Origin of the sequence: Nocardia sp., from assembly GCF_025465275.1 — a bacterium.
Taxonomy (GTDB): Bacteria; Actinomycetota; Actinomycetes; order Mycobacteriales; family Mycobacteriaceae; genus Nocardia.
The window spans coordinates 57,672-164,092 of the sequence record NZ_JAODNK010000181.1; the positions used below are offsets into that span (position 1 = coordinate 57,672).

The window sequence follows — 106,421 nt, forward strand, 5'->3', positions numbered from 1 at the left end:
GGTTGATCGTGGCGGGGATATTCGTCACCGACCCGGGCGCCGGGTTTCCGCCGGGCGCACCGGACGGCGCGCCCGCGCATATGAGCTGGCACGGAATCCTGCACGAGGTGGGCTTCAGCGTGGCCCAATTCGGGTGGCTGGTGCTGGCGATCGCGCTGATTCGCCGTGCGAGGACCCGGCGCTGGCGGTGGATCCTCGCGCCGGTGCTCGTACTGGTCCTGGTCGCGTGGCCGAGCACGTCCGGATTGAGCGTGCGGCTGCTGCTCGCGACGGCGGTCGAGTTCGCGGCTGTCGCAGTGTTTGTGGTTCCGGCGAATCGATCCATCACGCGCCCAGCCCGCATGACGGCCAGTCCGAGCGCCGGGCAACCAGATCTGCCCAGCGCCAGGGCATAACAACGAGGCGGGCGCGCACCTGCTATCAGGACCAGCCGGGTCGGGGGTCGGCCCGCTGCCGGGCGCCCGAACTCGATCGCCGGGCAGACGGCCTGCGCTTGGACCGCTAGTTCGCGCGGGCGGCGAGCAGAGGAGCCAGGGTGCGCAGGGCGGGGAGGTTGTCTCCGCCGAGGACTTGGATGGCTACGTGGTCGGCGCCGGCGCGGAGGTGGGCGGTAATGGCGTCGGCGATCTGGTCGGGGGTGCCGTGGGGGGCGATGGCGTCGATGACGCGGTCGCTGCCGGGGGGTGTGACGTCCTGGTCGTCGAAACCGTAGCGGCGCAGGTTGTTCACGTAGTTGGCGAGGTTGAGGTAGTAGCCGGCGCGTTCGCGGGCGATGGTGCGGGCGCGTTGCGGGTCTTCCTCGAGGACGACCTTCTGCTCGGGGGCGAGCAGGGTGTCGGGGCCGAAGAGGACGCGCAGGTCCGCGGTGTGCGCGGGGGTGGTGAGGTACGGCAGGGCGCCGGCGGTGCGGTCGCGGGCCAGTGTCGCGACCTTGGGGCCCAGGGCGGCCAGAGCACGGCCGTTCTTCGGGACGCCTGCCTCGTCGAGTTCGTCGAGGTAGTTCACCAGGGCGTCATAGGGTTTGGTGTAGCCATCGTTGAATTCGCGGTGGCCGGCGCCGATGCCCAGCAGGAAGCGGCCCGGGAACTTGCTCTCCAGGCGATGGAAGAGGTCGGCGGACGCCTTGGCGGGTGTGGACCACATATTCACGATGCTGGTGCCGATGCTGATCGACTCCGAGGCGGCGAACAGCGCATCGAAGCCGTCCCAGTCCGCGGGTGGGGAGGTGCCCAGCCACACCGTGCCGTAACCGAGCTGTTCCAGCTCACGTACCGCTTCGGGCGTCACCGTCGAATGCGGCTGCCACACACCGAACTTCCCGAACTGTTCATTGGCCATACCTGCGGCCAACAGCGGCGGCGCGAACCACATTCCCCGGAGGCGGTTCTCAACCCAGTGCGGCGGCGATTCGCAGCAGTGCGGCACGGTCCGCCTCGGTGAGGCGATCGAGCAGATGCTTGCGGACGGCGTCGGCGTGCACCGGGCGCAGCTGCTGCAGGGCCTGCTCCCCCTGTGCAGTCAGCATCACGTCGACGCCGCCGCGGGTGCGTTCGCGGCGGATGAGGTCGCGGCTTTCCATGCGGGTGAGCTGATGGGACATGGCGCCCTTGTGCAGCCCGATCGAATCGGCGAGGCTCTGCTGGCGCAGGCTGCCGTTGCCGAGGTCTGCCACGCGCGACAGCACACCGTAGTCGGTGCCGGAGTAGCCGGTTTCGGCGGCGATATCGGCGCCGACGCGGCGAGTCACCTGGTCGCCCAGCGCTTTACAGGCGTGCCAGGCTGCCAGTTCGTCGCTACTGAGAGAGGCCATGCACCCATTCTAGTTGCTACGACAACCCGGCGGTGTTCTACTGGTTGCTATGACAACTCCTGTAATTGTGACCGGCGGATCCTCCGGCATCGGGCGCGCCGTGGTCCGCCGATTGAGTAGCCGCGGGCACCCGGTGGTCATCGCCTACCGCAACGGCGAACCCTCGGCCCGTGAATTGGTCGCCGAGCTCGAAGTACGTGGTGGCCGCGCGGTGGCGGTGCGGGCGAATGTGGCCGAGCGGGCCGATGTCCGGGCCCTGTTCGACGCCGCGGAACGCGAATTCGGTACTGCCGCAGGACTTGTCAACAATGCGGGCGTCTCGGCCGTCAAGCCCATCGCCGAGACCGGCGACGCGCTCATCGAGGAACTGCTCGGGGTCAATCTGCGCGGTTCCCTCTACGGCATGCAGGAGGCCGCGGCTCGTCTCGCCGACGGCGGCAGCATCGTGAATATCTCTTCGACCGCCGTGGCCACCGCGACACCGGGGCTCGGGGTGTACCTCGCCGCCAAAGCCGGGGTCGAGACCTTGACCCGGGTAGCGGCAAAAGAGTTCGGCGCCAGAGGAATTCGGGTCAATGCGGTCGCACCGGGCTTGGTCGACTCCCCCATGTTCCGCGACGGCAAGACCGCCGCCGATATCGACCGCTGCACCGCACAGGCGCCGCTGCACCGCCTCGGCGACTTCGACGAAATCGCCGCCGCGGTCGGCTATCTGCTCGGTCCCGACGCCTCCTGGGTGAACGGGCAGGTGCTGCGGGTCAACGGCGGCGTCGGCTAACCGTAGGCCGGGACCTCACCGTCGAAAGCCGCGCGAGCAGCCAGCACATCCTCGATATTCAGTTCGGCCCAGTCCTTGAGCATGCCGAGGATCGGGATCAGGGTCGTGCCCAGCGGGGTGAGCGAATAGTCCACCCGCACCGGCACCTGCGCGGTCATCTGCCGCTCGATCAGACCGTCACGTTCGAGAATCCGCAGGGTTTGGGTGAGCATCTTGTTGCTGATGCCCGCGACGATGGCGGCGATCTCCCCGTAGCGGCGCGGGCCGTCGGTGAGGGTGGACATCACCAGGCCGGTCCATTTGTCACTGAGGGTGTCGAGCAGCTTGTTGGTGGGGCAGGCCGCGACGTAGGCGTTGTATTCGATTTTGCGCTGTTCGCGCTGCTGGGCGACGGTTGTGGTGGCCATGCGCACTCCTGTTGGTGAGCTAGGTACTTTGCGGTGCGTTCTTCTCGCGGGACACCTGCTCGCCGTACGTTGATGACACGCCCCGCCGCCGGTCGAACTCCGGCGGAAGGCGTTCCACCGGTGGATCTTCCAACTGTTCACATACTCAGGAGCATTCCCATGCGTGCTGTCGCATTTCAAGAATTCGGTGGGCCGGACGTGCTGCGCATCATCGACACCCCCGTCCCCGCACCAGGTCCCGGCCAGGTCCGGGTGCGGGTCGCCGCCAGTCCGGTGAATCCGGTCGACGTGCGCGCCCGGGCCGGGGTGTTCGGGTCGATGCTGCCGACCCGTGATCTATATGTCCCCGGTGTCGAATTCGCCGGGCACATCGAGGCGCTCGGCCCCGAGGTCAGCGGATTCGCCGTCGGTCAGCCGGTCATCGGCCTGCTGCCCTGGCTCTCGAACCCGGTCGGCAGCAATGCCGAATACCTCGTGGCGGCCGCCGACACACTGGCGGCGGCACCCAGTGGGGTCGATCTGGTTGCGGCCGCGACTCTTCCGCTGAACGGCATCACCGCGGACCTGGTGGTGGCGGAACTGGGCCCGATCGCGGGGCAGACGGTATTGGTGACAGGCGCGGCCGGAGGTGTCGGCGGGTACGCGGTGCAGTTGGCCGCGGCGGCCGGTGCGCAGGTGATCGGCATGGCCGGTGCGGGCGACGAGCAGCTCGTACGGTCGTTGGGCGCAACCCGTTTCGTCGCTCGCAGCGCCACGATCGACAGCATTCGGGCACTGGGCATCGACGCCGTGATCGACGCCGCGGAGCTGGGCGCCGAGATCCTGCCGGTGGTACGCGAGGGCGGCCGGTTCGTGGCCGTGCTGCCTCCCACCCTCCCCGAATCCGAGCGCGGCATCACGGTGACCACCGTCTTCCAGGCCCCCGACGGTCCCCGCCTGGCCGCACTGGTCGCCCTGGTGGAGGCCGGAACCCTCACCTTGCGGGTCGCGGAAACCCTCCCGTTCACCGAAGCCGCCACCGCACACGCCCGCTTCGAAAAGGGCGGTCTGCGTGGACGACTGGTCCTGATCCCCTAGACGCCGGAAACCCCGCGGCAGCGACCGAGTCGCTCCCGCGGGGTTCGGTGTGAATTCACCTGGTGCCGTTGACCTTCGGGAACGACACTGCGATCAGGGTGGTGAGGGTGTCGGACAGCAGCTCGTGCACCTGGGCGCGGTCGAGGGCGCCGCGCACGATCCATTCCCGGCCGGCGGCCTTGACCAGTCCGCCGTAACACCGCACCAGGGCACGCAATTCGTCGCTGTGCAGGGAATCGCTGAGTCCCATCATCTGCACGACGCGGTCGGCGGCGGCATTGTCGGCCTCGTCGAGGATGCGTTGCACCTCCGGGTCGTCGCCGATGCCTTCCAGACCGGTGACCTTGACCCAGGTGGTGCCGTGCTCGCCGATGGTGTCCAGCAGCCAGGAGACGCTGGCCTCCACCCGCTCGCGGACATTGCCGGAGGGCACGAGCATATTGTCCAGGCGTGGCAGGGTCACCATGCGGCGCACGACCGCCAGGTACAGGTCGCGTTTGTTGCCGAAGTAGTGATTGATCAGCCCGCGCGCCACCCCGGCGCGCTGGGCCAGCTCCGCGGTGGAGACAGCGGCGTACGGACGCTCGCCGAACATATCGATGGCACAGGCCAGGATCTGCGCGCGGCGTTCGTCTGGTTCGAGGCGGCGCCGCCGGGACGGAGTGTCGTCGGCGGGCACCGGCTCGAGCGTGGTGTCAGTGTTACCGCCGGGCTTCGACGGGGCTGGGTTACTAGAGTGAGCGGGCAATGAGGTCCTTCATTACCTCGTTGGCGCCCGCGAGGATCCGCAGGACCCGGGCGCCGGTGTACAGCTGGGATATCGGGTATTCGGTCATATAGCCATAGCCGCCGAAGAACTGCAGGCAACGATCCACCACATTACCGAGTTGGTCGGTCAACCAGTACTTCGCCATGGCCGCGGTGGGAATGTCCAGCTCAGCGCGCAGGTGCTTGCTGATGCAGTCATCGAGGAAAACACGGGCGACCTTGGCGATGGTCGCGCACTCCGCGAGCTCGAATCGGGTGTTCTGCATGGCGAACAGCGGCTTGCCGAACGCTTCGCGGCCCTTGGTGTAGTCGATGGTCAGCTCGACGGCCTTCTCGGTCATGGCCACGGCCAGGATCGCGGTGACCAGTCGTTCCTGGGCCAGCATCTGCATCATCTGATAGAAGCCCTGGCCCTCGGCCGAGCCCAGCAGATTCGAGGCCGGCACCCGCAGGCCGTCGAAGAACAGCTCCGCGGTGTCCTGGCCCTTGCCGCCGATCTTGGACAGGATGCGGCCGCGGGTGAAGCCCGGCACATCGTCGCCGACCTCGGCGAAGATGAGCGAGACACCGGAGGCGCCCTGGGTGGGGTCGGTCTTGACGGCCAGGATGATGCCGTCGCACAGCCAGCCGTTGGAGATGAAGATCTTCGAGCCGGTGATGACGTATTCGTCGCCCTCACGCACCGCGCGGGTCTTGATGTTCTGCAGATCCGAGCCGGTGCCCGGTTCGGTCATGCCGATGGACAGCAGCACCTCACCGCTGGCCGCCTTGGGCAGTACCCGCCGCTTGAGCTCCTCGGAGCCGAACTGATGGATGTACGGCGCGATGATCGAGGAGTGCACCGACATGCCGAGAGCGCCGTCGCCCAGGTGCGCCTGCGCCTCGATAATGGCGGCCTCGTGCGCGAATGTGCCGCCGCCGCCACCGTATTCGGCAGGGATGGCCGCGCACAGCAAACCCAGTTCACCGGCCCGGTTGTACAACTCCCGATCGGGATGACCCTGCACGATGAACTTCTCCTCGTGCGGAATCACCTCCTTCTCGAAGAAGGTGCTCGCCAGTCCTCGTACCGCTTCGACCTCGTCGTCGCTCCATGCGGGGCGTGCCATGAAAGTTCCTTCGTTTCCCGAGGCGCGCGCTTTCGCGCCTGGGCCCAAGAGTGCACCGCTATTGGCGGAGTGTCAACAAGAGGTCAGTTCTCCCCCGACCGCGCGTGGTTGACCTCCGCGAACGTGGTGAACATCGGCGTGTCCGGATCGGCCACGATCCCCTGGCGGCGCAGGAAACCATCGATGAGACCCCACACCAGCTCGGTGGCCTGGCCGATGAACTCCTCCGTCTGCGCCGCGCTCGGGGTATCGGAATCCGACAGCCACAGATCGGTGATCGCCACCACCGCGCCGACCAGCGCGCGCGAGAGGTAGTCCAGGCCGTCGGTGTTCAGCGGAACGGCCTCGGCGACCGAGCGTGAAATCTTCGTCAGCCGCCGTGCCGCCTCGCGGCCCAGATCCAGTTGCAGCACACCGTTTCCGGACTGCTGCAATACCGGGGCCTGGCCCAGGAAGCGGAAGACGTTGGGGTGCTCCAGGATTCCCTGCGCGTACTCGGTGAACACGCGGCGCAACGCCGCGCGCGGCGGTTGCAGCATGAGCGTCATATCCGCGCCGGCGGCCGAAAACGCCTGGGTCGCCATGCGATCGGCGATCTCGGTGAACAGATCTCCCTTGTCGGCGAACTGCCGATACAACCGGGGTTTGGTGATGCGGGCCTCGCGGGCGATGTCCTCCATGCTCGGGCGCGGGCCGTCCCGATCGATCACCCGGATCGCCGCATCCACGATGTCGTCGCGGGTCACTGTCCGCGGGGCCACCCCGGCGCTCATCCGAACCACGGCAGGAGCCTACACGTACCGCCGGTACGCGTCACCAGCTTCGATCCGAGACCGGAAAAGCGCTTGTTACCGGCGGGTCAAGTGACGGAAGCCACAACCAAGGTCAACCGTTCGGCATTGCTTTCACCTGAAACGTACTGCCAGTATCGGAACGCGTACTGGCAGTACGCACCCGTGGCGACGAGGGATGCCCCGGGCGCGGAACCCAGTCGAACGTGACACCGAACCGGAAAGAACCCGATGTCAGAAGCAGCAAGCCAACTCAGCGACACCCTGCGCGCCCCGCTCCCCGACGCCTTCGATCGGCTCACCGACGCCGACCACACCGAACTCGACCGGCTCCTGCAGCAGGCCATGGCGCGCCGCCGCGCCAACCTCGACGCCGCCATCGGATCCTCCCTCGACTTCGTGCCGCGCCTCATGCGCCCGGCCGTCAAGAAAGCACTGGGCCTTTGAGCGAACATCTCGTAGCCGTCGCCGAAACCACCAAACTCGCACGCATCCTGGGCATTTCGGATCCCACCGAGCTCGACTTCCTCGTCGACCTGCCGCCCGCGGCCATCCGGGAATTCCGGGAGCGCGTCACCGATCGGCTCTTCGACCGAGACACCAAGCGGCTCAAGGGTGTTGCCGCCGGGGCCAAACTCGTGCCCGTCGCCATCAGCGCCAAAGTCGCCGAACGCGCCTTCGGACCCGTGCTCTGCGCCGCCGTCGCCAGCGCCGTCGACCCGGGCAAGGCCATCGATATCGCCAAATCGCTGCCCGCGCCGTTCCTCGCCGAAATCGCCGTGCAACTCGACCCGCGCCGCACCGGCGCCATCATCGCGGCAGTCCCGCCGCGCATGGTCACCGACGCCGCCCGCGAACTGCTCGCCGTCGGTGACCACATCACCATGGGCCGCTTCGTCCACGTTGTCCCCGAACCCTCACTGCGCGCCGCCGCACCCGTCATGAGCGATGTCGACCTGCTGCGCATCGGCTTCCTGCTCGAAGACAAATCAGCCCTCGACCAGGTCCTGCACATCGTCTCCGACCGGGTGCCCGGCGTCATCCGCGCCGCCGCCGAACAGAGCATGTGGGCCGAAGGCATCGACCTGCTCGACTCCATCGCACCCCACAATCGCGCCTGGATCGGCAATATCACCGCAAGCCTCGGCGGGGACGTCCTCGACGCCCTCGTCCAGGCCGTCTTCGAACTCGACGCCTGGGCCACCCTGCTGCCCATCACCAGCGCCATGAGCGACGACAGCCTGCGCCTGTTCGCCGAACGGCCCACCGTGCACACCGAACCGGTGCTCGCGGCCGTCATGGACACCGCACTCGACGGCGGCCACTGGCTCAACCTGCTGCCCCTCGCGGCGCACCTGCCCGACGAGCAACGCACCTTCATCGCCGCCCGCGTCGCCGCGGAAACCGATGAGCGACTGGATGAATTGGTTCGCGAAGCCGATACCGCAGAGCTGTGGGACGCACTCATCCCGCTCGCCCTGGCCATGACCGACGACAACCGGCGGCGCATGGTCGCCCTACCCGTCATGCAGGACCCGGACGTACTGCGGGCGATCATCACCAGCACCGCCGAACACGAGCTGTGGGCACAGGCCCTGCCACTGGTCGACGCGCTGCCCGAGACCGTGAAGCCGGTGCTGGCGAGCGCTATCGGTGACCTCACTCGCGACCAGCTCCTCGCCGCGGTCCTCACCGCCGCGCGCAGCGACACCATCCACACCCTCGTCGATATCGCCCTCGCCCAGGATCAGGACGGCCGCACCCGCGTGCTCGAACTCATCGACGGCATGGACGACGTCGAAGAATTCCTCGCCGCCCTCACCCCGGAAACCCCGGATGTGGTGTGGCACGCACTCATCGAGATCCGCGCCGAAATCCCCGCCGGCCTGCTCGCACTGCTGGCCGAACGCGCCCGTGAACTGGACCGCAACGACGACGCCGAAAAGCTCGAACCCGTCGGCGCCACAGCCGAATAGCGCACACGCACCCACCCGGCGCAGGGCCCGGCCGAACATCATCGGGTGGGCGCTGCGTCACGTTCGCACCGACCTCCAGCTCAGGTCACAGCCCCCGACCGGCCGGACCTGCCTGCGGCGATGAGAGAATGACTCGGTCAACCGCCGCACGCACGAAGGATCCCCGCACCCCCCGATGGTCGAGCACAGCACGCAGCAAGCCCCAGAATCCCCGGCCATCGCCCCCGACGAGCTGGCGATCTGCCTTCGGGTACTCGAACAGGCGGCGCAGCTCGACAAAGAGCATCCCGATTCGATGACCGTGCAGCGGGCCGTCGGGCACATGTTCAAAAAGCTCAAGCAGCGGCGGCGGATCGAAGCCCGGGACACCATCTCCGACGCCGATCGTGCGGTCATCGCGGCCACGGCCACCGGATCACCCAGCCGGATCGACGACGAGACGGCCGGAATTCCCATCAGCTCCAGCACCAGCGGTATCGCCACCGCCGGAACGCTGCTGCGGGCCCGGCCCTGCTACATCTGCAAGCAGAAGTACACGCAGGTGGATGCCTTCTACCACCAACTGTGCCCGGAATGCGCGGCACGCAGTCATGCCAAACGGGATGCGCGCGCGGATCTGACCGGCAAGCGCGCACTGCTGACCGGTGGACGCGCCAAGATCGGCATGTACATCGCGCTGCGGCTGCTGCGCGACGGTGCCCACACCACGATCACCACCCGATTCCCGAACGACGCCATCCGCCGGTTCGCCGCGCAGCCCGACAGCGCCGACTGGCTGCACCGGGTCCGCGTCGTCGGCATCGATCTGCGCGACCCCGCCCAGGTCCTCGCCCTCGCGGATGATGTTGCCGCGCAAGGGCCGCTCGACATTCTCATCAACAATGCCGCGCAGACCGTGCGGCGCTCCGCCGGGTCCTACAGCGCGCTCATCGAAGCCGAATCAGGACCGCTGCCCGCCGGTGAGCTGCCGGACGTGGTCACCTTCGGTAAGACAATGCAGGCGCATCCGACCGCGCTCACCGCATCGCTCACCCCCAGCCTGACCGCCGCCGATATCACCGATCTGGCGCTGCTCGCGGGTTCCGCTACGCCCGAACGCATTTCGCAAGGTGTGGCCATCGATGCCGGCGGGCTGGTGCCGGATCTGGCGCATACCAACAGCTGGGTGCAGACCGTCGGTGAAGTCGACGCCACCGAGCTGCTCGAAGTGCAGCTGTGCAACTCGACCGCGCCATTCATTCTCATCTCGCGACTGCGGCCCGCGATGGCCGCTGCCGCCGGGCGACGCAAGTACGTGGTCAATGTGTCCGCCATGGAGGGTGTCTTCGGCCGGGCGTACAAGGGTGCCGGCCATCCGCACACCAATATGGCCAAGGCCGCACTGAACATGCTGACCCGCACCAGTGCACGCGAAATGTACGAAGCCGACGGCATTCTCATGACCGCGGTGGATACCGGATGGATCACCGACGAGCGTCCGCACTACACCAAGATCCGGCTCGCCGAGGAGGGCTTCCACGCTCCCCTCGACCTCGTCGACGGCGCAGCGCGGGTGTACGACCCGATCGTGCGCGGAGAAAGCGGCGATGATGTGCACGGCGTCTTCCTCAAGGACTACAAGCCTTCCGACTGGTGACGCGGAGGGGCCGCGGTCTGGCCCCTCCTCCCCTGGCAGTCTTTTGATCTTTCATTCGTGAGGGCCTGATTTGTTGCGTGGATCTTGAGTAGTTAACACATAGTCAGATGCGCATATTTACGTACAGATATATATAAGGGCGCAACCACTGTCAGCCGGGAAATCTCCACACCTCTCGCGAGCAACCGCTGGTCAGGCACGATCTCCACGCCGCCTCCGACGCCGCTCCCCCGTGATCGAATTGGCCTCTTCAGCACACCTCCTCCCCCGTCGTACCAGCGGCGATGTAGCGCTCAACGGCTGGCGTCCCCGGTCCCCGCTTGTGTCGAAGCGCACGCTCGAACCTTCGATGCAACATGCATAGATGCGCATATCTACGTCTATATATGTCTGAGACTCCCCCTGCGCTCTCCACACCGCCCCTATCCTGGAACCATGCAGTACCGGCTCCTCGCCGACGCCACCGCGATCGCGCACTTCCTCTTCGTGGCGTACCTGGTCGTCGGCGGCTTCATCGCCTGGCGATGGCCGCGCACCATCTGGTTGCATATCCTCGCTGTCGCATGGGGATTCAGCACCATTCTGTTCGGATTCGAATGCCCGCTGACGGATCTGGAGAATTGGTCGCGGCATCGGGCCGGCGAGGCGGGGCTCCCGTCGACCGGATTCATCGATCACTACATCACCGGCGTGCTGTATCCGCGCAGTGCGCTCGACCTGGTGCGCGTACTGGTCGCCCTGTGTGTGGTGGTGTCGTGGGTGGGCCTGGCCTGGCGGTCCCGGCAGCGGGCGGCGAAATCGGCTGTCACCGGCTGACTTCGGCGAGTTCCGGAACACCGGGCCGACACCGCCGGGGCATAATCGCGCTGACGGTTCCCCGTGAGTACAGGAGAATTCATGGCCGGGAAGACGATTGTGTCGACGCTCAACGATCGAGGCCGCCAGCTGTATTCGATGGTTCGGTTGGCCCTGGGCATGAGGAGTTTCACTCGCACCGGCCAGGTCGGAGACGGCAGGGAAGCGGCCGCCCGCGACTACGTGCTCGCGAATGCGACAGCCGGCGATCCGGAGAGTGTGCTCGCCACCATCGACAGGTTCGCCCGCACCCGCAGCATGCTGGTCAATGTCGGGGACGAGAAGGGCTTGATCCTCGACGCCGCGGTACGCCGAGCGCAGCCGAAGCTACTGCTCGAGCTCGGAACCTACTGCGGTTACAGCGCTGTGCGCAGCGGCCGTCTGCTGCCCGACGGGGCGCGCCTGGTGTCGGTGGAATTCAGCGCCGCCAATGCCGAAGTGGCACGGGCGATAATCGCGCACGCCGGGCTCGCGGATCGCGTCACCGTGGTCGTCGGAACCATCGGCGACGGCGGCAAGACCGTGCAACAGCTCACGACCGGGTACGGATTCTCCTCCGGATCAGTCGATTTCGTCTTCCTCGACCATGCCAAGGAGGCGTACCTCGCCGACTTGAAGACCATCCTGTCCAACGGGTGGCTGCATCCCGGCACGATTGTGGTCGCCGACAATGTCAAGGTGCCCGGCGCCCCCGACTACCTCGCCTACATTCGGCAGGGGGAAGGCCGCACCTGGCGGACCGTCGAGCACAACACCCATGTCGAGTACCAGTCGATCCTGAAGGACCTCGTACTCGAATCCGAGTACCTCGGCGACTGAGTCGTCGTAACCCGTTCCCGGACAACTGATCCCGTCAGCGAACGCCCGCAGCTGTACGGTATGCCTCGAGCCGGTCGACGAGCTCTTGGGAGTGCGCGAGGGCAGGGAGGTGGCCACTGTCCATCTCATCGGGGGTGAAGCCCAGCCGTTCCCGGACCACGCGGCGCTGGAAGTCGGCCGGGAACAGTCGGTCCTGACGGCACAGCAGGAATTTGGTCGGCACCTCCGGCCAGCTATGCAGCGGCCAGGGCTTCAGGAAGGGCGCCTCGGCTTGGTCGAGCGGACGCTGCTGCAGCGCTTCCGCGAGCACGTCGGGCGGCAGGTCGTGCAGAAAGGTGACCATCGGGTCGAACGGGGCATCGGGATCGCGGCCCTCCCGCACATCCTGTGCGCGCCTGGCCTCTCGCTGACCTGTATTGGCCCACCAGTCCCCCGGTGTCTCGCCGGGTGCCGGAACCATTGCCGCCACCAGCACCATCAGCTCGACCGCGACGCGTTCGCAGACAAGCGGTGCGGTGAACCCGCCCATCGATTGGGCCACCAGCACCAGGTCGGTGCGATCACCGATCGCGTCCAGAACTACCTCGGTGTACTCGGCGAGGCCGGCATTCTCGTCCTCACACGGCAGATCAGGAGTCACCACGTCGTGGCCCAGCGCCTGCAGCAGCGGGGTAACGAGATACCAGTACGAAGAGTCGGAACCGGCACCGGGGATCAGCACATATGTCGCCATCGTCAGTCCTTGTCGCAGTCCGGCGGAACGCGAATCGAGCCGCCACTGAGTATGGACGCCGCGACCGACAGAAATTAATCGCCAGGCCGCCGAGGCCGACCGGGTTCAAGTGACACGCGAGCTGATCCAAGGCCGCCTTCTGCTCATGTGAAGCATCGTCGACCAGGAACTGATGGCGGGGCCTTCTCGACGTTTGCCGCCAACAGTTCCTGGTCGATGCCCGAGAACACGCCCCGGCTCGCCAACTCGAAACGCCGATTCGACGATGCTCGGCGCGCTTGACGGGAGCCGAGTGCCGGGACGTGCAAGTCAGCTCTGCGACAGGCGGCGGGTGATCAAAGCTGCCAGGGCGGGCTGGTTTTCGGGGAGGTCGAGGTAGAAGTGGGCGCCGGGGAAGGTGGCGGTTTCGAAGTCTGCGGAGGTGTAGTTGCGCCACTCGTCGGCCTGGGCGACGGAGGTGGTGGGGTCGGCGGTGCTGACTAGTGCGGTGATCGGGGTGTGCAGGGGGGCGCCGGGGTGGTAGCGGTAGGTCTCTACGGCTTGGTAGTCGCTGCGGACGGCGGGGAGGATCAATTCGGCGATGGTGGGTTCGGTGCGGAGGATGCGGACCGGCTCGGGGTCGTTGGCGAGGCGTTCCAGGTCGGCGATGAGGGCGTCGTCGGAGGAGAGGTGCAGGCGGCCGGGTTCCTCGAAGGCCGGTGCGGGGCGGCCGGATACGAACAGGTGGGCGAGGGGCCGGCCCGCCGCTTCGAGGCGGCGGGCGGTTTCGAAGGCGAGGGTCGCGCCCATGCTGTGGCCGAAGAGGGCGGGGCGGGCGGCAGCGGGCCAGCGGTGCATGTCCCGCGCGATGTGGTCCGCCAGCTCGGCGAGATCGGGAATCGACTTGTCGCCCAGGCGATCCTGGCGACCGGGGTACTGCACGGCGAATACGGCTGTGCCGGCGCCGAACCGCTGCGCGAGCGGGCGGTATCCGGTCACGGAGCCGCCTCCGGGTGGGAAGCACACCAGTACGGTTTTCGGGTCGGCGTCGGCCTTCAGGACGCGCAGCCAGTCGGTACCGGTGAGATTTGCCACCACGGCGGGTTTCTCCTTCGCGGACTAGGGTCGGGACTCGTGACTGCCTACACAACGCTGGTTCACGACTACGAGTCCGGGGTTGGTGTCACCGGATCGAGTATGCCCGCCCTCGATCCGGGGGCGAATCTGGCTGCGACACTGCCGGTGTGGTCCCTCGCGGGCGGCGCGGTGGCGAGTTTCGCCGCCGCGGCCGATCGACGCCGAGTGGCCTGCGGATTGACGACCCTGGAGAGCGTGCTCGACCCGGCCCGGATCGCGGCGGCCTTCTCCAGCGAGCGACTCTTCCGCGTCGACGGCGTAGCCCCCGATGCCTTCGCAGAACTGTCGGGCTTCTTCCCGAGTGCGGACGGCTGGCTGCGAACGCACGCCAACTATTCGCATCATCGCGCCCGGCTGCTGACTGTTCTCGGATTGCCCGAAAATACCGACCGGACTGCCGCTGCCGCCCGCATCGCAGCGCTGTCCGGCGCGGAAATAGAAGAGCGCGCTGCCGAATTCGGCGCCATCGCGGTTCGGGTGCGCACCGAGCAGGAGTGGGCGGACAGCCCGCAGGGCAAGGCGGCCGCCGACGGCCCGCTGGTGGCCATCGAGGCGCGCGCGGATCGCGGCGAGATCGAATCCCCCACTGCCGCAACACAGATGCTGCCGCTACGCGGAATCCGCGTACTGGATCTCACGCGTGTCATCGCCGGACCGGTCGCGACCCGGGCGCTGGCCCTGCTCGGCGCGGACGTGCTGCGCGTCGATCCGCCGCAGCTCCCGGAGATCGAATGGCAATTTCTCGATACCGGCCAGGGTAAGCGCTCCACCCTACTGGATTTGCATACCGAACTACCCGTATTGCGGGAGCTTCTCGCCGAAACTGATGTATTGATCACCGGTTACCGACCGGGAGCTTTGGAACGGCTCGGTGTGGTATCGGGCGATATTCGGCCAGGAATTGTGCACGGCCGGGTTTCGGCCTGGGGCGAGCGTGGACCGTGGGGCGATCGACGCGGTTTCGACAGTATTGTGCAAGCAGCATCCGGAATATCTCTCATCGAAGGCGCACAGGACAATTCACGTGTCGCGGCCGCGGTCGGCGCACTGCCCGCCCAGGCGCTCGATCACGCCAGCGGATATCTGCTCGCCGCAGGGGTGCTCGACGCGCTCGCCGCACGAGAACAGGACGGTTTCGGACGTGACGTGCGAGTTGCGCTGGCCCGCACCGGGTCCTGGCTGCTCGCGGCGCCGGGCCGCACCCCGGGCCATCCACCGGCGCAGACGCCCGCAGCGGAGTACTCGGTGAGCCATGACGGCGTTACGACGGCGGGACCAGTGCTGATGGAATATCCCGATCATCCCTGGCCGGCTTCGCAGTACGGTACACATGCCCCGATTTGGGCAGCCCGACCGGACGGTTCGCAGTAGCTGGGAAGGGTGCACGATCGCCTGCACGCACACCCGCAAACACATCAGCGAACAATGCGAATTCCCTTCGTGCATAGCGTTTTAATATCGTTAATAGATGAGATGCTGGGACCGACATCAATAATGCCGACGCTTGTGCCGGCATGCGGATGGAGGACGTCATCGTGGACATACCAGGCCCCCTGCTGACTGCGGCAGGAGATGGCACCACTACCAAAGTTGGTCGCCGGGAATGGACCGGATTGGCGGTGTTGGCGCTGGCGTGTTTGGTGTACTCCATGGACCTCACCGTTCTGCACCTCGCCGTGCCCGAGATAAGCGAGGTACTACGACCCACCAGCTCCCAATTGCTGTGGATCATCGACGTTTACGGGTTCATGGTTGCGGGTCTGTTACTGACCATGGGCACCATCGGCGACCGCATCGGGCGGCGGCGACTACTCATGACCGGCGCGGCAGCCTTCGCCGCGGTGTCCATCATCGCCGCGTTCGCGCCGTCGGCCCCGGTGCTCATCGGTTGTCGTGCACTGCTCGGAGTCGCCGGTGCCACGCTCGCACCGTCCACACTCTCGTTGATTTTCACCATGTTTCCCGATACCCGGCAGCGGTCGCTGGCCGTCGGGGTGTGGGTGGGCTCGTACTCCGTCGGCGGTTCGATCGGGCCGCTGGCCGGCGGCCTGATGCTCGAACACTTCTGGTGGGGTTCGGTTTTCCTGCTGGCGGTACCGGTCATGGTGCTGCTGCTGATCCTCGCGCCGCGGGTGCTGCCCGAGTTCCGGGACCCGGACGCGGGCCGACTCGATCTGCTCAGCGCGCTGATGTGCACCAGCGCAGTCCTACTCGTGGTGTACGGCATGAAGGAGATCGCCCAGGACGGCCCGGTGCCCATGGCGATCGGCGCACTGGCCGCCGGTCTCACCATCGGATCGACGTTCATTCGCCGGCAACTGACCCATCCGGAGCCCATGCTGGATCTGAAACTGTTCCGGCTGAGCAGTTTCCGCATGGCACTGACCGTGAACATGGTCGCCATCTTCGCGGCGTTCGGGTACTTCCTGTTCGTGGGCCAGTACTTCCAGCTCGTGCTGGGCATGTCGCCGCTGCGCGCCGGAATCGCCACCATCCCAGCCGGTTTGGGCTTCATGATCGGCTCACAGCTCGGCCCGCGCATCGGCAAGGTGGTGCGCCCCGCGTACATGATCGGGGTCGGCATGGTCATGGCGGCAGGCGGATTGCTGCTGCTGACCAGGATCACCGAGACCGGCGGCGTGGGATTGACCATCATCGCCTCGCTGCTGGTGTCGTTCGGTTTGGCGCCGGTCTTCGGGATCACCACCGAACTCATTGTCGGCACCGCGCCGCCGGAGCAGGCCGGGGCCGCCTCCGGACTCTCCGAGACCGGAGCCGAATTCGGTGGGGCGCTGGGAATTTCCATGCTCGGCAGCCTCAGCATCGCCATCTACCGTAGTCAGTTGGGCAACACACTCCCCGCCGGATTACGTGATGCCGATGTGCACAGCGCACGCGATACCCTCGGCGCCGCCATGGAGGTCGCGAACGGACTGCCCGGCAAATTGGGTACTGCGGTGGCGGAGTCGGCCAAGCACGCGTTTCTCACCGGCATGCACTTGACCTCGGCCATTGCCGCCGTGGCCGCGCTCCTGCTGGCAGTGATCGCGGTACTGCGGCTGCGGCACATACCGCCGGGCTGATTCAGTTTCCGCAGATGGCCGCGACGGCGGTCGCCAGGTCGTCGCCGGTGAACTGCTCGACGGTGGCCGGCGCGATGAGTGACTGCATGGCCATTCCCTGAAAGAGTATGAAGAGCATCTTGGCCAGGGCGCCGGCCTGAGCTGCGGAGAGCTGCGGATGAGTCGCGCGCAACACCTCGCTGATATCGGCGTGCGCCCCGGCACTCGCCTGCTCCATGAACCCCCGCGATTCCTCATCGCGCGCGATCTGCACACCGTTCTCGAGACTCAGCAGCAGATTCTCGCGATTGCGCAGGACGACCTCGACCAGACCGTCCCAGGTGGGCGCGAGCGCGTCCATGAGCGATCGCCCCTCCCCCGCATCCTTGATGGCCGCGTCCATCTCGTCACCGATCTCGGTGCCGACACCCAAAGTGAGCGCCTCCATGACCAGGCGATCCTTGGAACCGAAGTGATAGCCGATGGCGGCCAGGCTCACTCCGGCGGCACTGGCGATATCGCGGGCGGTCACCTTCGCCAGGCCACGGTCGAGGATTGCCTGGCGAGCACCCGTCAGTAGGTCTTCTCGATTTCCCATAACCCCACCTTACCAGCGTCTTAGACATTTGTTCTAGACACCCGTGCCATAGTTCTGTTAGACATATGTCTTAGACGGACGTACTTCACCACCACGGGAGATTCCAATGAGCACTGACACCAACCTCCGCATCCTGATCGCCGGCGGCGGCATCGCGGGCAATGCCGTTGCCCTGCAGCTGGTTCGGGCCGGCATCGCCACCACGGTGGTCGAGCGGGCCACCGCTCCCCGGCCGGGCGGTCAGGCGGTCGATCTGCGCGGACCCAGTCGCGAGGTGGCCGAGCGCATGGGCCTGATGGACGGCATTCGCAAGCACCAGCTGCACGAGAAGGGCATGGTCCAGGTCGATGCCGACGGCGCCACGATCTACGAGATGCCGATGGAGATGTTCGAGGGCCACGGCGCGATCGCCGAGGTCGAGATCAGCCGCGGTGACCTCAATGGCGTGCTGCTCACCGAACTCGCCGGTGCCGCAGGCGAACTCGATTATCGCTACGGCGAGTGGATCGAGACCCTGGACCAGGACGGGACCGGTGTGACCGTCGGCTTCGCCTCCGGGCTCAGCGAGCGCTATGACCTGGTCATCGGCGCCGACGGCGTGCACTCCGGTACGCGCAAACTGGCCTTCGGCCCCGAGGAGCAGTTCACCACCTACCTGGGCGGATACATGTCCTTCTACACCATCCCGACCCCCGATGCGGCCGTACCGGATTGGATGGCCATGCACGTGGTGCCCCGCGCCTCGGTCGGCGTTCGCTCCGATGCCGATCCGGCGACTTCGAAGGCCATTCTGACTTTCCGCATCGACGCGGATCCGGCCCTGCGCCGCGATACCGAGGCGCAGCAGCAACTCGTTCGCAGCATGGTCGCCGGGACCGGGTGGTGCGAACCGGAGGTACTGGCGGGATTGGACGCCGCTACCGACTTCTACTTCGACGAATTGGTGCGCGTGGATATGCCGTCGCTGTCTGCCGGACGCATCACTCTGCTGGGCGATGCCGGGTATTGCGGGTCGCCGCTGACAGGTATGGGCACCGCCATGGCAATCGTCGGCGCCTATCTGCTCGCGGGTGAAATCGCCGCTACCCCAGGCGATATCACCGGTGCGCTGGCGCGCTACGAGGCCGCGGTCACGCCGTTCCTGGAGAAGGCCAAGACGCTGCCCGGCGGCGGCCTCAAGATGATGATCCCGACCAGCAAGGTCGGCCTGAAGGTCCTGGTGCGGGTCGGCAAGCTCATGATGTCCCGCCCGTTCCGCCCGATCATGACCAAGATGCTCGACACCACCGAGGACTATGTGCTTCCCAGCTACTGATTCGCGACGACTACGCTCGAACCGTGCGGCAGAAGATCATCATGGACAATGACACCGGCATCGATGACTCCCTCGGTCTGCTCTACCTATTGGCCTCCCCCGAGGCCGAGATCGTCGGAATCGCCTCCACCGCGGGCAATGTGCCCGCGGCCCGGGTGGCAGCCAATAATCTCGCCCTGCTCGACCTGTGCCGGGCCCCCGAGCTCGAAGTGGCGCTCGGCGCGGCGCAGCCGCTGGCGATTCCACTGCGCACCACCGAGGACACGCATGGGCCGCAGGGCGTCGGGTATGCGGAGTTGCCGGTCTCCGCGCGACGGCTATCGGACCGCTCGGCGGCGCAGCTGTGGGTCGATCTGGCCCGGCAATATCCGGGCGAGATCGTCGGGCTGTGCACCGGGCCGCTCACCAATCTCGCGCTGGCGCTGCGGATCGAGCCCGAGCTCCCCCTGCTCCTGCAGCGGTTGGTGATCATGGGCGGGGCATTCAATCATCCGGGCAACACCACCCCCACCAACGAGTGGAATGTGCACGTGGATCCGGAGGCCGCCAAGGAGGTGTTCGACGCGTTCGCGGCGGCGCCGGCGGACCGGCGGCCGATCGTGTGCGCGCTGGACATTACCGAGACCATCGAGATGCGGCCGAAGCACTTGGCGCTCTTGGCCGAACGGGCGGGTAGCGAGCCCGTGGAGACGGTCACCGAAACCGATCCGCCCGAGGCGCGGTCGGCGGCGAGCAATCCGATCGTCCGGTATCTCACCGATGCGATCCGCTTCTACTTCGACTTCCACCTGCTGTACGAAAAGGTGTACCTGGCGCATATGCACGATCCGTTCGCCGCGGCAGTGGCCTTGGATCCGCGACTGGCCGTCACCAAGCCCGCGACGGTCGATGTGGAGCTGGCCGGGACCATCACCCGGGCCACCACCGTCGCCGATTGGGACGGGATGTGGGAGCGGGAAGCCAATGCGGACATAGTCGTCGGGACCGATCCGGAGTTGTTCTTCGAACGGCTCGTCAGCCGCGTCGGAGATCTGGCACGGGCCACCTATCCCCCGCAGGAAGGACCGCAGAGCCGGTGAGCGACGTGGCCGAAGACGACTACGTCGCCGATTTCCGGACCCGGCTCGGGCTGTCCGGAATCATCGATATCCATACGCATTTCATGCCCGAGCAGGTGATGCGCAAGGTGTGGGATTACTTCGAATCCGCCGGACCGCTGATCGGGCGCACCTGGCCCATCGCCTACCGCGATGAGGAGCAGGTGCGGCTGAAGACCCTGCGCGGCTTCGGGGTTCGCGCCTTCACCTCGATGGTGTACCCGCACAAGGCCGACATGGCGGCCTGGCTCAACCAGTGGTCCGCCGAGTTCGCCGCCCGCACACCCGACTGCCTGCACACCGCAACCTTCTACCCGGACGCCGGTGCGGCCGGTTATGTGGCGGAGGCGCTCGCGGCGGGAGCGCGAATCTTCAAGGTACACATCCAGGTCGGGCAGTTCTCGCCGGTCGATCCGCTGCTCACCGAGGTGTGGGGATTGATTCAGGAAGCCGGGACTCCGGTCGTTGTGCACTGCGGATCCGGGCCCACCGCCGGCAAATTCACCGGTCCGGGACCCATTGCCGCGCTGCTGGAGCGGTTTCCGCGACTGCGGCTGATCATCGCCCATATGGGTGCGCCCGAGTACAGCGAATTCCTCGATATCGCAGCGGCGTACGACGGCGTACTGCTCGATACCACCATGAATTTCACCGACTTCTTCGAGTCCGCCGATCCGTTCCCGGTCAGCGAGCGCGGGCGGCTGCGCGAGTTCGGCGACCGGATTCTGTTCGGCAGCGACTTCCCCAATATCCCGTACTCGTACGGGCATGCGCTCGAGTCGCTGGAGCGCCTCGAACTCGGCGACGACTGGCTGCGACAGGTCTGCTACGGCAATGCCGCACGGGAGTTCGGGATCGCCTGACCCGAATGCCGCTGCGGGCGATGGCTATTCCAGTATCGCGACCTCACTCGGCAGCCGTCCTCGTGGCAGTGACGACCACCGTGGTGTACGGCATCGTGAAGCCGCCGCCCAGCGCGTCGATCGCGGTGCCGACGCCCTCGAGTATCTGCGCCAACTGCTCCGGCGGGAGCTGCGTGAGGGGCCCGTGGCTGGGCATCTGGTCGAGCCACGCGTCCCGCGTGTAGTGCTGCTCCCAATCGAAGCGCCACTGCTCCGGGTCAGTGAACCCACCTGCCACACGGATCCCGTCGGCCGCCTTCGTCAATATCGGCTCATACACCCCCAGCACCGGACCACGCTCGGGCTGGATATTGAACGGCGAGCCGGGGATGACGCGCTCGTAGACCTCCGAGAAGGCCTGCGCCACTTCGAACGGCAGCTGGAATACATGCCAGAACGGCGCCAACCTGCCGCCGGTCCGCAGCACCTGTGCCGATTTGGCCGCTCCCGCAATCGGATCGACCCAGTGCCACGCCTGTCCGGCGACGATGGCATCGAAGGTCCGCCCGGCGGGGTCCCACGCCTCGAAGGTCGCGACCTCGACGTCGATTCCGCTTCGACGTGCGAAATCGGCCATCCGCGCATCGGGTTCGACTCCCAGCGTCGTGCAGCCGGCCGCGCGGAACTGCCGGGCCGCAATGCCGGTGCCGCAACCGACATCGAGCAGGTTCGGTCCCGGGGACTCGGTGACTATCCGGTTGATCAGGGCAGCGGGGTATGCGGGCCGGGCGCGGTCGTAGCGTTCCGGGTTCGCGCCGAAGGACTCCGCGACTTGCCGGTACTGGTGCGGCGCCGTCGGGGCGGGCGGTGTGGGTTCCGGGCTTATAGTGGGCATGCGCCCACTATAAGTCGGCACATGCCCACTCGACGATGGTTCAGTCGAACAAACGCAAGGAGAGATGTCCGGTGCCGACAGGGATGGCCATACGTGACGTGCGCGCGCAATTGTTCGACGCCGCCGAGCGGGTCGTGCTCCGGGACGGGCCGAGCGCGCTGACCAGCCGTGCCGTCACCACGGAGGCGGGCTGCGCGAAAGGCGTCCTGCACCGGCACTTCGCCGACTTCGACGACTTCCTCGCCGAGCTGGTGCTGGACCGCATCACCCGAATCGATCAGCAGGCCGGGGCTTTACGCGAATCCGCCGGAACCGGAACCGTCGTCGGCAACCTCACCGAGGCGCTGACCACCGTGTTCGGATCCCTCGCCGTGGCGATCGTCAGCCTCGTCATTTTCCGGGACGAACTACGCGCGCGATTGCGGCAGCACCGGCCGACCGGCGTCCCACTGCTGGCCGAGGCGACCGCCATGATCGCCGGCTATCTCGCCGCCGAGCGGGATCTGGGTCGTGTGCGCGAGGACGCCGATATCGAATCACTCGCACCCACGCTCATCGGAGCCGGGCATCTGCTCTTCGCCGATCGCACCGCCGCCCCGCCGGAATCCGCGGCCGTCGGCGCCGTGGTGACCACCGTCATCGCCGGAGCCCTGGCGCGGTAGTCCGGCCCGAACCATCCGGATTACCCATCGAATAGAGGACTTTGGGCCATCGTCACGTGTGATTTCCGGGTCTATGTTGAGCGACAGGACCCAAAAGATTGGACGGGCCATGATCAATGTCTTTCTCGTCGACGATCACGAAATCGTGCGGCGCGGATTGATCGATCTCCTGGAAGGCGATCCCGAACTGACTGTTGTCGGAGAAGCCGGCAATGTCGCCGAAGCCCTCGCCCGCATCCCCGCACTCCGCCCCGATGTGGCGGTGCTCGATGTGCGCCTGCCCGACGGCAATGGCATTGAGCTGTGCCGCGAACTCCTGGACAAACTCGACGACCTGCGCTGCCTCATCCTGACCTCCTTCACCGATGAGCAAGCCATGATGGACGCCATCCTCGCCGGGGCCAGCGGTTATGTGGTCAAGGACATCAAGGGCATGGAATTGGCCAAGGCCATCAAGGAAGTCGGCTCGGGGCGCTCACTCCTGGACAATCGCGCGGCCGCCGCCCTCATGCAGCGCCTGCGCCGCAGCACGCAGCCCGATGGTCCCCTCGCCGGGCTCACTGATCAGGAACGAAAACTGCTCGGGCTGCTGGGAGACGGCCTGACCAACCGTCAGATCGCCGAACGAATGTTCCTCGCCGAGAAGACAGTCAAGAATTACGTCTCGCGCCTGCTCGCCAAACTGGGCATGGAACGCCGCACCCAGGCTGCCGTTCTGGCGTCGAAACTCCGCTCGGGGCAATAATCTTCGCGCCGCTGGTCAGCCGGCCTGCGCGGACTCCTGGGCGGATTGGCCCTCCGCGACGTCTTCGGGTGTGAATCGCATCAGTAGGACCACCACTCCGGCGGCGGTAGCGAGGACGGCGCAGCAGGTGAACGCCAACCCATAGCCGCTGGCCAGGGCATGCAGCTGGTCAGCGGACGGGTTCGCGAGGGTAGCGTTCGAACCGCCTTCCGACAGGATCCGGGACGAGACGATCGCACCGACGGAAACCAATCCCACTGCGCCGCCCAGATTTTGGGCCACCTGGGCGAGGGCGGTCAGCGGACCGATATCAGTGGCTTCGACCCCGGCGATGGCCGACAGCGTCAGCGGTATGACCGCGAAGCCGAAACCGAAACCGATAATGAGCACCGGGCCTGCGATTCCCGGGAAGTAGGCCGGCTGGCCGGACACGATCATGCTCGCGTACAGGCAACCCGTCAGGATGATCGCGCCCCCGGCGATAACCAGCCAGCGCGGCGCGAATTTCAGCGCGAGGCGAGCCGAGAGCGCGGCAGCAGCGCCGAGACCGAACGCGAACGGGATGACAGCCAATCCCGCCTGCAAGGGCGAATAGCGTAGTACGCCTTGCAGATACAGGGAGATGAAGACCGCGAGGCACATCATGATCGCGCCCGCCAGCACGATCGCTGCCAGTGCGGCGACCCGGCTGGGATTACGGAACAGCCCGAACGGCAGGAGCGGGTTGGCAGCTCGTCCTTCGACCCACAGAAGAACCGCGAGCGTCACGACTGCGACGACTGCCGGGATGAGGACGACCGGTCGAGACCAACCGCTCGATCCCTCGTTCATGGCGAAAACCGCCAAAGTGACGCCGACTGTGGCCAAAATCGCGCCCGATACATCCAACTCGGAGCGGGAGCCGCGCGACTCCCGCAGGCACAGAACCGCGCCGACGGTGACGAGTACACCGATCGGCACATTGATCAAGAACACCAGCCGCCACGACAATTCGGTCAGCACGCCACCGGCGATCAGCCCGGCCACCGAACCGACCCCGGTCAATGCCGCATACACCGCGAACGCTTGGCTGCGCGGCTTACCCGGTGCGTAGGTGGTGGCCACCAAAGCCATGGAGGTCGGCGCCGCGATCGCGGCGGCCACCCCCTGCAGCGCCCTGCCGATCACCAGAACAGCCGGATTCCACGCGATTCCGCACAGCAGCGAGGTGAGAGCGAAGAGCGCGACACCGACCGTGAAGACCCGCTTGCGGCCGAAAGTGTCCCCCAAACGGCCACCCAGCAGCATGAGACCGCCGAAAGTCACCACATACGCGGTAATGATCCAATTGCCGCCCGACTCCGACAGATCGAGTGCCCGCCGAATATTCGGCAGCGCAAGTGCTACCACCGTCCCATCGAGTACCACCAGCAGCTGCAACCCACCCAGCACGAAAATCGGCGCACCCCACACCCGTTCGTGCCCCACAGCGGCCGATGACTCCACAGAAACGATCACACTCGCCGACCCTACTCACTCCTCCCGGCACGGCCGACGCGCATGCACTGGCGCAGACATGCGACGAGAACAGTCCTGCACCAACGCATTCACTTCACGAGTCGCGGTTCCGATGCGGCCGCGCTTGTCCGACGCCGCGTCTCATGACCCGGATGCCGACTTGACCTCGACGAGAATCACGTTCACCTCGCCCGCCAGCAGCTCCCACGCGTGATCGAAAGCCTCTGCTTGCCAGACGACGGCACCCGGGTTCAGATCCACGATCTGTGTCGTCCCATCCGCCCAGGTCACCTTCTGCCGCCCGGAGCCGAGGTTGACCACCACCATCGGCGAGTGCGAGTGCATCGCACTTTCCCACCCGTGCGAGGCACGCGCTTGGATCACCCGAACGTGTTCGTTCTCGAACAGGACTTGGTGCGCATCGGGATCAACGATCGTGGCGTGCGGTGGCTTCTGAATTGAGGTTGTCGTCGAAGTACTCATTGCAGGCTCCTATCTGCGGGTTTGTTACGCGACCTCAGCGTGGTTCCGCTAGGACGCTCTTAAACAGTAACCATGTAGAGTTGTTAAAAACAACCCTGATTAGCAATAGGTTTGAACCCAAATCGGAGTTGCAAAAAGCAACTACCATGAGTGGTAGTTTCGGATCAGGGTGGACAAGGAGGAAGTAACCATGCCGACCAGCCGTAGCTATCGGGACTCGTGTGGGGTAGCTCGCGCCCTCGACATCGTCGGGGAGCGATGGGCGCTGCTGGTGGTCCGGGAGCTGCTTTTGACGCCGCAACGCTTCTCCGAGTTGCGGCACGCGCTGCCCAATGCCAGCTCGAACCTACTTGCCGATCGGCTTCGAGAACTCGAACATCACGGAGTGATCCGTCGCCGCAAACTGGGGTCGACAGCAGGACCGCAGGTCTACGAACTGACAGACCGAGGCCGGAAGCTGGAACCGATCGTCCTGGCGCTGGGCGATTGGGGAATCGATGCCCCCAACCCGCCGGAGCCGACCTCACTCAGCGCCACCTCGGTGCTGATCTTCCTACGAGGTGCCGCTCGTCCCGGCCCGGCGGCGCCGCCGATCGTGTGCCGCCTCGATCTCGGCGGCTCGATCTGGACGGTCGCCGTCGTCTCCGGAGAGGTTCAGGTGTACGACGGTGAACCTGCCACAGCCGACATCTCGCTTCGCACGGACCCCAAAACGCTCGGTGGCCTGCTGGCCGATCCGGCCTCGCTGGACGCTGCACTCGCCGACGGAAGCGTCGCCCTTGTGGGCGACCGTGCGGCCCTCAACCGGGTGCTATTCGGGAGTTGAGGGCCTCCGCGGGGACTCGATCAGGAGCGTTCGTCGAAGACGCGGAGGATTTCCTCGGCGGCCAGGGCCGGGGTGAGGGAGCCGTCGCGGACCTGCTTTTCCACCTGGGGACGCAGGGATTTCACGTTCGGATTGTCGGTCAGGCGGCGGAGCAGGTGGTCGTGAACCATGTTCCAGGTCCAGTCGATTTGCTGGCGGCGGCGCTTCTCGTCGAATTCGCCTGCGTCGGTGAGGACTTGGCGGTGCTCCAGGACGATGTCCCAGAACTTCTCCAGGCCGATGCCTTCGAGACCGCTCATGGTGATCACCGGTGGGTGCCACAGGGATTGGCGGGGGTGGATGAGGCGCATGGCGCCGGCCAGTTCGCGGGCGGCGGTTTTGGCTTCCATCTCGTGCTTGCCGTCGGCCTTGTTGACCGCGACCAGGTCGGCCAGTTCCAGGACGCCCTTTTTGATGCCCTGGAGTTGGTCGCCGGTGCGGGCGAGGGTGAGGAAGCAGAAGACGTCGACCATATTGGCGACGGTGACCTCGGACTGGCCGACACCGACCGTCTCCACCAGAATGGTGTCGTAGCCTGCGGCTTCGAGCAGCACGATGGTCTCGCGGGTCGCCTTCGCCACGCCGCCGAGCGTGCCGGCGGTCGGGGACGGGCGGATGAAAGCGTCGCGCTCCAAAGACAATCGCGCCATACGGGTCTTGTCGCCGAGGATGGAACCGCCGGTGCGGGTGGAGGACGGATCCACCGCCAGCACGGCCACCCGGTGACCCTCGGCGAGCAGCTTCATACCGAGCGCGTCGATGAACGTCGACTTGCCGACGCCCGGAACACCGGTGATGCCAACACGATTCGATACTGCGGCATCGGCGTCGGGCGTGACCTTCAGCAGCAATTGCTGCGCCAGCTCACGGTGGTCACCGCGCGAGGATTCGACCAGGGTGATGGCGCGGGCAAGACCCGGCCGCTCCCCCGCCCGGACCGCTGCGGCCAGCTGATCCACGTCGATGACCCGCTTGGCCGCCCGGCCGGCGGAGTTCGGTCCACTGCCGATCGAGCCTGTGCCCGAGGTGGTGCCGAGCCGAGGGTGGCCGGAACCACCCTCGACTCCGCGCGGCGCGTCGCTCATTCGCTTGCGCCGGTACCGATCTCGTGGCCCAGCGAATCGGCCAGCTTCTTGATCAGGTCGATGGCGGCGTCGGCGATGACCGTGCCCGGCGCGAAAATCGAGGCCGCGCCGGCCTGGTACAGCTCGTCGAAGTCGCCGGGCGGGATGACGCCGCCGACAACCACCATGATGTCCGGGCGGCCGACATCGGCCAGCGCCTGCTTGAGGGCGGGCACCAGTGTGAGGTGACCGGCCGCGAGCGAGGAGACGCCGACGATATGCACGTCATTGTCGGCCGCCTGCTGCGCCACCTCTTCGGGCGTCTGGAACAGCGGGCCCACATCGACATCCATGCCGAGGTCGGCGAAGGCGGTGGCAATCACCTTCTGGCCGCGGTCGTGGCCGTCCTGGCCCATCTTGCAGACCAGGATGCGGGGGCGGCGGCCCTCCGCCTCGGCGAATTCCTCGACCAGCTCGATGGCTTCGCTGATGTTCGTCACCTTGCCGGCCTCCTCGCGGTACACACCGGAGAGCGTGCGGATTTCGGCCTGATGGCGGCCGTACACCTTCTCCAAGGCGTCGGAGATCTCACCGACGGTGGCCTTGGCGCGGGCGGCGGCAATGGCCAGCGCCATCAGGTTGTTCTCCATGCCACCCTCCGAAGAGGCTGCGGCACGGGTCAAATCGGCCAGTGCACGCTCACACTCGGCGCTGTCGCGCTCGGCGCGCAGGCGCACCAGCTTCTCGTTCTGCTCGACCCGCACGCGCGAGTTCTCGACCTTGAGAACCTCGATCGCCTGGTCCTCTTCGGCCTGATACTTATTGACGCCGATCACCGCTTGCTGCCCGGTGTCGATGCGCGCCTGGGTACGGGCGGCGGCCTCTTCGATGCGCAGCTTCGGGATACCCTCCGAAATCGCCTGCGCCATACCGCCGTGCGCCTCCACCTCGGCAATGTGGGCGCGAGCCCGCTGCGCGAGCTGGTGGGTCAGCCATTCGACGTAGTACGAGCCACCCCACGGGTCGATCGGACGAGTCGTATTGGACTCCTGCTGAATCAGCAGCTGGGTATTACGGGCGATACGAGCGGAGAAGTCCGTCGGCAGCGCCAGGGCCTCATCGAGCGCGTTGGTGTGCAGCGACTGAGTGTGCCCCTGGGTGGCGGCCATGGCCTCCACACAGGTGCGCGGGACATTGTTGAACACGTCCTGCGCGGTCAGCGACCAGCCGGAGGTCTGCGAGTGTGTGCGCAGCGACAGCGATTTCGCGTTCTTCGGCTCGAACTTGGCGACCAGTTCGCTCCAGAGCAGCCGTCCCGCACGGAGTTTCGCGACCTCCATGAAGAAGTTCATGCCGATGGCCCAGAAGAACGACAGGCGCGGCGCGAACTTGTCGACCTCCATACCCGCGTCGATACCGGCCCGCAGATACTCCACACCGTCGGCGAGGGTGTACGCCAGCTCCAGGTCGGCCGTGGCTCCGGCTTCCTGAATGTGGTAGCCGGAGATGGAGATCGAGTTGAACTTCGGCATCTTCGCGGAGGTGAAGGCGAAGATGTCGGAGATGATCCGCATCGAGGGCTTGGGCGGATAGATGTAGGTATTGCGGACCATGAACTCTTTCAGAATGTCGTTCTGAATGGTTCCGGCCAGCTGCTCGGGCTTGACGCCCTGCTCTTCGGCGGCGACGACGTACAGCGCGAGAATCGGCAGCACCGCGCCGTTCATGGTCATGGACACCGAAACCTGGTCCAGCGGAATCTGATCGAAGAGTTCCCGCATATCCAGGATGGAGTCGATGGCGACACCGGCCATACCCACGTCGCCGGTGACGCGCGGGTGGTCGGAGTCGTAACCGCGGTGGGTGGCCAGGTCGAAGGCGACCGACAGGCCCTTCTGACCCGACGCCAGGTTGCGGCGGTAGAAGGCATTCGAGTCCGCGGCGGTGGAGAAGCCCGCGTACTGGCGAATGGTCCACGGCTGGTTCACGTACATGGTCGGGTACGGGCCACGCAGGAACGGGGCCAGACCCGGCACGCTGTCGAGCGGATAGCCCTCGGCGACAATGGCATCGCGGTCGGCCTTGGTGAATACCGATGCTACGTCGATGCCTTCGGGCGTCGCCCAGGTCAACTGTTCGGGCGCATAGTGATTGGCGGCCGCGGCCTCGGCCACGAAGGCGTCGACCTGTTCGGCCGCTACCACGGTGTCCGATGCACGGCTCGCCCTGATGGTCTCGGCCGCATTCGGCTCACCGAGCGGAACCTCGGCGAAATTGCCGATCAGGTGCTTGATATCGCTCATCTCTATGCTCCCAGCTTCTCCAGCAGGCCGGACAGCGCCGTCACCGCATCCATCCGCGCCGTCAGGAATCCGTCCGGACGCTGCGCGCCGGACAGGTCCGCGACCGCCTTCTCAGGTCCAGCCAGCAGAACCGTGGTCACGCCCGCTGCGCGCAGGGCGCCGGTGGCCACACCGGCCTCCGCACCGTAGCGCGAGTCGGAACCACACAGCACCGCCACGGTGACACCGGATTCGGTTGCCGCCGCGCCGATTCCGGCCAGCGGCAGCGCACCCGGGTTCACCGGTTCGATACCGCCGGAGGCCAGCACATTCGCCGTGAAGGTAATACGCACATTGTTCTCCGATACCGGGCCCAGCGGTACCAGCAGGGCCCTGGGCCGTGCGCCGTGTGCGGCCAGGTAGGCGTCGGAACGATTGCGCAGGGTCTCGAAGGCCGCGCCGTAGCGGGCGATCGGGCTGGGTTCGCGCGCCGCCTCGGACAGCGGATCCTCACCCAGGTTGGGGAATTCATTGACGCCGGTGACGGCCGTCTTGCGGTGCGCCACATCGGAATCGCGCTTGCTGCGGGTCTCGTCGATGCGCTCGGCGAGCAGGCCCGCCTGCAGTGCGGCCAGGTAACCGCCCGCGGCCTCGATCTCCTGCATGAATTCCCATGCCTTGGCGGCGATCTCAGCGGTGAGCGATTCCACGAACCAGGAACCGGCGCCCGGGTCCTGCACGTGACCCAGGTGCGACTCTTCCAGCAGCAGCAACTGGGTATTGCGGGCCATGCGCTCGGTGAACGCCGGCGACACACCGATTTCCCCGGCGGGCAGGGCATTGTCGAAGGGCAGCACGGTGACGATATCCGCGCCGCCGACACCCGCGCCGAAGGCCGCGAGGGTGGTGCGCAGCATGTTCACCCACGGGTCGCGCTGGGTCATCATGGCCGGGGAGGTAATGGCCTGCTGCGGGGCATTGCCGTAGTCCGGGGCGCCGCAGACCTGGGCCACGCGGGCCCAGAGTCGCCGGGCGGCACGGAATTTGGCGATGGTCTCGAACTGGTCGTCGGTGGCGGCGAAGCGGAAGGCCAGCTGGCCCAGCGCATCCGCGATATCGGCGCCCGCATCGGTGAGCGCGCGCAGATATTCCAGGCCCGCGGCTACGGCGGCGCCGAGCTCCTGGGCGTCGGAGGCGCCGGCATTGTGGAATGCCACGCCGCACACGGTGATTGCGCGCACGGTCTCCGGGCGCGCCACGGCCTGCTGGGCCAGCGCAATCGCGCCGTCCAGGTCGATGGCCGTGGAACCGGCGAACAGGCTGGTCAGCGGCGTCGCGCCGAGGAAGACCTGAATGGCCTTGCGGTCTGCCACGTCATAGCGATCGAGCACCGAGAACAGTTGTGCGGCAGCCTCGTTCGCAGCGGGACCGGCATCCAGGGTCAGCGGGGCCAGCTCGAACAGCAGGCCGCTGAGGGCGGCGGGCAGCTCGGCCACCGGAACGCCGCGCTCGGCGACGCCCAGCCAGACCGCGCTCACACCGTTCTCCAGCGCGTCCAGGATCTGCCGGTTCACGGTGGCGCCCTCGGAGCCCCCGAAACGCTGGCTGACATACCAGCCGCGATGCACATCGCGGGTGGCGTCACTGCCGCGCACAAACGGGAAGGCGCCCGGCAGCGGCTGCTCGGGCAGCTCGTCGCGCCGGGTATAGAGGGGGTTGACCGTCAGGCCGTCGTACGTCTTGACCGCGAGCAGCTGCTCGGGCTCGTCCGGGAGTTCAGTGGCGTCGACCCTGCGGGCCTTGGCCAATACTCCGGCAACACCCTTGCGCCAGTCGGCGTACCCGGGCACCGGCTCGGTGTCCGGGTCTGAAGCAATCGGCATAGCCCCTGTTCCTTCTTCCACTCACCGACCGAACGACCGGTTTGCACTGCATTCACACTGCTCAGAGGTTGTTTCGGTTAACGAGCATTCCTCGTCTTTCTCCTGATGCTAGCCGGACGAGGGGGATAACTGTCCACAGAGTCCCGCTACCAGCGGGTAACCTGGCGCGGTGCCAACAACCGTCCGCGGACCGCTCGAGCCAGCGTCCGGGCAGCTCAGCGAGGTTTCCGTGATGCTCGATGGAGTCCCCGAATCCTCGAGCGGTGTACCCGAAACTTCGAGCGATGTCTCCGAAATGCGTGATAACGGGAACCTCAGTGCCGTGGCGGGAATCCTGGCCCGGCTACGGCAGCCGCGAGTGCTCGCGGTGCTGATCGTGTGCGCAGTCCTGTTCGCACTGGCGGCTTTCGCGCCCCATCCCGCACCCCAGCAGATCCGCGAATGGGCCGATTCGGTCGGCCCGCTGCTGCCTGTTGTCTTCTTCCTGGCGCATGCCTTGATCTGCGTCGTGCCGTTCCCGCGCACCATATTCACCCTCAGCGCGGGCATGCTTTTCGGCCCGATACTCGGCTTGGCACTGGCCATCTCCGCGACCACGCTGAGTGCGGTGCTGGCATTGCTACTGGTTCGCGCGCTCGGGCGTGAGCGTGTCGCCGCGCGACTCACCCACCCCACCGTGCAGGCGGTAGACACGCGCCTGGCCCGGCGCGGCTGGCTCGCGGTCGGATCACTGCGATTGATCGCCTTCGCACCCTTCGCGATCGTGAATTATTGCGCCGCATTGTCATCGGTGCGCATGACGCCCTACCTGATCGCGACCGTCGTGGGCATCATCCCGGGCACCATCGGCACGGTGTGGCTGGGCGACGCCCTCACCAACCGCACCTCCCCCGCCCAGCTCATCGTGACCGTCGCCTGCCTGGCCGTGGGCATCGTCGGGCTGATCATCGATACCCGCCTCGCGGTGCCCGAGCCGGCCAACGAAGTGCAGTAGCGCTCACCGATCGAGCAGCCACCGACTGCGTCCGTTTACGTACTCGGAGCGGCGTCGGCAGCCGCGGGAACCAGTGGCCAGCGGTCGATAGTGGCAAGCGGAAGCGGTCCGCTTACCGCACCGAGCGCGAGTGCGGCTTTCCGCCAGTACGTTTCGGCGCACCGTGCGGCCGGATTCAGTTGCTTCGCGTGCGCCAGCCACCCGCTGGCCTGCCGCAGCACCGCCGTCGCCGAGCTGTTCCCGTGCGCCTCGACCAGGAAGGCGCTGAGCGCGGGCGCGGTCACCGCGACCGACCCCAGATGCTGCAGGCAGCGGGCGATGCCCACATCATCGGCGAGACCTCGCCATTCGCTCAGTGCGGTTTGCCAGTGGCGCAGTGCCCGGTGCGGCTCGCCGGCCGCCCAGCCGAGCACGCCCATCAACTCGTGCACATGCGCGAGTCCGGCCGGATCGCGTCCGCCGCCCGCCAGCGATTCGGCCAGCTCGAGCCGGTCACGGGCCGCGTCGAGCCGGCCCTGCCGGATATGCACGGTTCCCAGATTCACCAGTGCGCAGACCTCCCCGGCCACATCCTCGCGAGGCAGCAGCCACCATGCTGCCTCCAGAAGATTTGCCGCGAAGCCCAGCCGTGGTGCGGCGACCTCGAGTTCGGCCAGCGCCTGCCGATGCGCGGCCCGGGCGCGCAGACTCGTGAACAGGCTGCGGGGGCGGTATCCGCGCAGCTTTGCCCGAGGTGGGCGCCGCCGGATCCGGGCGAGTTCCTCGAGCACCGGAAAGTGGCCCACTGCTGCCATTCGCTCCATGGCGGTCGCTATATCGACATCCTCCCCGCCCCCGGTGCGCGCGTACCAGGAGTCCAGGGCATCGCTGATGGCAGCGAGGTGCGGCACCACCGCCCGCACCTGCGGGAGTTCCCGCAGCCCCGCACAGGACAGCAGCAGGCGGCGCAGTCTCGGCTCCTCGGCCCGGAACCACTGCCGGGCGGCGGACACAGTATCGGGAGCATCCAGCGCCGCGGCCCATGCGGTGGCCTGCTCGGCGTGCTGGCGCAGCGACTCGGCGAAGGCGGCCCGCCACTCCGGTTTCGTTCTCACGAGCGCGGATTCGGGTTGCCGGGGCGCGGCGACCAGCCGGTACCGGCCCGGCCCGATCGACGACAGTGCGCCCCTGCCGACCAGCGCTGCGAGTACCTCTGTCGCGGTTCGGGTTTCACCGCCGGGCGCGGTCACCGGTAGCCGGGCCTGAGCCCCGGCCGCGGCGGTCAGTACCCCGAGCAGCGCCGCGATCTCGAAGTCTCGCAGCGGCATATCGCGCAGCACCGCGGCCGTCATATCGCCGTCCAGCGCCGAATTCATCATCGGCCAGCCCGGCGCGGGCCACGGACCACCCGTTTCGGTGAGCTCCGCGGTGCCCGCCCGGCGGGCGGTGCCCACATCGGCGGTGGCCCGGAAAACCCAGACCAGACCGCCGATTACGAAGATCAGCAAGGGCATCCAGCCCAGCACTCCGGTCAGCAGCGACACCAGCCGGTTCTCTTTGAACGAGTCGAGAATGACAATCCGGCTCAGTTCGCCGAGCAGGCCGTAGGCCGCAACTACCGGAGCGCCCACGAGTCGTTGCCACACACCCGATTTCGGCCTCGCCATCAGCGCGACCTCGACTCCGCCGGACGGTGCGGGCGCCGGCGGGGAGGTCATCGCAGTGCTCCGCCGGTAAGGCCCGGCACCAGCCATCGACGCCAGAAGCCGAGCAGCAGGATCACCGGGACCACCGCCGATACCAGGGCTCGGGCCGCAAGTTGTGCGGAGTTCTCGTCGAATTGCCGGGCGTCGTCCCACAGCAGCAGCGACCACGGGCTGGCGCCGGCTCCGCTGATCGACAGTCCGATGAAGAAGTCGTTCCACACCTGGATGAACTCCAGCACCGCCACCGCGCCGAGCGCCGGGCCCGCCACCCGCAATACGCGCGTGAGGATGACACCAGGCGGCGCCAGCCCGTACAGCGCGTCGGCGGCGGGGGTGTAGGCGGGGGCGAGCAGGGCGCCCCGCAGGATGAGGAGGGAGATGGGCAACCCGGCCGCGGCGTGGGTGAGGATCAATGGCACACGGGTACCGGACAGTCCCAGACTGCTGATCCACTCATGAAGTGGTCCGAGATACATCTGCGCGGGCATGACCGTCAGAATCACCAAGGCGGGCACCACGATCAGCGCCGCCCGCGCACTGTGGACCACTGCCAGCCGGCGCGCCACCGGCACCGCCACCAGCAGCACGATAACGGTGGCGAGGGTGGCCACCCACGCGGTGGTGGCGAGCGCGCGCCACAGCGCCGCGTCATGCGTTATTCGGGTGAGCGCCGATCCCCGCAGTGCCACCACGATGAGCCCCAGGATCGGGACCGACGATGCCAGCGCCAAGAGCGCCGCCAGCATTCCCGGTAGGAAACCTATTCGCCTCCTGCCGGTTTCGCGCTCCGGGAACACCGGGGACGACCAGCTCGTCCGGTGCGCCCGGATACCGGACTGCGCCGAGACCGCGGCCAATCCGATGATCACCGCCAGCGGCAGGGCGTAGGACGCGGCCGCACCGCACGGCGCCGTACATGTCGTGGAGGTCCGCCACCAGTACACCGTCGCACTGTCGATGTGGTACTGCATCGACCGTGGCACCGCGACGAGTATGGCGTCGAACACCCGGGCTGCCGCCACCCCGACCACCAGGAAGGCGATCAACCACACCGGTTTCACCAACTGCCACAAACGCTTCCAGCGATCCAGACCGGTATCGCCGTAGAGGTTCGCAGCGCGCACCGGATCGGCCTCGACCGCATGGATGGCGGCTCGGAACAGACCGGTGAGCAGACCCAGCCAGGTCCACAGGAAGGCCGTCCCCAGCATTATCTCGAAGGCGAGCCGATAGGTGGCGACCCCACCGAGATCACGGTTCTTCGTCAGCCATTCGAAGAGCAACCGGAAAGCGAGGCCTGCGGTAAACGCCGAGATGCCGAACGGCACGATCACCGGCTGCCACCACCAGCGCAGTTTCCTTGTGTACCAGGCGATTCCGAGGGCGACCATCGCCAGTAGCACCGCGAACGCCACCCATCCGCCGGTGCGCAGATAGGCCCAGACGCCATCGGAGGGGAGCTCGACACCGATCAGCCACAGACCCGCCGCTGCAATGAGGACCACGCCGATGCCGGTCTCGACCGCGATACGGGTTGGCGGCCAATGAAATCCATGAGGTCCGCGATATCGCGCCAGCACCGGTGGCACCAGAGCGGCACACACCAGCAGCCCGCAGCCCACCGCCGAGCGAGGGCTGGTCCAGGCCGCGAGCCACACCGTGTACAGCGCGGGCGCCACCACCAGACCGACCACCAGCGCGACCGCGGGCGCCTCGGTGGCGATAGCGATCCAGAGCCGCGGATGCCGCCCCGGAATCAGCGGTCCGGAGAGCCTGCGGGTGCTCAGCTCCAGTTCGAGGCCGTTGGAGTGCAACGAATCCATGCGCGCCTCACTTACTCCGCTGGTGTTGCAGGTCGTCGACGGCATCAACCGCGTGTCGTACGGCTTCCTCGGTCTTACCGCTGTCGAGGTCGGTCAGGAATTCGGTGATCGTCCGCAGGAGTCGATCGCTGGCGGCCGCCGTATCGATCCGGTCACCCAGATCGAAGGCGGTCCAATTGCCGAAACGGGCGGCGGCCGGGGCGATTTGCGGCGAGTAGACCGCCGGAGTCTGCCGGTTCGGGGAGAGGAATCCGTGATAGCCGGTGATCCACGGCAGCGCCGCGGCACGCTGGGCGAGCAGTGACACCAGCTGTACGGCACTGTCTTTCGCCGCACGCGTGAGCACCATGACATCACCACCGGCGATCGCCGGAGTACCGCCCGCCCCACCGGGAAACGGCGCCACTCCGACAGCGGCGTCGACGCGGTCGTCATCATTGCCGAAGCAACTGCGCACGATCGGTTCAGCGAAGTCGGGCGCGACCACCATGGCCGCCGAACGCTGCTCGAAGACTTGCCGAACGGCGTCGGGAAACTGCCGGGTGAGGCATTCGCCGATACCGCCGGGAAAGGCGTAGCTGTGCCGCCATACCGCGGCCAGGTCCCCCAGCGCCCTGCTCATCTCCGCACGGTTGCGGTCACGGTCCTGCTGCCACCGAGCCGGATCCGCAACGCTCGCATAGGTATCCGGGTATCCGGCCCACAGGACGTTCTCGAAGAAGTCGTTGAGCACCCAGCCGTCCGCCGCGCCCAGGGCCAGCAGGCGGCGCGAGCCCCCGCCTGCCATCCCATCCATTCGTGCGGGCCATTCCGAAAGGGGCCAGATCTGCCCGCCGGGCGCGGGGCTATCGCCCAGCGTCCGCTTGTCGTACCAGATGAGAGACTTGTACGTTCCTTTGAACGGCACTCCGTACAACTGACTTCCGGGACCTGCGTGCAATAGCGACCACCAACCGGCGGCGTATCGCGGATCATTCTCATCGGTCCACATCGAACCGGCGGCCGCTCCCTCGATGGGCCGCAGCAGCTTGTCCTCGGCGAGCCCGCGCACCTGCCCCGCATGCTGGAACATGACGATATCCGGCGCCGAACGGCCCGCACCGAAGGCGGTGCTCACATCATCGCCGAGCGGTATCACTTCGGTGCGGGGGCCGAAAGACAGTCCGGCGAGCACTGTTTGGAACGCTTCGAGCTCGGACCCGCCCCAGGGGACTGCGATTCGCACCGCATCGGAGTGCGCGCCGAAAACATCCGGCGCGCAGGCCGCCGTCAATGGTAGTAGCGCGCCCGCCCGCAATACTGCTCTCCGGGTCGCCATATAACCCCCTACCGATCCGGCCGTAACTCGATCTCGGGAATCAGCGAGCCCACTCTACCGCCGACGTCCGTATCCGATCTCGTGATTCGAATCAGGCACGGGCACAGTCGAGCTCGGGACGGAACGACTCACATTCTCAAAATTGAAGAGTGACCTGCCGATTCATCCTTTGGCCCCAGCACTCGATCGAGCAGGTGGTCGACGAGCTCGACTGCTGACTTCGCGGTGCCGTATCCCTGGAGCATTCCTTGGGCGAGGCCGCCGATTGCCATGGCGATGAGCTCGGCGTCGAGGTCGGCGTTGATCAGATGGGGAGAGGTGGCGGGGAGCTGAGCTCGCCGAAGTTGGTCCGCGACGATCGTGACCAATGCGCGTGGGGCAGCGAAGGTTTCCTCGGCGGTGATGCCCTGGCCGGTGATTGCCGCGGTACCGAAGGCGCCGAGCACGATGGCTTCCTCCCGCCGCTGGTAGTCCAGGGGCAGGAGTTCGGTCAGCACCGCACGGATCGCTTCGCGGGGATCGGCGTCCTCTCCCAGCGCGTTCCACCGCTGCATGAATCGGACGCCGGCATCCGCCATCACCGATCGATGGGTCGCCAGCAGGAACTCACTCTTGGTTCCGAAGTAGTACTGCACCAGGCGGACCGAAATCCCGGCCTCGGCCGCGACCGTTTGAAACGTCACGGCTTCCAGACCGCCCCCGACGATGACTCGCCGCACAGCGCCGGTGATCTCCCGGCGCCGCACTTCATGGTCGACCAATCGTGGCACGCGACCCACCATCTCCTGTTTGCCGAACTCCGTCGGCCTAGATGGTACGCACATACCGCTTACGTGATACGTTCATACCGCGTAGATGATACGTCTATACCGCAAAAACTGATGATGGGGAGGCTCATGCCGAAGATCGGGCGATTCACCAGTGACGAAGCGAAGGCGACCTTCTTGCGCGCCTACGACGCGATGGCCGCGAAATGGCCGGTGCCATCGACCTATATCGACGTCGAAACGTCTTTCGGCACAACACGAGTGCGCAAATCCGGAAACGGTGAGGGTGTGCCGGTCGTGCTGCTACCGGGCATCGGGGGCAATGGTCTCGTGTGGTTCCGGTTCATCGAGGATCTGGCGCGCGAGCGCGTTGTGTACACGCCGGACGTCATCGGGTGGGCGGGGCGCTGCGTGCAGACTGCTCCCCTGCACGACACCGAAGATATCGCGAAGTGGATGAACGAGACCCTCGACGGACTCGGCGAGGATCGCGTCCATCTGGCCGGAAACTCCTTGGGCGCGTGGCTGGCCGGTGCCATCGCGGTGCACCACTCCGAACGTCTGGCAAGTCTGACCATGTTCGAGCCGAGCGCTTCAACCTTCGCCAAGGTGCGCCTGAGTTTGCTGTTCAAGTTCATCGTGCAGGGCATACGGCCGACTCCCGAGCGGATGCGAAAGTTCAACCGGTGGCTGATGCCCGGTTTCGAGCTCACCGATGAGGAGTTCGGAATCGTCATGGCAACGTTGAAGTTCCGCATGGCGATGCCGTGGGACCGCCCATTCACCGACGAACAACTGGCCGCCATCACCGCACCGAGCCTGATCTTCTTCGGCGCCGACACAGTCGTCAGCGATCCCGAACTCGGTGCGGCACGCGCCCGCAACCACATCCCGTGTGCCGACGTCGAAATCTATCCAGGCATCGGGCATGATCTGCTCTGGGCAAATCCGGAACAGGTGATCCCCCGCTTCCTGGACTTCGTCGGCAGTCACGATCGAGTCCGGGCCTGAGGTTTCAGCGCACCTCGAGGAGTGAGCAGAGCACCTCGGACATGAGGTCGCGCGGTACTACGCCCGGGTCGACGATCTCCTCGAGGGCGAGTCCGTTGGACAGGCCCATGACGAGGAAGACCAGGTTCTCGGCCGAGACCGGCAGTTCCAGGCCCAGTGCCGCCGCGCGCTGTTCCACTTCGGCGACCATGGCCGACCGGACCACCCGGCGATGCTCGACGTATTGGACCCGCACGGTCTCGTCGCGCACGGCGCGCTGCCAGAACTCCAGAAACAGCAGTTGCCAGTCGCGGTTGGCGACGGTCGCCTCGGTGAGTTGGGCACCGAGGTCGGCCAGTTCGGCGGGCGTGGGAGCGGTACTGCCGATAATCCGCAGGGCCAGTTCGGAGCGCTGCGCGATCTGGGCGTCCATGAGTGCGAAGAACAGCGCGTCCTTATTGGCGAAATTCGAGTACACCGCGCCCTTGGTGAAGCCCGCCGCCTCCGCGATCTGGTCCAGCCGCGCACCGGCGAATCCATTGTCCGCGAACACCTTTGCCGCTGCGCGCAGAATACGTTCCTGCACCTCGTCACGGCTCGGACGGCGGGAGCGCGCAGGTAGCGAGTCGGCTTCGGACATAGCCACACCATACGAGGCCGGTGCAGCTGTTGACCTGACGACCCACCGGTTGGATACTCGAGAGTATTCAATACCCGCGAGTATGGAGCGTGTGATGGTCGGCTACGACGTGGTGATCCGGGGCGGATCGGTCTACGACGGCACGGGGAAGGCCCCGATCGTCGCGGATGTGGCGGTGCGCGACGGCCGGGTCGTGGCTGTCGAACCCGGCCTGCCGGAGGGACGCCGCACCATCGACGCCACCGGCAAATGGGTCATCCCGGGCATGATCGATGTGCACACCCACTACGACGCCGAGGTGCTCACCGGTCCGGGGCTGGGTGAATCGGCCAGGCACGGTGTGACATCGGTGATCTTCGGCAATTGCTCGCTCTCGACCGTCTACGCCGAGGCGCAGGACTGCGCCGATATGTTCGCCCGCGTCGAGGCGCTGCCCTGGGATGTGGTCAACGAGGCGGTCAAGGAACACAAGACGTGGGTCGATCCCAAGTCCTATGTGGAGGCCATCGGCAATCGCCCGCTCGGCGTGAATGTGGCGGCATTCCTGGGACATTCGGATATCCGCGTGGCCGTCATGGGCCTGGGACGAGCCGTGGACGCGAACGAACGGCCCACCGCGGCCGAACTGGATCGGATGGCGGACATGCTCTCCGAGGCGCTCGATGCCGGATTTGTCGGACTGTCCACCATTCGCAGCTCCTTCTCCAAACTCGAGGGCACCCGCTTTCCTGCCCGCCAACTGCCCTCGACCTATGCCACCTGGGCGGAGTACGCGCGGCTGAATTCGGTACTGCGCCAACGTGGCCGGGTCCATCAGAGCACGCCCAATCTCACCTCACGACTGGAGATGGCACGCTACTTCGCACAGAGTGTAGGACGCCTGTTCGGTCGCCGACCGCTCAAGACCTCCCTGCTGTCGGCCGCCGATATCAAGGCCGATCGCACGGTGGCCCGCGCCGCGGTGGGCGCGGCCTGGGCGACCAATCGACTCGGCGGGGCCGATTTTCGCTGGCAGCATCTGCCGGTGCCGTTCGAGGTGTACGCCGACGGCATCGATCTTGTCATCTTCGAGGAATTCGGTTCCGGCGCAGCGGCATTGAATATCCGCCAGGTGCTCGAGCGCGGCGAATTGCTGAAGGACGAGGGCTACCGCCGCCAATTCCGCAAGGACCTGTCCAAACGATTCGGCCCCCGTGTGTGGCATCGTGATCTCGGTGACGCAGAGATCGTGGCCTGCCCCGATGCCACGGTCATCGGCAAATCGTTCGCCGCGGTGGCCGCCGAGCGCGGTATCACCGCACCGGATGCGCTGCTGGATCTCACCGTCGAACACGGTTCGGCGCTGCGCTGGCGCACCACCATCGCCAATGATCGCGATGATGTCCTGGATCGGCTGCAGACCTCACCCATGGTCCAGATCGGTTTCGCGGATTCCGGTGCGCACCTTCGCAATATGGCCTTCTACAACGCGGGCCTGCGCATGCTCGAGAGGGTGAAGCAGCGCGGCTTCATGCCTCTGGAACAGGCGGTGCACCGGCTCACCGGCGAACTGGCCGACTGGTACGGACTCGATGCCGGGAAGTTGGCCGTGGGCGGCCGCGCCGATATCGCGGTCATCGATCCGGCGGGCTTCGACGGGACCAGCGCCGCCTACGCCGAGGCGGAGCTGTCCGGCAGCGGCGTCTCCCGCATGGTCAATCGCAATGACGCGGCGGTCGCGGCCACCGTGGTCGGCGGGCACGTGGTCTACGAATACGGCACGTTCGCACCGGGATTCGGCACCACCCTGCACGCGGGCACCTTCCTCACCGCCTGACCGGCACGGCGTCACCGATCGGTCCGTCGCGACCGATCGGTGACGACTCCCCTCCGTCAGGGCATGCCGATGGTGTAATCGCCGCCGGAAGTCGCTCCGAACCAGCGGGTGTCGGCTTCGCTGCCAGTGCTGCTACTGCCGCCACCGCTGCCACTGCCGGGACCGCCACGGCGGTATTCGCGGAGGTACTCGGCATGCCAGCGCGGCCAATCGAGGTAGGTCTCGCCGGCTGTTCGGCGATATCGCCGGTACTGGCCGCGTGCCGTGCGGAACGATCCTCGGGACTGGCGGGCAGCGCGGCGAGCCGCCGTGCGCGCGATTTTCAGCCGAACAACGGAAAGTTCGATCGACGGGTCGGCGAAGATGCCTGTGAGTTTTCGCATCTGCCGTTTCCTCTCGTAGTTATTCGCACCCGAGGTAAACCACCGGTCCTCAAACCTCCTCGCGCATAACCACAATTCTCGCCGCCCGGCCGACTCGCGGCCAGACACCGATTCCTCGGGCTCCCCTAAATGAAACGACGCCGACCAGGAGCTGAGGGCGGCGAAGGCCGAGACGGGCCCGCCGTCAGTTCCTGGTCGGTGATGCTTGAAAACGGGGGCTCAGCAGTGAGCGCTCTTCCACTGCGTGAGTTTGTCCAGGAAGACACCCGTGACGGGCTCGTTGATCTGGTCGGCTCCGCGGTGTTGCAGGTGGCCGACGATCACGGCTTCGGTTTGCGCGACGGTGGCGATGATTTCGGGGGGTGCGCTGACTCGGAATTTGCTGAGGCGCTGGATTGCGGCTGCCGAGTCGGCGGGTTCCTTGCCCTGCTGCAGGTCGTGGGCGAGGTCGATCTCGTACTGGATCTCGGTGCAGGCATCGCCGCTCGAGTTCTGCTGTGCGGCAGCCGATGTTTGCGCTGCGGTGCTGGTGGAGGCCGCGCCGGTGTTCGTCGCGGTGGTCGCGGCGGGTGTCTTGTCGGAGCTGCAGGCGCTGAGCGTGACTGCGGCGAGCACGGCGATGCACGCGATACCGGTGCGGAACAAGGTGTCTCCCAGGGTGTTTCGGAAAGGCTCGGAACTGGAACCGACTGGCGGTGCACCGGCACCTCGGGTGAGGGCCAACTGTGCGCACGGGTCACTCTGCATTTCGGGGCTTACAAATTGCTTAAAGCGTTCCTTGTGGAGGCGATTTCCGCACCTCGAGGCTGTTTCTCGAGAGGAAACGGAGGGTTCTCGACCAGCCTGGCCGGGGTGCGCCAGATGGCCTGGACATGAAATCCAGTCGCTGGTCGGCCCTGCTCGCGATCCGGAAATTAGGGTTGTGCGCACGAGGATTCGGCAGTGGCGGCGGGCATATCTGGCCGCTGAGTACGCGGCATTGTTCTTCGGGGGAACGACCGCTTACAACGCGGTGCTGCGCGGTCGACCGCCGATTCCCGCGCTGTTGGTGCTGGGGACCGCTGCCACCGTCTATCTGCGGCGCTCGCGCGGTTTCGACCGAGACTCGCTGTGGCGGTCCGAGGCATTTCGCGGCCAGGCGCGGCCGATGGCGGTGACGGCCGGGTCGAGCGCGCTGGCGCTCACGGCGGCTACCGCGCTGCTGCGGCGCGGGGATCTGTTCGATCTACCTCGGCGGAACCCATTGCTGTGGCTGGCGGTAATGGTGCTGTACCCGGCGCTGAGCGTGTATCCGCAGGAGCTTATTTTCCGGTCGTTCCTGTTCCATCGGTATGCGCCGGTATTCGGTGACGGCGCCGGTATGGTCGCCGCCAGCGCCGCGGCTTTCGGCTACGTGCACATCATCTTCGGCAGCTGGTTCTCGGTGGCCGCGAGCGGTGTCGGGGGCTGGATCTTCGCGACTCGGTACCTGCGTACGCAGTCGCTGTTCACCGCCTCGGTCGAGCATTCGGTGTACGGAATACTCGTGTTCTCCATAGGTTTGGGTCGGCATTTCTATCACGGCGCGGCGCCGGCGCCGCGTATCCAGTTGGGCGCCAACCGAACCGCCTGACTGACATATTGCCAGTTCACAGTCCCGACACCTAGGTGTCGGTGCGGTCTGGTAGTCATGGGTTCATGACGACTCTGGGTGCCGTATTCCGTCCGTCGAATCCGCCGGAGCGGTTGCGGGAGGTGGTGCGGGTAGCGGAGGGGGCGGGACTCGACGAATTGTGGTTGTGGGAGGACTGTTTTCAGGAGGGTGGCATCTCCAGCGCCACGGCCGCACTGGCGTGGAGCGAGCGGCTGCGGGTCGGGGTCGGGGTGCTGCCGGCGCCGCTGCGGAATGTCGCGATTACCGCCATGGAGATCGCGACGCTGGAGCGCATGTTCGATGGGCGGGCGATCTGGGGCGTCGGTCACGGAGTGCAGGACTGGATGGGACAGGTCGGGGCGCGGGTCGCCTCGCCGGTGACCCTGCTGCGTGAATATCTCGATGCGCTGGGGGGATTGCTCGCAGGTGAGCGAATCACCGTGAAGGGCAGGTATATCCAGCTCGACGACGTCGCCCTGGACTGGCCGCCCGCCACCGCACCGGCGGTGCTGGCCGCGGCGGGCGGGCCGCGCACGCTGCACCTGGTCGGTGCGGCTGCCGACGGCGTCATCCTGGACAGTTCCAAATCCGCGGACGGCATTCGTGCGGCCGTCGACATCATTCGCGCGGCGCGGCCGGAAGATACTGCGCTCCAGCCGTATCCGGTGGTCGCCTACCTCCTGACCGCCACCGGCCCGGGCGCTTCCGACCGGGTCGCCGCGGAGTTACGCGGCAAGGACCGCGACACGATCCCGGACGTCGGCGTCACCGGCGATGCCCGGGCGATCGCCGACACCGTCATCCGCTGGGCCGAAGCCGGGGCCACCAGTGTGGTGCTACAGCCCACCGCCGATGAGCCCGATCCTGCCGCCTTCGTCCGATTTGTTGCAGAACAGGTCCGGCCCTTGGTTCCGTGACCGATCAGCTTTCCGACTGTATTGCCGCCAGGGTTGCGGTGATGCGGTCGGAATCCGCGGATGTCCAGCCCGGCGGGGCGGCGACCGCCGCCCATGCGTAGGGCATCAGGTCTTCGTAGTTGTGCCCGTGCCCGGACGGCGGTGACTGGGCGCGCACCAGATCGGCGCTGACCTGCCAGAAGGTGACGATCGGGTACCAGCTCATTGCCGATGTTCGATCCCGTCCCGGGGCTTCGGTCAGCCAGTCCGGACGCGTGAACAGCAGGTCGGTATTCCACCAGACGACGGGATCGGAGGCGTGCTGCAGATACAGCACGCGCGGTTCGGGCCACGCGTCGCGCGGTGCCGAATGCTGTTCCGGCAACGGCAGATCCTGCTTTCCGGCGGCGAACCTGACAATCAGTCCGCCGGCGTAGGTGGGAAGTACCTCGGGAGTGCCGGGATCTCGCCGATCCTCGATCGCGCCCCACAGGTGATTGGAATTCGGCGGTCCGACGAACAGGGCGCCGTCCACGGATCGACGGAGATCGGCCAGGCTCCCGAAGGCGCTCTCGGCCGACTGCGAGCCGAGGCTCTCGCCGTACACGATGAGACGGGGGCGATGCCCCTCCGGCAACTGCGCCCAGCGCTGGTGAATGCCGTCGATGAGCGCGGCCCCCGCACTCGCCGCCGCGGAACGGTCCACCAGAAAGGAGATCCAGCTGGGCAGGAAGGAGTACTGCATCGCCGCGATGGCGGAGTCGCCGTTGTACATCAACTCCAGCGATTGGGCCGCGACCGGGTTCACCCAGCCGGTGCCGGTGGTGCCCGCCACGACCAGGATCTTGCGGTCCCACGCGCCGGTGCGGTCGAGTTCGCCGACGATCATCCGCACCCGTGCCGCGGTGTCGGCGGCCGATCCGAGCCCGGCGTACACCCGGATCGGTTCTCGCGCGGGGACACCGCTGATCGCCGCGAGGCGCTCGGATCCGAGTCCGCCGGCAACAAACGTCCGGCCCTGCAGTCCCAGGGTGTCCCAGTGCGCCGCCGAGACCGGGCTGCCCGATCGTTCAGCCGAGATCGGTTGCACGACACCGTGTTCCGTACCATTGTTCTGCCCGGCGAACACCGAGTGCGCGGCGTCGGAACTTCCCGCCAGCAGCACCTTGTCCACGAACAGCACCACCGCCACGGCGACCGTGATCGGCGCGATCACATGCGCTACCGGCAGGGAGACGTGCAGCCGGGCCGACAGCAGGCCCGCGAACGCGCGAGCCGCGCGCCTGAGCCCCCGGGCGATCGCCAGCACCATCAGAAAAATGCCAACGATGATCAGACCTGTGCGCAAGTAGGCAACTCCGGCCGACTGCGACATCCCCATCAGCGCATCAACATCGCGTTGCCCGCTCGCCGCCACCAGCAGTGTGCTCATGACGGTGAAGATCGCGAGCAGTGCGATGAGGATCTCCAGCACCAGTTCGACCCGGCGTTCGAAACGCCACCACGAGAATCGCGGCGCCACCCACCGGCGCATCGGGAATGCGAGCAGCAGTCCCACCCCGTAGCCGGTCACGCTGGTGAATCCGCTGACAATGCCTTGAAAGACCCAGTCCCGGGGCAGCAGCGACGGGCTCAGACTCCACGCGAAGAAGAACAGCGCGAACACCAGGCCCACAAGATCCAGCCCGAGAATCGTGATGGGCCGGGGCGGTGGCGCCCCCTCCTCCGGTGCGCGGAAACCCTGCCGCACGCTGTTCACCCTGGCGCGCACAGCTTCTCGACCTGATCGGACAACCCGGGCTCGCACGGGATCGATGTGCGAGCGCCAGGTGTCCATGCGCCTACTTTCTCATTCCCGGCGAAAGGTCACCGCCGCGGCCTGAGGGGGTAGCCCCGCATTCACTTCGACGCGGGGGCGCTGGTCAGTTCTGGGGGCCGCGGGTGATGGTGTCACAGCCGGATACCTGCGCGCCGGCGCCGGGACCCGCATCATTTTCGGCATCCTGTTCGGCCTCGTCCGAGGTCGAACCCTGCGCCCAACCCCAGTGACCGTCCGAGGTCACCGCCGCTGCGCCACAGCGCAGATTGTCGGACCTGTCGGAGTCCCAGTCGAGTTTCCAGTCGCAGTCGGTGAAGCCGCATTTCGAGTTCGCGGCGTCATCGGCTTCCTGCTGGCTGGGGTAACCGGTGACGATCGCGTAGGCGCGCCCGTGATTACCGATGGAGATCGCGCCCCAGGTGCCCCCCGAATCCGCCTGCGCGGGCGCCGCGAACAGCGCGGACAGTCCGATAGCCAGGACCGCGGTGGTGAGCAGTTTCGACCCACGGGTCGATTTCGAAAAAAGCATTCCAGCCTCCCCTTCTGGTGTGGCACCTCAGGACTCGGGGTGCCGAACGTTGGAGAGCATAACCGCCGGGTCCGACAATCCGTTCACCGTCGGCACCGCCGGATCTGCTTGCGACAGTGCGCTATTCGCCTGCGATGGACCTTCGTGGCCGCTGCGAACTCCGAGCAGCGGGCCACGAGCGGCAGATTGAAATCACGGTGATCGTGGACCTGTCCTGCGCGTCTTCCGCAGGAAAGGATCGAACCGGACGGTCTCGGCCCGGGTCCGATCGCGGGTACGGGCATCCAGACAGCGAATTCGACGGAGGACGGCATGATCAGCATCGGGGCGACCCGAATCGGCGCGCGCGCAGTCGAAGCGGGGCGAGTGCGAAGCACCGGCGGGTGGGCTCGGTTGCGTGGGATCTCGGTGCGACTGCTGTCACTGGTCGGGCTGCTCCTGCTCTGGTGGGCGATCAGCGCGGCGAAAGTGGTTGATCAGCAGTTCCTTCCGACGCCGGCGGCGGTATGGCGGGCCTTTGTGCGCGCCGACAGTTGGCACGAACTGGCGCCGGGTGTGCCGCGCCAGGTGCGCGGAGAGCAGAACTACTTCCTCTGGGAGCATCTGGTCGCGAGCCTGCAGCGCATCGGCCTCGGGGCGGGAGCCGCGGTCATCCTGGGTCCGCTGGTCGGATTCGGCTTGGGTACGTCGCGGACGATCCGGGTCATCGTCGAGCCGTATCTGAACTTCCTGCGCGCACTGCCGCCGCTCGGCTATATCGGACTGCTCATCGTATGGTTCGGCATCGGCGACACCTCGAAGATCTGGCTGCTGTTCCTCGCGGCATTCCCGCCTGTAGTAATCGCGACTATCACAGGCGTGCAAGGTGTTTCGGCCGACCGCATCAATGCGGCCCGTTCCCTGGGAGCGAACCGCAGACAGGTGATCACCCGAGTTCTCCTGCCCGCCACGCTCCCCGAGGTCATCACCGGCATACGCGTGGCAGTCGGCTTCGCCTGGACCACAGTCGTCGCCGCCGAACTCGACAATGGCATCCCCGGCATCGGCGGACTCGCCTACCTGGCCGGTCAGCGCCTCGATACCGCACTGACCATGGCCTGCATCATCGTTATCGGACTCACCGCGCTCGCTCTGGACGCGGCGATCAAGTGGATCGGCGAGATCGCCGTTCCGTGGAAAGGCAAGGCGTGAAACGCAAGCTCGTCGCATTGGCACTGGCCGGAGTTCTCGCGGCAGCACTGTCCGGATGTGTGTCGTCGGGGCGCAGCGACCAGTCCCGCGCCGAAGGCGATAAGGTCGCCTGCCCGGTGACTGTCGACGACTCCTTCACCGGCACAGTACGTTTGGGCTACCAGGACATCCCGAATGGCGCGCTGGTGGTGAAGGATGCGGGGCTGCTGGAGACCTGCCTTCCCAAGGCCAAGATCGTCTGGAGCAAATTCGCTTCCGGTGCGACGGTTATTCAGGCGTTCGGATCCAATTCCCTCGATCTCGGACTGCTCGGGAGTGCTGCTGCGGCGCGGGCGATTTCGGCGCCGCTGAATATCGATATGAAGGTGGTGTGGGTCCACGATGTGATCGGGTCGGCCGAATCGCTGGTGGCGAAGGATCCGGCGATTACCTCGGTCGCGGGGCTGCGCGGGAAGAAGATCGCGGTGCCGTTCGCCAGTACTTCGCACTACAGCTTGCTCGCGGCACTGCAGGCGGCCGGGATCGAGCGGGACGTGACGCTCGTCAATCTCACGCCCGATGCGATTCCCGCTGCGTGGCGGGACAGCAGTATCGATGCGGCGTTCATCTGGGAGCCCACCCTGACAGAGCTGCTGAAGAATGGGCATACGGTGACCACCGCCGCCGATACCGCCAAGGCAGGTAAGCCCACCTACGATCTGGAGGGCGCGCGCTCCGACTTCGTCGCCGCCAACCCGAAGTTCCTTGCCGTGTGGACCGCCGCGCAGAACTGGGCGGTGCAGCAGCTGTCGAGTGATCCGCAGGGCGCCGCCACGCATATCGCCGCGCAGCTGGGCATTCCGGTGGATGCGGTGCGCAAGCAGGTCACCGGTTACGGCTTCCTCGATGCCGCGACGCAGGCCGGGGCGCCGTATCTCGGCAAGCAGCTCGGTACGGATCTGCAGACGTCTGCGCAATTCCTGTTGAGCCAGGGCGAGATTCAGGGCCTGGCCGCACCGGAGAAGTACGCGGGGGCCGTTTATGCCGATGCCGCAAAGACAGTGAGCGCCAAGTGAGTTCGGCCGTTGCGCAGCGCGACCAGGTCGTGCTGCGCGAAGTGTCGAAGACCTACGAGACCGCTACCGGTGACACGGTGGCGCTCTCCCCCACCGATCTGACCATCGAACCGGGCGAGTTCGTCAGCATTGTCGGACCGTCCGGATGCGGAAAGACCACCCTGCTGCAGTTGCTCGGCGGCTTCCTGACACCGACCACCGGTGAGCTCCTGGTCGGTGCGGACGTCATCGACGGTCCGAGCGCGGAGCGCGGTGTGGTGTTCCAGGCCCCCACGCTGTACCCCTGGCTGTCGGTCCGCGGCAATATCGAGTTCGGGCCGAAGGTCCGCGGGGTCGACAAGAAGACCCGGCGAGCCGAGTCCGATCGGCTGCTGCAGCTGGTCGGACTGGGCGATGTGGGCGCCAAGCGCCCCTACGAGCTCTCCGGCGGCATGCAGCAGCGGGCACAGATCGCCCGGGTACTGATCAACGATCCGCGCATCATCCTCATGGACGAGCCGTTCGGCGCCCTCGACCAGCTCACCAGGGAGCGGTTGCAGGTGGAGCTGCTGCGATTGTGGCGGCAGGCGGGCAAAACCATCGTGTTCGTCACGCACTCGGTGGAGGAGGCGGTGTTCCTGTCCACCCGTGTGCTGGTCATGAGCGCGCGGCCGGGCCGCGTCATCGTGGATCGGCACATCGAGCTGCCCGGCGATACCGCGTCCGGGGACGGGGCCGTGCGCAACCTGGCGGTCACCGCGACACCGGAGTTCCAGGCACTGAAATCCGAACTGGCACAGGCGATCTACGACGCCCACCGCTAGCCGTGAACAGACCGATGGCCCCGGATCGCGACACTGCGATCCGGGGCCATCGTCATGCTGAGGTGCCGGTCACCCGGCGACGGCGATACCTTTACAGGTAGGCGCCGCAGTGCGGCCACGCGCCGCGGCCCTGGCCGGCGAGCACGTTCTCCGCAACGCGGATCTGCTCCTCACGGCTGGCGTTGGCAGCGCTGCCCTGGCCGCCGTAGGCGTTCCAGGTGCTCTGGGTGAACTGCAGGCCGCCGTAGAAGCCGTTACCGGTGTTGGCGCCCCAGTTGCCGCTGCTCTCGCAGTTGGCGACGGCGTCCCAGTCGCCGGAGGCGGCGGAGGCGGTCGCGGTGGTCAGCGCCAGCGGGACGGCGGCGAACAGGCCGGCGGCCGCGGTGGCGACGATCATACGGGTGCTGAACTTCCGGTTGCGAGTCATAGATTGATTCCCTGGCCTGCGCCCCTCCGGCCCGCGCTACCAGTTGCGGGTCCCCGTCCCCAGGGATGTCGGTGTCGCTTCGAACCGCGGGACGGGGTTGCCGGTGTTCGGCGGTTCGAGTTCGAGCTCGGCATTGATCCGAGCCGTGAACGACGGTAACGGAACAATCACGACTAATCACGGGGTGATCACGGTCGGTTGACAAATTGGATTCGACCACACTCGCAGACTTTCCCCAGATCGCATCGGGAGACTACCGAATTACATTTATCGAATTCACCCCCGAATATGTGACGGACGCCACTGGAAAATGGTGATCCGGATCGCGTAATACGACGCGAAATCAAACGATGAGTGCGTTACGGAGACCAGAAACAAACCGATCAGTTTTACGCGCGGACCCCCGCTCCGACCGGCTCGGATCGCAGTGCGCGGAACCATTGCCCCCGGTCAGAGCAGTGGCGATAGTTCCGGGGACACTGTTTCGGCCCCTGCAGGAGGCACCATGAGCCCCGATGAACCCCGCTCCGGCGCCCGCGCCGTCGATCGTGCGATCCAGGTGCTCAACTGCTTCGAGGGCGACGATCCGGAGCTCTCGGTCAGCGAGCTCGCCCACCTCGCTGACCTGCCCGTCAGCACCGTGCACCGGCTCGCACAGGCACTGGTCCGCGGCCGGCTGCTCGATCAGAACCCCGCGAACGACCGCTACCGCATCGGTCACGGACTGGCATCGCTGGCCCGGCCCGCGCTGGCCCGGCTGGGCCTGGAGTCGGCCGCACCACACCTCTACGCGCTGGCCGCGGGCATCCGCATCACGGTGAGCGTGAGCGTGGCCGAGGACCGCGATGCGGTCACGGTGTTCCAGGCCAGGCCACCGGTGTACTTCTGCCCCAACCAGGTACCTCGGGCCAGACAGCCACTGCGCGCCAGCGCGGTGGGGCACGCCCTGCTGGCCTTCTCCCCGATCAGCACGATCGCCGAGGAGCATGCCGAGCGGCGCAGCTCACAGGTGGTCCGGACGGGCGGGCTGCACACCGACCTCGATCGTGTCCGCCGCACCGGCTTCGCCAGCGAACTCGTGCCGACCGACGATCCGATCCGGGCGATCGCCGTGCCCATCGTCGGCCCGGACAAACGGGTGCGGGGCGCGCTGGCGGTACAGGCCAGGTCCGCGCGCCTGGATGCCGACCTGGTGCGCAATATCGTTCCGGCCATGCGGGTCACCGCCGGCCGGATCGGCCCGCTGTTCCAAAACCTCGGCGGCCCAACGGATTCCGCCTTCGAATTAGAATCACGCTGATTTCCACATCGTGAAAAGACGGTTGCCCGGCAGCCCGGGCAACCGCACGATATGAGCAACCTGATCATTACCACTTCCGAACTCTCGCAAAGGGCCTGGAATGATCCCATTCACTTTTCTGACGCAACGGCGTGCAGTCGATTTGATGCGCGTCGCGCCGGGAGTATGTCGCGGCTGATTACGCCGCGCCCCTATCTCCGCTTGCGACAGACGCATTCACCGAAAGAATCCGCATGCCCTCCCCCTTTCGACCATCACGGTCCCTGCGCGCCCTCGCCGCCGCATTCGCCGTAGCCACCGCCGCCATTTCCCTGACCGCGTGCGGCACGTCCGGACCGACCACCACCGCCGACGGCAAAGACGTTGTCCGATACCAGGGCACGACCGGACAGGTGACGGCCTACGAGCTAGCCGCCGACCTCGGCTACTTCACCAAGATCAACCTGCACTGGGAGGGCGACACCACCAGCGGACCCGCCAATATCCAGGCGGCCGCCACCAAGCAGATCGAATTCGGCAGCGCGTTCAACGGCGCGGTGGTGAAGCTCATCGCGGGCGGCGCACCGGTCAAGGCCGTGCTCAGTTCCTATGGGGCCGACGACAAGAACTACACCGGATACTTCGTGCGCGACGACTCCGGCATCACCTCCGCGCGGGACCTGATCGGCAAGAAGATCGGGGTGAACACCCTCGGTGCGCACCACGAATTCATCACCCGGGAGTGGCTGCACCAGCAGGGGCTGAGCGAGGCGGAGATCAAGCAGGTGCAGTTCGTGGTGCTGCCACCGGTCAGTACCGAGGACGCACTGCGCAAGGGCCAGATCGACGTCGCGGCGCTGGGCTCGGTATTCCGGGACACCGCCATCGCACGCGGCGGGCTGCACTCGCTCTACACCGATAAGGATCTGTTCGGGCAGTTCGATTACGGCACTTATGTTTTCCGCAATGACTACCTGAAGGACCACGCCGACGCGGTCAAGGACTTCGTGCAGGGCACCGCGCGGGCCACCCGCTGGTTGCAGGTGACCCCGCACGACGAGGTCGTCGCCAAGTTCGAATCGATCATCAACAAGCGCGGGCGCAATGAGAACACCGGCCTGCTGAAGTACTACACCAGCTACGGCGTTCCCGTCCCCGGCGCCGTGATCGCCGAACGCGAGTTCCAGGTCTGGATCGACTGGCTGGTGCGCAATAACGAACTGCCCCAGGGCAAGTTGACAGCCAAGGACCTCTATACCAATCAGGACAACCCGTACGACAACGGCACCTACCCGCCGAGCAGCGGGCCGACCGGCGAAGCGGTGGTGGCGAAATGAGCGCCTCGGTGAAACTCGCACTCAACGGTGTGCGCAAAGAGTTCCCGATACGCGGGGAACGGGCCGCCTTCACCGCGATCGAGGACATTACGGTTGACGTGCGCGAGGGTGAGTTCCTCGTGCTCGTCGGACCCAGCGGTTCGGGCAAATCGACGCTGCTGGATCTGCTCGGCGGACTGACCAAGCCCACCACCGGGCACATTCTGCTCGATGGCGCGCCGATCACCGGGCCCGGGCTGGACCGCGGCATCGTTTTCCAGCAGTACGCGCTGCTGCCGTGGCGCACGGCTCGCACGAATATCGAATTCGGCTTGGAAGCCAAGAAGATTCGGAAACGTGAACGGCGGCAGATTGCCGATCACTACCTCGAACTGGTCGGGCTGGCAGGATTCGGGGACCGCTATCCGCACGAACTCTCCGGCGGTATGAAGCAGCGCGTCGCCATCGCGCGCAGCCTCGCCTTCGATCCCGAAGTGCTGCTCATGGACGAGCCGTTCGCGGCCCTGGACGCACAGACGCGGGAATCGTTGCAGGACGAGTTGCTACGCATTTGGCGAGCCACCGGCAAGACCATTCTCTTCATTACCCATGCCATCGACGAGGCCGTGTACCTCGGGCAGCGAGTGGCGGTACTGACCTCCCGCCCCGGCCGGGTCAAGGCGGTCGTCGATATCGACCTCGACCGCGAGGGTGATCCGGATATCCGCTCCAGCGAGAGTTTCCGGCAAGTCCGGCACCACATCTGGTCGCTGCTGCGCGATGAGGTCGCCCGGGCGCAGGGGCAGGAAGCGGCCGCGATCGCCGCCACCGACAGGAGGTCCAGTCATGTCTAGTGCATTGCAGGTTGCCGAGACTCCGGTGCTGTCGCCGCCGGCGCCGCCGCTCACGCCCGCGGCTCCCGTGCCCTGGAGCCGAGTCGCGCGCGTCGGCGGGCGACTGGCCTGGCGAATTGTCAAGCCCAGCCTGGTGATCGGCGCATTCCTGGTGCTGTGGCAGCTGGCGCCGAAGCTCGGCCTGGTCGATCCGGTATTCCTGCCGCCTTTATCGGATGTGTGGTCCGCCGGGCTCGAACTGATCCGCAACGGCCAGATGCAGGAGAATGTGTCGGCCAGCCTCACGCGTTCGCTCATCGGCTTCTCGATAGCGGTGGCCACGGCGATCCCGGTGGGTGTGGCGATCGCCTGGTACCGGCCGATCGCGGAACTCATCAATCCGGTGCTGGAATTGTTCCGCAATACCGCGGCGCTCGCACTGCTGCCGGTCTTCGTGCTCATCCTGGGCATCGGCGAAACCTCCAAGATCGCCCTGGTGGTGTACGCAAGTTTCTTCCCGATCCTGCTGAACACCATCTCCGGTGTGCGCTCGGTGGACCCACTGCTGGTCAAATCCGCGGTCTCGCTGGGCTTCTCACCCATTCCGCTGTTCGTGAAGGTGGTACTGCCCGCCTCGGTGCCCAGCATCTTCACCGGTATTCGCATGGCGGCGTCCGCGTCGATCATGGTGCTCATTGCCGCCGAAATGGTCGGCGCGCGTGCCGGACTCGGCTATCTGATCACCGCCGCGCAGCAGAACTTCCAGATTCCCGATATGTACGCGGGCATTGTCGCCATCGCGCTGCTGGGACTGACGTTCAACGGTGTACTGGTCGCCGTCGAGCGCCGGTTGTCCCGCTGGCGCACGCCCGCCGCCCGATAACTTCCGAAGGAACACATCTTTATGTCGCGCAAGAGCTTTCATATCAATGCCTTCCTCATGGGCGTCGGGCATCACGAGGCCGCCTGGCGGCACCCGCGCACCAGGGAACACCAGGTCCTGGAAGTGGAGCACTTCCGCGAGCTGGGCCGCATCGCCGAACGCGGCAAGCTGGATTCGGTGTTCTTCGCCGACGGGCTCGCGGTGGGGCCGCGCATCAAGCGCAATACCCTCGCGGTGTTCGAACCGGTCACACTGCTCGCGGCGATTGCCACCGCCACCGAGCATGTCGGACTGATCGCCACCGCGTCCACGACCTATAACGAGCCGTTCAATCTGGCCCGCAAGTTCGCCTCACTCGATCACATCAGTGGCGGACGCGCGGGCTGGAACATTGTCACCTCCGGAAATGAGGAGGAGGCGTTCAACTTCGGCTACGACTCCATTCCCGAGCACGCCCGGCGCTACGAGCGCGCCGAGGAATTCGTCGATGTGGCCATCCAGCTCTGGGACAGCTGGGAGGCGGGCGCCATCGTGCTCGACCCGGAGGAGGGCGTCTTCGCCGATCCGGACAAGGTGCACACCATCGACTACTGCGGTGAGCGGTTCCAGATCCGCGGGCCGCTGAATTCCCCGCGTGGCCCGCAGGGACGACCGCTGCTGGTGCAGGCCGGATCCTCCGAGAGCGGTAAGGATTTCGCCGCCCACTACGCCGAGGCCGTCTTCACCGCACAGCGCACCCTCGAAGAGGGGCAGCAGTTCTACCGGGATCTCAAGTCGCGGCTGCCCAAGTACGGGCGCTCGGCCGACGAGCTCAAGGTGCTGCCGGGTCTGGTGCCGTTCATCGCCGAGACCGAGGAACAGGCGCGGGCTCTGGAGCAGTCCTTCACCGACCTCATCTCGCCGGATTACGCACTGCGGCAGCTCTCCTCGCTGCTGGGCATCGATCTCACCGAACATGCACTCGATGCACCGCTGCCCCCGCTGCCGGAGGAGAGCGAAATCCAGGGCGGCAAGAGCCGATTCACGCTGGTGAAGGAGCTCGCGGAGAAAGAAGAGCTCACCGTGCGGCAGTTGATCGGCAAGCTCGGCGGCGGGCGCGGGCATCGCACGCTCGCGGGCACTCCCGTGCAGATCGCCGATGACCTGCAGTCCTGGTTCGAGGGCGGCGCGGCCGACGGCTTCAACATCATGCCGCCATACCTGCCCGGCGGACTGGAGGACTTCGTCGACCAGGTTGTCCCGATCCTGCAGGAGCGCGGACTGTTCCGCACCGAATACACCGCCACCACCCTGCGCGGGCACTACGGGCTGGAGCCCGTGGACAGCCAGTTCGCGCACACCGATATCCAGGCCACCGCCTGAGCCGCAGCCCCCTACGTCGGCCATCACCCATAGTTCGAGTACGAAAGGCACGATCATGACCACTGTCGCCGAAACTCCCACGGGCACACTCCTGATCAGTCCGGTCGCCGGCCACATCGGCGCCGAGATCAGCAATATCGATCTGCGCAACGAGCTCTCCGATGAGCAGGTCGCACAGCTGCAGGCCGCCCTGTACGAGTACAAGGTGCTGTTCTTCCGCAATCAGGAGATCGGGCATGCCGAGCACATCGCCTTCTCGCGGCGGTTCGGCGCGGTCACCCCGTCGCATCCCTATGACGACGACGCACCCACCGAGTTCCCCGAGATCCTGGCCGTCGACAGCCGGCTGTACGAAAAGCGTTTCGGGGTACGGAAATTCAGCTACACCAACCAGTGGCACACCGATGTTTCGGCGCTGATCAATCCCCCGGCCGCGTCACTGCTGCGCGCCGAGATCGCGCCCGAGCGCGGTGGCGACACCCAGTGGACCAATCTGGCTGCCGCCTACGCCAACCTGCCCGAATCGCTGAAGTCGTTCCTGGACGGCCTGTATGCCGAACACCGCTTCGGTGGCAAGCGGCCGATCTGGGACGCCGACAGCGACTACGCCAAGAAGGTCGCGAAAGCGCCGCTGGTCACCGAGCACCCGGTGGTCCGGGTGCATCCGGTGACCGGTGAGCGGGTGCTGTTCGTGAACCCCGGCTTCACCACCCGCATTGTCGGGCTGAGCCCGCGGCAGAGCGACGCCCTGCTGGAGTTGCTGTTCGCGGAGATCTCCGCCCCGTCCTACACGGTCCGATTCCGCTGGGAGAAGGGCAGTCTCGCGTTCTGGGACAACCGCGCCACCGCGCACCTCGCGCCCAGCGACCTCGACCACCTCGATGTCACCCGGGTGCTCTACCGCACCACGCTCGAGGGTGATGTTCCGGTGGGTGTGGACGGCCAGGAGTCCCGCGCCATCTCCGGTGAACGCTTCACCGGCACCAGCAACTGACACGCACCATGTCGAGGGCCTTCGGCACACCCGCCGAAGGCCCTCGCGCCGTTGACAACGCAATCAAGAAATGGCGATGCTCGCCCCCCGCAAGTGGGGCCAGCTGCTCCCGCCGCAGTCCGGCGACTCGCCGCCGAGTGCGCCCGGATGCGTCGCCGCGCAGGTCCCACCTGTTCGGGACTGATTCGGGCCCGGCGCGATTGGAGGAATTCCCCCAGCGGATTGCGTTCTGCCGTCCAGTTTGCCCGAGGGTTCCGCGGCCGGTTCTGCGAGTGCCGAGCCTGACCCTGGGAGTAATTGCCGGAGGTGTCGCCGGGAAGAAATGCGGCCTACTCACGCGCGGTGTCGTCCGTGCAGGCGGTGCAGGTTGGTGACCGGGACGCGATGAAATGCACGGCCATCGGCGATGAGCAACGATTCGCCATAGTCGTGTGTGGCGGTCGGCGGGTCGTCGCAGACGCCCCACCCAGCGGCCACCACGACACCGACACAAGACAGTACTAACGCGGCGAACTCGATCAGCACGGACACGACGACCCCCGGTCTCGGCATTCGGTCGAAAACGATTGGCTCACACGCGGAAACCCCCGGCACGGTTGCGGGTGGCCGAGGGTTCATCGCGAAGTGCGTTGTAGAACAACACCATCGGGTCTTTCTGAATCGCTACCTCGATCGACCACCACCTTTCGAGGTCCCGGGCATCGGAATGGCTTCAGGTGTCGCTGGTGCCGCCCGCACGAACGGGTGGCAAGTCCCGAAGGGGCGGCATCGTTCGCCGGGCATAGGTCTCTTCCGGGGTCACGGTGATCACGTCGAGTTGCTGCACGAGCGTTCCCGGGATCTCCGCGCCCTCGAAATGCTCAGGGCTGGGCACTATGACCGCTTCCGTGTCCAAGCGGGTCGCTTGCGCCTTCAGGCGCGCCAACGGTGGCCGTCCGAAGCGAGGGTCGTAGATCACCATATCGGCGAAGTCATACCCCAAACGTTGTGCGAGCTTGCGGATTTGGGCCTGATCCCACCACAGGGCGACATCGGACACATCGGTCCGGACGTACCCCAAACATGTTGGCTTGTAACGCATAACCGCCCTTCTGTCCTCGTGTCCGTCGATTGCGTAAAAGTCTTGGAACTGGAGATAGAACCCGCCGTAGTCCTCGGAATCATCTCCGCTGGCCTGGAGTTCGAACACGCCTCCGGGGAACTCGTAGAGCCGTGTGCGCCGGTTCATATCGCTCCTGTCCTTCGTTGGTGCAGAGCAGCCCCGGGCCGAGCAGGCGGAGTAACCGAACGTGTCTCAAATTCGAGGTAAGTCCGAAAGGCCAACCCAACAAACGGGGGTTCTGCCTCAACCAGGGCGTTGATCTGAGCTTGCGCGCAACGATCGGGGAACTTCCAGAGAAGAAAGCGGAAGAATGGAGGCAGTTTCGCGCCCATACCCTCCCCACCGACCCGGAGAGCCCCATGGTCGATATCGACTGGACACCAGATGAACTCGAAGCCCTTCGCGCGGCGCTACGGATGAACAAAGTCGAGTTCTGCAAGCGAATCGGGGTTACTGCGCGCGCACATCGAGACTGGCTGACTGGGCAGACCCAGAACATGCGCGAGGCCAACCGCCGACAGTTGTTCGAAGTTCTCGCCGATGCCGAGCCCGAGCAACGAGCCCGGTTCTGGGAGCTGGTTCGCAAGGGGACGACCGACCCGGGCACCGATGAGCAGACCACAGAAGGTCTTGCCGGCAAAGCAAATTGCGGCGGTAGCAAACTCGGGCTGTATTCCTGGGAAGTCGGCGAGGACGATGTGAGGCGACGAGACTTCGGCAAGGCAGCGCTGACAGGTTCGGCGTTCGTGCTGTTAGGGGCGAAATCCGGTCAAATCGGTATGTCCGATGTGACCCGGTTGGGTGAGGGGGTCGTGGCCCTGGAATCGGAGGACCAGCGTCTCGGCGGTGGGCGTCTGGTGGATTTCGCGGTCACGGAGCTGGCCAAGGCCAAGCACTGGCGCGAAGTTGGCACCTACGACACCGCCGTTGGTGACGCATTCACCATCGCCACAGGGGAATTGGCGGTCATGGCCGGATGGCTGGCCTACGACGCCGACCGTCAGTCGCTCGCGCGACGCTGCTACGCCGATGCCATGGCTCTTGGATGCGAGGCCAACGACCCTGACCTCATCGCACGTACCTGCCTGATCGGTGGCGGCCAACTGCTCGGGCTCGCGCGGCGCGGTAAGGCTCGCCCACAGGTCGCACTGAAACTCGCGACCCGCGCTCGGGACCTCATGCGTGGCACGCCGCCGGGTCGAATTCACGCTCTCATCGCTGTACGCGAGGCGCAGGCGTATGGACTCCTGTGTGAGCGTTCGGCATTCGAGCGCGCCATCGCCACCGCATGGCGAGAGATGGATCAGGCGTCCGATTTCGAGCCACTCGACGAGTGCCCTCGCTGGCTCTGGGCCGTCACCCCGGCCGAGATCGCTGCGCACGAGGCGCGAGGTCGTGCCGAATTCGAGGAGTACGACCGCTCGATAGCGCTGTTCGACTCCGTCGCCGACGTCGAACGCTTTCCGCGAAACGTCATCAACATCGCCGCCTGGCGAGCCGTCATCCGGGCGCGCGCGGGCGATCTTCACGGGGCCGTCGCCGAGGCCGTGCCCGTCCTCGACACGCTGACAGGTCTGACGTCGATTCGCACGCTGCGTAACCTGGAACCCATCCGTGCGTCCGTCGACAAAAACCCGGTCGGCGGCGAGTTTTCCGACAAGTTCGACGCCCTCCTGACGAAAGCCACCTCAGCATGACTACCCTGCCCGTCGGCCTGGAATTCGAGCACTACGACAAGGCCGAGGCGCGCGACCTGCGCGCCGTCGTCGAAGAGATCTACTGTCGGTCATACGTCGAGGCCATCGCATCCCGCGACACATTCGACGAACCCGAGGCATTCATGGCCCGGTTCGATGCATACACCAACCCGGCCCAAATGTCGCGGCTCGAGCTGGTTATCGCGCGAGTCGATGGCGAACCAGTCGGTCAGACTTGGGGCTGGCCACTTCGCCCGAACGCCGCATGGTGGGGCAATCTCGAACTCGACGATCCAGACGCCGACCGCGCCGAGTTCATCGCCGAAACCGGTAGGCGCACATTCGCACTCAGCGAAATCATGGTGTGTGCCGAGTATCAGAATCATGGAATCGCGCACGCCCTCCACGATGACCTGCTCGATCGCCGGCCCGAGGAACGAGCGACATTGCTTGTCGAGCCGGACAACTCGCGCGCTTACGCCAAATACGTCAAATGGGGCTGGCGTCGAGTGGGCACGCTGCGCCCGCGATGGCCCGAGGCCCCACGCCTCGACGTCCTGATTCGCGACCTGGGGTGAGATGTCACCGGCCACCCCATAGCCGGACAGGCAGGCAGTTCAGGACACTTTTTTCACAAGTCGCCGGTCTGGCCCGATTTAGCGGTTAACGAACATGTCGCCCCGGCGAGCGGTACGGCCTCTTCACTCCTGCGACAGAAGCTGTGCTTATCGTTGCTCGTCAAGTATGTTGTTGCGCTTGACAGTTCGATAGCAACCGATGAGTATCGTCGGAGCGTTTTCGTTCACAGAGGGGGAGATCTGAACGTCGACGAAACGTGGAGACTCAGCCGAAATGCGCTGCTGGAAGCAGGCATACGACACCAGTGGCCGGCCGGGACCGTGCTGATGCACGAAGGCGAGCGGTCAGAGTACGTCGTGGTCATCGAGGCCGGTCGCGTTAAGGTGACCTCGACGGCGGCCAGCGGCAAACAGGCATTGCTGGCAATTCGCGGACCCGGTGACCTGATTGGCGAGTTCTCCGCCATCGATGGCCGAGCGCGCTCGGCGACCGTGACCGCTTTGTCGTCGGTTACTGCGACGTCGGTGTCGGGCTCGGCCTTTCGCGACTTGCTCATCGGCGACGGCAAGATCGCGTTTACGCTCCTGCAGTTGGTAGTCAACCGCCTGCGCGAAGCCGATGTTCAGCGCCTCGAGTTCGGTGCCTACAGCGTTACTGAACGGATCGCGCGCTTGCTGATCGACTATGCCCGGCGCTATGGGGAGCGCGGTGATGATCGGGTGATCATCGCTATGGCGCTGTCACAAGAGGAACTGGCCCACGCCGCGGGGGCTTCCAGGGAAGCGGTCTCGAAGGCTTTGAAGCGGCTCCGCGACCTGGGGGCGGTACGCACCGGGAGACGGCGAGTGGAGTTACTACGACCAGATCTCCTCGCCGACATCGTAGAAGGCCTGCCGAGTGTGCATTTGGACGCAGACACGGCGGGATACCCCGAAAAGGATGAGTCGACCCACACCGTATGGAGGTAGACCATGAACGGACCGGTGCACCGCACATTTGTCGTCGTCGATGTCGAGAACTCGAGTCGGTTGAGCAACCCAGAACTCACGGCGATGCGTTTGAACCTTTACCGAATTCTCGATGAGGTGACCGATCGCACCGGATCCGTTGTCGCCAATGATGATCGGGGCGACGGTTGCCTGCTTGTCCTCGAGCTTCCTGTGCTGGAGGTGCTCGACAAGTTTGTCGAGTCGGTCCTAGCGGAGGTTCATGCCCACAACCACACAGTTGGCCCGCTCGAATGGATCCGAGTGCGCGTTGCCGTGCACGAGGGCTACGTACACAGGGACGATCGGGGTTGGTCGAGCGATGCTCTGACTGCCACGTTCCGGCTTAACGAAACCTCGGTGGTCAAGGGCACTTTGAAGAACGCGAGCAGGGCCGTCGGGGTCGTCGTCGTCTCTGATGTCGTGTATCAGGGGGTTGTGCGGCATAACTACCGGCCGACAGTGGCCGCTGCTGATTATCGCGCCGCCAGCATCAGCACCTCCGAAGGCGAGGTCAGGGCATGGCTTCGGGTTCCTGGTTATTCCGAGCCGCCGCTTCCCGTCGATGCGGCCGAACCGACGAGGACTAGGTCGAAGGAAGCCTTCCGATCGGATGAGTTCGGGCTGATCAAGGCCAACAACATGATCATCGGTGATGTCCGGGCCCGCACGATTATCGGCGGCGACAACCGAGGGAGTGTCGCGTGAGTGATTCTGAGGAGTGGGTCATAGGTGAGACTGCGGCACCCGGTCCAGAGCCTATCGAGGACGCAGAGGCGGAGGCGAACAAGATTCACGAACGAGCCACTGACGCTGAGCGTCGACGCGAATCGCGTGCTGCAGCGAACGCTAGGTTCGACGCGTTAGGCGCGATGAGCGGGCTCTCACTCAACGCAAATACGGTAATCTTCGGTGACGCACAAGTTGACACTCTGATCGGCGGCGACAACTACCGGAGTGGGTCAGGGGCAGGTTTCGAGCGAAGCGGTCGAGTGGAACCACACAAGCTTCGCCATCTCGACCAGATTTTCGTACCGCCGCCGAGGTTTGAGCAGTTGTGCGATCGGCTAGGAGCACAGGCGGTACTGCTGCTACGCGCTCCGAAAGGCTGGGGAAGAACCGCCACTGCCCTCCGGGCGCTGAGCCGGCAATGCGCGTCGGGTGTGCACAAGCTCAGCCCTGATGTGGAGTTGAGATCGTTGGACATCGAGTTCGATCGCTGCACAGGCTATTTGTTCGATACACCGCACAGCCAGCAACTACGCACGTTGAGTGAATTCCACCTCGAACAACTAGGTCGGCGGTTGGTCGAGGTCGAGAGTCGATTGATCATCGTCGTCGATGACCAGGCCGAGCTCAGCCCCGACGCCGACCCATTTGTGCTGGACGTTGGTGAACCGGCCGACGTCACCGCGATACTGACGAAGCACCTGCTGCAACACCTCGCTGATGATGATCTCGGCGTGCTCTCGCGCCTCGAGGTAACGGCGCTGTTGAGCAGCGTGACAGAGCACCGTCCGTCCGCCCACGAACTCGTCAACCTCGCCACGCTGCTGGTTGATGTTGCGGCGGACCGAGTCGACATAGCTGAGGTGGTCAGTCGGTATGTGGCCGCCGAGGACAATCGGTTCCGGCAGTGGTTCGACGAGCTCGACACCGATACTCGCCCATTCGCGATCGCCTTGGCGGTGTTCAACAACATGCCGTTGCACATCGTGTCCGAAGCGGGCCGAGCTCTGGCGAGTTCGATCGTCGATGCGGAGGCTCTCGTCGAAGGCGCCAAGCCAGGTCACACGGTGTTCGGCGTGCGGAGCACCGAATTGCTTAGTAGAGCTCAGGCGCAGTCGTATCGGTCCTATGAGGACACCTTGTATGGCCGAATCACCGTATCTGCAGTGCGATTCGTGGACGAACGTTTTCCGCAGTGGCTGCTCAGGTACACATGGGAGGAGTATCCAGCTGCGCATCAGTTGGTTCGTGACTGGCTGCGTGAGCTCGGCGGTGCAGATGACCTCAGAGTGAGCACGCGTGCGGGCGTCGCCGTCGGGTTGTTGTCAACTTTCGAGTTCGAATACGCCAGGCGATTGGTGATCGAACCATGGGCTGACAGCGGTCAGCGGCACGACCAGTACGCAGCGATCGGCGCGCTGCAGTTTTCCAGTCTGCAGCCCGAGCTCGCGCCGCTGGTCGCAGAGATGCTCGAGGCATGGGTCCAGCCGGCGCAGCCGATGGCACGGCGGGTCACGGCGACGGCCGCTCTGGGTAGCACCGTGGGGCAACTCATGCCGGACCGTGCACTTCGGCTGCTGCGGCGCTCAGCTCGTAGCTCCGACCCGGATCTCCGAGATGCTGTGTGTTACAGCATTACCGAACTTTTCGGTATTCGTGAGCTGGACATCCGCGTGTTGCGTGATTTGCGGAGGTGGACCGTGTCACGACGGCGGGGCGTGCGCTACACCGGATTCTTATGCATCCTGCAACTTAGTTTCGACCTGGTAGCCGAGACAGTCGGCAGTGTTCAGCCGTGGCCGAGGCTGGTCTGGCTGGCCGATCAATCCGACGAACACCATGACCACATCGTCGTGCTCTTTGCCCGACTCATTCAAGCCCCCTACTTCCCGCCTGCCGCATATGCCGAAATCAAACGATGGGTTTATGTCGCCGAACGTGACCCGCAATTCCGCGGGCCGCTGGGACGACTGCTCGTCGATCTGGAAACGGCAGATCAGAACAGCGGCGTGGTGCCGTTTCACCTTCGTGAATGGGCTGGCGAGGACGGCGGTCCGACGGTGGCTTGCAACGAACTACTGACATTGCTCGACGCGAAACAGGGGGGTTGACATGACAATCGATGGGACACGGCAACTGATCCAATTTGCGGCAGTGCAGAGGTCTGCATGGCGAACCTTCCGCCCGCCGACAGACGGATACGCGGCCGTATCGGTAGACCGGGCAGGCAGAATGACGCTGCTGACACGCCAGCTAACAGCAGGGGAGGTGTTCTTCCGGCCTCCGACGGGCGTGTACTGGGTGGACGTCAGCATCCACCACAATTCATGCAGATTCGATCTGCCCGCTGCCGAGGGCGTATTCACCTTCACGGCCGAAGTTGATGTCACGTGGCGGGTTGTCGATCCGGAGAAGGCGGTCAAAGACCAGCCTGCCACCGGTGAGCAGGTGTACCGACCATACCTCGAACGGCAACTACGTCGGCTGAGCTGCGAATACCAGGTCGAGCACTTCGCGGTAGCAGAGCGTGAGATCAATGATCACTTGGACAAACCGATCGCATTGGATTGCGGCATATCGCTATTGAGCTGTTTGGTGAAGCTGTCTCCGGAGACCAGCACGTACACACATCTCCAAGAGGCCACATTCGATCACCGGAAAGCTCAACGTCGCGAAGCTGAACACGGTGCCCGAATGCAGACTGCGTATCTCCAGTCGAGTGAGAACGAGTCCCAGCATGGGCTGAACCTGCAGACGTCCCACCAGAGCTACGAGCTCACCAAGCTCACCCAGCAGCGCAGCCTCGAGCTAGAACAACAGCGGATGAGCTTCTATGCCGAAGCAATTCATCGCGGTGATCTCAGCGCCCTCACGTACCGGCTGGCATCCAACCGCAGCGATGTCAACGACGTTATCGGGCTGATGATGCAGCAGAAACAAGTGGATTTCGATGCCGCACACGCCATGTTGAAAGCGCTCCTCAACCAGAACCTGGTCAACAAACGTGATGTCCAGGACATCCTGGCGTACGCCTCCGCGGCGATCGCCGACCAGGTGAACCCGGCGTCGGTGGGGGCTGGTTCAGTGGCGCCGCCGAAACCCGAGCTCGTCGTCTCGCCGATGGCGGCGCTCGTGCAGAATGCCGAGGTGCTCGACCGATCCGACGATAACGATGACGATGACTAATCCCGATATCACGGTGAACCCGTTGATCGAGATTCCTTTTAGCGGCGGACTGATCAGACAGTTCGACAAGTTTCTGCTCGACCTGGGATTCGCGGTGAGGTGGGCCGAGACTGTCGAATTCCTGGTCATCATTGGGGTGCTGTATGCCGTGCTGTCCCTCGCTGTGGGCAAGTTGTTGCCGTGGGTGAGTAGCAAACTGGCTGGGCACGAAGAACGTCTCACGGCTCCTGTTCCGGCCGTGTTGCTGGCGCCAGAATGGGCGGTTACCAAGGTTCTTGTGAGGGCTGGGCGCGTACCGGGGTCCTTCGTACATCGCTACGGTGAGATTGTGCTCGTGCTGGTTGATTGGCTGCAGGCGGCTTTGGCCGCTGTCCTACGACTACTCAGATCACTCGGCAAGCATGGCCGACCGATCGCAGTTGTGCTGCTTGTGCTGGGATTTCTGTCGTGGAACAGCAATTCATGCGTAGCCGATACCCTGCCCTGCGTGTCTCCTGTCCAGCACTGGATCGCGCAGTTCGAAGGCCCTTCGGTCAGACCGGTGCGCTCAGTAGTGCCACAGTGAACCAGGCCAGAAAGACGACGAGGCTGATCGCAGTCCAGCGCAGTGCCACACCGAAGCGGCGGTACTTGTGCTGGGCGATCTCGGCGAGAGCGCCAGTCTGCTGCCACGCCTGATCTGCCAGCGTCGGAGCTGTCGGCCGATCGCTCACGTCGGCTGGGAAACTCGGAAAGCAGAACCAGTTCCCGGGACCGGCGCTACTGAGCCGCGGCCGTAGCGTCGCGGCGAGGTAGCCCATGCACACGAGCAGGCTCACTGCGAGTCCGATCGCCATCACCACCAGAGCGGTGCTCATGGATGTGCGTGCGGTAGTGACCAGCCCTGTCAGTGCGAATCCGTTGGCGGTCAGCAGTAGTCCCGCTTTGGTGTCAGCGGCGAGTATGACCCGATTGAACTCGGCGACGGTGCGGAGCGCGGTGTTGAGGTCGTCGACCGGGCTGAGGCGGTTGCGAAAGATCATGGGATCAGCACAGCAGTTGTTTAAGGTTCACTCCAGGTACAAAGGCACACACTGCAGAACCAATGTCTCACCGCTGCTCCAAGACTGCGGCGAACCATGGATACTGTCTGGGGCCCGATGGCGGGTCCACCGGCTATACGGGTTCTAGCTGTTGCTCGAACTCGGTAGATACCCATTGCTCACGGAATGCTTGCGGGGCAAGGAAACCCAGCGATCCGTGTGGCCGGTAACTGTTGCACTCGACGCGCCAGTCATAGGCTCATTGCCTTCACGCGAAACATGCTGCCCGACAACTCACTCACCACCATAGGATCGAAACCTTTTGGTACCCGCAGGTGGCTGTCACCAGCACTTCCGGCCCGAGCCCGACGATCTCGCAGCGACTGGCAAGATCACCACACGTGGGTGATCCTTCGAGACGGGGGCCGGCGGTGCAGTCCAGTCGTATACCGCTGGGCGCGGGTGTTCTGGGCGGTCATGGCAGTGTTCGCCGTCGCGATGACGGTGAGCTTCTTCATCAACGGGGTCCAGGACCTGACTCTGCCCGCAACCTGCGGCAGTGCTGTCATGGGCCCGCTCGAGGGTGATGTTCCGGTGGGTGTGGACGGGCAGTCCTCCCGCACCATTGCCGGCGAGAAGTTCAGCGGCAACTGACCACTGACGCGAATAGTCCCGAGGGCCTTCGGCAGTCGCCGAAGGCCCTCGGGCTGTGTCGGGCAATCACGACGCCTTCAAGAACCTCAGATAGAACGCCCCGAATACCAGGACGATCCCGACGTTCACCAGCAGGCGCGGCCAGAAGTGGTGTCTGAAGATCAGGACATCCACACCCACCACGACGACCACCATCGCCACCACGTAGAGCGCGAGAGCTGCCTGTCTTCCCATAGTTCCTTTCTACTCCGGGTGCGCTCGCCCAAGGTGTTCGGCGTGCCGCCGCTCGCCGTCCGCGTTTCGGACATCTTGGCCCGCCTGACCTTCATACGGCGATCATTCGGCGATCACCCAGCGTTCCGGAACCGCTGCTCTACTTCTAATCATGGTCAACGTCTCTCGCAGACGTATACTCGGCTCGATGGCAGGCATCGCGGTTGGGGCGGCAGCGGCTTCATTGCTGCCATCGTCCCTGCAACGCGCCATGGCGGCACCGGTTCCGGCAGGCGGGCTGGGTGCTATCGAACACGTGGTCCTGCTCATGCAGGAGAACCGGTCATTCGACCACTACTTCGGGTCGATCGCGGGGGTGCGCGGGTTCGGAGACGACTCTCCGCTACGTTTGCGCAACGGTCGCAATGCGTTTCAGCAACCGCGCCGGCAGGGCTCGCTGGACGGGGATGTACTGCCGTTCTCGGTGCGGGACGCCGCGACGCTCGCCGGACGGCCCGACAGCGATATCCAATACCTCGACAGTCTCGACCACGAGTGGAACGGCAGTACCCAGGCCTGGTCACAGGGCTGGTGGGATCGCTGGATCGAGGCCAAGAGCCCGGCCACCATGACCTATTACGAGCGGCGCGATCTGCCGCTGCAGTACGAACTGGCCGACACCTTCACCACCTGCGATGCCTACCACTGCTCGATGTTCGGCGGCACCAATCCCAATCGCAACTATTTCTTCACCGGGACAACGGGATTCGAGCCAGGCGGGAAGAAGCGCGCGGTCGACAATGCGGCCTACGACGCCAAGCACAAGGGCTACGACTGGACCACCTACCCGGAACGGCTCGAGGCCGCGGGCATCTCGTGGCAGATCTATCAGGAGTGGGACAACTTCACCGACAATCCGGTCGAATACTTCGTGCCGTTCAAGCGGATCGGGAAGAAGCTGCTGGACGAGATCAGCGGGCGCTACCGGACCACCGAGAAGTTCTACGAATCCCTGGCCGGTCGATCCTTCGGTGAGCAGCAGCGCATGGTGCGCCAGATGACGGCCGCGCGGGACAAGCTGACCGCGGCCGAACGCAGCCTGTTCGACCGGGGGATGTATCGCAGTGAACCCGATACACTGCTGCAGCGCTTCGCCGATGATATTGCGGCGGACCGGCTTCCGAAGGTCAGCTGGCTGGTGCCGCCGGCGCAGTACTCCGAACATCCCTCCGAATCGACGCCGGTCGGCAGTGCGACGTTCATCCATCGGCTGCTCGATATCATCGGCGGCGATATCGACACCTGGTCCAAGACAGCGATCTTCCTGACCTTCGACGAGAACGACGGCTACTTCGACCATGTGCCGCCGCCGGTGCCGCCGCGGCCCAGCTCCGGCAATGGCGACGACTGGTACGACGGCAAGGCCATCGGGCTGGGTGTGCGGGTGCCCATGACCATTATTTCGCCGTGGACCATGGGCGGTTTCGTCTCCTCGGAGGTCTTCGATCACACCTCGGTGCTGCGGTTCCTGGAAACGTGGACCGGGGTGCGGGAGCCGAATATCAGTTCCTGGCGGCGCACCGTCTGCGGCGATATGACCTCGGCCTTCGACTTCACCGCCGCCGGCAAGCGGCCACGGATGGCCGCCCCCGGGCCGATTCCGGCGGCGATCACACGCTGGAAGCCGGATCCGCCGGGGGCGCAATCACTTCCGGTACAGGAGCTCGAAACGCGTCCGGCCCGGCCGCTGCCCTATCAACCGTCGATCTCCAGCGCGCTGGACGGGTCGACGCTGTCGGTGACCTTCGCCGATAGTGGAAAGTCGTCGACACACTTCACGATCTACCCATTCGCAGGTGTCTCGGGCGACCCGCGCCATTATGACGTCGCCACCAAGCTGACCGAGAAGCTCTCGGTCACAGGGAAATACGATCTGGTGATCCAGGGGCCGAACCGATTCTGGCACGAACTACGGGGCTCGGTCACTGGATCGGCGGCGGGAATTCGGGTCGGGACCGAGGCCGTGACGCGTTCGACTGCCGCCCTCGCGCTCGCCAATCACGGTGCGAGCGCGGTGATCCTGCACATCACTCCGCGCCGCTACGGCGGCGACGCCCAGCGCCTCGACCTGGCGGCCGGGGGCGCACAGCGACTCGAATGGGCGACCTACGACGGGTGGTACGACCTCGAGCTCACCGCCGAGGGTGACCCGGACTTCTACCGGCGGGTCACCGGACGGATCGAGAACGGCACCCCGGGCGTGAGCTCGGACTGACCGTCCCCGATTCGCGTCTGCGCCCCAGAGGGTTCCGGCGCTAGCGGCCCAGCGGCCGGGGCGGCGGCGGAGGCTGCTGCCAGCGCGGATCACCGGCCGGGGGCTCCTGGCGGTACTGCTGCTGCGCCGGATCCTGTTGCAGTACGGGCGGCGTTTCCGGACGTTGTTGCAGCGGTGGGGTTTCCGGCCGCGTCTTGGGGCTGGACGGCAGTGCCGACGGATCCGCGGGGACCCGGGCATCGGCTTCCGCCGCCCGCACCGCACGCTCGGCGGCCGGGTCGGTGGCGGTGTCGAACCAGTCCGCTACCTCGTCGGAATCGTCCTCGGCCCGCTCGGCGGGTCCAGCGTCCGAACTGGGCTCGTAGCGGAAGGTGCCGTCCTCGCCCTTGGTGCCGAAATTGCGGGCGAAACCTTCCAATGCCTTGCCGAAATCGCTGGGCACCAGCCACACCTTGTTGGCATCACCCTTCGCCACCTCGGGCAGGGTCTGCAGGTACTGGTAGGCCAGCAGTTCGGGCGTCGGTTTGCCGTTCTTGATGGCGGCGAACACCTTTTCGATGGCCTTGGCCTGGCCCTGCGCCTGCAGGTAGGCGGCGGCGCGTTCACCCTGCGCGCGCAGGATGCGGGACTGCCGCTCACCTTCGGCGGACAGGATCGCGGCCTGTTTGCCACCCTCGGCGGACAGGATCGCGGCCTGCTTCTGGCCCTCGGCGGTCTTGATGGACGCCTCGCGCTGGCCTTCGGCGGTGAGGATGATGGCCCGCTTCTCGCGGTCGGCCTTCATCTGCTTCTCCATCGATTCCTGAATCGACGGCGGCGGATCGATGGCCTTGAGCTCCACGCGCGAGACCCGCAGACCCCAGCGGCCGGTGGCCTCGTCCAGCACCCCGCGCAGCTGATGGTTGATCTGATCGCGAGAAGTCAGCGTCTCCTCGAGGGTCATGCCGCCGACCACATTGCGCAGCGTGGTGATGGTCAACTGCTCCACTGCGGCAATGTAATTGCTGATTTCGTAGACCGCGGCCTGCGGGCTGGTGACCTGAAAATAGACCACGGAGTCGATCTGCACCGTCAGGTTGTCCTGGGTGATCACCGGCTGCGGCGGGAACGAGACCACTCGCTCACGCAGATCCACCTTGGCGCGAACACGATCGGCGAACGGCACCAGGAACGTCAGCTGTCCCGATACGGTGCGCGAATAGCGGCCCAGCCGTTCGATGACGGCCGCTTCGGCCTGCGGCACCAGCGCCACCGACTTGAAGACGACCACCACCACCAGCAGGACCAGTACGGCGGCGACTATGAGTACAGCCATTAGGGCCCCTTCCACACGACGACGTGTGCGCCGTCGATCCTCATGATGTAGACGGTCGAACCCTCCGGATAGTGCTCGCCCTCTTGGAACGGGCGCGCACTCCACACCTCACCGCCCAGCTTCACCCGCCCCCCGTTCTCGTCGACCGCCTCGAGCACCCGGGCCGTCTTACCCGGCAGCGCATCGACGCCGGTGGGTGTGGGCGGTGGAATCGCGTAGCGACGCAACAAGAGTGGACGAACGAGCAAGAGTAATGCAACCGCGGTGATACCGAAGATCACCGCATCCACCACCAACGAGGTGCCGGCCAGGCCGCTCACCCCTGCCGTGATCAATGCCGCGCCGCCCAGCATGAGCAGCGTGAGATCACCCGTGAGCATCTCCGCCGCCGCGAGGAGCAACCCCGCGACCAGCCAAACAATTGCCGCCACGAGTCCACAGTAATCGCTCCGGGGCGGCTCGGCCGGAGATCGACTCCGGGCGTGGTCCGTTTCGGCCGCTGTGCCGAATTCGCGCGTCGGAGCGGGGCATTTCGTTATTCGACCGGTACCTTCGATGCGGTGAGCGGGCGTGACATTTATGGCGGCGACATCTATTCCGGGCATGCGCGGACGCGTAAGCGTGAGATACCGAAGGTGGTGGCCGAACGAGACCTCGTCGCGGAGGACGCGGCCAGCGGATTCTGCGGTGCCGTAGTCGGTTTCGACCGGACCTACGACGGCGACTTCGTCAAACTCGAGGATCGCGGCGGGCGGGTGCGGCTGTTCGCGCTGCGGGAAGCGGCGTTCCTCATCGACGGGCAGCCGGTGACGCTGGTCCGGCCGGCGGCCGTGGCGCCCAAGCAGCCGACTCGGTCGGCGTCCGGATCCACGCGGGTCGAGGGCGCCAGGGCGCGGGTTGCGCTACCCAGTCGGATCTGGGTGGAGGGTGTGCACGATGCCGCGATCGTGGAACGGGTGTGGGGACACGATCTGCGTGTCGAGGGTGTGGTGGTGGAACAGCTCGAAGGGCTCGATCATCTCGCCGCGCGGCTCGGGGAGTTCCAGCCCGGGCCCGGTAGTCGGGTGGGTGTGCTCGTCGACCATCTGGTGACCGGGTCCAAGGAGACGAACCTCACCACCGGATTGGGACCGCACGTACTCGTCACCGGTCACCCGTATATCGATGTGTGGCAAGCGGTTCGGCCGTCGGTGCTCGGCATTGCGGCCTGGCCCGAGGTGCCACGCGGGGAGGACTGGAAGACCGGCGTGTGCCGCCGTCTCGGCTGGGGCACACCGCGGGAAGGGTGGCGGCGCGTCTACAACGGCGTGGAATCCTTTCGCGACCTGGAGGCCCCGCTGATCGGCGCCGTCGAACGACTGATCGATTTCGTCACCGATCCGCAGTAGCCCGCCAGTTATCCTGTGTTCATGAGTTCCCCGAGCGCCACGCTGACGGTCTGGGCCGCATCCTGGCTCGCCGGCCGCAGCGCCCCCGACGATGTGCTGGATGCGCTGCGCGCCTGGGCGCAGCGCCAGACCGTCGCTGCCGGGGATCCCGTCACCGGCGGCCACACCGGGTTGCCCTGGGCTGCCGAAGAAACCGCAGACATCAGCCGCGGCGCGGGAATCATGGTGCTGCTCAAACTCATCCGCGAAGCCATGAGCGGACCCGAGGCCCAGCTGCGCCTGGTATTACCCGTCTCCGGTGATGTCCGCGGCCTGCCCGTCGGCACCGAATTCGCCGCCGCCGCAACCGAAGCCGGCGAGGGCCTCTACGTCGGCTCCCTCGGCGGCGACGGCACCGGCCTGGTCCCCGTCTGGACCGACGACGACAGCCTCCAGTGGCGCGTCTACGCCACGCCGATCCCCCTGACCGTCGAACCCGAAATGCCGCTCGGCGAAGCCGAATACACCATGCGCCAAGCAGTCCGGGAAGCCGCCGACGCCCTCCAACAGCTCCAAACCACCCGAGTGGACGACGCCGGCGGCCCCAGCCCCCGCGACCTCATCGAAGACGAACTGGCCGCCTACTCCCAGCACCAGTACCCCGACTCCCTCCCCCTCCGCGCCCGCCGCATCCTCGACACCGCCGACCAGGTCGCCGCCATCCTCACCGTCGCAGAACGCGCCCCCGCCTCCGCCCCCACCTCGGCCACCGCAATAGCCGCCCAAGAATCCCTCCTGCGCCCCCTCTGGAACGCAATCCGCTCCGCCCGCCTAGCCGCAGTCCACGCCCGCACCTGAGTACTCATTCCGAATTAGCAATAATGTTCGATTTTGATGGCAGAAAACGAGTCTGACGCGGCGCGGCAGCGGGTGTGGCGGCAACGGGCCGTTTCCGTGGCGTCCCGACTTTTACCGCTTGGTCTCTGTGCGCGGCAGTCTCCTGCGACGGCCGCTGCCGGAGCGCAGCGCGTCCTTCAGCCTTTCCCCCTGCGTCTTTGAGGTCGGCTTTCACCTTTTTGCGGCGGCCTTCCCCTGCCATGCGCCGATTGCCGAGCGTCTCTCCCGCGAGCTGCCGCGCCTGCCCGGATTGGGCGGTCCTCACCGAGGACCAGCGTCAAGCCACCATCGATGGGGCGCACGACGCGGGAACAGGCAACTGCCCGTAGATCGCCCGGTTATCCGTGGCCGCCGATGACCAGCAGCAGGAACAACACGCCACCGCAGACCATGAACACGGTGCCGATAATGCCGAGGACCAGGCCGATCATGACCTGGTGCCGACCGCCGTAGATGCCGCCGGCGGCATCGATCTCCCGCAGGGATCGCGCACCCAATACCCACGCGACCGGCGCGCACGCCCCGCAGCAGAACACCCCGAGCACCCCCAGGATCAGCACCATCGAGGCGTGCGGATGCTCCTGCGGGCCGTGCTGCGGGCGCGACCACATTACGGGACCGTTCAGCGACGAACCGTACGGATCGAACATTTGGTGAACGTATAACGGAAATTCCGGATGCCGAAACTTGCCGCGCCAACAATAGCTAACTCATTCGAATCTCCGCTACCGTTGGGGTGGTGGATTTCTCGGCCGGCTGGGATTGTCTGGCAACCTTGGTGGATGAACGCTGGGTGGAGCGTCGGCCGCGCCGCCCAGAGGTTGTGGACCAGCTAGTTCGGGAAACTCGGTCGATGCCGTGGCTGGCGCCTCGGCTCCCGCTGCCGGTCCCGATACCCGAGGTGCTGCCGGATGCGCGCCACACCACGGACGGCCGCATGGCTGTGACCAGACGTTTTCGATTCGAAATGGCATGTCCAGCCTTGTCGACAGACTCGACCACCTCTGACCAGGATGCTGCGCCGACGGGGGTTCTTTCGCTGAAGTCGCTGTGGCGGTGACGTTTTCGTCAGAAGTCCGGGGACCCATCAAATTTCCCCCGCGGCCGGGTTATCGTCGGGAATGACTTGGACTGCGGCAGACATACCGGATATGACCGGGCGGATCGCTGTGGTGACGGGGGCCAGCGCCGGACTCGGGGCGGAGACGGCGCGGCGGCTGGCCGGCCGTGGTGCGACCGTGGTGCTGGCCTGTCGCGCCACGGAGAAAGGCGAGGGCGTCGCGGCATCCATCCGAAAGCAGGTGCCCGAAGCCGAGCTGGTGGTTGTGCACCTGGACCTGGCGTCACTGGCCTCCGTGCGGAAAGCGGCGCGGCAGCTACACGACGCTTTCGGGTGCATCGACCTGCTCGTCAACAACGCCGGAACTCTGACCCGCGGCCGGACCGTGACCGAGGACGGGTTCGAAACCACCTTCGCCACAAACCATCTCGGACACTTCGCCCTCACCGGGCTCTTGCTGGACCTCCTGTCGGCGGCGCCGGCGGGGCGAGTGATTTCGGTCAGCAGCAGAGCGTCTGGATACCGCAGTACCACCCTGGAACTGGACGATCTGAGCTACGAGCGGCGGCCGTTCAAACCCATGCGTGTCTACGGCCAGTCCAAACTGGCGAACCTGCTGTTCATTTTCGAACTGCAACGCCGGCTCTGCGTTGCCGATACAGCGCTCGTCGCGGTGGCTTCCTACCCCGGTGTGGCCGATTCGGACTTCAACCGGAATCTCGGCCCTACGGCAACGCTGGCCCACTCCGCGCTGCAACCGCTCTCACGCCTCATCACACAGACGACCGAGATGGGCGCGTTGCCATCGCTGCGAGCGGCCACCGATCCGTCCGTGCGCGGCGGTGAATACTTCGGACCCACCGGACGTACCAAGGGTTACCCGGTTTTGCGCGAACCCCCTCCGATCGCACACGACCCCGAACTCGCAGCGCACCTATGGACAGAGTCCGAAGATTTGACCGACGTGAGGTACAGCTTCCAGGATCTCGGCGGCGTGGTGGACCGATGACATAGCGGCCATCGGCCGAACCCCGATGGACAGACCTCACTTCACCCCCTTCCTCACGTCGGCGCCGCTGTGAGAATCACCCTCGTCGGGCAACGGCAGACCGAACCCGAGGATATGATCTACCGAATGCGGGGTGTGCTGGGCAAGGTCTACGACATTTATGCCGACCCGAGCGAATACCTTCCGGTCGGCACCGACCGTGTCGTCAGAGACTCGCGCGAATGACATCCTCATACAGACTCCCGAAATCCGCCCACACCGCCCGCCCGTGGCGAATCCATGAGATCGCCAACGACTTTCGAGTCGAGGACGTGTGGGCATTGCCCACCCCCGGCAGTGCCGGAGACTTCCCCCGCCTGGTACAGGCGTTCGCCGAAGGCAACAGCGCAGAGCAATCCGTGGTTGTCCGCGCACTGTTCGCGGTTCGCTGGAAACTCGGGGAGCTCTTCGGCTGGGACCAGCCCGACTCGGGCGTCGGCACCCGCGTGCACACACTGCGCGACAGACTGCCGACGGACCTGCGCGATGCCTCGCCAGGCCCCAACCCGCAAACCATCCCGTTCACCTCGGTATATCTGACCGCGGACGAGTGGGTGTCCGAGAGCGCCAACCGAACCGTGCACGCGCTGCTGCACATCGGATGGGTACCGGACGAGACAACCGGTGCCTATCGCGGCCAGATGGCTGTGCTGGTCAAACCCAACGGCACGTTCGGGAACCTCTACATGGCGGCGATCGCACCGCTGCGGCGCCTGATCGTGTACCCGCCCATGATCGGAATGCTCGGGCGCCACTGGCAGAACCGAGCCGACGATCCGAACGCCGGATAGCGGAACAGCCCGCATCCGCGACCTGAACGATGGCCGCCCGCTCAGCCGGGGACGGCACTGACCGTAGGGGATCATGCAGCATGCCACGGTGCCGGCCCCCGGCCTTATCACGGGATGGGGATCTCGTTGAGTTGGAAGAGGCTGCCGGGGCCTCCTGTGCTCAGGGTGGGGATGGACGCGATGAAGTCGTGGACGTGGTCGGTTGCGAGGTGGGCGTCGAATGCGGCTGCGTTGGTGTAGATCTCGTAGAGATAGAAGCGGCCGGGGATATCGCGGGCTTCGTACGCGGTGAAGGTGACGCAGCCCGGTTCCTTCCGGACCGCGCGGACCAGGTCAACGATCTTGTCCCGAAAAGCTTCGGCCATACCGGGTTTGGCGTCGAGGATCGCGAGCATCGGGCGAGGCGTCGGATCGGTGACGTCGACGCGCATATTGCGGTGCTGCAGGCTCGTGGTCAGGAAATCGTTGTCGCTCATGGTCACAGCTCCACTCGAATGCCGGGCTCGACAATCCGGACGGTGGTGTCGGGGGCGAGTTTGCGTGCGGCTTCCAGATAGTGGCGGGGATCGCGGTCGCTGCTGGTGATCAGCCGATCTCCGAGCCAGCCCTTGGTGAAGGCGTAGTGGTGGGGCATGGCGAGTTCGGGGGCGAGGACAGCGGTCAGTTCGGCGGCCTCGTCGGCATTCATGACCACCTGCATATTGTGGGCGGGCCGCACATGCAGGCCGTTGGTAGGCAGCAAAGCCACCGAGATATGGCCGAGCCGTTCGGGAATCTCGGCCAGTTCCGGGATCAGCAGGGTGTCGCCGGCGAAGTACACCGCGTCCGAGCCCGCGCGCAACACGAAGGTGATCTCGTGGACGCCGTGCTTGCCCGGGACCGCGGTTACCGTGACGCCGCCGATCTCGGTGTGCTCCCACGGTTTCAGCCCGGTGACATTCTCGAATCCGGTGCGTCGTGCGTGCTCGACCACGGTTTCGGCGACCATGAACGGGACCGTGTGGTCGCGGTACTCGGCAAAGGTTTCCAGGTCGCAGTGGTCGTAGTGGTCGTGGCTGATCAGCACGCCGTCGAGCGGCGGGAGGTCGGCGATGCTCAGTGCGATCGGTTCGCCCTGGTAGTAGCCGGGTCTGGTGCTGAACCACGGGTCGGTGAGGAAGGTGCGGCCGCCGATCTCGATCAGGTGGCAGCTGTGCGTGACGCGGGTGACGGCGATTGTCGACATGATTGGTCCCTTGAATCGAAGGTCGGTGGTCAGCGGGCGAAGGCGGAGAAGTCGGTGTCCGCGCAATCCCAGATGGCGCGCAGCACCTGATCGGGTGTTTCCATTTGCGCGGAGTGGCCGGTGCCGCGCAGCAGCTGGAACCTGGCCAGCGGAATGGCCGCCGCGTACGCGCGGCCGTACTCCACATCGACGACTCCATCACTCTCGCCCCACAGCACGAGGGTCGGAATCTCCAGGCCCGCAAGACGTTCGGAGAGGCCAGGATCGGTCATCGAGGCGCCCGCGTAGGCGGCGAGCGCGGCCCGGTTACCCGCGGCAATGGCCTGCGCCGCCGGGGGCAAAGTCGCCGGGTCGAAACGGAACGGGTCCGGGTTGTGGAAGCTGAGCGCGAAGACCTCATCCATGGTCAGGGAGAAGAAGTCCGCGACCGGATGTCCGGGCATGTCGAGGCCGACGGCATCGATGAGCACGATGCCGCTGACCCGCGGGTTCTTCAGCAAGGCGATCTCGGCGGTGATCCAGCCGCCGACGGAGTTGCCGATCACGGTGACATCGGCCAGGTCGAGCTGCTCGAGCAGCGCATCGTAGAGCGCGGCGAGAGCGGTGACACCGCTGAGGTTTTCGGGACGGATGGTGCCATCGAAGCCCGGATGGACCGGGACCAGCACGCGCACGGCGTTGGTGGTGGCGAACAGTTCCGCGAACGCGTTCACCGATTGCGGTCCGGCCCCGCCGTGCAGCAGCAGAAACGGTTGCCCGGCACCGTATTCGGCGACAGTCAGCTCGACCGGTCCGATCCCTGCGAGAGTCACGGTATGGATCGTTTTGGTGGACATGAGATCTCTCTTCGAGCGTGGTGAATCCCGTTGCCATGCAGGCAGCTCGGGCTGAGTTGGTCGAATTGTGAGGTGGTGCTAGGCGAAATCGGTCGCCGGTTCGGTGGCATAGCGGCTCATGGCCTGGATCTGCGCGGCCGGGGTCAGAGGCCGGCCTTCGGCGATCATGTCGCGCAGATCCCGGAAGTACCGGACGTACAGGTCCGGGGTGAATGTGTTGAGCATGACCGTGGTCTCGTCGGTCGGGTTGGCGAAGGTGTGCGGGGCGCCCGGCGGGACCATCACCAATGTGCCTGCGGGCGCGTCGTATGCGGTGTCGCCGACGGTGAACCGTGCCGTGCCGGACACCACGTAGAAGCCCTCGTCATGCTGGGCGTGCCGGTGTTGCGGCGGCCCGTCGGTGTGCGGGGCGATGGTGATCTCACCGATTCCGAGGCGGTGGCCGGTGGTCGACCCGTCCTCGAGAATCCGCATGCGGGTCGTTCCGAGCTGGATGGTTTCCCCGTCGTCGGGGCCTACTACCGAAACGTCGTCCATATTGGTCTCCTTGCCGGGGACCGTCCACGAAGGTTCCTGAACGGTTGATTGGACAAGCGTCGCGCGAGCAGGCAAGGCGCAGCCAGGGCCAGGCTGTCCCACCCTCAACCACAGAGCCCGGCGAGATGCCATGGAGTACAGTGGATTTGCTCGTATACCAGGACAGACACGGAACAGCCATGGGGACCTCGCACAGCTTCGGCTCGCTTCTTCGCGAGTACCGCAACCGGGTGTCGCCCGCTGATCTGGGCCTGCTCCCCGCGACAGGGCAGCGCCGGACCCCCGGCCTGCGCCGCGAAGAGCTCGCCGAACTGAGCAGGGTCTCGGCCGATTACATAAAACGCCTCGAGCAGGGCCGCAGTCGCCCGTCCGCATCGGTGATCAACGCACTGGCACGAGTACTGCGACTGTCACAAGCCGAATACGAGCAACTGTGCGCGCTGACCGGACATACGATCGTCCAACCGGGCGAGCGGCCGCACACCGTCGACGCGCCGACACGGCAACTGCTCGAACGGTTCGATATGCCCACCGCGATCTACGACGCGGGCTGGACATTGCTGGCGTACAACACACCCGGCATTCGCCTCTTCGGGGACCCGGCGCCGTATGGCAGCCACGGCAGCAATATGGCCTGGCGATTCTTCATGGAACCGGCCAACTTCGTCTGGGAATCCGACGCCCAGGCAAGACAATTCAAGACCTCCCTGGTGGCCGATCTGCGTGAGGCCGCGGACCGCTACCCCTACGATGAGAACCTGGCGAAACTCGTCGCCGAGCTATGCACCACGCACAGATTCTTCGACGACCTGTGGTCCAGTGCGTCGGCCACGAAGCTCGGCGGCACCCGCGGAATCACCCACCACCCAGCCGTCGGCTCGATCGAACTTGACGCGAACATGCTGGCGGTCCCCAATGGCGACCTCAGGATAGTCGTCTTCACCGCCGAGCCGGGCACCCGCGCCGCACACCGCTTGTCGGCGCTCACAGACGACCACCACCGCGGACTGCATTACCCCCAATAGCGATGACAGGACGCCCTGTACTTCGGTCCGGACTTCGCCAGCTCGCACCTAGTAGCCGCAAGGTGGTGCAACGCCTCGCCGATCTCGGCGTAGTTCGTATCGCACTGAAAACCGGTTAGCCTGTACGCAATCGGTTATGGGGGCCGATATGTAGCGGGTGGGTGGGATCAACAATGTCGCAGCAGGTGGTCGGGGAACGATTCCGGCTATTGTCCGTCCTCGGGGTAGGCGGGAACGGCCGGGTATGGCGCGCCTTCGACGAGAAGCTCGGCGTCGAGGTGGCGATCAAGGAGGTCCAGCTCCATCCGTCCTCGACCGATGCCGAACGCAGCAATACGATCGCGCAGGCCGAAAGCGAGGCGCGCAATGCCGCCAGGCTGCGCAATCACCCCAATATCGTCGCGGTATACGACGTCGTCACCGGGGCCGGGCAACCCTGGCTGGTCATGCGATTGGTCAATGGGCGCACCCTGGAGCAGGAGCTCGAAGTCCGCGGCCGGCTCCGTCCGGAAGAAGCCGGCAGGATCGCCGCCGCGGTGCTCGAGGCACTCTACGCCGCGCACTCCGCCGGAATCGTGCACCGCGACGTCAAACCCGCGAACATCATGCTCGCCGACGACGGCACCGTGCTGCTGACCGACTTCGGTATCGCCAAGCAATACAGCACCACCACCGAGGTAGTGCTCACCGGAACATTGCGCTACATGTCCCCCGAACGACTCAGTGGCAAGGATCTGCCGGCCGGAGACCTGTTCGCCGTGGGCGTGACGATCTACGAAATGACCGAGGGCGCTTCACCGTTCGCTCGCGCGACGCCTGCGGCAACCATGTCGGCGGTGATCATGGAGCACCCCGTGCCACCGCGCTACTCCGGCCATCTGACCAACCTCGTTGTCGCACTGCTGGAGAAGGATCCCGCGAGGCGTCCGAATGCGGCGGCGGCACGGATGCTGGTGGCCGGCCGCGCCGGGTTCACTCCAGAGGAGCCGACGGTCATTGCTTCGACCGTTCCGGACCTTCGTTTCACTTCGGATTCGGCCGACCCGGAAACGAAGCGCCGGCGGCGGCCGAGCCGGCGCGCAATTCTGGCTACTGGCCTGGGAATCGCTGCCGCAGGTGCGATTCCGGTGGCGCTGGTCCTGAAACCGTCTGCGCATCAATCGGATTCGGCTGCCAATACTTCACTTTCGCCTACTGCCGGTCACAGCGCTCCGCGGGTGCGGGGCCCGCTGACACTGTCCGGTGGGAGCAGCGCCACACCGGTCGCGATGTCCTTCAACCCGGGCGGCACAGTGTTCGCCGCTGCCCGCGAGGACGGTTCTGCCACGCTCTGGGATACGGCGACGTGGCAGGCGACCACAACCTTCACACATCACCCTGTCAACCCGTGGTCGACACCGTTCGACAAGGTCATCGCCTGGAATCCTCGCTTCACCGCCGCGCTGTCCCTCACCTTCAGTCCGAATGGGTCCGTCCTGGCCGTCGGCAATGGTGACGGAACAATAAGTCTGTGGGGCCTCGGGGACGGTGCCGAAACCACCCTGCCGTACATCGATCCCATAACATGGAACGGCGCCAACGGTTCCATAGCCTTCGACCCCAGCGGTAGATCGCTCGCATCGACCTACGACATGCCATCCATCAGGATTTGGGATCTGTCCACTCGAACCAGCCGCACCACGCTCACCACCACCGGCGACAGTTGGGTCGACCAGCTCGCATTCAGCCCCGACGGACGGATCCTGGCCAGCGCCACCGGGAACGGCAACCCGAACAACACCGTCGATGACGGCTACCTACAGCTGTGGGATGCCTCCTCCGGGGAGTCCATCACCACCCTGGCCCAGACCAATTCCCGTGGGCAAGCCCTGGCATTCAGCCCCGACGGGAAGACGCTGGCAAGCCTGCGCACCGACGGGCGGCTCACGCTGTGGGACATCGCATCTCGGCAGACAACCCGGACCGTCGCCCCGACGTCGTCCGGGGTGACGTGCATCGCGTTCGGTTCCGGAGGGGTGGTGGCGGGCGGATTCAATGACGGCACCGTCACGCTGTGGGACGCCGAATCCGGCAGTGCCGTCGCACATCTCACCACCGGCACCAATCACACCGTCAACTACCTTGCTTTCAGTCAGGACGGCAAAACCATCGCGGGTGCCGGCAAGGTCCTCAGCGTATGGAAGCTCAGCTGACCAGAACACCCGAGCGGCGCCCGCCCCGCCGGACACCCTTACGCCTGGGCAACCGAACGTTCGAGGTACGCAATCGCCTGAGCAGGAACAAGTTCACGGGGCAGCACCAGCCAGTGGCTGGCGGCTGTCAGCGTCACGACGTGTGTGTCGACGGAAAGCTTGCGGAAGTCCGCGAACAAATACGTCCTCGTCCCGAGCGGGGTCGTCATCTCCATGCCGTCGCTCAGATATCTGGCCTGCAATACCATCCCCGGACTCGCGAACCTGCGGACCCGCTGTGATCCGTGCCGCGCATCCTGCATCGAGAACATCCCGAACAGGAGCAATACCACGACGTAGATCGTGGCAGCGGCAACAAGTACGGCGGTGCCACTGCCCCACGTGAAGCTGGTGAAGCCCGGACCGGACGGACGGGCCGCCATCTTGAGCACCAGGCAGATCATGGCAATCGCGGCGACCCCCGCTGCGATCAACCACAGCCACGGACTTCGCCAGCGCATCCAGAGTTCACCGCGCGTGATACGCACCGCAGTCTGCGGCCCGGCCGCGAAGCGCACGACCATCGCACCGGTGTGGTCCCGAAACATAGAGTTACCAACAGGATTCATGACCCCCCTCGCATCGACCGCCCCGATATTACTCAGCTTGCGCGCCCTCGGGGTGTGTTGATCACACAGTCGCCAGGCCGACGGATGCGTCGGCGTCTTGGTCCGCCACTCGACCCCTGCTTGCGCAGACCGCAGCCGCAGACCCTGGGTCATGTCTCCCAATAGTTTTAGCCATTCAGTCCTCAGCTCCATGACGAACCCGGCGCGGTGGGTCCGGACGACTGATTATCGCGAGAACGACAGCCCTCAGCCATCCCGCGCGCAACGTGGTGCGCGGGATGGTGGCCGGGAACCACTTCAGAGGCTGCCGAACGGGTTCCAGGGTGCCGGAGCCGGGGCATCATCATGGTCGTGGTGCCACTGCCAGTCGTTGCCCCGCCTCTCCCAGTGGCCACGACCCTGGTCGCAGTCGCTCATCCGCCACTGCCCGCGGTCCTGTTGCCAACTGAACTGGCCGGAGTGATCACAGTCCTGGCGCCAACCATTGTCGTTGTCGTTGTTGTCCACCAACGTCAGCGGCGCGGCCAGCACGGGTGCGGCGAAGCCGATCGGCAAGACAACGAGCGAGCCCATCACAAGAGCCCGAGCCAACCGGTGTCGTAGGGGTGCCTTCTCGGAAATAGTCATGGCCATACCTCATTTCGGCACGGCCATAAAAGCGTCAGGAAGGGGCACCCTCGACCGACGTGGCAACCACGCACATTGCGCTCTACTGGCGGATTCGTGACCGTGGCATAGGGTCCGGGACCACTGCTGAATGGCCCACAGAAGATCGATGCTCGGTCCACCCACAGTCTAGACCCGTCACACGGCCCTATCCATCAAACCTCTCGCGCGGGTGCGAGCGATCAGGACATTGGTGCGAACCTGGAGATTCTCGTTCTCACCGCCGTGCGCCTTGTCCCGACAGGTTCGAACAACACAGCTACTGCTTCGTCGCCGGATCCAACCGCCGTCCCGGTCCGGTGGATCGGCCGTCAATTGAACGAACCCTGCCGATCGGCGGGTCATCGCCCGACGACAGCTGCTGTCGAATTCCTCACCACCGCAACCAGTTGCGGCAATGACCTCGATCTCGAGCAGCCGCTGCGGGTCGAAGATCCCCGCGAGTACGACCGTCGTGCGGGCTTGTTCTCGCCGAGGACCTCGGTGCGGACGGCGGTATCGGCCCCGCGGACGGTGATCAATGTTCGAGCGTCAACAGGAGCACATCCTCATCACGAGTGCCCTTCTCCGATGGTGACGACCACCTTTCCGAACGGGTTTCCCGTGCGGTAATAGCGGTAGGCGTCGGGCGCTTCGACGAAGGGGAAGACGCGGTCGATGACGGGGTGGAGTCGATGTTCGGTGATGGAATGAACCATCTCTTCCATTGTTGTTCGGCTGCCGACGGCGATGCGGCGAATCGAGACGAAATTGCCGCCGAAGGGTTCCGGGCCCAGTCCGCCGGGCGGGCCGGGGAAGGTGCCCGGGACGGTGATCTGTGCGTTGAGTGCCGCGGCCCGAATGGATTTCGCCAGGGTGGGCATGCCGACGGTGTCGACGACATGGGTGACACCGTCGCCATCCGTCAGCGCGCGCACGAGGTGCTCCCAGTCCGGGGTGGCGGTGCGATCGATGACCTCGTCCACCGCAAGCTTGCGGAGGCGTTCGGCCTTCTCGGAGGAGGAGGTGACTGCGATGGTGCGGGCGCCGAGGACATGGGCGAATTGCAGGGCGAACAGTGCTACCGAGCCAGTGCCGACCACCAGCACCATGTCGGTATCGCTCAGGGGCACAGGGGTGTTCAGCGCTGCCCAGGCGGTAGTGCCGGCACAGGCGAGAGTGGCTGCCTCGATATCTGTCAGGTGTACCGGGACGTGGACGACCGAATCCTCCTCCAGCACAGCGAAGGTCGCCAGCATGCCGTTATGGTTCACGCCGTACTGCCGGCCGGCCATGGACATGCGCAGTGGTCCGTCGATCCAGGTGATGAAGTAGGTAGCGGTCACCCGATCGCCGATGACAGCCCGAGTGACGTTGTCTCCGATAGCAATCACCTCGCCGACGCCATCGGACAGCGGGATGATTCCAGGTGTCGGATCGAGCGGGTAATCACCGTCCATCAGTACCAGATCGCGTCGATTCAACGAGGCGGCGCTGACTCGGATGACGACCTGCTCGGGGCCGGGCTCGGGTGGTTGCTGCGGCACGCTGGTCAGCCCGTCCAGGCCGCGCCGCGGGGTGAGGTGGTACGCAGCAGCGTTCACTGGGCGGTGCCCTCTTTCACGGTGCGGGGGCGTGGGTCGCCGGGGTTGCGGTCCTCATCGGTGCGCTCGGGCCACCACTGGCTCGATTCGCTGCGATAGTGGTCGTGCCAGTCCCACCATTCGTAGGCCGGGGATTGCGGGTAACCCTGTGGGGAGTCCTCCCAGGTCTCCTGACGTCCGAGGGCGGTCATATCGAGGTAGCTCCACGTGCTGCCCATCGCTTCATCGCCGCGGCTATTGATGAAGTAGGTGCGGAACACGCGGTCGCCGTCGTGAATGAAGGCGTTGGTGCCGTGCCATTCGTCGACGCCGAAGTCGGTGTCGAAACTGTCGATGAGGGTGTACCAGGGCATGGTCCAATTCATCCGTGCCTTGACGCGGTCGATATCGGGCTGCGGTGCCCGGGAGACGAAGACGAGCGTGGTGTCGCGAGCGTTCAGGTGGGCGAGGTGCGCGACCTGGTCGGCGATCATGGAACAGCCGCGGCAGGCGTGGTCGGGCCAGCCGTCCACGCCGGGATCCAAGAAGGCACGGTAGACGATCAGCTGACGGCGGCCTTCGAACAGGTCGAGTAGGCCGACTTTGCCGGTGGGTCCGTCGAATTCGTAGGGCTGGTCGATGGCCACCCACGGCATGCGCCTGCGTTCCGCGGCGAGTGCGTCACGGGCGCGGGTGAGCTCCTTCTCCTTGACCAGGAGTTCTTGCCGCGCAGCGTCCCACTCCCCCGCCGAGACGATCGGTGGAGTATTCATCGGGTTGCCTCATCAGGGATGGGTGTTCCTGCGAGCTGGGCGAACTCACGCTCGAGTGCCTTCACCACACCATTGCGCCAGCCGTCGGCGATCGCTTGCGAGATGGGATCCGGGAAGATCTCCTCCTCGCCCTTCTCGACGCCGTCGAAGATGGCGCGTGCGACGGCCTCCGGGGCGGTCTTCGGGATGTCGAAGCCTCGGTTCATGTCGGTGTCGGTGGGGCCGGTCAGCACCGCATGGACTGTCACCCCCTGGTCCGCCACCCGCACGCGCAGCGATTGCGTCAGCGAGAAGGCCGCGGCCTTCGAGATCGAGTAGGCGGGTGTGATCGGCATCGGCGCCAGCGCGGCCAAGGACAGGTTATTGACGATCGCGCCCTTGGATCGAGCCAGCAGCGGTTGGAAGGCCCGGGCCATCTCGAAGGGCCCGAACAGGTTGACGACGAGCTGCCGCTCGATGGCCGAGCGATCATCCAGATCGTCGTAGAGTGCGATGCCCGCATTGTTCACCAGGACATCGAGTGATTCGACAGCGCCTACGGCACTGCGGATTTGATCGCTGTCGGTGATATCCAGGGTCAAGGGTGTCACTCGCGTGTCCGGGTGCGTCCACGGTTCGCGGGTCCCGGCGTAGACGCGTCGCGCGCCCCGGCTCAAGGCCTCCTCGACCAGTGCTCGGCCGATGCCGCGATTGGCGCCGGTCACCAGCACCGCACTACCTGAGATGTGAACCATGATGAAATCTCCTTCGTCGGATTACGTTCTCTGCCAATAGAGATACGCAACCGCCGTGGCACTCATCGCTGTGCCGAAGGCAATTTCCACACAGCTGGATCGCGGCCGAAGAACGCGACGAGCCGATCGCTCTGGCAGGCCGAAGCCGGAACCGGAACTCGCGCACCGAACAGGGGATCGCGACGGCCGGTGACGGCCACCCTGGCGACGGACAGCAATTCGGTCGCCAGCGGCGTGGGTATGGTTCGCGGGTCGGCGCAGGCGCTGCCGATATCCCAGGCGTGCACGGTGATCTCCAACGCAGCTATATCGGCAAGGACGACTGTCGACAATGGCAGACCACAGACGGTGATCGCGTCGCACTTCGCGCACAACCATGCGCCGAGCAGTCGGCACAGTCCGCTGCGGACGGCCCCGAGGGGATCGTCCGCAGCTGGAATATCGGCGCCCAGGTCGATGCGGCCCTGCTCGATTCCGTCGCAGACGGCGTCGACAGAGTCCTCGAGATGTCGCAGCAGCATCACCAAATCCCAGTCACTACAGGGTGTTCGGCGTGACAAGTCCGCGTCCGACACGGCGGCCAGGCTGCCGAGTGCGAACCCGACGGCGCGCTCCAGCAGGTCACCACCGACCATCAGGACGCTCTGTCGAGAATCGGATCCAAGCCGAACGAGGGGAAGATACCGGCGTCGAAGAACGCGACGATATGGCTGATGCCCGCCTCGGATATGCCGAATACCTGCAGCGAATACGCGTAATAGCGACCGTCCTCACCGCGGCGGTACTGACCCAGGGCCGCTTGGCCGTTCGCGGACGCGTACCTCATCCGGAAATGGCCAGGCGCGCATCCCAGCGACTCCAGGAAGCGCACGATCCGCTCGCGCCCAGCGAACCAATCCGGCGAGGGCGGCATTTCCAGCATCGCGTCGTCGTGCAGCACCGTGTGCAGGGCGGCGAAATCGGCCGACTCCAGGGCCTGCACATAGCGGTCGAGCAGCGCGCGCCGCTGCGGTTCGGGCGGCTCGTCGATCTGCTCGAGAACAGCACCCGCCGCGGCCAGCGCAGCCCGGGCGCGCTGCAGCGCGCTGTTCACCGCCGCCACGGTGGTCCCCAGCGCCGCAGCGGTTTCGACGGCGGAGAATTCGAGCACCTCGCGCAGAATCAAGATCGCCCGCTGCCGGGCCGGCAACAACTGCATAGCCGCCACCAGCGCCAACCGCACGCCGCCGCGCGTATCGACAATGACGGCAGGATCGCCGGAGAACATGTGGTCCGGAATCGGCTCGAGCCATCGGGTGCCCGGCACAGCTGCTGCCGGGTACCGCTCGAAATCGCCTACAGGAGCGGATAACCCGGACGGCAGCGGCCGACGACCACGCTGTTCCAGGGCACGCAGGCATACATTGGTCGCAATCCGGTACAGCCAAAGCCGCAGCGACGAGCGCCCCTCGAACTGCCCATACCCACGCCACGCCCGCAAGTACGTCTCCTGCACCAGATCCTCGGCCTCCTCGGGTGAGCCCAGCATGCGATAGCAGTGAGCGATCAACTCGGGGCGGAACTGCTGGGCGAGAGTCATGAACTCCCCGGTATCGGCGACCGGTGTATCCACGTCGACCTCCTCGATTCTTTCGGCCTGGAAATAGAGACACTTCCGGCGGCCGAAACTCATCGCGGATCGAGCCCGACGGCCATCGGCCGCCCGCAGCACCACACACCAGCCAAAGCTGTTCACAGCCGCCTGATCTCGAAACGCAACAGTTGTTCGCGGCGATAGACACGGCAGCGGTGAAGGGCGGCTGGGCCGGACGGCAGACCGATTGCTCGTTCTGACTTCAGAGACGCGGATCGAGCTCCCCGGAGGTGGGCTGCCACACGTGCAGAGCGCCTAGGTGACCGAGTCGAGGGAAGAGAAGACGACCACGTTGGAGAGGTAGCTCTTCGCGGATTGGTCGAAATCGCCGCCGCAGGTGACCACCTGCAGGGTTGCGCCGCCGCGGGGGCCGAACACGAGTTGGTCGGGGAATTGGGATTTGGGATACATCCGCACATCGGTGACCTTGAAATGCGCGGTCTTCCCGTCCGCACGGGTCACATCGATCATGTCACCGGCCTTCACCTTCTTGAGGGAGAAGAACACGCCGGTGCCCTGGTAGGAGTCGACGTGGCCGAGGATGACTGCTGAGCCCTGCTCGCCGGGGGCGGGTCCCTGCTGATACCAGCCCGCCTGCTGGTAGTCCGCGGGGACCTGGACCGAGTCATCGGTGTTGCGGCCCAACGAGATCAGCGAACCGGACGCCTTGATCGAGGTAATGGTGAACGACACCGGAGTCGAGCGGCTGATCGCCGCCGCCGTCTTCACACCGGTGGTAGATGATGCCGCGACAGTCGTGGTTGACGCCGTATTTGTCTTGTCGGAAGACGTGCAGCCCGCGACGAGGGTCACGATAATCGCCACCGCGGCGGCGAGAGCAGCGAGCGGTGTCCGGCGGATTCTCCGCGTGCCCATGGTGTTTGCGTCTGTGGTGATCACTGTGCGCTCACCGCGTGCGCCATACCGCCCGCACCGGTTTCCGGCGCGCCCTTCGGGATCACGTATCCGCCCGCCGGGACCTGGTCGGTGACCGCCGGGCCGCCGCTGATGCCGACGGTCGCAGCCGGTGGAATAGTCATGCCGTACACCGTGTCCGGTCCGGCCGCTCCAGCGCCGGCGGCCAGCAGGTCGATGCCACCCAGACCACCGGCCTGCACACCACCACCGGTCTGTACACCACCGCCCGCGTTTCCGCCTACCTGCACACCACCGCCGGCAGTCCCACCGATCTGCACACCTCCCCCGGTCTGCACGCCACCACCCGCGTCTCCACCGATCTGCACGCCTCCCCCGAGATCTCCGTTGCCACCGCCCTGAACGCCACCTCCGGCGGTCCCGCCGACCTGCACACCACCCCCGGTCTGCACTCCGCCGCCGGCCTGTACGCCACCCCCGGCGTTCCCGCCCGGACTCGCGCCGACGCTCGGTTGAACGGTCGCACCGCCATTGCCGCTGAGCCCGCCCCCGGCGTGCACGTCGATGCCTAGCCCGACTCCCCCACCGGGAGATCCGTTGCCCCCGCCCGCCGCACCCGGTGTCGTGGTCACAGCGCCGCCCCCGGCGTTCGCCCCGCCATTGCCGCCGATGCCGACGTCAACACCCAGACCGATGCCCGGGGCGGGTGCCGTGGTCGTGGCGGGATCCGCGACGGCCGACGACGCGCATAAGGCAACGGCCGCCACGACGGCCGCCGCGACCGTAAATGTCCTTGCCGACATGATGAATTCACTTCCATACGTTGTAACCCGATGCCCCTCCTTCGAATGTATCGCCCCCTGTGTTACCTCGATTTGCCCCAAATTCCGAAGGCTATGGCAATCAGGGAGCAATCAATACTGGACGTTTGCTCAATCCCCTACACCCCCACGCAAGCCGGCGGCCGCCGGCTGACCTCGCTGCGTCCGATTTCTTCAAGACAGCGGGGTCAGCGCGGGCCTACGGTTCGGGTATGACTCTTCAACTGGATGTGATCGGGATTGTTGTTGCCGATATGGGGGCGGCGGTGGCGTTCTATCGGCGGCTCGGGCTCGAATTCGCGGAGGGGGCCGAGGGGGAACCTCATGTGGAGGCGACAGTTTCGGGTGGGATCAGGCTGGCGCTGGATAGTGAGGCGACTGTTCGGTCGTTCCATCCCGAGTGGCGTGCCAGGAGTGGGGGCGGGCGGATCGGGTTGGCATTCCGGTGCGGGGCAGTCGGCCAGGTTGATGCGACATTCGAGGAATTGGTGGGGGCGGGGTATCACGGCGAGTTGAAGCCGTTCGATGCGTTTTGGGGGCAGCGTTATGCGACCGTGCATGATCCGGATGGGAATGGGGTGGATTTGTATGCGCCGCTGGGGTAATGGGCTACCGGCGTAACAGGTGGGTCAGCGGAACTCCGGCCAGTTCTTTGACTTCCCGGGAGAGGTGGGATTGGTCGGAGTAGCCGGCCAGGGCGGCGGTCGCGGCCAGGGGTGTGCCCGAGCGGGCCAGGGCCAGAGCCTGTTGCATGCGGAGGATCCGGGCGAGGGTTTTGGGGCCGTAACCGAAGGCGTCCAGGGACATTCGGTGCAGGCGGCGGGTGCCGAGGCCGAGGGTGTCGGCGAGATCGGCAACCTTGGTGCCCGCGCGGAGTTCCGTCACGATACGGATCATGGCGGGGGCCACGGGATCGACGTCGGTAGCGCGCCAGTGGGCTATCGCTTCCAAACCGGCCGCGGGAGTGGGTGCGGCGGTGAGGAGATCGACGGCGTGGCCGTGCACGGCGGGACTCCAGACGGCGGCCATATCCACTCGCGCATCGCGGAGTTCGTGCGCGGGGACTGCCAGCAGCGTGGGAGCCGTGCCGGGGAAGAAGCGGATGCCGGACACTCGCGGGTTGCCACCCACACTCGGGTGATGTGAGCGAGTGTCGGGGCCCGCCACCATAAGCCGGTCGTTGAGCCAGAGCAGATCCATACAGCCGTCCGGCAATACCGGGGTTGTCGAGTCGGCGGTGATATCGCGTGTCCATACGACCGCGCCCAGAATGGCGGACGGACGTTCCCGATAGTCCTGCGGCACATGCACATCCGAGGCGCCGCGAGAATCCGCAGGTCGCGACTCGCGAAACCCGTTGCGAGAGGCCTTGTTCGACACGTCGTGCGTGAATGCCTCACCTGCCGTATTGCATTCACTGCAATATTGCATGTCATGCCGTCGCGACATCGTCCCCATCAGTGCTTGCGCACCATATGTTCCGGCTGCCCGGGCTTCCAGATGGTGACGTCCATATGGTCGTTCCCGACCTCGACAGCGGAGGCGCCGGTGATATCCGCCGCGTAGAACTGGCCGAAGGTCTGCCCGCGTAGATCGAAACCGGATTCGGCGAAGAGGTCTTCCGCCCAGCGCTGATGCAGCGCCGGATCCTGCACATCACGCACGGCGCCGAACAGCTTCACGTCGCCGTCGGTGACCTCGGTATCGACGGTGGCGGTGTGCAGGCAGAAGCGCGGGTCGCGAGCCAGGTCCTGGAATTTCGTGGTGCCGGGCATACCGACCAACCATAGTTCGCCCTCGAAAACGCGCGGTTCCAGCGGGCTGATGCGCGGGGAACCGTCCGCGCGCAGGGTGGCCAGCAGGCACAGATTGCCGGTGGCGGCGTGACGGCGGGTGAAGATCTCGGCGATGCGCGGCGCGGCCTCGACGAATTCGGTCCAAGACGTCATACAGCGACCATACGCAGGGCCACCGACAACGCCGGATCCTTCTACCGGCCGCGAGTCTGTTTCAATGAACCGTTCTGGTCGTCCGATCGCGGAAGGTGCGCTGGTGTCATTCCCTCGCCGGATTGCGGTCGTCACCGCGGCACTCATCGGATGTCTCATCCCCGCGTCCGCCGGCGCGGTTGTCGGCGGAAACGAGGTCCAGGCCACCGCCTACCCGTGGCTTGCCGCTGTCGGTAGCCCGCTGTCCCACCTCGTGCGCCCGTCCGGCCAGTTCTGCGGAGGCGCCCTCATCGCACCCGATCAGGTCCTGACAGCGGCGCACTGTGTGCAAGTTGCGCAGCAGCTGCCGGAATGGCTGACAGTCACCTTCGGGCGCTCGGATCTGCGATCCGGGGACGGCGTCACGGCCACCGTGGCCGCCGTCCGGATCGATCCGGACTTCCGCACCGACGTCGTGGATGGGGTGCTGGTATATCACCACGATGTCGCCGTGCTCACGCTGACCGAGTCGCAGGCACGGCCGACGGTGGAAATCGGCGCGCCGCACGGCAGTTCGGGCACCGTCCTCGGGTGGGGTGGTACCTCCGACAGCGACAGCTCGAATACGCGACTGCGCACCGCGATCGTCCCGTTCGCGACCGGCGCGGATTGCGCCCGCGCCTATCCGGGCGCATTCGATGCACGAGAGATGGTGTGCGCCGGTTCGACCGACGCCGATACCGGTGATTTCGACAGCGGCGGGCCGCTATTGGCCGATGACGGAAAGCTGGTCGGACTCACCTCGTGGGGCCGGGGCGCGGCGCAAGCGGGATTCCCGGGGGTCTACACGCGGCTGCCCGCTCCGTTCTGAAGGCATCACATCTTCGTCACCGACTGATCGAAGCCGAATACGCTGCGCGGGTCGTACTGTCCGGCAATGCGGCGTAGTCGAGGCGCGTTCTGGCCGTAGTAGGCCGTCGACCAGTCCGACAGGTCGTGGTCGATGTAGTTGACGAACCCGGTATTGCCGACCAGGCCGCCCAGCCCGTCGCGCACCTCGCTCACCGCGGTTCGCGCCTCGGGAGTGGTAGCGCCGACGTAGATCTGCGCGGTCGCCAGCGCGCCGCGATACGGGAAGGCGGTGTCGCAGGCCCCGATTCGGCCTGCGGCCCCGGCCAGGCTGTCGAGGAGAATGTCCATGCCCTCGCGGCCGGTGAGCATGTCGGTGAGCCGGCTCGGGTCCGCCAGAGGCTGGGTCAGCACCCGGGACGAGGCGGTGAACGATTCCCGGCCGAGGACTCCGCCGCCACTCCAATTCGGATGGCATTGCTCCGTCGAGTAATTCGCGCAGCCGCCGAAATACTTCATGGCCGATAGATAGTCGAGGGTCAAGGAGTACCGGTTGGTGGGTTGTGATCCGGTGGCCGCCACCAGCTTGTCGAGCAGGGCGTTCATATCGCTCTCGGTCCCGACGTAGCAGCCATTGATCCGGCAGGACGGCGGGCTTCCGGCGGAAATGCCCAGAGTGGACCAGAATTCGTCCGGCGCGGACCGGGTGAACGATTGCCAGCCGCCGAGTACGCCGGTCAGCGCACCGTCGGGGAAATGAACTTGGAATACCGCCAGCTGCGGGGCCTCGACCGTCCGGAACGTGAATTCGGTGACCACACCGAAATTCCCGCCGCCACCACCGCGTAGCGCCCAGTACAGATCCGGCTCGAAATCGGCGGCGGCCCGGCGTAGGACGCTGTCTGCGGTGACAACTTGCGCGGAAAGCAGGGAGTCACAGGTCAATCCGTATTTGCCCGCCAGCACGCCGAGACCGCCGCCGAGGGTCAGGCCCGCAATGCCGACCGTCGGGCAGGATCCGCCCGGCAGGCAGCGCCCGGCCTGCGCCACGCCCGCGTACACGTCGATCAAGCGTGCGCCCGCGCCGATCGTCGCGGTGCCGTCCGCGGCGACCTGCACCGAATTCATCGCTCCCACATCGACGATCAGCCCCGCATCGGGCGTGGAGTACCCGGCGTAACTGTGACCGCCACTGCGGGCCGCGATCGGCAGCGCGCACTCCGCCGCCACGGCGACACACGCCTGCACATCCGCGGCATCGGCACAGCGCGCGACGGCGGCCGGGTTCCGATCATCGAAGCGCGGGTTGTAGGCCAGTTTCGCGGCCGCATAGTCCGAATCCGCGGGCAGCGCGAGCGTTCCGGTGAGCCGCTGCCGCAGCGCATTCCAATCCACCTGCCCTGCAGCCGATTCCGGTGCGCCACCGGATATCGACCGTAGTCCAAGGCCGGCGCATGCCGCACCCAATGCGGTGGCGCGCAACATGCTCCGCCGATTCATCGCCATGGCGATGCCCTCCCCCGAGGCTGCACCCGGTCTGCGCCGGGCGGTATTCAGGACGTCCTTACGGCCGGTGTATCGCGGCCGTAAGGCGTCCCGTTTCAGGCGAGCAGGCCGTCGGCCATCCGCGCCCAGTCGGCGAGAACCTGCTTGCGCCGCAATCTATCCCGGCCGACCATCTCGTCCAGCGTCGCGCCGCGCACCAGATTGATGGTCAGCCAGAAGGCCGATTCGAGGCGTTCGGGGGAGACATCGATGCGCTGCGCACACGCGTCGAGCAGCTCGACCGTCAGTTCGTGCTGGACGCGCAACATATTCCGGCGCAGCTCACGCTCATTGGCGATGCCGACGTAGAGCTCGACCGCGGCCTTGCCCAGCTTCCCCGCGAACGGTGCGGTCACCAGTTCCACCAGGATCTCCCCCACCGATGCCGCGCCCAGCGTCCGCACCCGCCGCTGCAACGCCTCCTGCTGCCGCTGGGTCAGGTGTTCGATGGTCTGCGCGAACAACTCCTGCCGAGTGTGGAAGTGGTGCAACTGCGCGCCCCGGGTCACACCCGCCCGCGCGGTGATATCGGCAATCGAGGCGCTGGCGTAGCCGACCTCGGCGAGGCTGTCGATGGCGGCGTCCAGCAGCAGCGCCCGCGTACGCAAGCTCTTCTCCTGGTGTTTGTTCGGGGGCAGGGCTGAAACCACCGCGTCAGTCTAGCCATAATTGCGTGCTGCCTTGCACGCAATTGGGTGCTGGTCGTAATGTCTCGGCCATGCCCGTCGACCGCTTGCTGCCCACGTCCGAAGCCCGCGACCTCATCGAGCTCACCCGGGATATCGCGGACAAGGTCCTGGAACCGAATGCCGCCGCCTACGAGAAGCAGGAACGCTATCCGGACGAGGCCTTCCGCGCGCTCGGCCGGGCCGGGCTGCTGAGCCTGCCGTATCCGGAGGAGTTCGGCGGCGGCGGGCAGCCGTACGAGGTATATCTGCAGGTGCTCGAGGAGCTGGGTGCGCGCTGGGCCGCCGTGGCGGTCGCGGTGAGCGTGCACAGCCTGTCCTGCCATCCCCTGTTCGTCTACGGCACCCCCGAGCAGCAGGAGCGCTGGCTGCCGGAGATGCTGTCCGGCAATCTGATCGGCGCTTACAGCCTGTCCGAGGCGCATGCCGGATCCGATGCGGCCGCGCTGCGGTGCCGGGCCACCGAGACCGACTGCGGCTACCGCATCACCGGGACCAAAGCGTGGATCACCAACGGCGGCAAGGCCGATTACTACACGCTGTTCGCCCGCACGGGCGAGGGCTCCCGCGGCATCTCCTGCTTCCTGGTCCCCGCCGACACCGACGGCCTGACCTTCGGCAAGCCCGAAGAGAAGATGGGCCTGCGCGCCGTCCCCACCACCAATGCGGCATACGACAATGCCTTCATCCCCGACAACCGGCTCATCGGCGCACCGGGCCAAGGGCTTTCGATCGCCTTCAGCGCCCTCGATTCCGGCCGCCTCGGCATTGCCGCCGTGGCCACCGGCATCGCCCAGCGCGCCCTGGACGACGCCGTCGCCTACGCCAAGGAGCGAGAAGCCTTCGGCCGCGCGATTATCGACCACCAGGGCCTCGGCTTCGTCCTCGCGGATATGGCCGCCGCCGTCGACTCCGCCCGCGCCACCTACCTCGACGCCGCCCGCCGCCGCGACGCCGGCCTCCCCTACTCCCGCCAGGCCAGCGTCGCCAAACTCATTGCCACCGACGCCGCCATGAAGGTCACCACCGACGCCGTCCAGGTCCTCGGCGGCTACGGCTACACCCAGGACTTCCCGGTCGAGCGCTATATGCGCGAAGCCAAAATCACCCAGATCTTCGAGGGCACCAACCAGATTCAGCGTCTCGTCATCGCGAGGAGCCTGGCAGACGGCTGATCCTCCGGCGGCGCAGCACCCGCGCACTGGGGTGATGCGTTACCGGCGTAGCAGGTGGAGTCGTTGCACCCCAACCGATTTCCATCCGCCAAGGTATATCGTCGCAGGTTCGGGCACTGGACACGGCCTCTGCAAGCCGCACATGGCCACCGGCGCCTGCGGGATCCAGGGGTCAGCGCGTTCCGCGGCCGGGGATGGGGCAGGCATCGGCCGCATCGGCGACGACCTGGGGTTCGGCGGCGGGTGCGGGCCGCTCGCCCTGCTCGAAGTCCGCTCCGGTGACGACCGCGACCGCGCTCAGGGCGTCTAGCTCGACCGGTTCGAAAACCCTTCCGCGACTGAGGAAACGGAATCCCTCCGGCGATTCCAGGCTGAATCCGGAACCCCGGCCGGGGACCATATCGAGCACCAGTTGGGTGTGCTGCCAGGCCGCGAACTGCGGACCCGAAATCCAGACCGGCACCACATCATTCGGCTCAGGTGTGGAGTCCGCCCGCTCACCGGCTCGCAATCGCAGGTCGAGCAGTCCGAGCAGGACGTCGCGATCACCGATCACGAATTCGCCTGCGGGGTAACACATCGGGGCCGAGCCGTCACAGCATCCGCCCGACTGGTGCAGCATCAGCGGACCGTGCGAATCGCGGAGGCGACGGAGTAGCTCCATCGCCGCCGCGGTGGCACGCACCCGCCGGGGAGCGGGCGCAGGCATCAGAAGAAGCCCTGCGCCTTCCCGGCATAGCTGACCAGGAGGTTCTTGGTCTGCTGGTAGTGGTCGAGCATCATGCGGTGGTTCTCGCGGCCGATGCCGGACTGCTTGTAGCCGCCGAACGCCGCATGCGCGGGGTACTGGTGATAGGTGTTGGTCCATACCCGCCCGGCCTGGATATCGCGCCCGGCCCGATAGGCCACCGCGCCGTCCCGCGACCAGACGCCCGCGCCCAGACCGTACAGGGTGTCGTTGGCAATTTTAATGGCGTCGTCGTAGTCCGCGAACGAGGTCACCGACACGACCGGGCCGAAGATCTCCTCCTGGAAGATCCGCATGGAGTTGCTCCCGGTGAACACGGTCGGCTGCACGTAGTAGCCGCCGGACAGGTCGCCGCCCAGGTCCACGCGCTCACCGCCGGTGATCAGGGTCGCGCCCTCAGCCTTGCCGATCTCGATGTAGGACAGGATCTTTTCGAGCTGATCATTGCTGGCCTGCGCGCCGATCATGGTCTCGGTGTCGAGCGGATCCCCTTGGCGCACAGCCTTGGTGCGCACCACCGCCGCGCTCAGGAACTCGTCGTAGATATCGGCCTGGATGAGCGCGCGCGACGGACAGGTGCAGACCTCGCCCTGATTGAGCGCGAACATGGTGAAGCCCTCGAGCGCGCTGTCCTGGTAGTCGTCGTTCGCGGCGAGCACATCTGAGAAGAAGATGTTCGGGCTCTTACCGCCGAGCTCGAGGGTCACCGGAATCAGGTTTTGCGAGGCGTACTGCATGATCAGCCGGCCGGTGGTCGTCTCACCGGTGAAGGCGATCTTCTTGATGCGCGGGCTGGACGCGAGCGGTTTACCCGCCTCGACGCCGAAACCATTGACGATATTGACCACACCGGCGGGCAGCAGATCACCGATGAGGCTCATCAGGAACAGAATCGAGGCCGGAGTCTGCTCGGCGGGCTTGAGCACCACCGCATTACCGGCGGCGAGTGCGGGCGCGAGCTTCCAAATGGCCATCAGGATCGGGAAGTTCCACGGAATGATCTGCCCGACAACACCGAGCGGCTCGTGGAAGTGGTAGGCGACGGTATCGGAGTTGATCTCCGACAGCGAACCCTCCTGTGCGCGAACGGCACCCGCGAAGTACCGCAGATGATCGATGGCGAGCGGGATGTCGGCGGCCATGGTCTCGCGGATCGGCTTGCCGTTGTCCCAGGTCTCGGCGAGGGCGACGGCCTCGAGGTTCGCCTCGATCCGATCGGCGATCTTGTTGAGAATGATCGCGCGCTCGGTCACCGAGGTCTTGCCCCAGGCGGGGGCCGCCGCGTGCGCGGCGTCCAGGGCGAGCTCGATATCCTCCGCGGTCCCGCGGGCGACTTCACAGAATGTCTGACCCGTGACCGGGGTCGGGTTCTCGAAGTACCGGCCCTTGACCGGAGCCACCCATTCGCCACCGATCCAATTGTCGTAGCGGGAAGGGAAGGACATCGCGGCGTCGGGTGTACCGGGGCGGGCGAAGACAGTCATCGAAAGGCTCCTCGATCTGCTGACGGGTATGACAGTCAGGTGTGACCCAGGACACTACGAGTGGGCATGTTGCAGCAACGTTGCATGAAGCTGGTCAGATGCCCAGCTTGCGATCGAGTAGCACCAACTGCGCCTCCACCTGGGCATATACCGAGGAATTACGATCCATCGAGCCGAGATACGCGGTCCACGCGGCAATATCGTCGCGCCCGTCCACACAGCTGGTCCAGCGCGCCAGCAGGCGTCGATCACCAGCCGCCAGCAGACTCGCGCGCAACCGCCCGTGCAATTCCGCGCGCAACTCGGCAATGCCCGGCGCGAGCGAACGCGGCAGCAGCGGCCCCGGATACGCGCGCATCGCAGCCGCCGCCTCACCGCGCGCCAGCGCCCGCCGCACCTCGCCGAGGTCGGTATCCAGGTCCATCAGCAGCCGATACGGCCTGGACGCTAAACCGTTTGCGCCCAGTATCTTTCGCACCCGAGACATTTCCGCACGCACGGTCACCGGATCCAGCTCGGACTCATCGAGCAGCATGCTCAGATGGTCGGCGCTCAAGCCCTCCGGATGATCGGCCAGCAGCACCAGAATCTCGGCATGCCGCTGCGACAGGCGAATTCGCTCACCAGCAACGGTGAGCGCGGGCCGGCCCGGGCCGAGCACCTGCAACCGCGCCGTCATGGGATCGGCGACCGTGGGCGAACCGAGCAGATGCAGTCGCAACTCCGATTCCGCCGCCACCACGGTCGCCCGAATCAGCGCCAGCACTTCCGGCGCCGCAACCCGGGGGCCGCCGGTGATATCGATCGCGCCGATGACCTTGCCGCTCAATGGATCATGCACCGGGGCAGCTGTACAGCTGAATTCGTGCGCGGCCCGGCTGAAATGCTCCGCCCCGAAAATCTGCACATGGTGATCGAGAGCCAGCGCGGTCCCCGGCGCATTGGTGCCCACCCGGTCCTCACTCCAGTCCGCGCCCTCGACAAAATTCATCCCAGCAACGCGATCCTTGACCTTCGAATCGCCCTCCACCCACAGCAGCCGGCCCCGCGCATCACTGATCGCGACCAGCAAGCCGGCATCTGCCGCATCCTCGACCAGCAGTTTCCGCACCACCGGACGAATCAGCGCAGTGGGATGTGTTGCCCGATACCGCTGCAGATCCAGCCCGGCCATCCCGACCGCGCCACCGAATCCATCCGGATCGACCCCGCTACTACGGCTCCGCCGCCACGAATCCAGCACCACCGACCGCACCGAATCCCCACTCGGCCGCACCGAAGGCAGCCTGGCCCCCTCGATAAAAGAGCTGTGCGCGAACGACATCCGCACCGCCAGCTGCGTGACGTCATCCTCCGGCCGAACGGCAACCCACGGGCTGCCCTGCGCAACAGTGCTCAATAGTTGTCCTTCACGTTCCCCCCACTGTAACGCCGGTCACTCCCATAATGCGCCGCCGACCAGACTGGTTCAGATGCTCCGCAGGAACGCCAGCAGCGCGTCGTTCACCTCGTGTGGACGTTCCTGCTGGACCCAATGACCACATCCCGGGAGCAGAATCAGCTCGGTCAGGCCGGGCACCCGTTCGCGCATCGTGGTCGGATCACCGAATCGGACGGCGGAGTCCAGCGCTCCGGCGACGAACAGCGCCGGCTGCCGCAGCGCGGTGGTACCGAGCGTCGGCAACCGATGCCAATCCCGATCGGCATTGCGATACCGATTGAGCGCGCCGGTGAAGCCCGTTTGCCGGTACTGCGCGGAGTAATAGGACAGATCCGCTGCCGTGAGCCACGACAACGGGCCCGGCGGCTCGGGAATCTCGTTCAGTAGCAAGGCATCTCGCGGCAGTCCGGCCACCAGCCGAATACCCAGCTCGCCCGCGTCGCCCGAGAGCCCGTACATCATCAGCCGCAGCGTCCGTGTCACATCGTCCGCGAGCTCCGCCTCCGCCACCCCCGGCTCCTGGAAATACAGCATCCAGTTGAATCGATCGCCCGCCCATTCGCGCAGCTGCTCCACCGGCGGCCGCGCCGACCGCGCCGAATGTGGCACGCTCAGCACCGCCAGCCCCGGAAATCGTTGCGGATGAAGCTCACCCGCCGCCCACACGGTGCGTGCACCCCAATCGTGGCCGACCAGCACCGCAGTCTCGGCTCCCAGGGCGTCGAGCAACCCCACGACATCGGCGACGTGCTCGGCCATCCCGTACCCGGCCACCCCGGTGGGTGCGCTGGTCTGCCCGTGCCCCCGTAGATCCGGCGCCACCGCATGGAATCCAGCCCCCGCCAGAACCGGCAGTTGATGCCGCCACGAGTACCAGAGCTCGGGAAATCCGTGCAGCAACACCACAAGCGGCCCCGTCCCCGCCTCGGCCACATGCATGTCCAACCCGTTGACGCGGAGAGTCCTATGCCCGATCTCGCTCATTCGTCGAGTGAACTCCCCCGCCCCGTCGCACACATCCGCCTGCAGACGTCATTCCGGGTACGCCCCACGACGTATCCGATAGCTCCTGATACCCCTCGGTAGCGGATCGGACCGGCGACGGTCGAGGTGACGATGCCGAACCAACGCGAAAAGGCCCGAAACATGATGGTTCCGTGCCTTTTTCGCAGTAGCAGGTCTCACGCAGTGATATCGAGGCGGCTGGCGATCTGATAGACGTTGCCGAACGGGTCCCGCACCATGGCTCGGCGGTCGCCATAGGGTGTGTCGAGCGGCGCCTCGACTGTGACGGCCCCTGCGGACAGTGTTCGCTGATATGTGGCGGCTACGTCATCGACATAGATGTAGAGGAACGCTGGAAACACTTCGCGCTCGCCGGATGGCGAAACCATCAACAGCGAGTCACCGATTCGGACTTCGGTGGGTCGATTCGGCTCGACGTCGCCGACCGCTTCGAAGGCCGTCCGCAGGAACGCGACCGCGGCTGCTTGGTCAGTGACCACCATGCGGGGCGTCACCGAATGAAACCCTGGTGGAGGCGCGGCTGAAGCCATGGGTAAATTCTCGCACGGGACTGCCGCCCACCAGGCTCGGTCGGCTGAAGACCGTCAGGTCGCGAGCAACTCGCGGGCGATGGCGAGCGAGATTTTCTTCTGCTCGTCGAGGCTCGCTTCGAGGGTGTCGCCGAGCTGTTCGGCGGTGATCGGCCCGAAAATGATCGCGGCCACTGCCGTGCGGATTCGCATGCGTGTGTGCAGATCGCAGTCTTCGGGCGTCATCAAAGTGATGATCTCACCGATCAGTGCCTTGAATTCGGTGGCGTCGCGCACGTGCCGGTCCGCGGCGTCGGCCGCCAGTGCCCTGAGGACGGGTTGATTCTGCTGGATGAGCCGCACTACACGGTTGGCGTCGCCGAAGAACAGGTCGGAGACCCGATCGAGCATCTCGTGCTGGAAATCGGGCGAGAGGGTTTGGTCGCGACCCCACACGACCAGCGCGTCCAGTGCATCGCCGAGTTCGGCGATGAGGCTGACCAGGATCGTGTCCTTGGACTTGAAGTGGTAGTAGAGCGCGGCCTTCGTGACATCGAGTTGCTCGGCGATCTCACGCAGCGATGTTCCGTCATAGCCACGCTCGGTGAACAACTCCAGGGCCACCTGAAGGATTCGCTCTCGCATGCTGCCTTCGCTGGGCGGCATCCATTCACGCTCCTGTCCGTAATCGCTCGTTTGACAACGCAATTCAGGAGATTACTATACGGCAGGTAAGCAGCTGACCGGTCGGCAAGTAAATGAGTGGGAACATGGTAGAACAAGCGACGGCGGTCGAGGCCGAAGGATTCCAGCGGCGGAGCAGCCGCGAGATCATCACCGTAATGAGCGGCCTGATGATCACAATGCTCCTCGCAATGCTCGATAACACCATCGTCGGCCCGGCCTTGCCGACCATCGTCGGTGAGCTCGGTGGGTTGAAGCACCTGTCGTGGGTGCTGACCGCCTACACCCTGGCCACGGCGATCTCCACGCCACTGTGGGGCAAACTCGGCGATCTGTTCGGCCGCAAGTCGGCGTTCCTCGCCTCGATCGTGGTGTTCCTCGCCGGTTCGGCCCTCACCGGAATGTCGCAGAACATGATGGAGCTCATCCTGTTCCGCGGATTGCAGGGCCTCGGCGCCGGCGGTCTGATCGTCGGTGTCATGTCGATCCTCGGCGAGCTGATTCCGCCCGCGGAACGCGGAAAGTACCAGGGCCTGTTCATGGCGATCATGCCGTTGGCCATGCTCGGCGGCCCGCTCATCGGCGGATGGATCACCGACAACGCGTCGTGGCGCTGGGCGTTCTACGTGAACCTGCCCCTGGGAGCCATCGCGCTGACCACCGTCTGGTTCACCCTGCACGCGCCGCGACGCACCACCGGCAAGGTGACGATCGACTGGTGGGGCGCGGGAACACTCGCGGTGTGGGCGAGTGCGCTGGTACTGCTGGGCAGCTGGGGCGGCTCGCAATACGCTTGGGGCTCATGGCAAATCATCACGGTCATCGTGGTAGCGATCGTCGGATTCGTAGCGTTCGTCGCCATCGAACAACGGGTCGCCGAGCCGATCATGCCACTGCACGTCTTCGCGAATCGCAACTTCGCGCTGGCCGGAGCGCTCGCCTTCATCATCGGTCTCGCCATGATGGGTTCGGCGGCCTACCTGCCGCAATTCCAGCAGCTCGTCCAGGGCGCATCCGCCACCAACAGCGGATTGCTGTTGCTGCCCATGATGTTTCCGATGATGATAGCCAGCGTGGCGATCGGTCAGATCACCTCGAAGACCGGCAAGATCCGGATCTTCCCGATCATCGGCTCGGTAATACTCATCGGCGGCATGGTCCTGCTGGCTCAGGTGCACACGGACACCACCAAACTCACCCTGGGCCTGTTCATGGCTGTCCTCGGTTTGGGTGTCGGCTGCCTGATGCAGCCCTCGATGCTCATCGCACAGAACAGCGTCAGCCTGCGCGATATGGGCGCGGGCATGGGCGCGAGCACCTTCCTGCGGACCATGGGCATGTCGCTCGGGACAGCGGTGCTCGGCACCATCTACACCACTCGGCTCACACACGAACTGTCCGCCAAGGCCGGCGACGCCGGATCGAAATTGGTATCCGGCGGCGCGCAATTGCCGCCCTCCATGGTGCACACGCTGCCCCAGCCGTTGCAGGACGCATTGCACGCAGCGGTCACCCACGGCATCGTCGGGGTCTTCTGGGCGGGCGCCGCAGCCGGGGTCGTCGGCCTGGTCGTGTCGTTCTTCCTCGAGGACGTGAAGCTGGTCGGATTCGCGGATGCCCCGAAGGACGAGACCGCAGAAACGGTCGCCGCCGGCTAGCACCCGAACCAAAGCCAGCTCCATCGACGACGATGCTGCGCTTCGCAGACCCGCATCACCTCGTCGGCCACGGACCCTTTGTCGGTCATTGCGGTGGTCGAACGTGGGCAACGTTGGGGCGCGGGGATAATGATCTTGGTTCCTTCACCGTCTGCCGCAATGGGTGTGTCGCCCCCGACGCCGACCAGTGGTTACGCGACATCCTCGACTACACCACCGGTGCGTCTGCCTCCGGCGCTCGCCACCACACGACGAAGGCGGTCACACCCAGCACCAGCATCACCAAGGTAATGAGCGCACGGACCGGGCCCCTGAGACAACCGCGGTGTTCAGGTCATAGAGCTTACTGTGAACGTTGGTTGCCGCGCTTTCGAAGCCGTCGGCGTCCGTCGAGCCTTAATGGGTGATCGGCCGATAGATACGAGAAGGTCCACTTCCATCTAGGAGTCGAGCAATGTCAACTGATGAAACCCGCACCGTTCCCGACCACCACCTCGCTGCTTGGCGCAAGGGCGATATCGACGCCGTCATGGCTGACTGGGCTGAGGATGGAGTGCTCGTGAATGCTGCGGGAGACTTCGTCGGCAAGGACGCTATCCGGCCGTTCTACCACGACGTCTTCGGGAAATACTTTCCCGACGATGTCCGCGCCGCAGTCGATTTGAGCAATATCAAGGTCGAAGGCGATGTCGCGTTCTGCGAATGGACCGGCGGCATAGCCGAATACGCGGCCGACACCATCATCGTGCAGGGCGGCAAGAAGGTAGCCCACACGTTCTCCGCGAAATACCAGGCCTGACATGGACTCCCACCTCGGGGCCTGGCAAACGGCTAATTCTCTGCTGGCGCAGGTTCGGCTGTCGCGAGTTGGGGACTGGGTCGGTCCTGGTTCAGGAGGACTGCTACGAAGCGATACAGGGCCAGTAGCGAGATGAATCCGAACATGAACAGGATGACGCTGCCGACGGACTTGTTCACCGGGTTGAGGAACAGTGCGAATGCGTATGACCCGATGACCACGATGGGGGCGGCGTCGACCCAGCTGAGCGGGCGGGTCGCCGAGCGGCGGAGCGCATCCTTGCCGAAAGCGGGGATGAGCACGAACGAGACGACGAGGGTGGTGACGAAACCCCAGACGGTCCATCCGATCGGCAGCTGGGGGTCGCCGAAGAACGAGTCGTCAGCCGGCAGGGCCTTGGACTTGCCGACCCATTCGTAGACACCGAACTTCGTGCAGAAACCATTGGTGAGAAAGGCCATCCAGGCGTGCAGCATTCCGTAGAGCACGCAGCGCCACACGACCTGGAACGGCCGCAGCGAGCGTGGGTTCACCACGATTTTCCCGTCGAGCACGACGTTGATGATCACGTAGACCGGCCACAGCAATGCGGTCATCGCCACTGGAACCATGAGGGGAACACTCCCGATATGGGGACCCATCATCGCCAGATCGCCATAGCGCAGATCGCCCCAGACGAATCCGCTGAACGAGATATTGGCCTGCTCGAAGGACCACTCGATGACGGCCCCGACCACGAAGTAGGCAGCGGCGAGTTTCACGCCCAGGTGTTTGAGCATGTGGCCGAATACGGCCACCACCAGCGCCAGTGACGTGATCGTCTGCGGGATCACCGGCAGGCCCTTGCCGCCCGTCTGTATCCCCGACCAGACCGTCATCACGACCCACACCACGCAGGCGACGCCGAGGGCCACATCCACCGGATTCACCCGCCGCGCTTCACTACTCGTGCGGTTGTTGGTACTCGTGCTCATTCGTCACGGTCCTTCCAGTCATGCATTCAGATAAGGACTAGAAAAATATTCTAGAACTTTTTTCTAGTCAAGAGCCGGGTTCGGTATCGTTCGATGGTGACCACTTCCTCGATTGCCGGCGTTGCGCGCCGGCGCGCCATCCTCGACGCCGCGCTCACGGTCTATCTGAAGAACGGAGTGGCGGGTACCACGGTCGAGGTTCTGCACCGCGCGTCCGGGGCCAGCGTGGGCAGCATCTACCACTTCTTCGGGAGCAAGGAGGGGGTGGCCGCCGAGTTGTACATCGAGATACTGCGCGACTACTTCGACACCTACCTTGCTGCCCTGCAAGGTAATTCGAGCGCGCGCGGCGGAATCGAAGGCTCCGTTCGCACCCACCTGGAGTGGGTCGCCGCCAACGAGTTGCGGGCGCGGTATCTGTTCCATTGCCGCGAGTACGAGATCATCGAGGAATCGCGGCCGGCGATCACCGCGATGAATGAGCACTTCTACGGCGAGGCGAGCGCCTGGCTGCAGCCGCACGTGGAGAAGGGTCGCATCAAACCGCTGCCGCCCAGGTTGTGCCAAGCGCTGTGGATGGGGCCGTGCGTCGAATACGCCCGGCTGTGGCTCGCGCGCTCGGCAGAGTTCGACATGCTCGGCGCCGCACCGCTCCTCGGCCAGGCGGCATGGAACGCGGTGCAGGTCTGATCCGGCCGGGGGGGTCAGGAGGCGTCGGTGAAGGCTCCGTCGATTAGCACCGGTACGACCTTGCTGGAATCGATTTCGGTCGCAATCGCCACATCATCAGCGAAGCCGATCCCGGCCAGCTCGAGCCCGGAGGCGCAGCCGGCGATGAGCGCGGGCACATCCTCGATCTCGTTGTAGCAGAGCTTGGCCACCCACGCCTCGGGCGACAACGGTCCGGCACCGTTCTCGACGAGCGACGCGAGGACTGCGCCCGCACCGAGCCAGTCCTCCATCGCCGGGCGCAGCACATCCTGCCCCGGCCAATGCTCACCGGCCGCGATCACCGCGATGGGATGCTCCTCAGTTCCCCAGCCCTGCTGGACAATCCAGCGCGCGACCGCCGAGGCATTGCGCAGGGAGGCAGCGATCACCGGTACCCCCGTCACCGCGGCCGAAATCGCTGACCCATTCGGAGACGGCAGCACCAGGCGCTCCGGCGCGGGCGCGCGGCGCAAGGCGGCCGGAGACAGCGACCAGGGCTGCTGCGGAGTCGCCGCTTTTCGACCCACAGCCAGCCGCGCGTCCCGACCAGCGGCGAACTCCGCAGCCGATCCGTCCCGCCACGGATACGGCAGCACCTTCGTCCCCGCATCGACCGCAACCGAGACCGAGGTGGTGAACGACAGGACATCGACCACTACGACCGCCGCGCTACCCGGCCCGAGCGCCTGCGCGCCGGCCAAACCCCAGTCGAGTCGCACTCCCCACGAATTCTGCCTCGCCCACTCAGGAATCTCCGGCATACCCACACCCCATCAACTTGACCTGCCACTTACCGGCTGATCAGTCTGACAGATACGTGAGCCCTTCGCTCAATAGCGTTGTGACACAGCTGGCTCCACGACTTCCCGCTTCGACCTATGCCCCGGACCCGAAGTCGGGGGCGGAGATTCGGCGGGTGTTGGCCACCAGGATTTCGGTGGTTCGGTGGATCCAATCGCCGATGGCCCGTAGTTCCGCCAGGGTGTACCGGGTGGCCAATTCGGTCATATCCGCACCCTCCTCATCCCCCGCGCGATCCGCCTGCTCGACGCCGAAATGGAACAGCGCACGAAAGTGGCAGTGGCATAGCGGAAGTCGCTGCCCGGCAATACGATCACGCGTGTGAGCGCACCGGAGATGGTCCTGCAGTACATCAATGCGACCAAGTGGCCGGTGGTCGGCCTGACCGTCACC

General features: G+C 65.7%; 111 protein-coding genes (1 of these 111 only partly in view). 54 read left to right on the top strand and 57 right to left on the bottom strand.

What is annotated here, in order from left to right; translation table 11 throughout:
• A protein-coding gene (locus JWN03_RS37445) for a DUF998 domain-containing protein (RefSeq protein WP_297625551.1) crosses the window boundary here: on the top strand, positions 1–395 show its 3' portion. 274 nt of this gene lie to the left of the window's left edge; only the last 395 of its 669 coding nucleotides appear in the window; its start codon lies beyond the left edge, outside the window; the stop codon is at positions 393–395.
• A 106-nt stretch (positions 396–501) separates the two neighbouring features.
• Here the strand turns inward: JWN03_RS37445 and JWN03_RS37450 are convergent, their stop codons facing one another.
• Entirely contained in the window at positions 502–1,338 is an 837-nt protein-coding gene (locus JWN03_RS37450; protein ID WP_297625554.1) for an LLM class F420-dependent oxidoreductase, read from the bottom strand.
• Between the two features lie 49 nt (positions 1,339–1,387).
• Entirely contained in the window at positions 1,388–1,810 is a 423-nt protein-coding gene (locus JWN03_RS37455; RefSeq protein WP_297625557.1) for a MarR family winged helix-turn-helix transcriptional regulator, read from the bottom strand.
• Between the two features lie 49 nt (positions 1,811–1,859).
• Here JWN03_RS37455 and JWN03_RS37460 point away from each other — a divergent pair, with 49 nt between their 5' ends.
• The gene (locus JWN03_RS37460) at positions 1,860–2,588 is read left to right on the top strand and encodes an SDR family oxidoreductase (protein WP_297625560.1); all 729 of its coding nucleotides are present in this window, start codon (positions 1,860–1,862) and stop codon (positions 2,586–2,588) included.
• Here JWN03_RS37460 and JWN03_RS37465 read toward each other — a convergent pair.
• Positions 2,585–2,995, bottom strand: a complete 411-nt coding sequence (locus tag JWN03_RS37465; protein WP_297625563.1) for a winged helix-turn-helix transcriptional regulator — start codon at positions 2,993–2,995, stop codon at positions 2,585–2,587. The two genes, JWN03_RS37460 and JWN03_RS37465, sit on opposite strands and share 4 nt — an antisense overlap.
• 159 nt (positions 2,996–3,154) lie before the next feature.
• Here JWN03_RS37465 and JWN03_RS37470 point away from each other — a divergent pair, with 159 nt between their 5' ends.
• The gene (locus JWN03_RS37470; RefSeq protein ID WP_297625565.1) at positions 3,155–4,072 is read left to right on the top strand and encodes an NADP-dependent oxidoreductase; all 918 of its coding nucleotides are present in this window, start codon (positions 3,155–3,157) and stop codon (positions 4,070–4,072) included.
• Between the two features lie 55 nt (positions 4,073–4,127).
• On the opposite strand, the gene JWN03_RS37475 is transcribed toward JWN03_RS37470, so the two are convergent.
• From JWN03_RS37475 to JWN03_RS37485, 3 genes are all read right to left on the bottom strand, one after another.
• Entirely contained in the window at positions 4,128–4,751 is a 624-nt protein-coding gene (locus JWN03_RS37475; protein ID WP_297625568.1) for a TetR/AcrR family transcriptional regulator, read from the bottom strand.
• A gap of 52 nt (positions 4,752–4,803) precedes the next feature.
• The gene (locus JWN03_RS37480; RefSeq protein ID WP_297625570.1) at positions 4,804–5,949 is read right to left on the bottom strand and encodes an acyl-CoA dehydrogenase family protein; all 1,146 of its coding nucleotides are present in this window, start codon (positions 5,947–5,949) and stop codon (positions 4,804–4,806) included.
• Between the two features lie 83 nt (positions 5,950–6,032).
• On the bottom strand, positions 6,033–6,722 hold the full coding sequence (locus JWN03_RS37485; RefSeq protein WP_297625850.1) for a TetR/AcrR family transcriptional regulator: 690 nt from the start codon (positions 6,720–6,722) through the stop codon (positions 6,033–6,035).
• A gap of 249 nt (positions 6,723–6,971) precedes the next feature.
• On the opposite strand from JWN03_RS37485, the gene JWN03_RS37490 reads away from it, so the two are divergent.
• The 5 genes from JWN03_RS37490 to JWN03_RS37510 all read left to right on the top strand — a co-directional run bounded on the left by JWN03_RS37490 (position 6,972) and on the right by JWN03_RS37510 (position 12,026).
• On the top strand, positions 6,972–7,187 hold the full coding sequence (locus JWN03_RS37490; RefSeq protein WP_297625573.1) for a hypothetical protein: 216 nt from the start codon (positions 6,972–6,974) through the stop codon (positions 7,185–7,187).
• Positions 7,184–8,716: a hypothetical protein gene (locus tag JWN03_RS37495; protein WP_297625576.1), complete on the top strand. Its 1,533-nt coding sequence runs from the start codon at positions 7,184–7,186 to the stop codon at positions 8,714–8,716. Before JWN03_RS37490 ends, JWN03_RS37495 begins: the two co-directional genes overlap by 4 nt.
• 175 nt (positions 8,717–8,891) lie before the next feature.
• Complete coding sequence (locus JWN03_RS37500; protein WP_297625579.1) at positions 8,892–10,352, top strand: SDR family NAD(P)-dependent oxidoreductase; 1,461 nt, start codon at positions 8,892–8,894, stop codon at positions 10,350–10,352.
• Positions 10,353–10,787: 435 nt separating this feature from the next.
• Positions 10,788–11,168, top strand: a complete 381-nt coding sequence (locus JWN03_RS37505) for a DUF2784 domain-containing protein (RefSeq protein ID WP_297625582.1) — start codon at positions 10,788–10,790, stop codon at positions 11,166–11,168.
• Between the two features lie 81 nt (positions 11,169–11,249).
• A complete protein-coding gene (locus tag JWN03_RS37510) occupies positions 11,250–12,026 on the top strand; it encodes an O-methyltransferase (protein ID WP_297625585.1) in 777 nt (258 codons plus the stop codon).
• 34 nt (positions 12,027–12,060) lie between these two features.
• Here the strand turns inward: JWN03_RS37510 and JWN03_RS37515 are convergent, their stop codons facing one another.
• Both JWN03_RS37515 and JWN03_RS37520 read right to left on the bottom strand, forming a co-directional pair.
• Complete coding sequence (locus JWN03_RS37515; protein WP_297625587.1) at positions 12,061–12,759, bottom strand: alpha/beta hydrolase; 699 nt, start codon at positions 12,757–12,759, stop codon at positions 12,061–12,063.
• Positions 12,760–13,068: 309 nt separating this feature from the next.
• Positions 13,069–13,833 (bottom strand): thioesterase II family protein, encoded by a 765-nt coding sequence (locus JWN03_RS37520; protein WP_297625590.1) that lies wholly within the window; start codon positions 13,831–13,833, stop codon positions 13,069–13,071.
• Positions 13,834–13,872: 39 nt separating this feature from the next.
• On the opposite strand from JWN03_RS37520, the gene JWN03_RS37525 reads away from it, so the two are divergent.
• A complete protein-coding gene (locus JWN03_RS37525) occupies positions 13,873–15,246 on the top strand; it encodes a CoA transferase (protein ID WP_297625593.1) in 1,374 nt (457 codons plus the stop codon).
• A gap of 143 nt (positions 15,247–15,389) precedes the next feature.
• A complete protein-coding gene (locus JWN03_RS37530; protein ID WP_441343129.1) occupies positions 15,390–16,958 on the top strand; it encodes an MFS transporter in 1,569 nt (522 codons plus the stop codon).
• A gap of 1 nt (position 16,959) precedes the next feature.
• Here JWN03_RS37530 and JWN03_RS37535 read toward each other — a convergent pair whose 3' ends face one another.
• Complete coding sequence (locus JWN03_RS37535; RefSeq protein WP_297625597.1) at positions 16,960–17,535, bottom strand: TetR/AcrR family transcriptional regulator; 576 nt, start codon at positions 17,533–17,535, stop codon at positions 16,960–16,962.
• A gap of 106 nt (positions 17,536–17,641) precedes the next feature.
• On the opposite strand from JWN03_RS37535, the gene JWN03_RS37540 reads away from it, so the two are divergent.
• The 3 genes from JWN03_RS37540 to JWN03_RS37550 are packed head-to-tail and all read left to right on the top strand — an operon-like array spanning position 17,642 to position 20,810.
• Positions 17,642–18,850: an FAD-dependent monooxygenase gene (locus tag JWN03_RS37540; RefSeq protein WP_297625600.1), complete on the top strand. Its 1,209-nt coding sequence runs from the start codon at positions 17,642–17,644 to the stop codon at positions 18,848–18,850.
• 41 nt (positions 18,851–18,891) lie between these two features.
• Positions 18,892–19,929 (top strand): nucleoside hydrolase, encoded by a 1,038-nt coding sequence (locus tag JWN03_RS37545; RefSeq protein WP_441343132.1) that lies wholly within the window; start codon positions 18,892–18,894, stop codon positions 19,927–19,929.
• Positions 19,926–20,810 (top strand): amidohydrolase family protein, encoded by an 885-nt coding sequence (locus JWN03_RS37550; protein WP_297625604.1) that lies wholly within the window; start codon positions 19,926–19,928, stop codon positions 20,808–20,810. The genes JWN03_RS37545 and JWN03_RS37550 overlap by 4 nt, the downstream gene beginning before the upstream one ends.
• A 43-nt stretch (positions 20,811–20,853) precedes the next feature.
• Here the strand turns inward: JWN03_RS37550 and JWN03_RS37555 are convergent, their stop codons facing one another.
• Positions 20,854–21,684, bottom strand: coding sequence for a class I SAM-dependent methyltransferase (locus tag JWN03_RS37555; protein ID WP_297625606.1), 831 nt, complete (start codon positions 21,682–21,684; stop codon positions 20,854–20,856).
• Positions 21,685–21,755: 71 nt separating this feature from the next.
• Here JWN03_RS37555 and JWN03_RS37560 point away from each other — a divergent pair, with 71 nt between their 5' ends.
• Both JWN03_RS37560 and JWN03_RS37565 read left to right on the top strand, forming a co-directional pair.
• Positions 21,756–22,346, top strand: a complete 591-nt coding sequence (locus tag JWN03_RS37560; RefSeq protein ID WP_297625609.1) for a TetR/AcrR family transcriptional regulator — start codon at positions 21,756–21,758, stop codon at positions 22,344–22,346.
• Between the two features lie 109 nt (positions 22,347–22,455).
• Positions 22,456–23,091 (top strand): response regulator, encoded by a 636-nt coding sequence (locus tag JWN03_RS37565; RefSeq protein WP_297625612.1) that lies wholly within the window; start codon positions 22,456–22,458, stop codon positions 23,089–23,091.
• Between the two features lie 15 nt (positions 23,092–23,106).
• Here the strand turns inward: JWN03_RS37565 and JWN03_RS37570 are convergent, their stop codons facing one another.
• On the bottom strand, positions 23,107–24,588 hold the full coding sequence (locus JWN03_RS37570) for an MFS transporter (RefSeq protein ID WP_297625615.1): 1,482 nt from the start codon (positions 24,586–24,588) through the stop codon (positions 23,107–23,109).
• A 141-nt stretch (positions 24,589–24,729) separates the two neighbouring features.
• A complete protein-coding gene (locus JWN03_RS37575) occupies positions 24,730–25,071 on the bottom strand; it encodes a hypothetical protein (protein ID WP_297625618.1) in 342 nt (113 codons plus the stop codon).
• Between the two features lie 190 nt (positions 25,072–25,261).
• Here JWN03_RS37575 and JWN03_RS37580 point away from each other — a divergent pair, with 190 nt between their 5' ends.
• Positions 25,262–25,897 carry a winged helix-turn-helix transcriptional regulator gene (locus JWN03_RS37580; protein ID WP_297625621.1) on the top strand — a complete coding sequence of 212 codons (636 nt, stop codon included), beginning with the start codon at positions 25,262–25,264 and terminating at the stop codon, positions 25,895–25,897.
• A gap of 20 nt (positions 25,898–25,917) precedes the next feature.
• Here the strand turns inward: JWN03_RS37580 and meaB are convergent, their stop codons facing one another.
• The 3 genes from meaB to JWN03_RS37595 all read right to left on the bottom strand — a co-directional run bounded on the left by meaB (position 25,918) and on the right by JWN03_RS37595 (position 31,165).
• Positions 25,918–26,946 carry a methylmalonyl Co-A mutase-associated GTPase MeaB gene (meaB, locus tag JWN03_RS37585; protein WP_441343133.1) on the bottom strand — a complete coding sequence of 343 codons (1,029 nt, stop codon included), beginning with the start codon at positions 26,944–26,946 and terminating at the stop codon, positions 25,918–25,920.
• Between the two features lie 71 nt (positions 26,947–27,017).
• On the bottom strand, positions 27,018–29,303 hold the full coding sequence (gene scpA, locus JWN03_RS37590; protein ID WP_441343130.1) for a methylmalonyl-CoA mutase: 2,286 nt from the start codon (positions 29,301–29,303) through the stop codon (positions 27,018–27,020).
• Between the two features lie 2 nt (positions 29,304–29,305).
• Complete coding sequence (locus tag JWN03_RS37595; RefSeq protein ID WP_297625626.1) at positions 29,306–31,165, bottom strand: methylmalonyl-CoA mutase family protein; 1,860 nt, start codon at positions 31,163–31,165, stop codon at positions 29,306–29,308.
• A gap of 295 nt (positions 31,166–31,460) precedes the next feature.
• On the opposite strand from JWN03_RS37595, the gene JWN03_RS37600 reads away from it, so the two are divergent.
• Positions 31,461–32,159 carry a TVP38/TMEM64 family protein gene (locus JWN03_RS37600; protein ID WP_297625628.1) on the top strand — a complete coding sequence of 233 codons (699 nt, stop codon included), beginning with the start codon at positions 31,461–31,463 and terminating at the stop codon, positions 32,157–32,159.
• 35 nt (positions 32,160–32,194) lie between these two features.
• Here the strand turns inward: JWN03_RS37600 and JWN03_RS37605 are convergent, their stop codons facing one another.
• The 4 genes from JWN03_RS37605 to JWN03_RS37620 all read right to left on the bottom strand — a co-directional run bounded on the left by JWN03_RS37605 (position 32,195) and on the right by JWN03_RS37620 (position 37,755).
• Positions 32,195–33,856, bottom strand: coding sequence for a hypothetical protein (locus tag JWN03_RS37605; RefSeq protein WP_297625630.1), 1,662 nt, complete (start codon positions 33,854–33,856; stop codon positions 32,195–32,197).
• Positions 33,853–35,667: a hypothetical protein gene (locus JWN03_RS37610; RefSeq protein WP_297625632.1), complete on the bottom strand. Its 1,815-nt coding sequence runs from the start codon at positions 35,665–35,667 to the stop codon at positions 33,853–33,855. Before JWN03_RS37610 ends, JWN03_RS37605 begins: the two co-directional genes overlap by 4 nt.
• 7 nt (positions 35,668–35,674) lie before the next feature.
• Entirely contained in the window at positions 35,675–36,985 is a 1,311-nt protein-coding gene (locus JWN03_RS37615; RefSeq protein ID WP_297625635.1) for an extracellular solute-binding protein, read from the bottom strand.
• Between the two features lie 128 nt (positions 36,986–37,113).
• Complete coding sequence (locus tag JWN03_RS37620; RefSeq protein WP_297625638.1) at positions 37,114–37,755, bottom strand: TetR/AcrR family transcriptional regulator; 642 nt, start codon at positions 37,753–37,755, stop codon at positions 37,114–37,116.
• A gap of 126 nt (positions 37,756–37,881) precedes the next feature.
• Between JWN03_RS37620 and JWN03_RS37625 the strand changes: the two genes are divergently transcribed.
• The gene (locus tag JWN03_RS37625; protein ID WP_297625641.1) at positions 37,882–38,763 is read left to right on the top strand and encodes an alpha/beta fold hydrolase; all 882 of its coding nucleotides are present in this window, start codon (positions 37,882–37,884) and stop codon (positions 38,761–38,763) included.
• Positions 38,764–38,767: 4 nt separating this feature from the next.
• On the opposite strand, the gene JWN03_RS37630 is transcribed toward JWN03_RS37625, so the two are convergent.
• A complete protein-coding gene (locus tag JWN03_RS37630) occupies positions 38,768–39,382 on the bottom strand; it encodes a TetR/AcrR family transcriptional regulator (RefSeq protein WP_297625644.1) in 615 nt (204 codons plus the stop codon).
• Positions 39,383–39,476: 94 nt separating this feature from the next.
• On the opposite strand from JWN03_RS37630, the gene JWN03_RS37635 reads away from it, so the two are divergent.
• Positions 39,477–41,198, top strand: coding sequence for an N-acyl-D-amino-acid deacylase family protein (locus JWN03_RS37635; RefSeq protein WP_297625647.1), 1,722 nt, complete (start codon positions 39,477–39,479; stop codon positions 41,196–41,198).
• A gap of 56 nt (positions 41,199–41,254) precedes the next feature.
• Here the strand turns inward: JWN03_RS37635 and JWN03_RS37640 are convergent, their stop codons facing one another.
• The gene (locus JWN03_RS37640) at positions 41,255–41,581 is read right to left on the bottom strand and encodes a hypothetical protein (protein WP_297625650.1); all 327 of its coding nucleotides are present in this window, start codon (positions 41,579–41,581) and stop codon (positions 41,255–41,257) included.
• Positions 41,582–41,800: 219 nt separating this feature from the next.
• Positions 41,801–42,226 carry a hypothetical protein gene (locus JWN03_RS37645; RefSeq protein ID WP_297625653.1) on the bottom strand — a complete coding sequence of 142 codons (426 nt, stop codon included), beginning with the start codon at positions 42,224–42,226 and terminating at the stop codon, positions 41,801–41,803.
• A gap of 277 nt (positions 42,227–42,503) precedes the next feature.
• Between JWN03_RS37645 and JWN03_RS37650 the strand changes: the two genes are divergently transcribed.
• Both JWN03_RS37650 and JWN03_RS37655 read left to right on the top strand, forming a co-directional pair.
• Positions 42,504–43,193 carry a CPBP family intramembrane glutamic endopeptidase gene (locus JWN03_RS37650; RefSeq protein ID WP_297625656.1) on the top strand — a complete coding sequence of 230 codons (690 nt, stop codon included), beginning with the start codon at positions 42,504–42,506 and terminating at the stop codon, positions 43,191–43,193.
• Between the two features lie 65 nt (positions 43,194–43,258).
• Positions 43,259–44,131 (top strand): LLM class flavin-dependent oxidoreductase, encoded by an 873-nt coding sequence (locus JWN03_RS37655; protein WP_297625659.1) that lies wholly within the window; start codon positions 43,259–43,261, stop codon positions 44,129–44,131.
• Positions 44,132–44,135: 4 nt separating this feature from the next.
• On the opposite strand, the gene JWN03_RS37660 is transcribed toward JWN03_RS37655, so the two are convergent.
• Together JWN03_RS37660 and JWN03_RS37665 are read right to left on the bottom strand one after the other, a co-directional pair.
• Positions 44,136–45,860 (bottom strand): alpha/beta hydrolase, encoded by a 1,725-nt coding sequence (locus JWN03_RS37660; protein ID WP_297625661.1) that lies wholly within the window; start codon positions 45,858–45,860, stop codon positions 44,136–44,138.
• A 172-nt stretch (positions 45,861–46,032) separates the two neighbouring features.
• Positions 46,033–46,458: a DUF4189 domain-containing protein gene (locus JWN03_RS37665; protein ID WP_297625664.1), complete on the bottom strand. Its 426-nt coding sequence runs from the start codon at positions 46,456–46,458 to the stop codon at positions 46,033–46,035.
• Positions 46,459–46,770: 312 nt separating this feature from the next.
• Here JWN03_RS37665 and JWN03_RS37670 point away from each other — a divergent pair, with 312 nt between their 5' ends.
• The 3 genes from JWN03_RS37670 to JWN03_RS37680 are packed head-to-tail and all read left to right on the top strand — an operon-like array spanning position 46,771 to position 49,507.
• The gene (locus JWN03_RS37670) at positions 46,771–47,649 is read left to right on the top strand and encodes an ABC transporter permease (RefSeq protein WP_297625667.1); all 879 of its coding nucleotides are present in this window, start codon (positions 46,771–46,773) and stop codon (positions 47,647–47,649) included.
• Positions 47,646–48,704: a taurine ABC transporter substrate-binding protein gene (locus JWN03_RS37675; protein ID WP_297625670.1), complete on the top strand. Its 1,059-nt coding sequence runs from the start codon at positions 47,646–47,648 to the stop codon at positions 48,702–48,704. The genes JWN03_RS37670 and JWN03_RS37675 overlap by 4 nt, the downstream gene beginning before the upstream one ends.
• Positions 48,701–49,507 (top strand): ABC transporter ATP-binding protein, encoded by an 807-nt coding sequence (locus JWN03_RS37680; protein ID WP_297625674.1) that lies wholly within the window; start codon positions 48,701–48,703, stop codon positions 49,505–49,507. Before JWN03_RS37675 ends, JWN03_RS37680 begins: the two co-directional genes overlap by 4 nt.
• A 91-nt stretch (positions 49,508–49,598) precedes the next feature.
• On the opposite strand, the gene JWN03_RS37685 is transcribed toward JWN03_RS37680, so the two are convergent.
• Entirely contained in the window at positions 49,599–49,904 is a 306-nt protein-coding gene (locus JWN03_RS37685) for a transglycosylase family protein (RefSeq protein ID WP_297625855.1), read from the bottom strand.
• Between the two features lie 535 nt (positions 49,905–50,439).
• Here JWN03_RS37685 and JWN03_RS37690 point away from each other — a divergent pair.
• The 6 genes from JWN03_RS37690 (at position 50,440) to JWN03_RS37715 (ending at position 56,601) form a co-directional block, all read left to right on the top strand.
• Complete coding sequence (locus JWN03_RS37690) at positions 50,440–51,234, top strand: IclR family transcriptional regulator (RefSeq protein ID WP_297625677.1); 795 nt, start codon at positions 50,440–50,442, stop codon at positions 51,232–51,234.
• 233 nt (positions 51,235–51,467) lie between these two features.
• Entirely contained in the window at positions 51,468–52,550 is a 1,083-nt protein-coding gene (locus JWN03_RS37695) for an ABC transporter substrate-binding protein (RefSeq protein WP_297625680.1), read from the top strand.
• Positions 52,547–53,383: an ABC transporter ATP-binding protein gene (locus JWN03_RS37700; protein WP_297625684.1), complete on the top strand. Its 837-nt coding sequence runs from the start codon at positions 52,547–52,549 to the stop codon at positions 53,381–53,383. Before JWN03_RS37695 ends, JWN03_RS37700 begins: the two co-directional genes overlap by 4 nt.
• Positions 53,376–54,245 carry an ABC transporter permease gene (locus JWN03_RS37705; RefSeq protein WP_297625688.1) on the top strand — a complete coding sequence of 290 codons (870 nt, stop codon included), beginning with the start codon at positions 53,376–53,378 and terminating at the stop codon, positions 54,243–54,245. The genes JWN03_RS37700 and JWN03_RS37705 overlap by 8 nt, the downstream gene beginning before the upstream one ends.
• Positions 54,246–54,266: 21 nt before the next feature.
• Positions 54,267–55,607: an LLM class flavin-dependent oxidoreductase gene (locus JWN03_RS37710; RefSeq protein ID WP_297625691.1), complete on the top strand. Its 1,341-nt coding sequence runs from the start codon at positions 54,267–54,269 to the stop codon at positions 55,605–55,607.
• Between the two features lie 55 nt (positions 55,608–55,662).
• Complete coding sequence (locus tag JWN03_RS37715; protein ID WP_297625694.1) at positions 55,663–56,601, top strand: TauD/TfdA dioxygenase family protein; 939 nt, start codon at positions 55,663–55,665, stop codon at positions 56,599–56,601.
• 333 nt (positions 56,602–56,934) lie between these two features.
• Here the strand turns inward: JWN03_RS37715 and JWN03_RS37720 are convergent, their stop codons facing one another.
• Together JWN03_RS37720 and JWN03_RS37725 are read right to left on the bottom strand one after the other, a co-directional pair.
• The gene (locus tag JWN03_RS37720; protein ID WP_297625697.1) at positions 56,935–57,132 is read right to left on the bottom strand and encodes a hypothetical protein; all 198 of its coding nucleotides are present in this window, start codon (positions 57,130–57,132) and stop codon (positions 56,935–56,937) included.
• A gap of 181 nt (positions 57,133–57,313) precedes the next feature.
• On the bottom strand, positions 57,314–57,829 hold the full coding sequence (locus tag JWN03_RS37725; protein ID WP_297625699.1) for a hypothetical protein: 516 nt from the start codon (positions 57,827–57,829) through the stop codon (positions 57,314–57,316).
• 233 nt (positions 57,830–58,062) lie between these two features.
• Between JWN03_RS37725 and JWN03_RS37730 the strand changes: the two genes are divergently transcribed.
• The 7 genes from JWN03_RS37730 (at position 58,063) to JWN03_RS37760 (ending at position 65,445) form a co-directional block, all read left to right on the top strand.
• Entirely contained in the window at positions 58,063–59,400 is a 1,338-nt protein-coding gene (locus JWN03_RS37730; protein ID WP_297625703.1) for a helix-turn-helix domain-containing protein, read from the top strand.
• Positions 59,397–59,978 carry a GNAT family N-acetyltransferase gene (locus JWN03_RS37735; RefSeq protein WP_297625707.1) on the top strand — a complete coding sequence of 194 codons (582 nt, stop codon included), beginning with the start codon at positions 59,397–59,399 and terminating at the stop codon, positions 59,976–59,978. Before JWN03_RS37730 ends, JWN03_RS37735 begins: the two co-directional genes overlap by 4 nt.
• A gap of 153 nt (positions 59,979–60,131) precedes the next feature.
• A complete protein-coding gene (locus JWN03_RS37740; RefSeq protein WP_297625710.1) occupies positions 60,132–60,947 on the top strand; it encodes a Crp/Fnr family transcriptional regulator in 816 nt (271 codons plus the stop codon).
• Between the two features lie 3 nt (positions 60,948–60,950).
• Positions 60,951–61,673 (top strand): hypothetical protein, encoded by a 723-nt coding sequence (locus JWN03_RS37745; RefSeq protein ID WP_297625712.1) that lies wholly within the window; start codon positions 60,951–60,953, stop codon positions 61,671–61,673.
• Positions 61,670–63,805 (top strand): hypothetical protein, encoded by a 2,136-nt coding sequence (locus JWN03_RS37750; protein ID WP_297625716.1) that lies wholly within the window; start codon positions 61,670–61,672, stop codon positions 63,803–63,805. Before JWN03_RS37745 ends, JWN03_RS37750 begins: the two co-directional genes overlap by 4 nt.
• Before the next feature lie 121 nt (positions 63,806–63,926).
• Positions 63,927–64,880 carry a hypothetical protein gene (locus JWN03_RS37755; RefSeq protein ID WP_297625719.1) on the top strand — a complete coding sequence of 318 codons (954 nt, stop codon included), beginning with the start codon at positions 63,927–63,929 and terminating at the stop codon, positions 64,878–64,880.
• On the top strand, positions 64,873–65,445 hold the full coding sequence (locus JWN03_RS37760; RefSeq protein WP_297625722.1) for a hypothetical protein: 573 nt from the start codon (positions 64,873–64,875) through the stop codon (positions 65,443–65,445). The genes JWN03_RS37755 and JWN03_RS37760 overlap by 8 nt, the downstream gene beginning before the upstream one ends.
• On the opposite strand, the gene JWN03_RS37765 is transcribed toward JWN03_RS37760, so the two are convergent.
• Positions 65,414–65,902 carry a Pycsar system effector family protein gene (locus JWN03_RS37765; protein ID WP_297625724.1) on the bottom strand — a complete coding sequence of 163 codons (489 nt, stop codon included), beginning with the start codon at positions 65,900–65,902 and terminating at the stop codon, positions 65,414–65,416. The genes JWN03_RS37760 and JWN03_RS37765 overlap by 32 nt on opposite strands.
• Positions 65,903–66,379: 477 nt before the next feature.
• On the opposite strand from JWN03_RS37765, the gene JWN03_RS37770 reads away from it, so the two are divergent.
• Entirely contained in the window at positions 66,380–66,556 is a 177-nt protein-coding gene (locus tag JWN03_RS37770; protein ID WP_297625727.1) for a hypothetical protein, read from the top strand.
• 66 nt (positions 66,557–66,622) lie between these two features.
• Here JWN03_RS37770 and JWN03_RS37775 read toward each other — a convergent pair whose 3' ends face one another.
• Positions 66,623–66,790 (bottom strand): hypothetical protein, encoded by a 168-nt coding sequence (locus JWN03_RS37775; RefSeq protein ID WP_297625730.1) that lies wholly within the window; start codon positions 66,788–66,790, stop codon positions 66,623–66,625.
• Positions 66,791–66,941: 151 nt separating this feature from the next.
• Here JWN03_RS37775 and JWN03_RS37780 point away from each other — a divergent pair, with 151 nt between their 5' ends.
• Positions 66,942–69,044 carry a phosphocholine-specific phospholipase C gene (locus tag JWN03_RS37780; protein WP_297625733.1) on the top strand — a complete coding sequence of 701 codons (2,103 nt, stop codon included), beginning with the start codon at positions 66,942–66,944 and terminating at the stop codon, positions 69,042–69,044.
• Between the two features lie 40 nt (positions 69,045–69,084).
• Here the strand turns inward: JWN03_RS37780 and JWN03_RS37785 are convergent, their stop codons facing one another.
• On the bottom strand, positions 69,085–70,359 hold the full coding sequence (locus JWN03_RS37785; RefSeq protein ID WP_297625736.1) for an SPFH domain-containing protein: 1,275 nt from the start codon (positions 70,357–70,359) through the stop codon (positions 69,085–69,087).
• Complete coding sequence (locus JWN03_RS37790) at positions 70,359–70,790, bottom strand: NfeD family protein (RefSeq protein WP_297625739.1); 432 nt, start codon at positions 70,788–70,790, stop codon at positions 70,359–70,361. Before JWN03_RS37790 ends, JWN03_RS37785 begins: the two co-directional genes overlap by 1 nt.
• A gap of 129 nt (positions 70,791–70,919) precedes the next feature.
• Here JWN03_RS37790 and JWN03_RS37795 point away from each other — a divergent pair, with 129 nt between their 5' ends.
• Both JWN03_RS37795 and JWN03_RS37800 read left to right on the top strand, forming a co-directional pair.
• On the top strand, positions 70,920–71,747 hold the full coding sequence (locus JWN03_RS37795; protein ID WP_297625742.1) for a DUF3097 domain-containing protein: 828 nt from the start codon (positions 70,920–70,922) through the stop codon (positions 71,745–71,747).
• A gap of 21 nt (positions 71,748–71,768) precedes the next feature.
• Positions 71,769–72,584, top strand: coding sequence for a hypothetical protein (locus tag JWN03_RS37800; RefSeq protein ID WP_297625745.1), 816 nt, complete (start codon positions 71,769–71,771; stop codon positions 72,582–72,584).
• Between the two features lie 377 nt (positions 72,585–72,961).
• On the opposite strand, the gene JWN03_RS37805 is transcribed toward JWN03_RS37800, so the two are convergent.
• Positions 72,962–73,273, bottom strand: coding sequence for a DUF4190 domain-containing protein (locus JWN03_RS37805; RefSeq protein WP_297625748.1), 312 nt, complete (start codon positions 73,271–73,273; stop codon positions 72,962–72,964).
• Positions 73,274–73,362: 89 nt separating this feature from the next.
• Between JWN03_RS37805 and JWN03_RS45635 the strand changes: the two genes are divergently transcribed.
• The 4 genes from JWN03_RS45635 to JWN03_RS37820 all read left to right on the top strand — a co-directional run bounded on the left by JWN03_RS45635 (position 73,363) and on the right by JWN03_RS37820 (position 75,522).
• Positions 73,363–73,683 carry a phosphotransferase gene (locus tag JWN03_RS45635; RefSeq protein ID WP_366914532.1) on the top strand — a complete coding sequence of 107 codons (321 nt, stop codon included), beginning with the start codon at positions 73,363–73,365 and terminating at the stop codon, positions 73,681–73,683.
• Between the two features lie 61 nt (positions 73,684–73,744).
• The gene (locus tag JWN03_RS37810; RefSeq protein WP_297625751.1) at positions 73,745–74,692 is read left to right on the top strand and encodes an oxidoreductase; all 948 of its coding nucleotides are present in this window, start codon (positions 73,745–73,747) and stop codon (positions 74,690–74,692) included.
• Between the two features lie 69 nt (positions 74,693–74,761).
• On the top strand, positions 74,762–74,917 hold the full coding sequence (locus tag JWN03_RS37815; RefSeq protein ID WP_297625754.1) for a hypothetical protein: 156 nt from the start codon (positions 74,762–74,764) through the stop codon (positions 74,915–74,917).
• On the top strand, positions 74,914–75,522 hold the full coding sequence (locus JWN03_RS37820) for a DUF2867 domain-containing protein (RefSeq protein WP_297625757.1): 609 nt from the start codon (positions 74,914–74,916) through the stop codon (positions 75,520–75,522). Before JWN03_RS37815 ends, JWN03_RS37820 begins: the two co-directional genes overlap by 4 nt.
• A gap of 107 nt (positions 75,523–75,629) precedes the next feature.
• On the opposite strand, the gene JWN03_RS37825 is transcribed toward JWN03_RS37820, so the two are convergent.
• The 4 genes from JWN03_RS37825 to JWN03_RS37840 form a co-directional block, all read right to left on the bottom strand.
• Positions 75,630–75,998 (bottom strand): putative quinol monooxygenase, encoded by a 369-nt coding sequence (locus JWN03_RS37825; protein ID WP_297625760.1) that lies wholly within the window; start codon positions 75,996–75,998, stop codon positions 75,630–75,632.
• 2 nt (positions 75,999–76,000) lie between these two features.
• Positions 76,001–76,747: an MBL fold metallo-hydrolase gene (locus JWN03_RS37830; protein WP_297625763.1), complete on the bottom strand. Its 747-nt coding sequence runs from the start codon at positions 76,745–76,747 to the stop codon at positions 76,001–76,003.
• A 29-nt stretch (positions 76,748–76,776) separates the two neighbouring features.
• On the bottom strand, positions 76,777–77,583 hold the full coding sequence (locus JWN03_RS37835) for an alpha/beta fold hydrolase (protein WP_297625766.1): 807 nt from the start codon (positions 77,581–77,583) through the stop codon (positions 76,777–76,779).
• Positions 77,584–77,661: 78 nt separating this feature from the next.
• On the bottom strand, positions 77,662–78,120 hold the full coding sequence (locus JWN03_RS37840; RefSeq protein WP_297625769.1) for a cupin domain-containing protein: 459 nt from the start codon (positions 78,118–78,120) through the stop codon (positions 77,662–77,664).
• 179 nt (positions 78,121–78,299) lie between these two features.
• On the opposite strand from JWN03_RS37840, the gene JWN03_RS37845 reads away from it, so the two are divergent.
• On the top strand, positions 78,300–79,145 hold the full coding sequence (locus JWN03_RS37845; RefSeq protein WP_297625772.1) for a helix-turn-helix domain-containing protein: 846 nt from the start codon (positions 78,300–78,302) through the stop codon (positions 79,143–79,145).
• 173 nt (positions 79,146–79,318) lie between these two features.
• The gene (locus JWN03_RS37850; RefSeq protein ID WP_297625775.1) at positions 79,319–81,337 is read left to right on the top strand and encodes a WD40 repeat domain-containing serine/threonine protein kinase; all 2,019 of its coding nucleotides are present in this window, start codon (positions 79,319–79,321) and stop codon (positions 81,335–81,337) included.
• A gap of 38 nt (positions 81,338–81,375) precedes the next feature.
• Here the strand turns inward: JWN03_RS37850 and JWN03_RS37855 are convergent, their stop codons facing one another.
• The 8 genes from JWN03_RS37855 to JWN03_RS37890 form a co-directional block, all read right to left on the bottom strand.
• The gene (locus tag JWN03_RS37855; protein WP_297625778.1) at positions 81,376–81,924 is read right to left on the bottom strand and encodes a hypothetical protein; all 549 of its coding nucleotides are present in this window, start codon (positions 81,922–81,924) and stop codon (positions 81,376–81,378) included.
• Positions 81,925–82,242: 318 nt separating this feature from the next.
• A complete protein-coding gene (locus JWN03_RS37860; protein WP_297625780.1) occupies positions 82,243–82,572 on the bottom strand; it encodes a hypothetical protein in 330 nt (109 codons plus the stop codon).
• Between the two features lie 590 nt (positions 82,573–83,162).
• On the bottom strand, positions 83,163–84,194 hold the full coding sequence (locus JWN03_RS37865; RefSeq protein ID WP_297625783.1) for a zinc-dependent alcohol dehydrogenase family protein: 1,032 nt from the start codon (positions 84,192–84,194) through the stop codon (positions 83,163–83,165).
• A complete protein-coding gene (locus tag JWN03_RS37870; protein ID WP_297625786.1) occupies positions 84,191–84,946 on the bottom strand; it encodes a DUF899 domain-containing protein in 756 nt (251 codons plus the stop codon). The genes JWN03_RS37865 and JWN03_RS37870 overlap by 4 nt, the downstream gene beginning before the upstream one ends.
• Complete coding sequence (locus JWN03_RS37875) at positions 84,943–85,680, bottom strand: SDR family NAD(P)-dependent oxidoreductase (RefSeq protein WP_297625789.1); 738 nt, start codon at positions 85,678–85,680, stop codon at positions 84,943–84,945. The genes JWN03_RS37870 and JWN03_RS37875 overlap by 4 nt, the downstream gene beginning before the upstream one ends.
• Positions 85,681–85,742: 62 nt before the next feature.
• A complete protein-coding gene (locus tag JWN03_RS37880) occupies positions 85,743–86,315 on the bottom strand; it encodes a maleylpyruvate isomerase N-terminal domain-containing protein (RefSeq protein WP_297625792.1) in 573 nt (190 codons plus the stop codon).
• The gene (locus JWN03_RS37885; RefSeq protein WP_297625794.1) at positions 86,315–87,292 is read right to left on the bottom strand and encodes an RNA polymerase subunit sigma-70; all 978 of its coding nucleotides are present in this window, start codon (positions 87,290–87,292) and stop codon (positions 86,315–86,317) included. The genes JWN03_RS37880 and JWN03_RS37885 overlap by 1 nt, the downstream gene beginning before the upstream one ends.
• A 276-nt stretch (positions 87,293–87,568) precedes the next feature.
• A complete protein-coding gene (locus tag JWN03_RS37890) occupies positions 87,569–88,189 on the bottom strand; it encodes a class F sortase (protein WP_297625797.1) in 621 nt (206 codons plus the stop codon).
• A 38-nt stretch (positions 88,190–88,227) separates the two neighbouring features.
• On the opposite strand from JWN03_RS37890, the gene JWN03_RS37895 reads away from it, so the two are divergent.
• Entirely contained in the window at positions 88,228–88,761 is a 534-nt protein-coding gene (locus JWN03_RS37895; RefSeq protein ID WP_297625800.1) for a hypothetical protein, read from the top strand.
• A 461-nt stretch (positions 88,762–89,222) separates the two neighbouring features.
• Positions 89,223–89,615 carry a VOC family protein gene (locus JWN03_RS37900; protein ID WP_297625802.1) on the top strand — a complete coding sequence of 131 codons (393 nt, stop codon included), beginning with the start codon at positions 89,223–89,225 and terminating at the stop codon, positions 89,613–89,615.
• Positions 89,616–89,619: 4 nt separating this feature from the next.
• Here the strand turns inward: JWN03_RS37900 and JWN03_RS37905 are convergent, their stop codons facing one another.
• Both JWN03_RS37905 and JWN03_RS37910 read right to left on the bottom strand, forming a co-directional pair.
• Positions 89,620–90,315 (bottom strand): helix-turn-helix domain-containing protein, encoded by a 696-nt coding sequence (locus tag JWN03_RS37905; RefSeq protein WP_297625804.1) that lies wholly within the window; start codon positions 90,313–90,315, stop codon positions 89,620–89,622.
• A 152-nt stretch (positions 90,316–90,467) separates the two neighbouring features.
• Positions 90,468–90,959 (bottom strand): pyridoxamine 5'-phosphate oxidase family protein, encoded by a 492-nt coding sequence (locus JWN03_RS37910; RefSeq protein WP_297625806.1) that lies wholly within the window; start codon positions 90,957–90,959, stop codon positions 90,468–90,470.
• A 103-nt stretch (positions 90,960–91,062) separates the two neighbouring features.
• Here JWN03_RS37910 and JWN03_RS37915 point away from each other — a divergent pair, with 103 nt between their 5' ends.
• On the top strand, positions 91,063–91,809 hold the full coding sequence (locus tag JWN03_RS37915) for a S1 family peptidase (protein ID WP_297625808.1): 747 nt from the start codon (positions 91,063–91,065) through the stop codon (positions 91,807–91,809).
• A gap of 5 nt (positions 91,810–91,814) precedes the next feature.
• Here the strand turns inward: JWN03_RS37915 and JWN03_RS37920 are convergent, their stop codons facing one another.
• Positions 91,815–93,293 carry an FAD-binding oxidoreductase gene (locus JWN03_RS37920; protein WP_297625812.1) on the bottom strand — a complete coding sequence of 493 codons (1,479 nt, stop codon included), beginning with the start codon at positions 93,291–93,293 and terminating at the stop codon, positions 91,815–91,817.
• 95 nt (positions 93,294–93,388) lie between these two features.
• On the bottom strand, positions 93,389–93,982 hold the full coding sequence (locus tag JWN03_RS37925) for a TetR/AcrR family transcriptional regulator (protein WP_297625815.1): 594 nt from the start codon (positions 93,980–93,982) through the stop codon (positions 93,389–93,391).
• Positions 93,983–94,050: 68 nt separating this feature from the next.
• Here JWN03_RS37925 and JWN03_RS37930 point away from each other — a divergent pair, with 68 nt between their 5' ends.
• Positions 94,051–95,193 carry an acyl-CoA dehydrogenase family protein gene (locus JWN03_RS37930; protein WP_297625818.1) on the top strand — a complete coding sequence of 381 codons (1,143 nt, stop codon included), beginning with the start codon at positions 94,051–94,053 and terminating at the stop codon, positions 95,191–95,193.
• A 172-nt stretch (positions 95,194–95,365) separates the two neighbouring features.
• On the opposite strand, the gene JWN03_RS37935 is transcribed toward JWN03_RS37930, so the two are convergent.
• The 6 genes from JWN03_RS37935 to JWN03_RS37960 form a co-directional block, all read right to left on the bottom strand.
• Complete coding sequence (locus JWN03_RS37935; RefSeq protein ID WP_441343134.1) at positions 95,366–95,905, bottom strand: DUF779 domain-containing protein; 540 nt, start codon at positions 95,903–95,905, stop codon at positions 95,366–95,368.
• Complete coding sequence (adh, locus tag JWN03_RS37940; protein WP_297625824.1) at positions 95,902–97,425, bottom strand: aldehyde dehydrogenase; 1,524 nt, start codon at positions 97,423–97,425, stop codon at positions 95,902–95,904. The genes JWN03_RS37935 and adh overlap by 4 nt, the downstream gene beginning before the upstream one ends.
• Positions 97,426–97,519: 94 nt before the next feature.
• Positions 97,520–98,749 (bottom strand): helix-turn-helix domain-containing protein, encoded by a 1,230-nt coding sequence (locus tag JWN03_RS37945; protein ID WP_297625858.1) that lies wholly within the window; start codon positions 98,747–98,749, stop codon positions 97,520–97,522.
• Positions 98,750–98,893: 144 nt separating this feature from the next.
• On the bottom strand, positions 98,894–99,850 hold the full coding sequence (locus JWN03_RS37950) for an alpha/beta fold hydrolase (RefSeq protein WP_297625826.1): 957 nt from the start codon (positions 99,848–99,850) through the stop codon (positions 98,894–98,896).
• Positions 99,851–100,047: 197 nt separating this feature from the next.
• Positions 100,048–100,374, bottom strand: coding sequence for a VOC family protein (locus JWN03_RS37955; protein ID WP_297625828.1), 327 nt, complete (start codon positions 100,372–100,374; stop codon positions 100,048–100,050).
• A gap of 102 nt (positions 100,375–100,476) precedes the next feature.
• The gene (locus tag JWN03_RS37960) at positions 100,477–101,046 is read right to left on the bottom strand and encodes a TetR/AcrR family transcriptional regulator (protein ID WP_297625829.1); all 570 of its coding nucleotides are present in this window, start codon (positions 101,044–101,046) and stop codon (positions 100,477–100,479) included.
• Positions 101,047–101,171: 125 nt separating this feature from the next.
• Here JWN03_RS37960 and JWN03_RS37965 point away from each other — a divergent pair, with 125 nt between their 5' ends.
• Positions 101,172–102,743, top strand: coding sequence for an MDR family MFS transporter (locus JWN03_RS37965; RefSeq protein ID WP_297625832.1), 1,572 nt, complete (start codon positions 101,172–101,174; stop codon positions 102,741–102,743).
• Between the two features lie 454 nt (positions 102,744–103,197).
• The gene (locus JWN03_RS37970; RefSeq protein ID WP_297625836.1) at positions 103,198–103,542 is read left to right on the top strand and encodes a YybH family protein; all 345 of its coding nucleotides are present in this window, start codon (positions 103,198–103,200) and stop codon (positions 103,540–103,542) included.
• Positions 103,543–103,574: 32 nt separating this feature from the next.
• Here JWN03_RS37970 and JWN03_RS37975 read toward each other — a convergent pair whose 3' ends face one another.
• The gene (locus JWN03_RS37975; RefSeq protein ID WP_297625839.1) at positions 103,575–104,516 is read right to left on the bottom strand and encodes a hypothetical protein; all 942 of its coding nucleotides are present in this window, start codon (positions 104,514–104,516) and stop codon (positions 103,575–103,577) included.
• A gap of 96 nt (positions 104,517–104,612) precedes the next feature.
• Here JWN03_RS37975 and JWN03_RS37980 point away from each other — a divergent pair, with 96 nt between their 5' ends.
• Positions 104,613–105,206 (top strand): TetR/AcrR family transcriptional regulator, encoded by a 594-nt coding sequence (locus tag JWN03_RS37980; RefSeq protein WP_441343131.1) that lies wholly within the window; start codon positions 104,613–104,615, stop codon positions 105,204–105,206.
• A gap of 14 nt (positions 105,207–105,220) precedes the next feature.
• Here the strand turns inward: JWN03_RS37980 and JWN03_RS37985 are convergent, their stop codons facing one another.
• Both JWN03_RS37985 and JWN03_RS37990 read right to left on the bottom strand, forming a co-directional pair.
• Positions 105,221–105,988 carry a 2-phosphosulfolactate phosphatase gene (locus tag JWN03_RS37985; protein ID WP_297625845.1) on the bottom strand — a complete coding sequence of 256 codons (768 nt, stop codon included), beginning with the start codon at positions 105,986–105,988 and terminating at the stop codon, positions 105,221–105,223.
• A 115-nt stretch (positions 105,989–106,103) separates the two neighbouring features.
• A partial coding sequence (locus JWN03_RS37990; RefSeq protein WP_297625848.1) for a hypothetical protein occupies positions 106,104–106,421 on the bottom strand: 318 nt, incomplete at its 5' end.

Excerpts from the sequence above, each read along its gene's own strand:
- JWN03_RS37595 (WP_297625626.1), bottom strand. The coding sequence starts at position 31,165 with ATGCCGATTGCTTCAGACCCGGACACCGAGCCGGTGCCCGGGTACGCC.
- JWN03_RS37850 (WP_297625775.1), top strand. The coding sequence starts at position 79,319 with ATGTCGCAGCAGGTGGTCGGGGAACGATTCCGGCTATTGTCCGTCCTC.
- JWN03_RS37500 (WP_297625579.1), top strand. The coding sequence starts at position 8,892 with ATGGTCGAGCACAGCACGCAGCAAGCCCCAGAATCCCCGGCCATCGCC.
- JWN03_RS37670 (WP_297625667.1), top strand. The coding sequence starts at position 46,771 with ATGATCAGCATCGGGGCGACCCGAATCGGCGCGCGCGCAGTCGAAGCG.
- JWN03_RS37655 (WP_297625659.1), top strand. The coding sequence starts at position 43,259 with ATGACGACTCTGGGTGCCGTATTCCGTCCGTCGAATCCGCCGGAGCGG.
- JWN03_RS37810 (WP_297625751.1), top strand. The coding sequence starts at position 73,745 with ATGACTTGGACTGCGGCAGACATACCGGATATGACCGGGCGGATCGCT.
- JWN03_RS37985 (WP_297625845.1), bottom strand. The coding sequence starts at position 105,988 with ATGCCGGAGATTCCTGAGTGGGCGAGGCAGAATTCGTGGGGAGTGCGA.
- JWN03_RS37485 (WP_297625850.1), bottom strand. The coding sequence starts at position 6,722 with ATGAGCGCCGGGGTGGCCCCGCGGACAGTGACCCGCGACGACATCGTG.
- JWN03_RS37780 (WP_297625733.1), top strand. The coding sequence starts at position 66,942 with ATGGTCAACGTCTCTCGCAGACGTATACTCGGCTCGATGGCAGGCATC.
- JWN03_RS37460 (WP_297625560.1), top strand. The coding sequence starts at position 1,860 with ATGACAACTCCTGTAATTGTGACCGGCGGATCCTCCGGCATCGGGCGC.
- JWN03_RS37820 (WP_297625757.1), top strand. The coding sequence starts at position 74,914 with ATGACATCCTCATACAGACTCCCGAAATCCGCCCACACCGCCCGCCCG.
- JWN03_RS37535 (WP_297625597.1), bottom strand. The coding sequence starts at position 17,535 with ATGGGAAATCGAGAAGACCTACTGACGGGTGCTCGCCAGGCAATCCTC.
- JWN03_RS37630 (WP_297625644.1), bottom strand. The coding sequence starts at position 39,382 with ATGTCCGAAGCCGACTCGCTACCTGCGCGCTCCCGCCGTCCGAGCCGT.
- JWN03_RS37760 (WP_297625722.1), top strand. The coding sequence starts at position 64,873 with ATGACTAATCCCGATATCACGGTGAACCCGTTGATCGAGATTCCTTTT.
- JWN03_RS37685 (WP_297625855.1), bottom strand. The coding sequence starts at position 49,904 with ATGATCGTCGCCACCGCGGCCGCCGGCCTGTTCGCCGCCGTCCCGCTG.
- JWN03_RS37600 (WP_297625628.1), top strand. The coding sequence starts at position 31,461 with ATGCGTGATAACGGGAACCTCAGTGCCGTGGCGGGAATCCTGGCCCGG.
- JWN03_RS37775 (WP_297625730.1), bottom strand. The coding sequence starts at position 66,790 with ATGGGAAGACAGGCAGCTCTCGCGCTCTACGTGGTGGCGATGGTGGTC.
- JWN03_RS37625 (WP_297625641.1), top strand. The coding sequence starts at position 37,882 with ATGCCGAAGATCGGGCGATTCACCAGTGACGAAGCGAAGGCGACCTTC.
- JWN03_RS37455 (WP_297625557.1), bottom strand. The coding sequence starts at position 1,810 with ATGGCCTCTCTCAGTAGCGACGAACTGGCAGCCTGGCACGCCTGTAAA.
- JWN03_RS37510 (WP_297625585.1), top strand. The coding sequence starts at position 11,250 with ATGGCCGGGAAGACGATTGTGTCGACGCTCAACGATCGAGGCCGCCAG.
- JWN03_RS37975 (WP_297625839.1), bottom strand. The coding sequence starts at position 104,516 with ATGAGCACGAGTACCAACAACCGCACGAGTAGTGAAGCGCGGCGGGTG.
- JWN03_RS37950 (WP_297625826.1), bottom strand. The coding sequence starts at position 99,850 with ATGAGCGAGATCGGGCATAGGACTCTCCGCGTCAACGGGTTGGACATG.
- JWN03_RS37785 (WP_297625736.1), bottom strand. The coding sequence starts at position 70,359 with ATGGCTGTACTCATAGTCGCCGCCGTACTGGTCCTGCTGGTGGTGGTG.
- JWN03_RS37450 (WP_297625554.1), bottom strand. The coding sequence starts at position 1,338 with ATGGCCAATGAACAGTTCGGGAAGTTCGGTGTGTGGCAGCCGCATTCG.
- JWN03_RS37710 (WP_297625691.1), top strand. The coding sequence starts at position 54,267 with ATGTCGCGCAAGAGCTTTCATATCAATGCCTTCCTCATGGGCGTCGGG.
- JWN03_RS37665 (WP_297625664.1), bottom strand. The coding sequence starts at position 46,458 with ATGCTTTTTTCGAAATCGACCCGTGGGTCGAAACTGCTCACCACCGCG.
- JWN03_RS37540 (WP_297625600.1), top strand. The coding sequence starts at position 17,642 with ATGAGCACTGACACCAACCTCCGCATCCTGATCGCCGGCGGCGGCATC.
- JWN03_RS37860 (WP_297625780.1), bottom strand. The coding sequence starts at position 82,572 with ATGACTATTTCCGAGAAGGCACCCCTACGACACCGGTTGGCTCGGGCT.
- scpA (WP_441343130.1), bottom strand. The coding sequence starts at position 29,303 with ATGAGCGATATCAAGCACCTGATCGGCAATTTCGCCGAGGTTCCGCTC.
- JWN03_RS37890 (WP_297625797.1), bottom strand. The coding sequence starts at position 88,189 with ATGGGCACGCGGAGAATCCGCCGGACACCGCTCGCTGCTCTCGCCGCC.
- JWN03_RS37805 (WP_297625748.1), bottom strand. The coding sequence starts at position 73,273 with ATGTTCGATCCGTACGGTTCGTCGCTGAACGGTCCCGTAATGTGGTCG.
- JWN03_RS37705 (WP_297625688.1), top strand. The coding sequence starts at position 53,376 with ATGTCTAGTGCATTGCAGGTTGCCGAGACTCCGGTGCTGTCGCCGCCG.
- JWN03_RS37960 (WP_297625829.1), bottom strand. The coding sequence starts at position 101,046 with ATGCGAGAGCGAATCCTTCAGGTGGCCCTGGAGTTGTTCACCGAGCGT.
- JWN03_RS37900 (WP_297625802.1), top strand. The coding sequence starts at position 89,223 with ATGACTCTTCAACTGGATGTGATCGGGATTGTTGTTGCCGATATGGGG.
- JWN03_RS37565 (WP_297625612.1), top strand. The coding sequence starts at position 22,456 with ATGATCAATGTCTTTCTCGTCGACGATCACGAAATCGTGCGGCGCGGA.
- JWN03_RS37480 (WP_297625570.1), bottom strand. The coding sequence starts at position 5,949 with ATGGCACGCCCCGCATGGAGCGACGACGAGGTCGAAGCGGTACGAGGA.
- JWN03_RS37465 (WP_297625563.1), bottom strand. The coding sequence starts at position 2,995 with ATGGCCACCACAACCGTCGCCCAGCAGCGCGAACAGCGCAAAATCGAA.
- JWN03_RS37515 (WP_297625587.1), bottom strand. The coding sequence starts at position 12,759 with ATGGCGACATATGTGCTGATCCCCGGTGCCGGTTCCGACTCTTCGTAC.
- JWN03_RS37870 (WP_297625786.1), bottom strand. The coding sequence starts at position 84,946 with ATGAATACTCCACCGATCGTCTCGGCGGGGGAGTGGGACGCTGCGCGG.
- JWN03_RS37880 (WP_297625792.1), bottom strand. The coding sequence starts at position 86,315 with ATGGTCGGTGGTGACCTGCTGGAGCGCGCCGTCGGGTTCGCACTCGGC.
- JWN03_RS37800 (WP_297625745.1), top strand. The coding sequence starts at position 71,769 with ATGAGTTCCCCGAGCGCCACGCTGACGGTCTGGGCCGCATCCTGGCTC.
- JWN03_RS37530 (WP_441343129.1), top strand. The coding sequence starts at position 15,390 with ATGCGGATGGAGGACGTCATCGTGGACATACCAGGCCCCCTGCTGACT.
- JWN03_RS37545 (WP_441343132.1), top strand. The coding sequence starts at position 18,892 with ATGGACAATGACACCGGCATCGATGACTCCCTCGGTCTGCTCTACCTA.
- JWN03_RS37755 (WP_297625719.1), top strand. The coding sequence starts at position 63,927 with ATGACGCTGCTGACACGCCAGCTAACAGCAGGGGAGGTGTTCTTCCGG.
- JWN03_RS37745 (WP_297625712.1), top strand. The coding sequence starts at position 60,951 with ATGAACGGACCGGTGCACCGCACATTTGTCGTCGTCGATGTCGAGAAC.
- JWN03_RS37770 (WP_297625727.1), top strand. The coding sequence starts at position 66,380 with ATGGCAGTGTTCGCCGTCGCGATGACGGTGAGCTTCTTCATCAACGGG.
- JWN03_RS37845 (WP_297625772.1), top strand. The coding sequence starts at position 78,300 with ATGGGGACCTCGCACAGCTTCGGCTCGCTTCTTCGCGAGTACCGCAAC.
- JWN03_RS37725 (WP_297625699.1), bottom strand. The coding sequence starts at position 57,829 with ATGAACCGGCGCACACGGCTCTACGAGTTCCCCGGAGGCGTGTTCGAA.
- JWN03_RS37930 (WP_297625818.1), top strand. The coding sequence starts at position 94,051 with ATGCCCGTCGACCGCTTGCTGCCCACGTCCGAAGCCCGCGACCTCATC.
- JWN03_RS37735 (WP_297625707.1), top strand. The coding sequence starts at position 59,397 with ATGACTACCCTGCCCGTCGGCCTGGAATTCGAGCACTACGACAAGGCC.
- JWN03_RS37840 (WP_297625769.1), bottom strand. The coding sequence starts at position 78,120 with ATGGACGACGTTTCGGTAGTAGGCCCCGACGACGGGGAAACCATCCAG.
- JWN03_RS37970 (WP_297625836.1), top strand. The coding sequence starts at position 103,198 with ATGTCAACTGATGAAACCCGCACCGTTCCCGACCACCACCTCGCTGCT.
- JWN03_RS37835 (WP_297625766.1), bottom strand. The coding sequence starts at position 77,583 with ATGTCCACCAAAACGATCCATACCGTGACTCTCGCAGGGATCGGACCG.
- JWN03_RS37825 (WP_297625760.1), bottom strand. The coding sequence starts at position 75,998 with ATGAGCGACAACGATTTCCTGACCACGAGCCTGCAGCACCGCAATATG.
- JWN03_RS37700 (WP_297625684.1), top strand. The coding sequence starts at position 52,547 with ATGAGCGCCTCGGTGAAACTCGCACTCAACGGTGTGCGCAAAGAGTTC.
- JWN03_RS37910 (WP_297625806.1), bottom strand. The coding sequence starts at position 90,959 with ATGACGTCTTGGACCGAATTCGTCGAGGCCGCGCCGCGCATCGCCGAG.
- JWN03_RS37695 (WP_297625680.1), top strand. The coding sequence starts at position 51,468 with ATGCCCTCCCCCTTTCGACCATCACGGTCCCTGCGCGCCCTCGCCGCC.
- JWN03_RS37955 (WP_297625828.1), bottom strand. The coding sequence starts at position 100,374 with ATGGTGGTCACTGACCAAGCAGCCGCGGTCGCGTTCCTGCGGACGGCC.
- JWN03_RS37610 (WP_297625632.1), bottom strand. The coding sequence starts at position 35,667 with ATGGATTCGTTGCACTCCAACGGCCTCGAACTGGAGCTGAGCACCCGC.
- JWN03_RS37730 (WP_297625703.1), top strand. The coding sequence starts at position 58,063 with ATGGTCGATATCGACTGGACACCAGATGAACTCGAAGCCCTTCGCGCG.
- JWN03_RS37855 (WP_297625778.1), bottom strand. The coding sequence starts at position 81,924 with ATGTTTCGGGACCACACCGGTGCGATGGTCGTGCGCTTCGCGGCCGGG.
- JWN03_RS37830 (WP_297625763.1), bottom strand. The coding sequence starts at position 76,747 with ATGTCGACAATCGCCGTCACCCGCGTCACGCACAGCTGCCACCTGATC.
- JWN03_RS37635 (WP_297625647.1), top strand. The coding sequence starts at position 39,477 with ATGGTCGGCTACGACGTGGTGATCCGGGGCGGATCGGTCTACGACGGC.
- JWN03_RS37505 (WP_297625582.1), top strand. The coding sequence starts at position 10,788 with ATGCAGTACCGGCTCCTCGCCGACGCCACCGCGATCGCGCACTTCCTC.
- JWN03_RS37640 (WP_297625650.1), bottom strand. The coding sequence starts at position 41,581 with ATGCGAAAACTCACAGGCATCTTCGCCGACCCGTCGATCGAACTTTCC.
- JWN03_RS37765 (WP_297625724.1), bottom strand. The coding sequence starts at position 65,902 with ATGATCTTTCGCAACCGCCTCAGCCCGGTCGACGACCTCAACACCGCG.
- JWN03_RS37490 (WP_297625573.1), top strand. The coding sequence starts at position 6,972 with ATGTCAGAAGCAGCAAGCCAACTCAGCGACACCCTGCGCGCCCCGCTC.
- JWN03_RS37555 (WP_297625606.1), bottom strand. The coding sequence starts at position 21,684 with ATGCCCACTATAAGCCCGGAACCCACACCGCCCGCCCCGACGGCGCCG.
- JWN03_RS37580 (WP_297625621.1), top strand. The coding sequence starts at position 25,262 with ATGCCGACCAGCCGTAGCTATCGGGACTCGTGTGGGGTAGCTCGCGCC.
- JWN03_RS37715 (WP_297625694.1), top strand. The coding sequence starts at position 55,663 with ATGACCACTGTCGCCGAAACTCCCACGGGCACACTCCTGATCAGTCCG.
- JWN03_RS37575 (WP_297625618.1), bottom strand. The coding sequence starts at position 25,071 with ATGAGTACTTCGACGACAACCTCAATTCAGAAGCCACCGCACGCCACG.
- JWN03_RS37875 (WP_297625789.1), bottom strand. The coding sequence starts at position 85,680 with ATGGTTCACATCTCAGGTAGTGCGGTGCTGGTGACCGGCGCCAATCGC.
- JWN03_RS37615 (WP_297625635.1), bottom strand. The coding sequence starts at position 36,985 with ATGGCGACCCGGAGAGCAGTATTGCGGGCGGGCGCGCTACTACCATTG.
- adh (WP_297625824.1), bottom strand. The coding sequence starts at position 97,425 with ATGACTGTCTTCGCCCGCCCCGGTACACCCGACGCCGCGATGTCCTTC.
- JWN03_RS37605 (WP_297625630.1), bottom strand. The coding sequence starts at position 33,856 with ATGACCTCCCCGCCGGCGCCCGCACCGTCCGGCGGAGTCGAGGTCGCG.
- JWN03_RS37690 (WP_297625677.1), top strand. The coding sequence starts at position 50,440 with ATGAGCCCCGATGAACCCCGCTCCGGCGCCCGCGCCGTCGATCGTGCG.
- JWN03_RS37945 (WP_297625858.1), bottom strand. The coding sequence starts at position 98,749 with ATGTCGTTCGCGCACAGCTCTTTTATCGAGGGGGCCAGGCTGCCTTCG.
- JWN03_RS37920 (WP_297625812.1), bottom strand. The coding sequence starts at position 93,293 with ATGGCGATGAATCGGCGGAGCATGTTGCGCGCCACCGCATTGGGTGCG.
- JWN03_RS37470 (WP_297625565.1), top strand. The coding sequence starts at position 3,155 with ATGCGTGCTGTCGCATTTCAAGAATTCGGTGGGCCGGACGTGCTGCGC.
- JWN03_RS37965 (WP_297625832.1), top strand. The coding sequence starts at position 101,172 with ATGGTAGAACAAGCGACGGCGGTCGAGGCCGAAGGATTCCAGCGGCGG.